The organism is Candidatus Nomurabacteria bacterium (genome assembly GCA_020847275.1).
GTDB lineage: Bacteria > Patescibacteriota > Minisyncoccia > Phycocordibacterales > JACOZG01 > JADLCI01.
The window spans coordinates 1-115,343 of sequence record JADLCI010000007.1; the positions used below are offsets into that span (position 1 = coordinate 1).

At 46.2% G+C, this 115,343-nt stretch carries 104 protein-coding genes, 3 tRNA genes and 1 other RNA gene (1 of these 108 running past the window's edge); 94 read left to right on the plus strand and 14 right to left on the minus strand.

Going from position 1 to position 115,343, the window contains the following annotated elements:
• The 10 genes from IT398_01380 to pgk form a co-directional block, all read left to right on the plus strand.
• Positions 1-962, plus strand: a 962-nt coding sequence (locus tag IT398_01380; protein MCC6290698.1) for a tail fiber domain-containing protein, incomplete at its 5' end; no start/stop codon positions are given.
• Between the two features lie 46 nt (positions 963-1,008).
• Positions 1,009-1,314, plus strand: a complete 306-nt coding sequence (locus IT398_01385; protein MCC6290699.1) for a hypothetical protein — start codon at positions 1,009-1,011, stop codon at positions 1,312-1,314.
• A gap of 8 nt (positions 1,315-1,322) precedes the next feature.
• Entirely contained in the window at positions 1,323-2,030 is a 708-nt protein-coding gene (locus IT398_01390; GenBank protein MCC6290700.1) for a hypothetical protein, read from the plus strand.
• 76 nt (positions 2,031-2,106) lie between these two features.
• Complete coding sequence (locus IT398_01395; GenBank protein ID MCC6290701.1) at positions 2,107-3,828, plus strand: type II/IV secretion system protein; 1,722 nt, start codon at positions 2,107-2,109, stop codon at positions 3,826-3,828.
• A gap of 52 nt (positions 3,829-3,880) precedes the next feature.
• A complete protein-coding gene (locus IT398_01400; GenBank protein MCC6290702.1) occupies positions 3,881-5,095 on the plus strand; it encodes a type II secretion system F family protein in 1,215 nt (404 codons plus the stop codon).
• On the plus strand, positions 5,092-6,900 hold the full coding sequence (locus IT398_01405; GenBank protein ID MCC6290703.1) for a prepilin-type N-terminal cleavage/methylation domain-containing protein: 1,809 nt from the start codon (positions 5,092-5,094) through the stop codon (positions 6,898-6,900). Before IT398_01400 ends, IT398_01405 begins: the two co-directional genes overlap by 4 nt.
• Entirely contained in the window at positions 6,897-7,508 is a 612-nt protein-coding gene (locus IT398_01410) for a type II secretion system protein (protein ID MCC6290704.1), read from the plus strand. The genes IT398_01405 and IT398_01410 overlap by 4 nt, the downstream gene beginning before the upstream one ends.
• The gene (locus IT398_01415; protein ID MCC6290705.1) at positions 7,505-8,971 is read left to right on the plus strand and encodes a hypothetical protein; all 1,467 of its coding nucleotides are present in this window, start codon (positions 7,505-7,507) and stop codon (positions 8,969-8,971) included. The genes IT398_01410 and IT398_01415 overlap by 4 nt, the downstream gene beginning before the upstream one ends.
• 122 nt (positions 8,972-9,093) lie before the next feature.
• Complete coding sequence (locus tag IT398_01420) at positions 9,094-9,852, plus strand: triosephosphate isomerase (protein MCC6290706.1); 759 nt, start codon at positions 9,094-9,096, stop codon at positions 9,850-9,852.
• Positions 9,839-10,978, plus strand: coding sequence for a phosphoglycerate kinase (gene pgk / locus IT398_01425; protein ID MCC6290707.1), 1,140 nt, complete (start codon positions 9,839-9,841; stop codon positions 10,976-10,978). Before IT398_01420 ends, pgk begins: the two co-directional genes overlap by 14 nt.
• Here pgk and IT398_01430 read toward each other — a convergent pair.
• Entirely contained in the window at positions 10,940-11,305 is a 366-nt protein-coding gene (locus IT398_01430; GenBank protein ID MCC6290708.1) for an HIT domain-containing protein, read from the minus strand. The two genes, pgk and IT398_01430, sit on opposite strands and share 39 nt — an antisense overlap.
• Positions 11,306-11,323: 18 nt before the next feature.
• Between IT398_01430 and recJ the strand changes: the two genes are divergently transcribed.
• The 4 genes from recJ to IT398_01450 all read left to right on the plus strand — a co-directional run bounded on the left by recJ (position 11,324) and on the right by IT398_01450 (position 15,950).
• Positions 11,324-12,946, plus strand: a complete 1,623-nt coding sequence (gene recJ / locus IT398_01435) for a single-stranded-DNA-specific exonuclease RecJ (GenBank protein ID MCC6290709.1) — start codon at positions 11,324-11,326, stop codon at positions 12,944-12,946.
• Positions 12,947-13,139: 193 nt separating this feature from the next.
• Positions 13,140-13,559: a ribonuclease HI family protein gene (locus IT398_01440; protein ID MCC6290710.1), complete on the plus strand. Its 420-nt coding sequence runs from the start codon at positions 13,140-13,142 to the stop codon at positions 13,557-13,559.
• Positions 13,534-14,964, plus strand: coding sequence for a ComEC/Rec2 family competence protein (locus IT398_01445; protein MCC6290711.1), 1,431 nt, complete (start codon positions 13,534-13,536; stop codon positions 14,962-14,964). The genes IT398_01440 and IT398_01445 overlap by 26 nt, the downstream gene beginning before the upstream one ends.
• A gap of 98 nt (positions 14,965-15,062) precedes the next feature.
• Positions 15,063-15,950: an MBL fold metallo-hydrolase gene (locus IT398_01450; protein ID MCC6290712.1), complete on the plus strand. Its 888-nt coding sequence runs from the start codon at positions 15,063-15,065 to the stop codon at positions 15,948-15,950.
• A 7-nt stretch (positions 15,951-15,957) separates the two neighbouring features.
• Here the strand turns inward: IT398_01450 and IT398_01455 are convergent, their stop codons facing one another.
• The gene (locus IT398_01455; GenBank protein MCC6290713.1) at positions 15,958-16,155 is read right to left on the minus strand and encodes a hypothetical protein; all 198 of its coding nucleotides are present in this window, start codon (positions 16,153-16,155) and stop codon (positions 15,958-15,960) included.
• A 34-nt stretch (positions 16,156-16,189) separates the two neighbouring features.
• Here IT398_01455 and IT398_01460 point away from each other — a divergent pair, with 34 nt between their 5' ends.
• The 6 genes from IT398_01460 (at position 16,190) to fusA (ending at position 21,114) form a co-directional block, all read left to right on the plus strand.
• Positions 16,190-16,801 (plus strand): site-2 protease family protein, encoded by a 612-nt coding sequence (locus tag IT398_01460; protein ID MCC6290714.1) that lies wholly within the window; start codon positions 16,190-16,192, stop codon positions 16,799-16,801.
• A gap of 22 nt (positions 16,802-16,823) precedes the next feature.
• Complete coding sequence (locus IT398_01465; GenBank protein ID MCC6290715.1) at positions 16,824-17,273, plus strand: PKD domain-containing protein; 450 nt, start codon at positions 16,824-16,826, stop codon at positions 17,271-17,273.
• An 84-nt stretch (positions 17,274-17,357) separates the two neighbouring features.
• Complete coding sequence (locus tag IT398_01470) at positions 17,358-17,990, plus strand: hypothetical protein (protein MCC6290716.1); 633 nt, start codon at positions 17,358-17,360, stop codon at positions 17,988-17,990.
• An 85-nt stretch (positions 17,991-18,075) separates the two neighbouring features.
• Positions 18,076-18,486: a 30S ribosomal protein S12 gene (rpsL, locus tag IT398_01475; protein MCC6290717.1), complete on the plus strand. Its 411-nt coding sequence runs from the start codon at positions 18,076-18,078 to the stop codon at positions 18,484-18,486.
• A gap of 3 nt (positions 18,487-18,489) precedes the next feature.
• Positions 18,490-18,969, plus strand: coding sequence for a 30S ribosomal protein S7 (gene rpsG, locus IT398_01480; protein ID MCC6290718.1), 480 nt, complete (start codon positions 18,490-18,492; stop codon positions 18,967-18,969).
• Positions 18,970-18,972: 3 nt separating this feature from the next.
• Positions 18,973-21,114 carry an elongation factor G gene (gene fusA, locus IT398_01485; protein ID MCC6290719.1) on the plus strand — a complete coding sequence of 714 codons (2,142 nt, stop codon included), beginning with the start codon at positions 18,973-18,975 and terminating at the stop codon, positions 21,112-21,114.
• 73 nt (positions 21,115-21,187) lie between these two features.
• Here fusA and IT398_01490 read toward each other — a convergent pair whose 3' ends face one another.
• On the minus strand, positions 21,188-21,553 hold the full coding sequence (locus IT398_01490) for a hypothetical protein (GenBank protein MCC6290720.1): 366 nt from the start codon (positions 21,551-21,553) through the stop codon (positions 21,188-21,190).
• 109 nt (positions 21,554-21,662) lie between these two features.
• Between IT398_01490 and IT398_01495 the strand changes: the two genes are divergently transcribed.
• The 8 genes from IT398_01495 (at position 21,663) to IT398_01530 (ending at position 28,972) form a co-directional block, all read left to right on the plus strand.
• Positions 21,663-22,232, plus strand: a complete 570-nt coding sequence (locus IT398_01495; protein MCC6290721.1) for a hypothetical protein — start codon at positions 21,663-21,665, stop codon at positions 22,230-22,232.
• Positions 22,233-22,799: 567 nt separating this feature from the next.
• Positions 22,800-24,002, plus strand: a complete 1,203-nt coding sequence (gene tuf, locus IT398_01500; protein MCC6290722.1) for an elongation factor Tu — start codon at positions 22,800-22,802, stop codon at positions 24,000-24,002.
• Positions 24,003-24,010: 8 nt separating this feature from the next.
• Positions 24,011-24,373 (plus strand): 30S ribosomal protein S10, encoded by a 363-nt coding sequence (rpsJ, locus tag IT398_01505; GenBank protein MCC6290723.1) that lies wholly within the window; start codon positions 24,011-24,013, stop codon positions 24,371-24,373.
• Between the two features lie 6 nt (positions 24,374-24,379).
• Positions 24,380-24,931: a 50S ribosomal protein L3 gene (locus IT398_01510; protein ID MCC6290724.1), complete on the plus strand. Its 552-nt coding sequence runs from the start codon at positions 24,380-24,382 to the stop codon at positions 24,929-24,931.
• On the plus strand, positions 24,921-25,592 hold the full coding sequence (gene rplD / locus IT398_01515; protein ID MCC6290725.1) for a 50S ribosomal protein L4: 672 nt from the start codon (positions 24,921-24,923) through the stop codon (positions 25,590-25,592). Before IT398_01510 ends, rplD begins: the two co-directional genes overlap by 11 nt.
• 2 nt (positions 25,593-25,594) lie before the next feature.
• Positions 25,595-25,885 (plus strand): 50S ribosomal protein L23, encoded by a 291-nt coding sequence (locus IT398_01520; GenBank protein MCC6290726.1) that lies wholly within the window; start codon positions 25,595-25,597, stop codon positions 25,883-25,885.
• An 8-nt stretch (positions 25,886-25,893) separates the two neighbouring features.
• A complete protein-coding gene (rplB, locus tag IT398_01525; protein MCC6290727.1) occupies positions 25,894-26,733 on the plus strand; it encodes a 50S ribosomal protein L2 in 840 nt (279 codons plus the stop codon).
• Positions 26,734-27,019: 286 nt separating this feature from the next.
• On the plus strand, positions 27,020-28,972 hold the full coding sequence (locus IT398_01530) for a hypothetical protein (GenBank protein MCC6290728.1): 1,953 nt from the start codon (positions 27,020-27,022) through the stop codon (positions 28,970-28,972).
• Between the two features lie 6 nt (positions 28,973-28,978).
• Here IT398_01530 and IT398_01535 read toward each other — a convergent pair whose 3' ends face one another.
• Positions 28,979-29,749 carry a DUF1402 family protein gene (locus IT398_01535; GenBank protein MCC6290729.1) on the minus strand — a complete coding sequence of 257 codons (771 nt, stop codon included), beginning with the start codon at positions 29,747-29,749 and terminating at the stop codon, positions 28,979-28,981.
• A 51-nt stretch (positions 29,750-29,800) separates the two neighbouring features.
• Here IT398_01535 and IT398_01540 point away from each other — a divergent pair, with 51 nt between their 5' ends.
• From IT398_01540 to IT398_01580, 9 genes are read left to right on the plus strand one after another with little or no spacing between them, the layout of a single operon-like run.
• Positions 29,801-31,459 carry a hypothetical protein gene (locus IT398_01540; protein MCC6290730.1) on the plus strand — a complete coding sequence of 553 codons (1,659 nt, stop codon included), beginning with the start codon at positions 29,801-29,803 and terminating at the stop codon, positions 31,457-31,459.
• Positions 31,460-31,497: 38 nt separating this feature from the next.
• Positions 31,498-33,120: a type IV secretion system DNA-binding domain-containing protein gene (locus IT398_01545; GenBank protein MCC6290731.1), complete on the plus strand. Its 1,623-nt coding sequence runs from the start codon at positions 31,498-31,500 to the stop codon at positions 33,118-33,120.
• Positions 33,117-34,163 carry a glycosyltransferase family 4 protein gene (locus IT398_01550; GenBank protein MCC6290732.1) on the plus strand — a complete coding sequence of 349 codons (1,047 nt, stop codon included), beginning with the start codon at positions 33,117-33,119 and terminating at the stop codon, positions 34,161-34,163. Before IT398_01545 ends, IT398_01550 begins: the two co-directional genes overlap by 4 nt.
• A complete protein-coding gene (locus IT398_01555) occupies positions 34,160-34,702 on the plus strand; it encodes a glycosyltransferase (GenBank protein MCC6290733.1) in 543 nt (180 codons plus the stop codon). The genes IT398_01550 and IT398_01555 overlap by 4 nt, the downstream gene beginning before the upstream one ends.
• Complete coding sequence (locus tag IT398_01560) at positions 34,695-35,144, plus strand: hypothetical protein (protein MCC6290734.1); 450 nt, start codon at positions 34,695-34,697, stop codon at positions 35,142-35,144. Before IT398_01555 ends, IT398_01560 begins: the two co-directional genes overlap by 8 nt.
• Entirely contained in the window at positions 35,141-36,094 is a 954-nt protein-coding gene (locus IT398_01565; protein ID MCC6290735.1) for a glycosyltransferase, read from the plus strand. Before IT398_01560 ends, IT398_01565 begins: the two co-directional genes overlap by 4 nt.
• The gene (locus tag IT398_01570) at positions 36,091-38,070 is read left to right on the plus strand and encodes a glycosyltransferase (GenBank protein ID MCC6290736.1); all 1,980 of its coding nucleotides are present in this window, start codon (positions 36,091-36,093) and stop codon (positions 38,068-38,070) included. The genes IT398_01565 and IT398_01570 overlap by 4 nt, the downstream gene beginning before the upstream one ends.
• A complete protein-coding gene (locus IT398_01575; GenBank protein MCC6290737.1) occupies positions 38,067-39,185 on the plus strand; it encodes an exostosin family protein in 1,119 nt (372 codons plus the stop codon). Before IT398_01570 ends, IT398_01575 begins: the two co-directional genes overlap by 4 nt.
• A gap of 9 nt (positions 39,186-39,194) precedes the next feature.
• Positions 39,195-39,566 (plus strand): GtrA family protein, encoded by a 372-nt coding sequence (locus IT398_01580; protein MCC6290738.1) that lies wholly within the window; start codon positions 39,195-39,197, stop codon positions 39,564-39,566.
• Here IT398_01580 and IT398_01585 read toward each other — a convergent pair.
• Positions 39,513-40,280: a glycosyltransferase family 2 protein gene (locus tag IT398_01585; GenBank protein ID MCC6290739.1), complete on the minus strand. Its 768-nt coding sequence runs from the start codon at positions 40,278-40,280 to the stop codon at positions 39,513-39,515. The two genes, IT398_01580 and IT398_01585, sit on opposite strands and share 54 nt — an antisense overlap.
• Before the next feature lie 129 nt (positions 40,281-40,409).
• Between IT398_01585 and IT398_01590 the strand changes: the two genes are divergently transcribed.
• The 33 genes from IT398_01590 (at position 40,410) to IT398_01750 (ending at position 80,001) form a co-directional block, all read left to right on the plus strand.
• Positions 40,410-42,188 carry a hypothetical protein gene (locus IT398_01590; GenBank protein MCC6290740.1) on the plus strand — a complete coding sequence of 593 codons (1,779 nt, stop codon included), beginning with the start codon at positions 40,410-40,412 and terminating at the stop codon, positions 42,186-42,188.
• 9 nt (positions 42,189-42,197) lie between these two features.
• A complete protein-coding gene (locus tag IT398_01595) occupies positions 42,198-42,908 on the plus strand; it encodes a class I SAM-dependent methyltransferase (GenBank protein ID MCC6290741.1) in 711 nt (236 codons plus the stop codon).
• Positions 42,909-42,912: 4 nt separating this feature from the next.
• Positions 42,913-44,028 carry a glycosyltransferase family 4 protein gene (locus IT398_01600; protein MCC6290742.1) on the plus strand — a complete coding sequence of 372 codons (1,116 nt, stop codon included), beginning with the start codon at positions 42,913-42,915 and terminating at the stop codon, positions 44,026-44,028.
• Positions 44,018-45,016 carry a glycosyltransferase family 9 protein gene (locus IT398_01605; GenBank protein ID MCC6290743.1) on the plus strand — a complete coding sequence of 333 codons (999 nt, stop codon included), beginning with the start codon at positions 44,018-44,020 and terminating at the stop codon, positions 45,014-45,016. The genes IT398_01600 and IT398_01605 overlap by 11 nt, the downstream gene beginning before the upstream one ends.
• Before the next feature lie 2 nt (positions 45,017-45,018).
• A complete protein-coding gene (locus IT398_01610) occupies positions 45,019-46,944 on the plus strand; it encodes a CDP-glycerol glycerophosphotransferase family protein (protein ID MCC6290744.1) in 1,926 nt (641 codons plus the stop codon).
• Between the two features lie 9 nt (positions 46,945-46,953).
• Entirely contained in the window at positions 46,954-48,795 is a 1,842-nt protein-coding gene (locus tag IT398_01615) for a CDP-glycerol glycerophosphotransferase family protein (protein ID MCC6290745.1), read from the plus strand.
• A 52-nt stretch (positions 48,796-48,847) separates the two neighbouring features.
• Positions 48,848-49,867 carry a UDP-N-acetylglucosamine 4,6-dehydratase (inverting) gene (pseB, locus tag IT398_01620; protein ID MCC6290746.1) on the plus strand — a complete coding sequence of 340 codons (1,020 nt, stop codon included), beginning with the start codon at positions 48,848-48,850 and terminating at the stop codon, positions 49,865-49,867.
• A complete protein-coding gene (pseC, locus tag IT398_01625) occupies positions 49,864-51,006 on the plus strand; it encodes a UDP-4-amino-4,6-dideoxy-N-acetyl-beta-L-altrosamine transaminase (GenBank protein MCC6290747.1) in 1,143 nt (380 codons plus the stop codon). Before pseB ends, pseC begins: the two co-directional genes overlap by 4 nt.
• Positions 51,003-52,334, plus strand: coding sequence for an aminotransferase class III-fold pyridoxal phosphate-dependent enzyme (locus tag IT398_01630; GenBank protein ID MCC6290748.1), 1,332 nt, complete (start codon positions 51,003-51,005; stop codon positions 52,332-52,334). Before pseC ends, IT398_01630 begins: the two co-directional genes overlap by 4 nt.
• A gap of 4 nt (positions 52,335-52,338) precedes the next feature.
• Positions 52,339-53,115: a glycosyltransferase family protein gene (locus IT398_01635; GenBank protein MCC6290749.1), complete on the plus strand. Its 777-nt coding sequence runs from the start codon at positions 52,339-52,341 to the stop codon at positions 53,113-53,115.
• Complete coding sequence (locus IT398_01640) at positions 53,112-54,038, plus strand: aldo/keto reductase (protein MCC6290750.1); 927 nt, start codon at positions 53,112-53,114, stop codon at positions 54,036-54,038. Before IT398_01635 ends, IT398_01640 begins: the two co-directional genes overlap by 4 nt.
• 71 nt (positions 54,039-54,109) lie before the next feature.
• Positions 54,110-55,144: an N-acetylneuraminate synthase family protein gene (locus IT398_01645; GenBank protein ID MCC6290751.1), complete on the plus strand. Its 1,035-nt coding sequence runs from the start codon at positions 54,110-54,112 to the stop codon at positions 55,142-55,144.
• Positions 55,141-56,028 (plus strand): class I SAM-dependent methyltransferase, encoded by an 888-nt coding sequence (locus IT398_01650; GenBank protein ID MCC6290752.1) that lies wholly within the window; start codon positions 55,141-55,143, stop codon positions 56,026-56,028. The genes IT398_01645 and IT398_01650 overlap by 4 nt, the downstream gene beginning before the upstream one ends.
• A 6-nt stretch (positions 56,029-56,034) precedes the next feature.
• Entirely contained in the window at positions 56,035-57,240 is a 1,206-nt protein-coding gene (locus IT398_01655) for a hypothetical protein (protein ID MCC6290753.1), read from the plus strand.
• A 116-nt stretch (positions 57,241-57,356) separates the two neighbouring features.
• Positions 57,357-58,091, plus strand: a complete 735-nt coding sequence (locus tag IT398_01660) for a class I SAM-dependent methyltransferase (GenBank protein MCC6290754.1) — start codon at positions 57,357-57,359, stop codon at positions 58,089-58,091.
• A gap of 2 nt (positions 58,092-58,093) precedes the next feature.
• Positions 58,094-58,858, plus strand: a complete 765-nt coding sequence (gene iolB / locus IT398_01665) for a 5-deoxy-glucuronate isomerase (protein ID MCC6290755.1) — start codon at positions 58,094-58,096, stop codon at positions 58,856-58,858.
• A gap of 64 nt (positions 58,859-58,922) precedes the next feature.
• On the plus strand, positions 58,923-59,486 hold the full coding sequence (locus tag IT398_01670) for a 5-deoxy-glucuronate isomerase (GenBank protein ID MCC6290756.1): 564 nt from the start codon (positions 58,923-58,925) through the stop codon (positions 59,484-59,486).
• Positions 59,487-59,500: 14 nt separating this feature from the next.
• Positions 59,501-60,181, plus strand: coding sequence for an SDR family oxidoreductase (locus IT398_01675; GenBank protein MCC6290757.1), 681 nt, complete (start codon positions 59,501-59,503; stop codon positions 60,179-60,181).
• A gap of 18 nt (positions 60,182-60,199) precedes the next feature.
• Entirely contained in the window at positions 60,200-60,964 is a 765-nt protein-coding gene (locus tag IT398_01680; protein ID MCC6290758.1) for a hypothetical protein, read from the plus strand.
• 136 nt (positions 60,965-61,100) lie between these two features.
• Positions 61,101-61,802, plus strand: coding sequence for a YdcF family protein (locus IT398_01685; protein ID MCC6290759.1), 702 nt, complete (start codon positions 61,101-61,103; stop codon positions 61,800-61,802).
• Between the two features lie 80 nt (positions 61,803-61,882).
• Positions 61,883-63,643, plus strand: coding sequence for an ABC transporter ATP-binding protein (locus IT398_01690; protein MCC6290760.1), 1,761 nt, complete (start codon positions 61,883-61,885; stop codon positions 63,641-63,643).
• Positions 63,644-63,742: 99 nt separating this feature from the next.
• Positions 63,743-65,842: an O-antigen ligase family protein gene (locus IT398_01695; protein MCC6290761.1), complete on the plus strand. Its 2,100-nt coding sequence runs from the start codon at positions 63,743-63,745 to the stop codon at positions 65,840-65,842.
• A 537-nt stretch (positions 65,843-66,379) separates the two neighbouring features.
• Positions 66,380-68,779: a preprotein translocase subunit SecA gene (secA, locus tag IT398_01700; protein ID MCC6290762.1), complete on the plus strand. Its 2,400-nt coding sequence runs from the start codon at positions 66,380-66,382 to the stop codon at positions 68,777-68,779.
• Positions 68,724-69,242 (plus strand): NUDIX domain-containing protein, encoded by a 519-nt coding sequence (locus IT398_01705; GenBank protein MCC6290763.1) that lies wholly within the window; start codon positions 68,724-68,726, stop codon positions 69,240-69,242. The genes secA and IT398_01705 overlap by 56 nt, the downstream gene beginning before the upstream one ends.
• Before the next feature lie 184 nt (positions 69,243-69,426).
• Positions 69,427-70,800 (plus strand): hypothetical protein, encoded by a 1,374-nt coding sequence (locus IT398_01710; protein ID MCC6290764.1) that lies wholly within the window; start codon positions 69,427-69,429, stop codon positions 70,798-70,800.
• A gap of 100 nt (positions 70,801-70,900) precedes the next feature.
• Positions 70,901-71,680 (plus strand): hypothetical protein, encoded by a 780-nt coding sequence (locus tag IT398_01715; protein MCC6290765.1) that lies wholly within the window; start codon positions 70,901-70,903, stop codon positions 71,678-71,680.
• A gap of 102 nt (positions 71,681-71,782) precedes the next feature.
• Complete coding sequence (locus IT398_01720) at positions 71,783-72,676, plus strand: fibronectin type III domain-containing protein (protein ID MCC6290766.1); 894 nt, start codon at positions 71,783-71,785, stop codon at positions 72,674-72,676.
• Between the two features lie 152 nt (positions 72,677-72,828).
• On the plus strand, positions 72,829-73,716 hold the full coding sequence (gene murB / locus IT398_01725) for a UDP-N-acetylmuramate dehydrogenase (GenBank protein ID MCC6290767.1): 888 nt from the start codon (positions 72,829-72,831) through the stop codon (positions 73,714-73,716).
• 41 nt (positions 73,717-73,757) lie between these two features.
• Complete coding sequence (gatB, locus tag IT398_01730) at positions 73,758-75,152, plus strand: Asp-tRNA(Asn)/Glu-tRNA(Gln) amidotransferase subunit GatB (GenBank protein ID MCC6290768.1); 1,395 nt, start codon at positions 73,758-73,760, stop codon at positions 75,150-75,152.
• A 366-nt stretch (positions 75,153-75,518) separates the two neighbouring features.
• Positions 75,519-75,821, plus strand: a complete 303-nt coding sequence (locus IT398_01735) for an RNA-binding protein (GenBank protein MCC6290769.1) — start codon at positions 75,519-75,521, stop codon at positions 75,819-75,821.
• Positions 75,822-75,918: 97 nt separating this feature from the next.
• Positions 75,919-76,785 carry an acyl-CoA desaturase gene (locus IT398_01740; GenBank protein ID MCC6290770.1) on the plus strand — a complete coding sequence of 289 codons (867 nt, stop codon included), beginning with the start codon at positions 75,919-75,921 and terminating at the stop codon, positions 76,783-76,785.
• 73 nt (positions 76,786-76,858) lie between these two features.
• Positions 76,859-78,676 carry a translational GTPase TypA gene (gene typA, locus IT398_01745; GenBank protein MCC6290771.1) on the plus strand — a complete coding sequence of 606 codons (1,818 nt, stop codon included), beginning with the start codon at positions 76,859-76,861 and terminating at the stop codon, positions 78,674-78,676.
• A 389-nt stretch (positions 78,677-79,065) separates the two neighbouring features.
• Positions 79,066-80,001 (plus strand): hypothetical protein, encoded by a 936-nt coding sequence (locus IT398_01750; protein MCC6290772.1) that lies wholly within the window; start codon positions 79,066-79,068, stop codon positions 79,999-80,001.
• Here the strand turns inward: IT398_01750 and IT398_01755 are convergent.
• Positions 79,982-80,791 (minus strand): hypothetical protein, encoded by an 810-nt coding sequence (locus IT398_01755; protein MCC6290773.1) that lies wholly within the window; start codon positions 80,789-80,791, stop codon positions 79,982-79,984. The two genes, IT398_01750 and IT398_01755, sit on opposite strands and share 20 nt — an antisense overlap.
• A gap of 49 nt (positions 80,792-80,840) precedes the next feature.
• On the opposite strand from IT398_01755, the gene IT398_01760 reads away from it, so the two are divergent.
• The 11 genes from IT398_01760 (at position 80,841) to IT398_01810 (ending at position 91,792) form a co-directional block, all read left to right on the plus strand.
• On the plus strand, positions 80,841-81,611 hold the full coding sequence (locus IT398_01760) for an ROK family protein (GenBank protein MCC6290774.1): 771 nt from the start codon (positions 80,841-80,843) through the stop codon (positions 81,609-81,611).
• Positions 81,612-81,674: 63 nt separating this feature from the next.
• Positions 81,675-83,963, plus strand: a complete 2,289-nt coding sequence (locus tag IT398_01765) for a ribonucleoside-triphosphate reductase (GenBank protein ID MCC6290775.1) — start codon at positions 81,675-81,677, stop codon at positions 83,961-83,963.
• A gap of 8 nt (positions 83,964-83,971) precedes the next feature.
• Positions 83,972-84,280, plus strand: an RNA gene (rnpB, locus tag IT398_01770) — RNase P RNA component class A.
• A gap of 57 nt (positions 84,281-84,337) precedes the next feature.
• Entirely contained in the window at positions 84,338-86,017 is a 1,680-nt protein-coding gene (locus IT398_01775) for a hypothetical protein (protein MCC6290776.1), read from the plus strand.
• 68 nt (positions 86,018-86,085) lie between these two features.
• Positions 86,086-87,885 (plus strand): elongation factor 4, encoded by a 1,800-nt coding sequence (gene lepA, locus IT398_01780; GenBank protein MCC6290777.1) that lies wholly within the window; start codon positions 86,086-86,088, stop codon positions 87,883-87,885.
• Positions 87,886-88,005: 120 nt separating this feature from the next.
• Complete coding sequence (locus IT398_01785) at positions 88,006-88,365, plus strand: septum formation initiator family protein (GenBank protein MCC6290778.1); 360 nt, start codon at positions 88,006-88,008, stop codon at positions 88,363-88,365.
• A 10-nt stretch (positions 88,366-88,375) separates the two neighbouring features.
• Positions 88,376-88,446: transfer RNA gene (locus IT398_01790), tRNA-Gly, on the plus strand.
• Positions 88,447-88,530: 84 nt separating this feature from the next.
• Complete coding sequence (gene acpP / locus IT398_01795) at positions 88,531-88,812, plus strand: acyl carrier protein (protein MCC6290779.1); 282 nt, start codon at positions 88,531-88,533, stop codon at positions 88,810-88,812.
• Between the two features lie 101 nt (positions 88,813-88,913).
• The gene (gene ftsH / locus IT398_01800) at positions 88,914-90,782 is read left to right on the plus strand and encodes an ATP-dependent zinc metalloprotease FtsH (protein MCC6290780.1); all 1,869 of its coding nucleotides are present in this window, start codon (positions 88,914-88,916) and stop codon (positions 90,780-90,782) included.
• Positions 90,783-90,792: 10 nt separating this feature from the next.
• Positions 90,793-90,866, plus strand: a tRNA-Ile gene (locus IT398_01805).
• Between the two features lie 203 nt (positions 90,867-91,069).
• On the plus strand, positions 91,070-91,792 hold the full coding sequence (locus IT398_01810) for a hypothetical protein (protein ID MCC6290781.1): 723 nt from the start codon (positions 91,070-91,072) through the stop codon (positions 91,790-91,792).
• A 470-nt stretch (positions 91,793-92,262) separates the two neighbouring features.
• On the opposite strand, the gene IT398_01815 is transcribed toward IT398_01810, so the two are convergent.
• Positions 92,263-92,616, minus strand: a complete 354-nt coding sequence (locus tag IT398_01815) for a four helix bundle protein (GenBank protein ID MCC6290782.1) — start codon at positions 92,614-92,616, stop codon at positions 92,263-92,265.
• Between the two features lie 47 nt (positions 92,617-92,663).
• Between IT398_01815 and IT398_01820 the strand changes: the two genes are divergently transcribed.
• Entirely contained in the window at positions 92,664-93,701 is a 1,038-nt protein-coding gene (locus tag IT398_01820; GenBank protein MCC6290783.1) for a group II intron reverse transcriptase domain-containing protein, read from the plus strand.
• A 45-nt stretch (positions 93,702-93,746) separates the two neighbouring features.
• Here IT398_01820 and recG read toward each other — a convergent pair whose 3' ends face one another.
• The 3 genes from recG to IT398_01835 all read right to left on the minus strand — a co-directional run bounded on the left by recG (position 93,747) and on the right by IT398_01835 (position 97,381).
• Positions 93,747-95,888 (minus strand): ATP-dependent DNA helicase RecG, encoded by a 2,142-nt coding sequence (gene recG / locus IT398_01825; GenBank protein ID MCC6290784.1) that lies wholly within the window; start codon positions 95,886-95,888, stop codon positions 93,747-93,749.
• 294 nt (positions 95,889-96,182) lie between these two features.
• Entirely contained in the window at positions 96,183-96,779 is a 597-nt protein-coding gene (locus tag IT398_01830; GenBank protein ID MCC6290785.1) for a DNA-3-methyladenine glycosylase I, read from the minus strand.
• The gene (locus IT398_01835; protein ID MCC6290786.1) at positions 96,761-97,381 is read right to left on the minus strand and encodes a DUF1211 domain-containing protein; all 621 of its coding nucleotides are present in this window, start codon (positions 97,379-97,381) and stop codon (positions 96,761-96,763) included. The genes IT398_01830 and IT398_01835 overlap by 19 nt, the downstream gene beginning before the upstream one ends.
• 51 nt (positions 97,382-97,432) lie before the next feature.
• Here IT398_01835 and IT398_01840 point away from each other — a divergent pair, with 51 nt between their 5' ends.
• From IT398_01840 to IT398_01860, 5 genes are all read left to right on the plus strand, one after another.
• Positions 97,433-99,103, plus strand: a complete 1,671-nt coding sequence (locus IT398_01840; GenBank protein MCC6290787.1) for an HlyD family efflux transporter periplasmic adaptor subunit — start codon at positions 97,433-97,435, stop codon at positions 99,101-99,103.
• 2 nt (positions 99,104-99,105) lie between these two features.
• Positions 99,106-99,786 carry an ABC transporter ATP-binding protein gene (locus IT398_01845; GenBank protein MCC6290788.1) on the plus strand — a complete coding sequence of 227 codons (681 nt, stop codon included), beginning with the start codon at positions 99,106-99,108 and terminating at the stop codon, positions 99,784-99,786.
• Positions 99,783-100,994 carry an ABC transporter permease gene (locus tag IT398_01850; GenBank protein MCC6290789.1) on the plus strand — a complete coding sequence of 404 codons (1,212 nt, stop codon included), beginning with the start codon at positions 99,783-99,785 and terminating at the stop codon, positions 100,992-100,994. The genes IT398_01845 and IT398_01850 overlap by 4 nt, the downstream gene beginning before the upstream one ends.
• On the plus strand, positions 100,987-103,650 hold the full coding sequence (locus IT398_01855; protein ID MCC6290790.1) for an HAD-IC family P-type ATPase: 2,664 nt from the start codon (positions 100,987-100,989) through the stop codon (positions 103,648-103,650). The genes IT398_01850 and IT398_01855 overlap by 8 nt, the downstream gene beginning before the upstream one ends.
• 257 nt (positions 103,651-103,907) lie before the next feature.
• Positions 103,908-104,300 carry a cupin domain-containing protein gene (locus tag IT398_01860; GenBank protein ID MCC6290791.1) on the plus strand — a complete coding sequence of 131 codons (393 nt, stop codon included), beginning with the start codon at positions 103,908-103,910 and terminating at the stop codon, positions 104,298-104,300.
• A gap of 20 nt (positions 104,301-104,320) precedes the next feature.
• On the opposite strand, the gene IT398_01865 is transcribed toward IT398_01860, so the two are convergent.
• From IT398_01865 to IT398_01875, 3 genes are all read right to left on the minus strand, one after another.
• Entirely contained in the window at positions 104,321-104,842 is a 522-nt protein-coding gene (locus IT398_01865) for a hypothetical protein (GenBank protein ID MCC6290792.1), read from the minus strand.
• A gap of 75 nt (positions 104,843-104,917) precedes the next feature.
• Entirely contained in the window at positions 104,918-105,394 is a 477-nt protein-coding gene (locus tag IT398_01870) for a hypothetical protein (protein MCC6290793.1), read from the minus strand.
• A tRNA-Ser gene (locus tag IT398_01875) sits at positions 105,395-105,482 on the minus strand.
• 109 nt (positions 105,483-105,591) lie between these two features.
• Between IT398_01875 and IT398_01880 the strand changes: the two genes are divergently transcribed.
• Complete coding sequence (locus IT398_01880) at positions 105,592-109,959, plus strand: Ig-like domain-containing protein (protein ID MCC6290794.1); 4,368 nt, start codon at positions 105,592-105,594, stop codon at positions 109,957-109,959.
• A 17-nt stretch (positions 109,960-109,976) separates the two neighbouring features.
• Here the strand turns inward: IT398_01880 and IT398_01885 are convergent, their stop codons facing one another.
• The gene (locus IT398_01885) at positions 109,977-110,666 is read right to left on the minus strand and encodes a ComF family protein (GenBank protein MCC6290795.1); all 690 of its coding nucleotides are present in this window, start codon (positions 110,664-110,666) and stop codon (positions 109,977-109,979) included.
• Positions 110,667-110,705: 39 nt separating this feature from the next.
• Here IT398_01885 and pilM point away from each other — a divergent pair, with 39 nt between their 5' ends.
• The 6 genes in view from pilM to IT398_01915 are tightly spaced (at most 26 nt apart) and all read left to right on the plus strand, a layout consistent with a single transcriptional unit that may run on beyond the window.
• Positions 110,706-111,818 carry a type IV pilus assembly protein PilM gene (gene pilM / locus IT398_01890; protein MCC6290796.1) on the plus strand — a complete coding sequence of 371 codons (1,113 nt, stop codon included), beginning with the start codon at positions 110,706-110,708 and terminating at the stop codon, positions 111,816-111,818.
• A gap of 25 nt (positions 111,819-111,843) precedes the next feature.
• The gene (locus IT398_01895; GenBank protein ID MCC6290797.1) at positions 111,844-112,506 is read left to right on the plus strand and encodes a hypothetical protein; all 663 of its coding nucleotides are present in this window, start codon (positions 111,844-111,846) and stop codon (positions 112,504-112,506) included.
• Positions 112,503-113,045: a type 4a pilus biogenesis protein PilO gene (pilO, locus tag IT398_01900; protein ID MCC6290798.1), complete on the plus strand. Its 543-nt coding sequence runs from the start codon at positions 112,503-112,505 to the stop codon at positions 113,043-113,045. Before IT398_01895 ends, pilO begins: the two co-directional genes overlap by 4 nt.
• A 14-nt stretch (positions 113,046-113,059) precedes the next feature.
• Complete coding sequence (locus IT398_01905; protein ID MCC6290799.1) at positions 113,060-113,440, plus strand: hypothetical protein; 381 nt, start codon at positions 113,060-113,062, stop codon at positions 113,438-113,440.
• A 5-nt stretch (positions 113,441-113,445) separates the two neighbouring features.
• A complete protein-coding gene (locus IT398_01910) occupies positions 113,446-115,011 on the plus strand; it encodes a type II/IV secretion system protein (GenBank protein MCC6290800.1) in 1,566 nt (521 codons plus the stop codon).
• A gap of 26 nt (positions 115,012-115,037) precedes the next feature.
• Positions 115,038-115,343 carry the 5' portion of a response regulator gene (locus IT398_01915; GenBank protein ID MCC6290801.1) on the plus strand. The gene runs 87 nt beyond the window's last position, so only the first 306 of its 393 coding nucleotides appear in the window; its start codon is at positions 115,038-115,040; its stop codon lies beyond the right edge, outside the window.

Here is a 115,343-nt window from a genome sequence, read left to right on the forward strand (position 1 = left end):
CGAGTTCTGCCTGGGTTCCCCTCGGGGGTGCCAGTGGTGGTGGGGGAGCTGGTGCTGGCACCATTGATTACCTTGCCAAGTGGGCCACCGGCACTACCTTGGGCAATAGTCAGATCTTCGACAATGGCACAAATGTGGGAGTGGGGACGGCGACAGCGGCAGCAAAATTTCAAGTTCAGGCTAACTCGGGAAGACAATTCACGACAACAAACGGTTGGGCGGATCTTTCCTCAACCAGTAATGGTAATGGGCTAATTGCTAGTAATGCCTATTTGGATCAATCCGATGGCCTCTTTAAACACGCGAATAGTAACGGCAGTATTGGTGCCACGGGATTTGTTATGAACTATCCATCCTGGAACTCGGCATCAATTTTTGTAAACAATGGACCATCTACCTCTGGTCTCTCTTTTGCGCCCTCTAGGGTTATTACTTTCTTCCCTAATGCTACGCAGATAAGTGGTACTTTGGATGTAAGTGGCGACACGAATCTTGGCCTCGATTTGAATGTGACCAGAGAGATTAGTGCGGGTGGGACGATTAGGGCTACAAATGGTTTGACAACTTCCGACATTTACCTGACCACTCTCGCGGGCTCTGGGTCGGCGACCAATATTTGTCGTGCGTCGGCCACCGGATTTCTTGGTAGTTGTTCCTCAAGCCTTGTTTATAAGGAAAACATTCGTCCGCTCAATGGTGGTCTCCAGACATTATCTAAAATGAAACCGGTCACATTTGATTGGCGATCAACTCACGAACGAGATGCGGGATTTATTGCTGAAGAAGTTGAGAAGATTTCCCCTCTTTTCATTACTCGCAATGGAGACGGCACGGTTGAGGGAGTGAAATATTCCCAGCTTTCTGTTTTGGCGATAGCGGCAATACAAGAACAACAGGAGCAAATTGAGTCACTGAAAAGAATCGTTTGCCAGGATCACCCCACGGAGGCTTTATGTCGCTAGGTTATCAACAGGGAGATTGTTTCTTTGTGTTATTATTACGGAGTATATGGAACAGCAAAAATTTAATAAGATAGTCATTGTGATTGTCTCTGTTGTCGTGGTTGCCCTTCTGGTTGCTTACTATCTTAATCTCCGAAAGGAGAAAGAGATATTGGTGCCAGAAACAACGGGCCAGTCTTTTACTGAAGCAGAGAGAGAAGCTTTGCTAGAATCTTTGAGGAACGACAAGACAAGTACGATAACCGAAGGTGAGCGACAGGATTTATTGAATAGTCTTAAGTCGTCTGAACAAACGGCTTCCATTACCAACACCAGTCGGGAGCAACTCCTAGAGTCTTTAAAAGCTAAGTAAAATAATTTATGAAATATTTTAAAATTTTGGTTGTCGTACTCTTTACCATTTTAGCTGGTGTGACAGTTGTTCGAGCGGCTTGGAGCGAGCCGGCCTGTGGTCCGACTGGTTGCAATACACCAGAACCGATCAATGTCAGTGTTTCTAGCCAGATTAAGGATGGTGGCTTGGGTGTTTTATCTAATCTTTTTGTGGGGGGCAGTGTCGGTATCGGGACGAGTAATACTGGTGGTGAGAAGTTGGTTGTGAATGGTACAACTCGCCTGCAGTCCGACTTGTTCCTCGGGTCATTTGCTCAGGCCCTCCATGTCAACGGTTCGAGTTTGCATATAAATCCGGCGGCTAGTGGTGGCTTTGATAATGTCATTTTCAATATCGGTAATCAGGGGAATGTTGGTATCAGGACTTGGACTCCGCAGGCGGCGCTTGATGTGGCCGGTGACATAAAGGGTTCTCGTCTGTGTATCGGTTCTGACTGTCGAGATGCCTGGCCAGGCGGCTCTGCACCAGCACCAGCGGCCGCCGATAAGTTTGGTGGCATATATAGCACCTATGGTTTGCCGTTCGCCGGTGAGTGCGGAGTCCCGAATCCTTATACTGGAGGCTGTTCTTGTCCAAGTGGGTACACCGCCCGAGATTTTGTTTATTCTCCTGGTTGGGGCGGTATCGGATCCCTTTTTGCCCCCAGTCATCGCTCAACATATTGTTTCCGCTAATCGGAATTGACTCCGTTTGGAAAAATCCCCGCCAGAGTGGGGATTTTTGTTTGTTATCTTGGTATAATTAAAGTGTATGTGGATTGACCCAAAGCAGTTACAAACTTTTTTGGTTGATGCCGGCTTATTAACAAAAAAAGATTTGGAAACCTTGACCACGGAGGAGCTTCTTCTTGGCAGTGGCAAAATTAGTGAGGATGATTTGCGGCGAGCAAAGGCCTATATCCTCGGAATTCCTTTTGTTGATCTTAAAAAAGAACAAATTGACAAAGAAATTCTTTACCTAATTCCCGAGCCAATTGCCAGAAAACACAACATCATTGCGTTTCGCAAAAATAATGAGGCTCTGGAGGTGGCAATGCTCGACCCGGATGATTTGGGGGCCATTGATTTTATTAAAAAGGGTTCGGGGCTGAAGATTTGGCCCAGGTTGACCGATGTCGCGAGTTTGAAAAATGCCCTACTTCAATATCAGAAAAGTTTAAAAGCGGAATTTGGCGAACTGGTGGGGGCGGAAGCGGCGAAATTGAAGACCCTGAGTGAAGAAGAAGCAGCTGAGTTTGGCGAGAAAGAGTTGAAGGAGATGGCGGAAGATTTACCTGTTGTGCGGATTGTGGACACGCTACTCTCTCATGCCATTACTCAGCAAGCGTCAGATATTCACATTGAGAATTTTGAGAAAGAGGTGGTTATCCGTTACCGAATTGATGGTCTTCTGCATGATGCGATGGTTTTGCCCAAGAATGCTGGTCCTGGTATTGTCGCTCGGGTTAAGGTTCTGGCCAACTTACGCTTGGATGAAAAGCGTTTACCGCAGGATGGTCGTTTCAAAATTGAATTGAATGGTCAGGGGGTTTCTTTCCGTGTCTCAGTTTTACCAACTTATTTTGGGGAGAAGATTGTCATGCGTTTATTGCCAGACACGGCTCGGGGTTTGACTCTAGAACAGGGTGGTTTTCATGGCGAAGCATTGGAACGAATACAGCGGGCAACGACTCAAGCAACAGGAATGATTCTGGTTACCGGTCCGACGGGTTCTGGAAAAAGCACGACTCTCTATACAGTTTTGGAGATTCTTAATCAGCCAGATGTGAATATTTCAACAATCGAGGATCCGGTTGAATATCAAATGCCCCGCGTCAATCAAACTCAAGTGAAACCAGAGATTGGTCTAACTTTTGGCTCTGGTTTAAGGGCCCTAGTTCGTCAGGATCCGGACATAATCATGGTTGGAGAAATTCGAGATAAGGAAACAGCGAGCCTAGCAATCAATGCGTCCCTGACCGGTCACCTTGTATTATCTACTCTACACACTAATTCCGCTGCCGGGGCGATCCCCCGTTTCTTGGACATGGGTGCCGAGCCATTTTTGCTTGTCTCCACTATCAATGTGATTGTGGCGCAGAGATTGGTTCGGCGTTTAGAATCGGGAAGTGAGAAATATTTGTTATCACAAGCGGAGTTAAAAAAGTTGGGCACATCGGTGGATATGGAGCGAGTGTTGAAGTTGTTGAAGGAAGAAAAAATCGTGGCTGCGAATGCTGATTGGAAGAGTATTCCGTTCTACCGGCCCAAGAAAGGCAATGCCGGTGATGGTTACAAGGGGCGCATCGGTATTCATGAGGTTTTAAAAATGTCACCGGCGATTAAGGATTTGGTAATGAAGGGCGCGACATCATCCCAGATTGAGATGCAGGCCAAGTCGGAGGGGATGGCGACAATGCTGGAGGATGGAATCTTTCAGGCCGCGCAAGGTGTGACTTCGATTGAGGAAGTTTTGCGTGTGATTACGGAATAGTGGCGGGTAGTTTTTTGCTCCAGTAGTTTTAAAAAGTTACAATTAAAGTGACGTGAAATATTCTTTTAAAGCACAGAGGGCTGATGGGACATCGACTGAGGGGGAGCGTGAGGCGGTTGACCGTTTCGCCCTGGCGCGTGATTTGCGGGCGGAGGGTTTAACGGTAACCCAAGCGCGTTTACTGGAGGAATTGAGGGTAAAACATCGTCTCCATTTTCCTAGTCCTTTTGGGCGGATTAAAATTAAAGACAAGATTGTTTTTGCCTCGTCACTTGCGGCGATGGTTGGTGCGGGGCTATCACTTGCACGTTCGCTCACGATTCTGGAGCGACAGGTGCTTAACAAGAAATTTAAAAGTGTGATTTCGGCGCTGGGACAGAAGATTAACGGTGGTGAACCTTTCTCGGCCGCCCTGGGAGATTTTCCAGATGTTTTTCCCCCGGTTTTTGTCGCAATGGTCGGCGCCGGAGAAGAGTCAGGTAAACTGTCAGAGGCGCTGGAAGTGGTTCATCAGCAATTAGCGAAGAGTTACGATTTGGAGCGTAAGGTGAAGGGGGCGCTGATTTATCCATCCATCATCGTCATCGTCATTATCGCCATTGGTATTCTGATGATGATTTTCTTGGTTCCAAGCCTGACGACACTTTTCCGAGACTTAAAGGTAGATTTACCTCTTTCTACTCGAGTTGTGATTTGGGTTAGTGATTTTCTCGTTAATCACACGCTTTCCTTTATTATCGGTTTGGTGTTCGTGATTGGAGCCGGTTTTCGGGTGGCGAGAAGTCAGGCGGGGCGTCGTTTCTTGGCGCGGGTTTGGTTGAAGACGCCGGCGATTGGGACAATTATGAAAAATCTAAATGCGGCAGTAACAATGAGGACAATTTCCTCGCTTGTTTCTTCTGGCGTCAGTATGTTGGAGTCGCTTACGATTACTCAAAAGGTGCTCCAGAATTCTTTCTATCAAGAAGTATTGGCAGAAGCTAAGGTTTCAGTAGAGAAAGGGGCGCTGCTCTCGAGTACCTTCAAAAAGTATGAGAATCTTTATCCCGTTTTGGTTGGCGAGATGACAGAAGTTGGTGAGGAAACTGGTAATTTGCCAGGTATGCTTCTGAAGGGAGCCACTTTCTTTGAGGATGAGGTTGAGCAAGCGACGAAAAATCTTTCCACCATCATTGAGCCGGCACTGATGGTTCTGATTGGTATTTTTGTCGGCTTTTTTGCTGTTTCTATGCTCGGGCCGATGTATTCATTAAGTGAAACGATATGAGATCTCTTGGAAAGAAGCAAAGTGGTTTCACTTTGGTGGAAACCTTGGTCGGGGTATTTGTCTTCCTTATTATTGCCCTGGGTATTTATCAGGGTTTCGCTAGTATCCTCGCTTTGGTTCAAGCCTCACGTGCCCGAACAGTGGCCTCACTTCTAGCCAGTGAACAGGTCGAGATTATTCGTAACTTACCCTACCAGCAAGTTGGTGTGGTTAATGGCATCCCGAATGGCGTTCTTCCCCATGTCCAAGTCTTTGCACGGGGCGGGATCACTTTTACGGCGACTACAACTGTTCGTAATGTTGATGATCCATTTGACGGCACGATTGGTGGTAATCCGAATGATATTAATCCGGCCGATTATAAGATCGTCGAAGTGTTGGTGAATTGTTCAATTTGTAAACTGGCTCAACCGCTCGCGTTTACCACTAGTGTGGGCCCGAAAAGTCTGGAGACGGGAAGTGGTAATGGCGCGCTATTTATCCAGGTGTTGGATGCTAGCGGCTTACCGGTGGCGGGCGCAGATATTCACATTGAAAATAATCAGGCTGGTCCAGCCATTGTTATCAACGATCTTACGAATAATGCCGGCATGCTTCAGCTTGTCGATGTGCCACCGGGGAATCTCGCTTACGAGATTAGTGTGACCAAGAGTGGTTATACCAGCAATCAGACCCGTCTACCGGGTGCGGTTGGTAATCCTAACCCGACGATACCCCACTCCACCGTGCTCGCCGGGCAGGTGACTCAGATTACTTTGCCCATTGATCTCGTTAGTCAGTTCAATTTTAAGGCGATCAGGAGTAACTGTTCCCCTGTGGGTAGTGCGGCTTTCAATCTACGGGGGGACAAATTACTTGGGACGAGTCCATCGGTTTACAATTACGACCAGAACCACACGCTTGATGGTTCTGGACAGAGAATAGTGAATAATTTAGAGTGGGACGCGTATCGTTTAAGCATTACGGATGCTGGTTATGACTTGGCGGGGTCTGTCCCACTCTTGCCGCTGACGCTTCCACCTAATACTGAGCAAGATGTTTCATTGGTTCTCGCGTCGAAGAGCTCCAATGCGGTTTTGATTACCGTGAAAGATAGTGCCAGTGGTTTACCGCTCGCTGATGTTTCGGTCGAGCTGAAGCGCGGTAGTTACGACCAGACCTTGCTTACGGATCGTGGTTTTTTCCGACAAACAGATTGGTCTGGTGGCTCGGGACAGACGGATTCTGTCGATAGCAGTCAGTATTTCAGTGACGATGGTAATGTGGACACGGCTGGACTGCTCGGACAGCTACGTTTGCGGTCGGTGTTTGGTAACTATGCTCCAAGCGGCGTCCTTACTTCTTCGACATTTGATACGGGTTCTGATAGTGAAAGTAATTTCTATAATTTGAGCTGGAATCCCTCAACACAGATTGGCGCGACAACGAGTCTTAGATTCCAAATTGCCACCACTCAAGACAGCGCGACTAGCACTTGGGATTATCTTGGCCCAGACGGTACGGCCGATACGTACTACACTGTTTCTGGTGAGAGCATCAATCCTGTTCATAGCGGTGACCGTTTCCTGCGCTATCGGGTATATTTATCTACGACCGATACAGCCATGACACCCGCGCTTGCCGATGTGGCCGTTACCTATGGTTCCGGTTGTTTGCCCTTTGGCCAGGTTTTTTTCAATGGTCTGGTCTCGGCCAGTGATTATGATTTGACGGTGAGTAAGTCGGGTTATCAGACTTATCACAATGACGCCGTGTCTCTGACCAATCCTTGGCAGTCCCTCGATATCCCACTTTTATTGCAATGATTAATAAATTTCACAAAAACGGTTTTACTCTAGTAGAGATTTTGGTTGTTACCGCGATTATCGTGATTGTCTCGCTTGTGTTGGTAAATTTTCAGATCGGTATTTTCCGCCAGAACAACTTTCTTGCGAATAGTTTAACAGGCGAGCAAGACGCTCGATTAGTTATCGGGCATTTGGTTGCCGAATTGCGAGAGGCGGTTCCTTCCGAAGCGGGAGCTTATCCAATTACGCTTGCCGATAAGGACAGGCTTACTTTCTATAGCGATGTTGATCATGATGGACTTCATGATCGGCTCCGCTATTTCTTAGCGACGACAACCCTGATGCGAGGGGTTTTGAAACCGACGGGTGCCCCGCTAGTTTATGTGGAAGGAAATGAGAAGATTAGTCCAGTGATTACAAATGTCGTGAATCCAGCTGCTCAAATTTTTTCTTATTACGATCAGAATTATGCTGGCACTAGCACGGCACTTACCCTTCCTCTTAATATCCCAGATGTGCGCCTGGTGAAGGTTTCTCTGATGATTGAAGCTGATCCGAATCGCTCGCCCGCTCCGGTGACTTACGAAGGGCAGGTTTCCATTCGTAGTTTGAAAGATAATTTATGAAGCATTTTTCTAATAAACAATCTGGCTACCTTCTGATCCAAGCGCTCGTCTTTGGGGCGATTGGGGTGATGATTATTGGAGCACTCGTTTCTTGGGGCGGGAGTAATTTGCGTGCCGCCTCCCAGAATACTTTACGGGAGCAGGCCTTCCATCTGGCGGAGGCGGGAACGGATTACTATCGTTGGCACCTGGCGCATGCCCCGCAAGATTTCAAGGACGGCACCACTAATGATGGTCCCTATGTTCATAATTATTATGACAAGGATGGTGACCTGCTTGGCACATTCACCCTTACAATTACGCCACCGCCACCCGGCTCGACTGTCGTGACCATCCTCTCGGAGGGTCAGCCAGTTGGTTCTGTGATTAAACGTAAGATTGAGACAAAACTCGCTATTCCTTCGCTTGCCAAGTATGCCTTCGTCGCCAATGCCGCAATGCGTTTTGGTGAGGGGACAGAGGTTTTCGGACCCGTTCACTCCAATGACGGTGTTCGGTTTGATGGTTTGGCTCATAACCTAGTCTCTAGTGCCAAGGCAAATTATGATGACCCGGATCACAGTGGTGGGAATGAGTTTGGTGTCCATACTCACGTGAATCCTCCGCCGAGTAGCGGCACGAATGACTCTTTTCGTGCGGCGGAGGCGCCGCCAAACGCGGTTGCCAGTCGCCCAGATGTTTTTATCGCTGGACGGCAGTTTCCCGTTCCAGCCGTGGATTGGAATGGTTTCTCTGCCGATCTATCAACAATCAAGACTCAAGCCCAAGCGAGTGGGCGTTACTTCGGACCCTCGTCCGCTCAGGGTTATCAGATTACCCTGAAAACAGATGACACCTTCGATCTCTTCAAGGTGAATAGTCAGCTTTCACCGCCTTCTGGATGTACTAATTATTTAAGCCAGGTCGGGTGGAGTCCGTGGAGCGTGAATAGTAAGGTCTTGCTTGGCAACTATCCCCTTCCCGCCAATGGACTTGTTTTCGTCGAGGATCATGTCTGGGTGGAGGGGACAATCAATGGTGCCCGACTCACTATTGCTTCGGGTAAATTTCCCGAGAATTCCAATACAAACACCAACATCATTATCAATAATGATTTGAAATATACCAACTACGACGGCCAAGATGTTCTCGCGCTGATTGCCCAGGGGAATCTTCTGGTTGGAATGGTCAGCGACACTGATCTCTGGATTGATGCTGCGCTGATCGCCAAGAACGGTTTCATCGGCCGTTACTATTATCGGCCGCCCACCAGCGGTCAGCGTTGTTCGCCTTATCATGAGCGCGATGCCTTGCGACTCTACGGCATGCTAGCCTCCAAGGAGCGTTACGGTTTCGCCTACACCGATGGTAACGGTTATGAAACTCGCGATATTATCTACGACAGTAAACTTCTCTATGGACCACCTCCCTCATTTCCTCTTACTTCCGATCAATATCAAACGATTTCGTGGCGGGAGTTGTGACAATGTGGGTTCGGGTAGGGTAGTAGTGCCCCCTTGACCCTCGGTCTGCCTCGGCGGATTGGGGGTCAATTTTTTGCCCAGAATAATGGTGTGGCTGTTGCCATTTCTGCTATACTTCGGAAGTGAAAACTAAATTAATTGTCGCCAACTGGAAACTTAATCCTGATTCGCCACGGGAAGCACGGGAGTTATTCACAAGCGTGAAGCGGGTAGCGACCAAACTTCGGAAAGTGGAGACGGTTATCTGCGCTCCGGTCATATTTCTACCTCTTTTGAAGCCCCAGCAGAAACTGTTCTTGGGGGCCCAAGACACTTTCTGGGCACGAGAGGGGGCTTGGACAGGGCAAATTAGTCCGGGAATGGTACGGAAAAGTAGTGTGCAGTATGTGATTCTGGGCCACTCGGAGAAGCGGGCGACCGGTGATTCGGACGCAATCATTAATCAGAAATTGAAGCTAGCTTTGGCCGAGGGCTTGAGAGTGATTCTGTGTGTGGGCGAGAAGGAGCGTGATACTCACGGCGAATATCTGAATATTATCCGCGAACAATTAAACGCCGCTTTGTTAAAAATTCCCAAGAAATTTTCGGCCCAGATTGTCATTGCTTATGAACCGATCTGGGCGATCGGGGAACAGGCGCGTTCAAGCGATACGCCTCATGATTTCCTCCAGCAGGCGATTTTCATCAGGAAAGTTTTGAGCCATTGGTGCGGACACGCTCCCGCCCTAACAATCCCTGTGCTCTATGGTGGCTCGGTGGATGGGAAAAATGCCGCCGGTTTCCTCCAAGAAGGTCAGGCTGATGGCTTACTTGTTGGTCGTTCATCATTGCGTTCCGATATTTTTAATCAAATCTTAAAGACAGCGAATGCTTTGGCTTGACGACATTTCTCGAGATGCCTTGCGAAATCGACGAGTTTTACTTCGGCTCGATTTGAATGTTCCTGTCTTGCATGGAGCGGTGCAAGATGATTTTCGGATTCGCCGGACCGTTCCCACGGTCAAGAAACTGCTTGATTCTGGCACCCAGCTGATTATTCTTAGTCATTTTGGTAAAGAGAAAGAAAGCCTTGCGCCGGTTGCGAAATATCTGGAGCAGTTTTTTCCTGTCCTTTTCGTTTCCAATCTTGCTACAATCCCGCCAAGTACGAAATGGCCGATGGGTGTGGCGGTGGTGCTGGAGAATCTGCGGCAAAACGCTGGCGAAGAAATGAATTCTTCGGATTTCTCGAGTCAGATTGCGGCGCAGGGGGATATTTTTGTTAACGAAGCTTTCTCGGTTTCCCACCGGGCTCACGCTTCCATTATTGGTTTGCCGAATCTTTTGCCAAGCTACGCTGGGTCTGGATTTGCCGAGGAGGTAAAGCAACTTTCTCAACTTTTCCAACCGGAGAAACCATTGGCCGTGATTGTCGGTGGCGTGAAATTTGGCACCAAATTACCCCTGGTTCGGAAGTTTTTGAATATTGCCGACAAGATCTTTGTTGGCGGAGCGCTGGCGCACAATTTTTTCAAACTCAAAGGTTATGAGATTGGTCTCTCGGTTTGGGACGACAGTGTCCGCGACTTAGATGACCTATTGATGGACGAACGGGTTATTCTACCCAGTGAGGTTTTGGTGAGGCAGAATGATTATGTGGGTGTCACAACACCAGATAAGGTGCAAGCGGACGGAATGATTGTCGATGCGGGGCCGGCAGTCTTGGGCCAACTGGCGGAACTGGTGAATGACTCTCAGACCATACTCTGGAACGGTCCGCTCGGTAATTATGAAGATGGTTACGCCGATGCCACACTGGATCTAGCCCGCTTGCTGGCTGGGCACGGCGCGCGCGTGGTGATTGGTGGCGGTGACACTATTGCCGCGGTGGAGAAATTAAACTTGTTTGACCGTTTTCGCTTTGTCTCCACCGGCGGCGGTGCGATGTTGGATTTCTTGGCGGAGGCGACCCTGCCCGGGATTAAGGCGTTAGAGGAGAGCGCGAAGAAGTTTGGCGTTGGTTTCTAAGTCTGTTTTATCGCCCACGGCTAGGCGTGGGTCTGGGAAAATCCAGATATGAGCGTGGCTGACATCTTCACCGGTTACTCGACTCCAGACCCCCTCAATTCCGAAGGCTTTTTGTTGCGCTTTGGCAATTTTACGAACGGTTTCAAAATATTCACCCACATTTGGCACATCCCAGACCCAGCGGTGATGCTGTTTCGGAATTACTTGCACATGGCCAGGGGATTGAGGGTTGATGTCCAGAAAGGCTAAGAAGCTTTCGTTCTCGTAAACGATATGGGCCGGGATTTCCTTCTTCACAATTTTGCAGAAAACACAGTTCGAATCCATTTGTTATAATCTTAGCTCATGATTTCTGATTTGTTAAATCGGCTGGTAACGGAGCGCGGGCTTATTTTAGAACCAAATTATCGACGCGATATTTCTGATCCCTTTTTGTTGTCGGGGATGGATCGTGCCGTGACACGGATTCTTGGAGCAATAAAGACTGGTGAGAAAGTCATAATTTTTGCCGATTACGACGCCGACGGCGTGCCCGGAGCGGCCGTTCTTTCCGAATTTTTTAAGAAAGTGGGTTTTGCTAATTTTGAGGTTTATATCCCGAACCGCCACACGGAAGATTATGGCTTGATGGCGAAATCGATAAGAGAGTTTGCCCAAAATGGGGCGAAACTAATTATCACTATTGATTGCGCGATTACCAATGTGGTTGAAGTTAAGCTCGCGGGAGAGCTGGGTCTAGATGTGATTATTACTGACCATCACCTGCCGCCAGAAGTTTTGCCGCCAGCCTTTGCCATTGTGAATCCAAAAGTGCCGGGTGACCAGTATCCTGACAAGATGCTCTGTGGTGCGGGGGTTATTTTCAAGGTTGTTCAGGCGCTTGTCTTGCGTGGCGGTTTCGAGGTTGGTGAGAATTGGGAGAAGACCTTGCTTGATCTCGTTGCGATTGCGACGATCTCTGATCGCGTTCCACTGGCGGGAGAGAATCGGGCTTTGGCCAAGTTTGGTTTAATGATTCTCCAGCGCACACGCAGACCCGGTCTGCTCGCCCTCTTCGCAACGGGTAAGATTAAACGGCAATTTGTCACAGAGGACGATATTGGCTTTATGATTGCACCCCGCCTGAATGCCGCTAGCCGAATGAGCCACGCTTCCGAAGCTTATTTCTTGCTCACCACACCGGATCTAAGCCAAGCCGGGACGATGGCGGCCCATCTGGAGGAAAAAAATAATGAACGGAAGAAACTGGTGGAGCAAATTCTAGAAGCGGTTGAGAATACTTCTACTTCGCAAGAATTAAAGGATGTCATTGTGGTCGGCAATGCGAGCTGGTCGCCCGGTGTTCTTGGGTTGGCCGCGAGTAAGCTGGCGGAGAAGTTTGGCCGTTCCGTCTTTGTCTGGGGAGGAAATAATGGAGAAGTGAAGGGTTCTTGTCGTTCGGACGGCACTATTAATCTGGTGGAATTGATGCGCGCGGCCGGTGGAGCAGAATTCTTCACCGCTTTCGGTGGTCATGCGGCGGCCGGGGGTTTCTCACTTGCTTCGGGGAAGGTAGACGAGTTAGGGCCGAAATTACTGGCCGCCTCTAAGCAAGTTCCGAAGTTCGTAAAAGCGGAAGAGAAGAACTTTGATGCCACCGTTTCTCTCGATGAGATTGGCGAAGAGGTTTGGAAGACACTTGAGCAACTCGCGCCCTTCGGTGAAGGTAATCCTAAACCAATTTTCCATTTCCCTAATTTAGAAATTGTCCGAGCGAAAACTTTTGGCAACGGCGGGATTCATCTAGAGCTTAGTTTCAAGAAAACTTCGGGGGAGATTGTTTGCGCCATTGGTTTCTTCACAGCAATGGATAAGTTTAAGAATGTGACGCTGGAGGTTGGCCGGAAGATTGATTTACTCGCCACACTGGAGAAATCTTATTTCAAAACCAAACCAGAGATCAGATTGAGGATTGTGGACATCAGGTGAGTATCCGGACGGGTGGTTCGATGGCAGCCGTGTGTTCTCTCGCAATTCTGTGCTTGAATCCTCGGAACCTGTGTCGGCTACAAGCTGACCCTCTGTCCCTTGGACCCTTTGACCCTCGGTTCGTGCTTGCACGGATTGGGGGTCAATTTTTTGTCAGAAAAAGTCTTATCGCTTACAATGGGGCGAAACAATGATGACGAAAATTATTTTACAGACTGACGGCGGTGCGCGTGGTAATCCGGGTCCGGCGGGCGCGGGCGTAGTAGTTTTAAGCGAGACCGGAGAAATTTTAAAAACAGCGAAGAAGTTCTTGGGTGAGAGGTTGACGAATAATGAAGCGGAATATTTGGCCCTCCTTTTCGGCCTAGAAAATTTACCAAGTTTGATTGGCGAGAGAGGGGAAGCTGAAGTGGTTGTGCGCCTAGACAGTGAACTGGTGGTGAAGCAGTTGAACGGCGATTACAAGGTGAAAGAGCCGAGGCTGAAAGAGTTGGCGCAGGGGGTTAAGGATTTGAGTCATATTTTTTCTGCTGTAACTTTCACGCACATCCCGCGAGAAGAGAATAAATTAGCAGACAAACTGGCCAATGAGGCGATGGACCTTCTTTCTTAGTTTTTTCTCCGGCACAGCGGCGGGGACAATGTGGCGGTTTGATCTGGCGCTCGCCGGAGCACTTGTCTTGGCGGGGATAATTTTCTGGTTCAGCCATATTTTCTATTACCGGAGTCGGTCGAGGGTGCTTTTTTTGGCAACGATTTTCTGTTTCACTTTTGGGCTGGCGGCGATGCGGGGGACGCTTTCTCTTGGTCCTGTATCACGCCCGCTTGATGTTTTTGTGGGAGAGAAGGTGCAGTTGTCGGGTTTAATCTCTGCCGAGCCAGATGAACGGGAGAAAACGGTAAGGCTCACTTTCACTCCCGATCATTCAGATGAGAAAATTATGTTGGTGGCCGGGAAATATCCGGCGCATTTCTACGGTGAGCGGTTAGTGGTGAGGGGAAAATTGGACAAGCCAGAAAACTTTGAAACAGATACCGGGCGGGAGTTTGACTACATTAATTATCTGGCAAAAGACGAGGTTTATTATTTGATCAATCGGCCAGAGTTGGAATCACTTGGCGCGAGTGGGAGCTGGCTGGTGTCCGCGCGGGGACAGTTATTTCGTTTCAAAAACTTTTTTCTGACTCGTCTCACTTCTGTTTTGCCGGAACCGCACGCCTCACTTCTCGGTGGGATTGTGATTGGGGCGAAACGCGGTTTACCGGATGAATGGCAGGATCGTTTCCGTGTCGTTGGTCTCTCTCATGTCGTGGTCCTTTCTGGCTATAACATCACGATTGTTTCTGAGGCGGTGCTGAAAGTATTTGCCTTCCTGCCGATGCTCTGGGGTCTTGCTGGTGGTGCTGGAGCAATTCTTCTCTTCACTCTGGCGACCGGCGCCTCAACTACCGCTGTGCGCGCGGCGATTATGGCCTTGGTGGCTCTCCTTGCTCGGGCCACCGGGCGGGTTTATCAATCTCTTGACGCCTTATTTCTCGCCGCGTTTCTAATGATTCTGATTCAGCCGAAAGTTTTACTTTTTGATATCAGTTTTCAGCTTTCATTCCTCGCGACGTTTGGCATAATTGTTGGGCCACCAATTCTACAAAAGTATTTCCAGAAGGTGCCGGAGAGATTTGGTTTACGGGAAATGACAGTTACAACTATCTCGGCTCAACTTTTTGTTCTACCCTGGATTCTTTATAAGTTGGGTCAACTCTCGCTGGTGGCCTTGCCGCTCAATCTTCTTGTCCTCGCCTTCATTCCCTTCACTATGTTATTGGGTTTTCTCACTTTTGTTTTCGCCCCGTTTGCGTATCTGGCATATCTTTTTCTCGCCTATGACTTGTGGTTGGTAGAAATTTTCGCCGCCCTACCTTTCGCCGCCGTGAATATTTCTTATTTCCCGCTCTGGCTAGTTGCGCTGGTTTATCTTGCTTACTTCTGGTTTGGGTATAAAAAAAGGGCCCGTCGTTGAGACGGGCCCCGGTCCCCGAACCCTCGGGCCGGAGAGTTGAGAAAGGAAATTCTCGTGGGGACCACAGATAGCCTATCTCAAGTGCTATAATCTGTCAAATGTTTTCCGGACAAAAGAAGGTCAAATGGATTTTGGTTTTTCTTTTATTGTTTGCCAATTTTCTGGTTTGGCAAAGTGTAAATGGAGATAGAAGTCGCGATTTCTTCACTCTGGCGGTGCTTGATGTCGGACAAGGCGATAGCATTTTTATTGAAGATACCGCGGGGCATCAAATTCTGGTTGATGGCGGTCCCGATCAGAGTGTGCTTGCCGAATTACCAAAACTAATGTCTGTCTTCGACCGCTCAATTGATCTGCTCGTTCTCACTCACCCGCACGCGGATCACCTCACGGGTTTGGTGGAAATCCTTAAGCGTTATCGGGTGAGTGGTGTGCTGGAGGCGGGTGCGATTTATGACAGCGCTATCTATGACGAGTGGCATCGATTGCTTAAAGAAAAGAATATCCCCGTTGTTGTTGCTCGGCGGGGAGAGCGGGTTATTCTCGCTGATAATTCCAGACTAGAGGTGCTAGCTCCGTCTGTCAGTTGGCAGGATCGGGGAGCGAAAAATATTCACGATTCAATGGTTGTAACGAGGTTGATTGTGGCCAGTTCTTCCGTTGCCCTGCTGACCGGAGATATGGAGAGTGATTTGGAAGATAGACTACTCTCGGACGGAACTAATCTGTCGGCGCAAATTTTGAAGGTTGGGCACCACGGTTCCAAGACTTCTACGGGTGGAAGTTTTCTCCGCGCAGTAGCACCGAAATTTGCCGTCATCTCGGTTGCGCGAGAAAATCGGTATGGTCACCCTCACCCCCAAACTCTAGGGGTTTTACAAAATTTTGGAGTAGAAATTCTGCGAACCGACGAACTGGGGACGATTACTTTCCGGATAGATAAATCGGCTGGTGTTGTTTTTCTTGAGAGGGGGCGATTCGAATAAATCTGCTCTATTTAAGTTGGAGTTGTTTACCCTTCTTAATGCACTTAGCGCAGAGTTTGATTCGGCCACCGCTTGGAAGTTTGGCCCACTGAAGATTAGGATAATGCCTTGTGGCACCGGTTGGGTTGAACTGTGTGGCACGGGTGCGGTTGGAGTAGCCACCGCCCATAGCCGAAGTTCTCTGACAAGTGGGGCAGGTTTTCATAATTAAACCCGAATGTTATCATAGATGAAAATTTATGCAACCGCTTGATCCAATTTTTCTCATCGTTGTTCTCGTTATGTCGGTGGTAATCCACGAGGTGTCACACGGTTATGTTGCTGATCTGCTTGGCGACCCGACGGCTCGTCTTGCCGGACGCCTGACCCTTAATCCGCTGAAGCATCTCGACTGGCTCGGCTCTGTCATTGTCCCTCTTTTTCTCTATCTCTTGCCTGGCGGCTTGATGTTTGGCTGGGCCAAGCCAGTACCCTATAACCCTTATAATCTCCGGGCTGGTCGTTGGGGCCCGGCTTATGTGGCGCTGGCCGGCCCGGCTTCTAATCTCTTAATTGCTTTAATATTTGGTTTGTCATTGCGAAACGGTTTATTGCCGGGGAGTGCGGTGTCTTTTGTGGCGACTCTTGTGCTGATCAATTTAATGCTCGCGATGTTTAACCTGATACCCATTCCACCCCTCGATGGTTCAAAGGTGCTTTTCGCCGTCTTGCCAAACTCTCTGAATTGGTTGGAGGAGTGGTGGCTGCGGCATCAATTATTTATCCTTATTATATTTATTTGGCTCATATCATCGACAACCCTGTTAGAGCGTCTGGTTTTTGGTCTATTCCGTTTAGTTGCCGTTGGTTAGTGATTCGGGATATAATCCAGAGATGAGAAAACAGTTATGGCTATTGGCATTGGTCGGGTTTGCAATTCTGCCTTTGTCGGTGGAGGCGGAAACTAACTTGCGTGGTGTCTTGGAAGAAGTAGCTCTTCGTCTCGGTCTTCCAAAATCCCAGCTTTCCCTGGTTTCCTTCTCTCCAAATTTTCCACCAGTAATTAATAGTTTGGTAGGAGAGAAGGTCTTAAAAGTAAAAGAGACCGGTCGTTGGACACTCGGCGCAACGGATCCGGAGGGTGGCTCAATGGCTTACACTTTCTCTTGGGGCGACAGTATTAATGTCGAGAAAACTAAGCCAGCCCGTTTTCCCGGCCAAGTCGAGCAGTTCATTACTTTCAACCACGCCTACACACAGCCCGGTTCTTATACGATAAATGCCTTGGTGACGGATGATACAGGTCAAATGAGCAAGAAGTCAGTGATTGTGGAAGTGAGATAATAATTCTTACACTTTTCGTTGTACGGGTGTATTATCAAGTAAGTGGTCGTGTCGCTGGTTTATAAGATTTAGCAATATATCTAGATGAAAAAAATTTCAGTACTAGTTTTGTTTTTGGCATTTATTTTTTCGCCGGTCTTAGTCAGGGCGGAAAATGGCGTGTTAGAACAGGCCCAGGTTTCAGTTCCATCTGTAATCGCTCGGGAATTTCCCGCTGTCCCCGCCACGATTTTTTCGAGACTTTTTCAGGTACTTAATTCCAAACAAGTAGAAAGTCAAATGCGCAGCGGTAGTAGGCCGGCAGTTGAGAAGCTCTTTAATAAACCCCCATGTTCTGGCATTGATTGTGCTACACGGGGTTCGGTCTATACCTCTACCTCTGACACAGCAACGAAGGAGGCGGTAGTAAAAAATATGATGGTTCTCCCCACCTGTCTTTATGGTGATTTATATGATCGTCAGACAGGTAGCTTCTGTCTATCTAATCCAGGACACGGCCCATGTCGGGCGGGTGACATCTTTAATAGTCAGAACGGGACTCGTTGTGTCTCAACCAATGAAACAGGTGTTAGTTATCACCCCGTTGACGTTAATCACGATTATCGGGTTACCTTGGAGGAAGTAACCGCCTATGCCTCTGCTCATCCTTCGTCCGATCTTAATTTGATTTCGGCAATCAAGATCTGGCGGAACGGGGAGACCTACCTTGCGTACTAGAGTCTGGTATATTTGAGCCATTGACCACAAGCAACCAGTTTGCTAGGATAAAAACACTCGCTAGGGCGAGTGTTTTTCTCAAAAAATGTCTACAATCAATCAATTAGTCAGACGCAAGCGTCAAATTATCCGCCGGAAAACTACTTCGGTGGCGATGTCGCTTGGTTTCAATAATCTCAAGAATCGACCGGTCTTTTATCCCGCGCCTTTTAAGCGCGGTGTTTGTACCCAGGTTAAGACAACTACACCGAAGAAACCAAACTCCGCAATCCGTAAAATTGCCCGGGTTCGACTCACAAACGGTATGGAAGTGACAGCCTACATCCCCGGAATCGGTCATAAGTTGCAAGAGCACTCGGTGGTGATGATCCGTGGCGGGAGAGTGAAAGATTTACCGGGTGTTCGTTATCATATTGTGCGAGGACGGCTGGATGCCGAGGGAGTGGAGAATCGGAAGAAGGGACGTTCGCTTTATGGTGTTAAGCGGCCCAAATAATTTATGCGACGGAAATTAAAGTCAAAGAGAGTTCTAGAACCGGATTATCGTTATCAGTCGCCCAAGGTGGCGAAGCTGATTAATTATGTGATGGAGAAGGGCCATAAGAACATTGCCCGGGAAATCGTTTACGGCGCTTTCACTGACATTAAGACTCAAACAAAGAAAGAGCCATTGGAAATCTTCGATCTGGCGCTTCAGAATTCTGGCCCGCTAATGGAAATTAAGACTCGGCGAGTGGGTGGTGCCAATTATCAGATTCCTCACGAAGTGAGCGATGCTCGTAAGCTCACGCTTTCGTTACGCTGGATTTTAGAATTTGCTCGGGCAAAGAAAGGGAAGACGATGCAGAAACGACTGGCCGAAGAGATAATGGCGGCGGCGAAGGGAGAAGGTGAGACGATCAAGCGTCGAGAGAATGTGCATAAGATGGCGGAGGCTAATCGTGCCTTTGCCCACTTTGCCCGTAAGCCTCAAAGTTAGAAAATGGCTGACTATCCGATTGATAAGATTCGTAATATCGGTGTTATCGCGCACATTGATGCTGGTAAAACAACGACCAGTGAGCGTATTCTATTTTATACGGGAATTTCCCATAAGATTGGTGAAGTGCATGAGGGTGATACGGTAATGGATTGGATGGAGCAAGAGCGCGAGCGCGGTATCACAATTACCGCCGCCGCGACAACCGCTTACTGGATTCCGACTGAAGCGATTGATAAGGAAAAGGAGAAAGTTAAGCTAAACATCATTGACACTCCCGGACACATTGATTTTACAATTGAAGTGAAGAGAAGTTTGCGAGTTTTGGATGGGGCGGTGGTTGTCTTCGACGGAGTTGCTGGCGTGGAGCCGCAGTCGGAGACAAACTGGCGTTATGCTGATGACTACAAAGTGCCAAGAATCTGCTTTATCAATAAATTGGATCGCACTGGTGCTTCTTTTGATAACTCCTTCAACTCTATTCTGAATCGGCTATCTCCGAAAGCGGTTAAGCTGCAGATTCCTGATGGTCACGAGGCGGACTTTAAGGGAATTGTCGACCTATTGACGATGGAGTACATCACTTTCAGCGGGGAGAAGGGTGAAAGGGTTGAAAAAAGTAAAGAAATCCCAGCTCATTTGCAAGAACAGGTGACCAAAGAAAGGGCGATAACTATTGAGAAGATTGTGGAACAAGATGATGTGGCGATGACGGATTATCTGGAGGGTAAAGAGATTCCCCTTGCTCGTCTTCGAGCGATTATTCGCACGGCGACAATTACTAATAAAATCTTTCCCGTCTTTGCTGGTTCCGCTTTGAAAAATAAGGGCGTCCAGCTGGTGCTTGATGCCGTTGCGTATTATTTACCAAGTCCGCTGGATATTCCGCCAGCGAGAGCCGTGGACGAGAAGACAGGTGAGGCGATTACTGTCGCGCCAGCCGACAACTTGCCATTTGCTGCTCTTGCCTTCAAAACGGCGACAGACCCATTTGTGGGCGCGCTCACTTTCTTTCGCGTCTACGCCGGTACCCTAACCTCTGGCTCATACGTTCTCAACCCGCGCACTGGTAATCAGGAGCGTATCAGTCGTATTGTTCGTCTACACGCGAATGATCGTGAAGAGGTGAAAGAAATTTTTGCCGGCAATATTGCCGCGGCAGTTGGTTTGAAGGATACCAAAACTGGTGACACTCTTTGTACTCCAGATAAACCGGTTTTGTTGGAGGGTATTGATATTCCCGAACCAGTTATCTCGCTTCGGATTGAGCCGAAAACGAAACAAGATCAGGAAAAGATGGGACTAGCTTTACGGAAACTTTCCGACGAAGATCCAACCTTCAGAATTAAGTCTGACGAGGAAACTGGCGAGACAATCATCTCTGGTATGGGTGAACTACATTTAGAAATTATCGTTGATCGGATGAAGCGTGAGTTTAGCGTCGAGGCCAATGTCGGCCGACCGCAAGTGGCTTATCGAGAGACAATTACCCAGCCGGCCGAGGCGGAGGGAAAGTACATCAAACAATCTGGTGGTCGTGGTCAGTATGGCCATGTTCGCATCCGGTTTAAACCTCTTGAGCCTGTTAATCCAGAGAAGAAAATCGCTAAGAATATTACACGGGAAGCTCATTTTGAGTTTATTAATTCAATCAAGGGAGGTGTTGTGCCTCAAGAATACATCACGCCGGTGGAGAAGGGTCTTCGTGAAGCGATGGAACGCGGGGTGGTCGCTGGTTTCCCAATGGTGGATGTTTCTTGTGAGCTGTACGATGGTTCCTATCATGAAGTCGATTCCTCGGAAATGGCCTTCAAAATTGCCGCTTCGATGGCGTTTCAGGAGGGCGCAAAACGTTGCACCCCTGTTCTTCTTGAGCCGGTCATGAAGGTGGAGATTACTGTGCCGGAAAAATTTATGGGAGACGTTACCGGCTCACTGGCTGGACGACGCGGACAGATTGAGGGGACAGAGGATCGTGGTTTGATTAAGGCGGTACGGGCAACTGTTCCACTATCTGAGATGTTTGGTTACATGACCACGCTTCGTTCTATGACCGAGGGGCGGGGAAACTTTACGATGGAATTTGAGAAATACGAAATTGTTCCCGCAAATGTCGCGGCGAAAATCGTGGAGACTCGGAAGTAGGTTGCAAGTCAAAAAAAGTTCCGACAAGCTTTTGCTCTGTCGGAACTTTTAGAATTGGCGATCACCCCCTTTCCTAATTCAAACTTGAAACCGCGACGCGCATCGCTTTTTGCGCTGATGGCACTTGTGATGGGGGAGCTGGTATGACCGGAATCCGTTCCTTGGCTTCGCCGATTGTTTGAGCGATTGCCTTAGGGGATCCGTCTCGAAGCCAGAGTTGACTGCGGTCTATCATCCTCTCTAGTCCGAGACGGATTGTTTCCCCTTGTTTTTCTGGATCGTAACGTGTCGGAACGGCAATTGCGACTTGTTCGATTTCGATGTCGCGATAACCCTGTAGGGCTAGGGTGTTATTCTCCCCGCTGTTCGACATGCTACACCCGACCGAAATGAGCATCATCAGAATCACAAACAGCCAGGCAAACTTCTCAATCTTCATCACTGTCCTCCCGTAAAAAGGGTGAATGTAATGATCCAAAAACGCCACTTCTACTATAGCAGAGAAACAATTTTTAAACCATTGGCAATTGTGTCATAATGAGATCATCATGAATTACAAAAAAGAAGCAGGTTTTAGCTTTTTGCTAGCAATCATTGTCATCGCCATTATCGCCATCGGCGCTTCGGTTTATTGGAAGAGCGGGCAAGTGCCAGTCACACCAATCCCTGTCCCCGTCACTTCCGACAATTCGTTTAAAACCTTGCCTACTCCGACAGCAACGGATGAAACAGCAGATTGGAAAACTTACAAAAATGATAAATATGGTTTTGAGTTTAAGTATCCGGAAATTTGGTCTATTCAGCGAGAGGTTGATGACGACGGCACGACCAATCAACTTTATTTTATACAAATTGGCCCTAGTCCAAAATCTGACGGCAATTCCAACGACGGTGTCTCCGAGTATAATTCAAGTTGGTCAATCCAAGTGCTTAAAAATAATGATTCTGCCAAATTATCGGTTCGAAACATGGTGACATCTAATATTACAAATGCTGGTATAAGTTCCGCTAACTATTACAGTTTTGAGCACGGAGATTTGTTTATCAGCTTAAATGCCGACGGTTTAAATTCTGAGTTATTACCCAAGTTTGCTCAGACTTTCCGCTTCACTAAATAAAAAAGACCTACCCGTCATCGGGTAGGTCTGGTCAGAGAGACCTTAGTTACGTTCGTTGTGGTGCCACTTGTCACCCGATCTCAGGAACCCCAGATAGGCGGTTTCCACCTCGCGTTTTATCCTTTCTGGGCAAGAGGGGGCGGACTTCGGGACCGTGGTCAATTGTAGAAGGAATGGAGCCGATTCAGACTTCAATTCCAAAACATGGACCTCGGTAACGCGGAGATTAACAGATTCGTTGGGTTGTCCTGTTGCCAAACCCAGCGTCATGCCGACGAAGGGCGAGCAGGGCAACAGACAATCTCGGTAGTAGCATTGATCGTCGATGGTGATGAAGATTCTAGCTCTAATAGATTGCATCGTTACTCCCTTTCTGTTTTTAAGGTTCTCGGATTTATTGACCAAATTTCATACTATCATTTTTTAATTAAAAGGTCAAGGCTCGTTTCCCAAGACCGACCACTTCTTATTTGACTCTATTTTAGCCTTCTGCTAGTATGTGTCCACGCGTTTGCGCGCTAGTTTTTCGCTCTCGCTTTATAAAATTATTAAAAATAAGTAAAAAATATGGCAGATAAATTTGATCGTTCCAAGCCTCACGTCAATGTGGGCACCATCGGTCACGTTGACCACGGTAAGACCACGCTCACAGCGAGTATTTTGCATGTCCTCGATCTGAATAAAGACAAGGGTTATGGTGCTCGAGTTGAGGGTATTGATGGTATTGATAATGCGCCAGAGGAAAAGGCGCGTGGAATTACTATCGCGCTGCACCACTCCGAATATTGGACCCCAAGTCGGCACTATGCTCACATCGATGCTCCTGGGCACGCTGATTACATCAAGAACATGATTACTGGTGCGGCTCAAATGGACGGCGCCGTTCTCGTTGTGGCCGCATCCGATGGAGCAATGCCACAGACTCGTGAGCATGTTTTGCTTGCTCGTCAAGTGGGTGTGCCAAAGATTATCGTTTTCTTGAACAAGTGTGACATGGTTGATGATCCAGAATTGATTGACCTGGTGGAGGCGGAAATTCGTGAACTTCTTACTAAAAATGGTTATGATGGCGACAATGCCCCAGTGATTCGTGGTTCGGGTCTGAAGGCGCTAGAGGCTAAGAGTGCTGATGATGAATGGGCGAAGAAGATCTTCGCCCTGGCCGAGGCTCTTGATACCTACATCACCGATCCAGTTCGTGAGGTGGATAAGCCTTTCTTGATGCCGGTGGAGGATATCTTCTCTATTGAAGGGCGCGGTACGGTGGTAACTGGTCGGATTGAGCGTGGTCGGGTTAAGGTTGGTGAAGAAATCGAGATTGTTGGTATTACTCCAACCGCGAAGACGACGATTACCGGTATCGAAATGTTTAATAAGCAATTGGAGGAAGGTATGGCTGGGGACAATGCTGGGATCTTGCTCCGTGGTACCAAGAAGGAGGATGTTACTCGTGGACAGGTTCTTGCGAAGAGTGGTTCCGTAACTCCTCACACAGAGTTTGAGTCGGAGGTGTACATTCTCAAGAAGGATGAGGGTGGTCGTCATACACCATTTCTCTCTGGTTATAAACCCCAGTTCTACATCCGCACAACCGATGTAACGGGTGAGGTGACTCTGGCCGACGCTTCCAAGATGGTGATGCCTGGGGACACAGTTACTTTCAAAGTTAAACTAGTGGCACCAGTGGCTCTGGAAGAGAAACAGCGTTTTGCTATCCGCGAAGGTGGTAAAACAGTTGGCGCCGGGGTGGTTACTAAGATCATTGCTTAATTAAGATTATGACGGCCGAGAGCGTAAAAACAAAGAGTAAAAAGAGTCCAAGCTCTCTGCCCGAGATTCAGAAGATTCGGGTAAGGATATCAGCTTATGAATCCAAGATTCTGGACGCAAGTGTAAAGCAGATAATGGATACGGCTTTGCGTTATGATGCTGAGATTCAGGGTCCGATTCCTCTACCAACGGAGATAAAGAAGTACACTGTCAATCGTGGTGCCTTTGTTCACAAGAATGCCCGTGAGCAATTCGAGATGAGGATTCATAAGCGTTTGATTGACATCTTGAATCCGGGACCAAAGATTATTGAGAGCATGAGTAATCTGACTTTGCCTTCTGGTGTGAACATTGATCTGAAAATGATGTAAATTAAAATGAAGTTCTTACTCGGTCAAAAACTGAAGATGACCCAGATTTTTAGCGACACTGGTCGCGTGGTTCCGGCAACGATTGTGACGACTGGCGCGCTGACACTCTCTCAACGGAAAACAATGGCAAAGGATGGTTACGAGGCAGTCCAGTTCTCGTTTAATCAAGGCAAGAAGGTGGTGAAGCGTGAGGTTCGCCTGGTTGGCGGTGAAACTGAGGCAGAAACAGCTTTTGCGGTTGGTGATGTAGTACAGGTAAGCGGGATTTCCAAGGGTCGTGGTTTCCAGGGAGTAGTTAAGCGTCACGGCTTTCATGGTGGGCCACGTTCTCATGGTCAGAAACATAGCGAGCGTGAGCCGGGGGCGATTGGTGGCGGTGGCGGACGAGCTGGGGGTCGCGTGGCGAAAGGTATCCGCATGGCCGGCAGGATGGGTAGTGATCGGGTGACGGTCAAGAACTTGAAAGTGATTGCGGTAGATGCCGCCAAGAACGAAATATTAATCAGTGGCGCGATTCCTGGTCGACGGGGGACGCTCCTTGAAATCTATGGAAAGTAAAATTTACAATCAGGCGGCAAAGGAAGTTGGGACAACAAAGTTGTCGGCCCGTGTTTTCGGCCTGCCCTGGAATGGCGACTTGGTTCATCAGGTTGTTGTTGGCATGCAGTCCAACGCTCGCCAGAATACTGCTCACACTAAAGGTCGAGGTGAGGTACGCGGTGGTGGCAAGAAGCCATGGCGCCAGAAGGGAACTGGACGCGCTCGACACGGTTCAATTCGTTCACCAATCTGGCGTGGTGGTGGCACAACTCATGGGCCAACAAATGAGCGTAACTATGAGAAGAAGATTAACAAGAAAATGAAGACTAAGGCGCTTTTCACCGCTCTCTCCCAGAAACAGCGCGATGGGGAGGTGGTGTTTGTGGATCAGTTTAAGTTTGCTAAATCAAAAACTAGAGAAGCGCAGAAATCTCTTGACGCCTTTGCAAAAGTTAAGGGCCTGGAGAAGCTCAACTACCGTCGCGGGCAACGCACCTTACTTGCTTTGCCGGCCGCGGATAAGAGTGTTTGGCAGAGTTTTCGTAATTTGCCCGGTGTCGCCGTGTCCGAAATTCGCAATCTAAACCCAGAGCTTTTACTGAACTACCAATATTTACTAATCACCAGTCCAGAGGTTAGCTTGCCTCTCTTAGAGGGAAGGGAAAAAGCAAAAAAGTAATTATGTCTAAAATTGGCCACAAAATTAATCAAGATGTGCTGACACTTGTCCGACCAATTGTGACAGAGAAGGCGGCGGCAACCGGCGTTCATGTTTTCGCTGTGGCGGCTGACGCCAATAAGCCACTTATTCGCGCCGCGTTGAAGAAACTGTATCAAGTGACACCGCGCCGCATCAATATCATGAATGTACAAGGGAAGAAGGTCATGATGCGAGGAAAGGTCGGACAGAAGCCGGGTCTGAAAAAGGCGATCGTCTATCTTAAACCCGGTGAGACTATTACCTTAGCCTAATTTCTAATATGAAATCCTATCGTCCTTACACGCCAACTCGTCGTCAAGCATCAAGTGTTACATTTCGTGGGGTTTTAACCACGAATGAACCACACAAGCCATTAACTTACGGTCGCAAGCGCGCGGTGGGGCGTAATCATTTTGGACGGATTACAACTCGGCATAAGGGTGGCGGGCACAAGCGACTCTTCCGTGATATTGATTTCAAGTATGATAAATTTAATATTCCAGCGCGAATTGAGAGTGTGGAGTATGATCCGAATCGGAGCGGCTTTATTGGCTTAACCGTCTATGCTGACGGTGAACGACGCTATACTCTCTTACCAAATTCTTTTAAAACGGGTGACAAATTTTTGATTTCCGCTGAAGCAGACTTGAAAACTGGCAACCGCTTGCCGTTGAAGAAAATTCCCGTTGGTACCTTTGTCTACAATGTGGAAATTCATCCTGGAGGTGGTGCTAAATTGGTTCGCTCGGCTGGCGCCTTTGCTCAAGTGCTTTCTAATGATGCTGGTTATACCAATGTTAAATTACCTTCTAGCGAAGTGAGACGTGTCCACGAGCTGGCCTGGGCTTCCATCGGGGCGGTTTCTAATGAAGAACAAAAGCTGGTTAATCTGGGTAAGGCTGGTCGTAGCCGCTGGCTTGGTATTAGGCCGACTGTTCGTGGCTCAGCCATGAATCCCGTTGATCACCCGTATGGCGGTGGAGAGGGTCGCCAGGGTCGTGGTACTCGTCGGCCGAAGACTGCGCACGGTAAGGTTACAGGAGGCCGCAAGACACGTCGTCCCAAGAAGTACTCTAATGTTTTCCGTGCTTCGCGAAGACAGAAGAAGGGTAAAAAGTAAAAATTCAAGTGAAACTTGTTTTAAAAATCCCCGAGACAAGACGTCTCGGGGGTTTTTCTTAATGCTGGGAAGCCAGGATGCCGCCGATAGCCTTTTGGAACCCTTGGTAAATCATGAAGGCTACCATTGCCACTAGGCACAGGTTTGTAATCCAGCGAAAAAGAACGACAGAGTGACTAACCATTTGCCACCTCCCTTCTGTCACCAAGCATATACCAGTAAGTCTTTTTTGTCAATGGGCGGATAATTCGAGGGATTTTATTTTGTCTAATGTATAATAAAAGTTATGTTAAAATATTTCACACTGTCGGTGCTTCTCGTTACTTTTTTTAGTTTCATCTCGATTGCCCGAGCGCAATCGGGGTGTCCGACTGGTTATTACGCCAAGAATGATGTTTGCTGTAGTTTGGCGGCGGAAGCCCCGCCTACCGGTTCTTATGGTGGTAAAACCTTCTGTTTCAAGAGAGCGGCCTTACCACCGGAGAAAGTGTGTCAAAAGGTGCCGGGCGAAACACCCGGTACCTGGTGTAAACAGAGTGAGGTTTGTGGTTACGGTAGTTACAGCTTCCTCATAACCTACGAATTCGATTTATGTATTACGCCACCACCACCAGGCCCGACGATTAACATTGGTTCGGTTAGGGATAATCAGACCAATACTTGGACGCCAATTTTCTGTAATGCTAGCACAGAAGAGGCTGGTCCCGCTGGAGCTCCCTATAATGCCTTTTATTGCCAGCCGAAGAAGAATTCTTCTGGACAAATTATCGCACCGCCGGATCGTCAGAGTTGTGTTTCTGGCACAGGCGATTATGCTGGGGAGAATTGGTGTTGTCCGGAAGGTCAACAGGCGATGGTTCAACCGCGTGGTACGCCCTATTGTGCCCTCTTGCCACTTAAGCTTAATATCGTAAGTCCGACAGCAGGACAGGAGGTGTCTGGTATTGTGCCGGTTAAGGTTAAACTTAATCCTGAGTCTGGGCGACCGGGCGTGGGTAAGTTTAAACAACTTAATATGACCGTTAAGTCAGAGACGACAGGGGTTTTTCTACCACCTCCAACCCCACTTTCTTTTGAGGATGGTGTTCCTGATCAAGCAAATCAGGGTTCTCCGCGGACTTATACTTTCTCTTGGGATACTGGGCAGCCGCCACTTCGTGGGGGAAATTATACTATTTACGTTTCAGCCACTGACCACTTCGGTAACACCGTTAATTCAGAGCCTTACTCCGTTACGGTAAAGATTACGGAAAACTCCATTAAATCGCTCAATTTTCTAACTCCACTGGAGGGCAACAATGTTCGGGGGACCGTGCCGGTTGTGGCGGCTTTGGTTGGTGCCGCCAATACGATTTCTATTAGGCTTGGTGATTTTACGGGGCCAATCATAGGGGCCTTTACCGATGCCAATGGCTCGAATACGCCACCAAACGGAGTTGGATTGCCTAAGACGGGCTCTTCCGAGCGTTCGAAACAGCGTTACTTCTCACTCAATTGGGATACCAAAAATGGGCCATTTGCTGTTCCAAATGGTCAGCGTTACTTGTCGCTAGAAGGGGTTCACACTTCAGGTCAGAGGTTTTTGAGTCAGAGTATCTGGGTAAGAGTTGATAACCCTTCGGAGGGGACACCGCCGGTTAGTGGCTCTTCGGATGATCGTTTTGGTCCGGCCGTGAGAATTTGGGCTGAACCGTCAAGTTGGAATCCCGGTAGTCAGCAACTTATTTCTTTCAAAACATCGGTCCGCGATCCCGATGGGATCTCCCAGGTTAGTATCAAGGTTGGCAATCTTCCTGCTGCTAATTGTCAGGGTTTCGGCCAGACGGAGTCTTCTTGTCAGGTTTCATCGGTTCGAGCCACGTCTGTGCCCGTTGGCACCACGGTGACCGTCACCGCTTGGGATAACTCGTCCGCCCGTCGACAAACAGTGTTCTCTACCGAGGTAAAGAATGGGTCGCTTGGTAGTCAATCCAGTGGTCGCCAATCTTCCTCTTGCCAGTCTCAAACTTCTCAGGGACAGAGCTTGCTCCCCAAGAGTTTGTCTGGCGTTGATCGTTCAACCTTGGCAGAGATTTCAGATCAAGGAAACTGTCTAGCTATTCTTAGTCCGGCCGAATCTCCCTCAAACATTTCTTTTCCCACCCTTGCGGCGCCAGCGTCTGCACCATCTTCTGTTCTCGACATTGGTGGAATTATTTTCCAATTGATACTGAAGATATTAGGTCGGGGGTTGATTTAGAGCGGTTCATTGTGGAAATTCCATGGCCAGCTCATTGGAGTGGAAAAACTCATAGGCCAGACGCCCGAAGCTGTAATTATGACCACCAAGTTCTATCTCTGAACCACCAACTTGAGGGTTAATCTTTGGTTGAGAATTAGCGAAACCAATGTTAAAGAGGGTTGCTAGGATTTCTGGTTGATTTGAAATATCAAAGCCAGCCACTTGCCATTGAGCAATTATTTCCTTGACGTAAATGGCTGTGTAAAGGTAGGCAAAATAATGATTTTTCTCATCGGCAATTCTCGAGAAACGCTCTTGTCCATAATTTTCAGTGGCAAAGTCCAGCAGATGAGCATATTTTTCTCCGGGGAAAAAGGGCGAGCTTTTGTCTTGTAAATTTTTTTCAATTTGTTCAGCTGTTTCCGGTTTTAATCCAGCCACTCCCCAAGAAAATTGGGTTTGGTTGCCCAGAATTTTTAAGGGTAGAAAAACTTGTTTGAAGATTTCTCGCTCGTCGTTGAAGAGGCGCAATTGTTCCGGTATCACCATTGCCACGATTAGCCGTGGTGAGATGTCTGTTGCCATGGAAGCCTGTTCAATTGCCGATTTGTCTTTAATTAGAGCCACTTTTAGGGTTTGCCATTCTTCGGTATTTATCCAAATCGGCGATGGTCTGATCTCTAGCTCCACTTCGTCCACCAGGCCAGCTACATTTGTCCAGCCGAATTTCACCGCGAAGAAAACGGAAGCATAGAGAGCGATAATTGTTGTCACGATACTTATCCCCAGTTTCATGGTGGGTAGCATAACACAGACGCGCGTGGGGGGGGGGTATAATAGTGGTATATGAAAAAATATAAATTTCTGGCCAGCCTTGTATTGGCCACGGTCCTTCTTTTCAGTGGTACCCTGGCTCAAGCTCAAGCGATTCCAGCCAATAATATCTGTAGCATTATCGTTCTTCTCGGCCAGCTGAATGTCATCACACCGCAACAAATCATCACGCTCAATAATGCGCTTGGTTGCGGTAACACTCCTCAGCCACCTGGTCTTCCTCCCGGCTGTACCAGCACTAGTGGCTTCAGTCCCACGACGGGTCAGTCTTGTGGAGGTGGGTCTACTCCTGATTTAGCCTCTTTTAGTATTGTTTCACCAAATCGTGACACCATCTGGCGGAATGATACTGCCGGAGAATGGCTAACAATTAAGTGGAAATATGCTCCTGGAAGCATTGACGGATCTGCTCGAGTTCGTGTTGATTTAGTGGGAACACGATACGGTCTCGCAAGTGGTCAGAGGGTAGATGAGGGGCAAGTGAGAATTAATATTTCTCCCGATATCCAGCCAGGCAGGTATCAGATCAAAATCTCTGACTTCGATAACGGAAAGATTTTTGCTTACAGTGACTACTTTACTGTCACCTCTGGCGGAACGACGGGTAACCGGCCACCAGTAGTCTCTGGTGTTTCTGGGCCGACAGTCTTGCGGGTGGGGGAGACGGGCACTTGGAGTGTCCGTGCTAGCGATCCGGAGAATCAGTCCTTGAGCTACAGTGTTTTATGGGGTGATGAGAATCTGCTTGCCTATAGCGTGGCTGGACCAAGAACAGTTTCGCAGTCAGCTACCTTCACTCACAGTTATGCAACTCCGGGTAACTACTCCCCAAATTTCACTGTCACCGACTCTTTCGGCCAATCAGCCAGAACGAGTTTGAGTGTCCAGGTGGGTGGTGGTAATACCCCAATTCCAGCTCCGACGGTTCTCCTAAATGTAAATGGTCATGTCGCCACTGGCTACGATAGTCCGAGTGTGAATATTGGTAGCATTTCAACCGCCGTGATTAACTGGTCGAGTACTCCAAATGCCACCAGGTGCAATACTTACGGACAGGGTTCTCTTCGTCTTACTGATGGAACGATGTGGGATTTTTACAACCTGCCAGTCTCTGGTTCACGAACATTCCAAACTTCTGGTCAGATTGATGGCTTGGGCAATACGATAACCGCCGCAACTATAGGTATACAGTGCTGGAGTAACGACTTTGCCAGCAGCGACAGTAAAGGACTCGTGGTCTCTTGGTCTGGCGGCTCGACCCCACCACCTCCGCCACTACCAACCCCACAATCTTCTACCATTTCTGTTGAGAGACCTCGTTCGGGCGATAATTGGCGCTTGGGTGAGAATAGGGAGATTACTTGGGAAGATAGCGGTTCAACCGGATTCAACTACAAAGTTTATGTTCGTGGAGACAGTCCCGCCTCCGCTTACCAACTGATTGGTCAAACAGCAACGAATAAATTACGCTGGACAGTTGGTCCTGGCGGACAATTTCCGGTTGGATCTTATAGGGTGGAGGTTATAAAAGATGATGGTTTGGGTTACAACAAGAATCTCAGTGGCCAATTCACCATCTCTTCTGGCGGTCATGCTTCAATCTACAATGAAGGCCAGATGGCAAACATTTCTTCATCCATTCGTTCGTTACTTCAACTTTTTGGACGGTAGAATCTGTGTTATAATCTGGCAATATGGCGGAAATGCCGATTGTCAAAGATAGAACTTACTTTGCCGAAACTGATTTCCGAGGCAAGCGAACGAAGTTTGGCATTAAGTTTGAAGACCGTGCTCGGCATGTCTATGTGATTGGAAAGACAGGCATGGGAAAAAGTACCATGCTGGAGAATATGGCCGTCCAAGATATCGCCGATGGGCACGGTATGGCTTTCATCGACCCGCACGGTAGTACGGCCGAGAAGTTATTGGAATATGTGCCAGAGCATCGCATTAAGGATGTGATCTATTTTGCACCGTTCGATTTAGAGAATCCGATTTCTTTCAATGTTATGGAGGACGTGGGGGCCGACCAACGACACTTGGTGGTGAATGGTTTGATGAGCGCGTTTAAGAAACTCTGGGTAGATGCCTGGAGTGCGCGCATGGAATATATTCTAACCAACACCTTGCTTGCCTTACTTGAGTATCCCAACTCCACCCTGCTTGGAGTGAATCGGATGCTTGCCGACAAGGTTTATCGCCAGAAAGTGGTGGATAATATCAAGGATCCCACCGTCCGTTCTTTCTGGGTTGATGAATTTGCCAAGTACACAGAGCGTTTCGCGGCCGAAGCCACGCCGGCGATTCAGAATAAAATCGGGCAATTTACGGGGAATCCGCTGATTCGCAATATCATTGGGCAAACAAAATCGTCTTTCAGTTTTCGTCAAGCAATGGACGAACGAAAAATTTTAATCATCAATCTATCCAAAGGCAGAATGGGCGAGGGGAATGCCAATCTACTTGGCTCAATGATTATCACTAAGATTTATCTAGCGGCGATGAGCCGAGCCAACTTGTCGCCAGCCGAGATGCGCTTGGTGCCCCCGTTCTATTTCTATGTCGATGAATTTCAATCCTTTGCCAACGAATCCTTTGCCAACATTCTTTCTGAGGCAAGGAAATATAAATTATCTCTGACAATCGCCCATCAGTATGTAGAGCAGATGTCGGAAGAGGTACAGGCGGCCGTTTTTGGTAACGTTGGGACGACGGTGGCTTTCCGGGTTGGTCCGCTTGATGCCGAAATTTTCGAGAAGATTTTTGCTCCCACTTTTAGTATGGAGGATATGGTTAATCTCGGCTTCGCTCAGATCTATTTAACGATGATGATCGACGGGGTGGGCTCCCAACCATTTTCGGCGATTACTTTACCACCGATCACACCTCTAGCACGTTCCTATCACGATGAAATTATTTCTTGGACACGAAAAACCTATGCGCGGCCTCGGGACATGGTTGAGAAGGACATCGGTAATTGGCATGCGACGCCATCTACGCCAAAGACGTTTGTTCCACCTCTTCCGCCGAGAACGGCTCAAGTTTCACGACCAAATCCACCAGTTTCTCGAGTGGACGCAGTGACGCCAAAAAAATTTATTGAACCGGAGAAGGTTGTTTCCCTCAAATCGCTTGAGCAGAAGGTGGAGACAAGAGAGAAGAGTACTGGGCGACACAGTGCTGATTTACGTGATGTGATTGCATCGGTTCAGAAGGAAGTTGCCGGGGGTCAAGCAAAAACCTTAGAAGAAAAAGCGCCAGAGAAGACAGCTGAAAAAAGACCAAGAAACGAAATTCCCGAAAATGAACTGAAGAAGATGTTGGAAGTATGAATCGTCCACGAGTCCTCATTTTTTCACTAGCTTATTTCCCCTTTGTCGGTGGGGCGGAGGTTGCGGTCAAGGAATTAACTGATCGTTTGGGTGGATATTTTGAATTCGAGATAATTTCAGCTGATATCAAAAACTTCTGGTCAAAATATTTTTTCCCTTTCTGGGCTTCTCGGCAGGCTAAGCGGCAACACAGGCTAAGAAAATACGATTTAGTCTGGTCGATCATGGCGAATCAGGCAGGGATGGCCGGTGCTTTGTTCAAAAAGTATCATCCGGGGATCCCTTTTCTGCTTACCCTCCAAGAGGGGGATGATTTGGACAGTTTTTTTTACCGTCTGCGTTTGCTTGCCCCTAGGTTGTTTGGGGTTTTTGCTCGCCCAGACCAGATTCAGGTGATTTCAAACTATCTAGCAGGTTGGGCAAAGAAAATGGGTGCCCGTTGTCCCATTGTGGTTATTCCAAATGGAGTTGATCTGAGCAAGTTTGGAAATCGAGAGGGTAATCTTGAGAAAGTGATTATTACAACATCACGGTTGGTGAAGAAAAACGGAATAGATTCTTTGGTCCGCTCACTCGCTTTTTTACCAGACGATGTTAAACTGCAAATCCTTGGCCTTGGGCCAGAGGAGAAAGCGTTGAGGCGCCTGGTTACCAGTCTTCAACTGTCCGCCAGAGTCTCATTTTTGGGCCAGATTGAGAGTAAGAACGTGGGTCAATACTTATCTCATGCCACTGTTTTTGCGCGTCCTTCGCGCTCGGAGGGGCTGGGGAACTCCTTTCTTGAGGCGATGGCGGCTGGATTGCCTGTTATTGCCACACCGGTTGGTGGAATCACTGATTTTTTGAGAGAAGGGGAGACAGGCTGGTTTTGCGAGGTCAACAACCCAAGATCCATTTCTGAAAAGGTGAAATTCATTTTAGCGCCAGAGAATCAAGAACAAGTTACTCGGATAGTTAGCAATGCGCGGAAAATGGTTTATGAAAATTACGATTGGAATAAATTAGCGGAGAGATTTACTGGCTTATTGAAACAAATGTTATGAGAATAGTAATCGCTACGGGAATTTATCCGCCCCAGATTGGAGGACCAGCGCAATATGCGAAAAATTTGGCCGAAGAGTTCATCAAAAAGGGACACAGGGTTAAAATTTTGACTTACCGGCTGGAGAAGCACTTACCTTCTGGAGTTAGACATTTTTATTTTTTTGCCAAGTTGATATTTGCCCTCTGGCGAGTTGATTTTATTTTAGCGCTAGATACTTTTTCCGTTGGGTTGCCAGCCGTTTTGGCGGCTAGATTGGTTGGTAAAAAGATAATGATTAGGACAGGCGGGGATTTTCTTTGGGAAGGTTACGTGGAACGGACTGGTCATTTGGTTTTATTGCGGGAGTTTTATGAGAATGTTCGGGGAGGGTCAGTCAGGCTAAATTTCAAAGAGAAGGCTATTTTTGGTTTGACAAAATGGGTAATACATAAAGCTCAAATGATAGTGTTTAGTACCGAATGGCAAAGGGATATTTGGTCTAAACCGTATCAGTTGAGCCGACAGAAGACGAAAATTATTGAAAATTATTATGGCTAAAATATTCATTGCTGGTACTAGGAAATTAAAATGGAAAAATTTATCTCTACTTGAGCGCGCTTTCGCTTTGGCCCAGAAGGCTCAACCAGAGCTTGTTCTTGATCTTAATAACTGGCCTTACGAAGAATTTTTACAGAAAATAGCAGAGGCCTATGCCGTGATTCTTGTCTCACTCGGAGATATTAGTCCTAATTTGGTTTTGGATGCATTACGTTTAGGGAAACCGGTTATTTTGACCACAGAAACAGGATTACGGCAGAGGTTGGGGGAGTCAGTAATTTGGGTGAATCCAGAAGACGAGAAAGATATTTCACAAAAGATCATCTGGTTGTCCGATCCCGAGAATTATCAACACTCTTGCCAACGCGCAAAGATGTTTGATTTGAAGCATTCGTGGTCGGACATTGCCGATGAATTTTTAGACCTAGCTAAAGGTTTATGAAGGTTTTAATGATTTCCACTGATTCAAAAATTTTCGAACCCCTGAGCGAGGTTCGGTTACGGATGATTAGTCAGGCCGAAAGTTTTGGCAAGCTCACAATTGCGATTATCGGCAAGAAAAGTTTTTTACCACAAGTAATTAACGACAAGCTGACGGTGTTTTCTCTCGGACGTCTGGAGTCTTTTTTCTGGTGCCCGATGAGGGATTATGAACTAGTTACGAGTCAAAACCCCTTCGAGCACGGCTTAATTGGCTGGCTGTGGGCCGGGAAAATAAATGCCAAATTACAGCTTCAGATTCATACAGATTTTCTCAATCCTTATTTTGCCCAGGAGTCTCTTCTGAACAAAATACGGTTGCGACTAGCAAAGTTTTTATTGCCACGGGCTGACAGCGTTCGAGTTGTTAGCCAGCGAATTGCTGATTCGCTTGTTGGCGCAGGAATCAGATTAAGACAGAAACCGGTGGTTCAGCCAGTCAAGATTGATCTCGAAAAAATCAAAAATGAACCGATAAAAATAGATTTACATGACAGATATTCGCAGTTTAAGAAAATAGTTTTAATGGCATCTCGTCTGACACGAGAAAAAAATATTGACCTAGCCATTCGGGCGATGAATTCGATTATTAAATCAAGGCCTGGCACCGGTCTGGTCATTGTTGGTTCTGGACCGGAAGAGGGGAGACTAAAACAACTGGTGAAACAACTGAAGCTAGAAAAAAATGTTTTTTTTGAGTCGTGGACCAACAATCTATCGTCTTTTTATAAAACAGCCGACCTGTTTCTTTTGACTTCATTTTATGAGGGATATGGAAGGACAATTGTGGAAGCAATGGCTTGTGGTTGTGTTGTTGTTTCGACCGACGTTGGAGTGGCGAGGGAAGTGGGGGCGATTATCTCTGGGGACAACATTACTGACTTGGTGGAGACACTGGAAAAAATATTATGAAATTACTAATTGTCACGCAGGTGGTGGATGAGTCGGATTCGATTTTGGGGTTTTTCCACCGTTGGATTGAAGAGTTTTCTAAACATTACGAAAAGGTTACCGTAATTTGTTTGAAAAAAGGCGAGTACCATCTACCGGTCAATGTCGAGGTGCTAACTCTTGGTAAAGAGGATGGGGCTTCAAGATCCAAGTATCTCTGGCGTTTTTATAAATATATTTGGAGTGAGCGGAATAATTACGACACGGTATTTGTGCACATGAATCAAGAGTATGTCCTATTGGGTGGTCTTTTCTGGCGTTTTTGGGGTAAACGCGTTCATTTGTGGTACACGCACAAGATGGTTAGCGTAAAATTACGTCTGGCCACTCTTCTATCAGACAAGGTCTTCACTGCGTCCGAAGAAAGTTTCAGATTCGATACACCAAAACTACGTATCGCAGGGCATGGCATAGACACAGACTTTTTTTCTCCTGATTCGAGCGTGGTGCGTTCTGATCACGTTCTCTCCGTTGGACGTTTGATGAAAAGTAAACGCCATGATCTCATCATTCGTGCTGTGGCATTTGCAGGTAAAGAGCTTCGGATCATTGGCGACGGGCCGGAGCGTAAAAATCTTGAGGCACTCGCCCATATGATTGGGGCAAGGGTTTATTTTCTGGGTGGGCTTAATCAGTCGCAGGTGCGGGATCAATATCAGAAAGCTGCTTTTTTTGTACACACCAGTGAGACCGGAAGCTTGGATAAGGTGACACTTGAAGCCCTTGCGTGTGGCTTATCTGTAGTTACAACAAGTGATGCGTATAGAAATTTTCCAGTACGTAAAGTACAGGCAACACCGGAGGCTATTGCCGCGGGGCTGGAAACAACACAAGACGGAAGCGAAAATGCAAAGTTTGTTCGAGAGCACCATAATCTTCGTCGTTTGATCGTCTATCTATCACGGGAGATGAGTGTATTGGGACCACGTGTCGCTTTTATTTTTACACGATCTCGGAAGGAAATTATACGTGGCGTACAGACCGGTCAGTGTGCGGATACGCCCCTTTATGGCATGAATCATATACCCCATGCTGACTATTTTACCTTGGCGTCTAAATCGATGCGCGCCGTGTTTATCATTCTGCATCTTTTCCGGTATGACTTTGTTATTGCGCAGGACAATCTCTTACTTGGTTACATTGTTTCTATTTGTTCTCGGACGTTTAATCTTAAGACTCGGTGGTTGTATGTGGCGATAAATTCTTCCACTCTCATGCGACGACACGCCAAGCATCCGATACGGCTTTTTATCCTTAAAAAGTTTTGGTCGAGTTACTCGCATATCATCTGCCTTTCTTTCGATCAGCTTAATGATTTTATCCAAATCGGTCTCCCTCAAGCACAACTTTCATTTATTCCATTTGGTGTGGACGCCACTTTTTTTCAACCTACCGACATTCATCATGATGAAAATTTAATTGTAAGTGTCGGGCGTGACGGTGGCCGTGATTACCGTACACTTTTTTATGTCGCTGGACTGGTCGGACATCGATTCGTTGTTGTCGCTGGACAGAAAAATATTCCGCATGATGTTTCGATTCCTCCAAATATGTCGATAGTTTATGACCGGAGCATTGTTGAAGTTCGAGATTTATATACTCGGGCTCGACTCATTGTCGTTGTTTCAAAGGATGCTAGAATTCCGGATGGTTCGGACTGCTCGGGACAGACGGTAATACTTGACGCTCTTGCTGCTGGCAAAACCGTAGTTGCAACGCATCGTTCTTGGATTGCGGACTATTTTGTTCCTGGGCGGGATCTTATTGTGGTTGAGCCTGGTAATTCCGAAGCTGTTGCGACCGCGATTACCACTCTTTGGAACGACGCTGAAAGACGGGGGGAATTATCCGCCTCCGGACGTAACAAGGTGTCTATGTGCTACACGACAAAAATTTTTGCCACAGCCCTCCTTAAGCTTATGGAATCTATAAAATGACGGCGATAAATCAACTTAGACTTTATGTTAACCCTAAGTGGCGGCGCAAGGGCATTCACACACCCCTTCTTAATCCTTGGTGGGGAAATCCACACGAGGAAGCTTCAATTTTTTCTAAGTTGATGTTCGACAGCTATTCATTTGACACTAGCCTCTATGTGGTAACTGACGATGTTTCAACAGCAGAGATGGTTTTACCGCCGTATCCGCATCAATGGTTTTTGCGCCACGATACGGAGCTATTTGATGAGTGTGTAAAAATTGCTAGCGAATGTAACCTTCCCATTCTAATTGATGGATTGGGGGATATTGAGCACCCAATTGAAGTCAAAAATGCCTATATCTTACGTTACGGAGGGTATCATTTTCTTCCTGAGCGCGGTCGTATTGTTGTACCACTCCATGTCGATGATTTACTTGAACGGTGTTGTGGTGGAAGGTTTGATGTTAGAAAGAAAAAAGTAGGGAAACCAATTATTGGATTTGCGGGGTGGACAGAGCTTTCCTTTTCTCAGTATTTACGTACGATAATAAAAGAGCTTCCGGTGCGGCTGCTTGGAGTTTTTGATACCCGTTATCGCGCGTGCACTAAGGGAATATTGTGGCGACAGAAGACGATTAAAATTCTTCAAAAATCAGGACAGGTAAGACTCAATCTTCGTACGCGGCGTTCTTTCTCTGCAAGTCCGAAAACAGCGGAGGGGGATATGAAAAAACTTAGAGAGGAGATGGTAGATGTAATATTACAAAGTGATTATGCCCTTGACGTGCGCGGTGACGCAAACAATTCAGCTAGGCTTTTTGAAATACTGTCCCTTGGGCGTATACCGATTATTGTCGATACCGAGCGCAATTTTCCCTTTAGTGATAAAATTGATTACGCGTCTTTTGCGGTCATGATTGACTTTCGTGAACTCAATAACTTACCGAGTCGGATAGCTGAGTTTCACGATAATATTTCTCCAGAACACTTTGAACAAATGCAAAAAAATGCTCGGGAAGTTTTTGTTCGTTATTTTCGTATTGATGCAATCATGCGGTCACTCGTGGAAGATCTGCACACAAGGATTTCATCAGGGGCTGGTTCTCTCCAAGGTGAAACAAATAGACCATAATATTGCATTATGCGTGGGCTGAAATTTTTTCTCACTGGCTTAGTTGGCCTTAGTGTCAATCTCGGCGTGTTTAATTTGCTGTATCTTTTAGGGTTGCCGTATCTCTATGGGTCGGTTATGAGTTTTCTTGTTGCAATGGTCGTTGGTTTCCTACTTCAAAAGTATTGGACCTTTGAGGATTGCTCTCGTGAACGCGCATATGTTCAGTTCGCATCATATGCCGCATTGACGTCGTGTAATCTTTTATTAAACACATTCATCGTGTACGCGCTTGTTGATTACGCCGATGTTTACTATCTTGTCGCTCAAGCCACAGGGGCAGGGCTGCTATCTCTCCTTAGTTATTTTGTCTACCGTTTCTACATTTTTAGGGGGTCTTAGTGACATCAGGCGATAACGAAGTATTTGGAGCACCATCTTAAGGCCAATTTTTGCTGCCTTTGCCACACTCTCCCCGGTGTACATTGAGGTACCGATGCGCTCTTTATAGATAACGGGGATCTCTATGGGTTTCCATCCGCGACGTATTACCCAGATCATGATCTCAATGGAAAAAGCGTCTTTGCCATCAGATAAGTAAAATAAGTCAAAAATACTGTTGAGAACTCCGCGCGAGAAAAGTTTGTATGAGCAACTCACGTCAGTCATACTGGGCCCATTATGTAAAACCTCTAGGAATTTTGCCACGGCCCAGTTACCAAGTCGAACTGGAAATGGCATGAATGCTCCTGACCAAATAGCGGCACGAGATGTCCGTGTTCCAAAAATAACCTCGAAGTCGTCTGTATACGATAGGAATTTGTGAACGTCTTGTGGTAAAAATGTACCGTCTCCCTCCACTGTTATAACAAGATCACCAGTGGCTTCGTGTAGCCCGCGCATCATGGCGTTTCCGTATCCTTGATGCTCCCTTTCCTCTACTAACCGTGCTCTTGTTTGTGCTACTTCCATTTTTGTATTGCCAAGTGCGTTGTTGTCAATTACCACAACCTCATCAACCACACCGGTGTCAAAAAGTCCATTTATGACGGCACGGATGCTACCCTCCTCATTGTAAGTCGGGATTATAACACTTACGGTCTTACCTCTGTGCATACTGGTAAATTATAAGAAAACTTCCGTTTATGATTCTTACAAAGAATAGCATGAAAGGCTGTTTTTTGATAAGATGGTTGGCTGTAGATAACAGTGAATTTTGTGACAAGGTATACTATCTTAATTGTGATGAATAGATTAAAGGGATTTCTGTTGAGATATCGCTTTTTGGTTGTTCTCGTTGTTGTCACGCTCGCTCTCACTCTTATACCAATAATCGATATTTATATTGTACTTGGAGATAAGTGGCAAGGGGTCCCACCGACCTTCACCGATGAAACATTTTATTACGCACGGGTTCAGTCAATAGTGGAGGGGGGATTTGTTGGTGGTCATCCGTATTTTTTTGAACATCGTCATGATCCACCGCTCGTGGTTTTTGCTGGAGCGTGGGTAAATGCGATTCCTCAGTTACTTGGTCTACCACTCAATTCTGCATTGTTGGTAAACTTTATTCTGTGGAGTTTATTGTTTGTTTTGTCACTCTATTATTTGTTTAGGGAATTGCTAGTGCCACCCTCTTTATCCGTTTTTTTCACCCTTCTTATCTATGTTCAGTCGTATGCGCATGTGTGGCGTCCGGTTAATCTTCAGCCGGTGTACCCCCTTTATTTTTTGTTTTATGTCGCCCTCTTACATCTAATTTGTAAACAGAATCTCCGAAATATTATTTGTCTTGGTTTTGCCGTTGGCGCAACGTTTTATTTTTTTGCTTATCTTTGGCAAGTTGCTGTAGTGACGCTTGGGCTACTACTTTTTTATACACTTGCTCGTAGGAAGTGGCAATTATTGAAATCCACACTCCTTTCTTTAATTATCGGTGTTGTTATTGGCCTTCCAGTACTACTCTATGCACTCTGGCTTTCACACGGATCACCATATTTTTGGGAAAGTGTCGGTCGTCTCGGTCTTGTAAATACTCATCTACCTATGGCTGAAGTAATATATTCGGGCGGGTGGATCGGTCTGGTCTTCGTTTTATTGGTGGTTTTTTATTTAAACGCCCGTGAATTACGAAATGACAAAAACCTTATAACGATAAATACGTTTATTGTTATAAGTGGAATGGGGCTTTGGTTAATGCAGGGAAGTAATCTTGTTACTGGTAAGCTACTGGAGACAGGGGAACATATTCGCACGTTAATTCTACCGTGGCTCGTATTTTCCACCGTCAGTTTCGGTGTATTGTTCTGGAGACGACGGACACTCGTTTCAATAAGAACACGGGCGCTTCTGACCATTTCAATTGCGATATTATTTAGTGTTAGTCTGTATTATACCCACTACTATTTCCGTCCCTTTCTTCCTGGAAATGTCGACCACGGGGCATGGCAAATTGAACAGCTCTACGCCGGGCCATTTTCGTGGTTGCAAAACGAAGAGAAAAATTCTGTGGTTGTGTGGAGTGAGCCACGCGATTATTTAACGACTAATTTGCCTATATTTACTAGACATTTCACCCTTTATAATTATTTTGGCATGTTGGAGTTGATTCCTGAGAGCGAAATACGTGAAAGGTATCTTATCTCGCAGTATTTTAATAGTCCTGCACTCACAGATTTTAAATCTGAACGAGAAATGGAGCTTTACCTTGGCCGTCATGATTTTCCTCATGCGGCGAAAACCATTGAGCGTGGAATTAAGATTTGTCGTTTACTGTCTTTTTGGAATAAGGGTAAAGATTGTGGCATACCTCCTACACCACAGAGTCTTCTTGGTGATAGGTTTTTTGTCGATCTTGAGAGTCAGTTTAAAAACGATATCGTGCCAAACATCAGGTCGTATCTTAAAAAATACAATGTTTCTTATATTCTTAAAGATAAGATACTTAACCCAAGCTATAGACCAGAAAGCTTGGGGGCGGTACTTGTTTACAGCGACTCTCGCTATGAGATCTACCGTCTTTAGTCCTACGACATGAGATACTTACCCGACATCCAACGAGATGAAATATTCAATGCTGATAAACTGCAAAGACTATATCAGTCTCGTTTTGGTGGTCGCCTTGAGTACAGAGATAAGGTATGGCGCATTCTAGTTAAGGAATATTTTCAGCAGTGGGTTGGTGGCGGTGTCGTGTTGGACTTGGGGGCGGGGTATGGGGAGTTTCTGAATAATATTAAGTGTACAAAGAAATACGCGATGGATCTGAATCCAGAGACTTCTCTCAGGGTTAATAAAGATGTTGAGGTGTTGGTTCAAAACTGTGCCGATGCGTGGCCTCTTCTGGACGACAGTCTCGATGTTGTCTTTACTAGTAATTTTCTGGAACATCTTCCTGACAAACAAACGCTATCAAGAGCACTTAATGAGGCAATACGTTGTTTAAAGCCAGGTGGGCGAATCGTGGCCATTGGACCTAACATCAAGTATGCCCCCGGTGCTTATTGGGATTACTGGGATCACCATGTCCCATTAACCGAGCAATCTCTTGCGGAGGCGATGAATCTTGAGGGGTTTGATATAGAAAGATGTATAGACAAATTCTTGCCGTTTACTATGGCAACGGGACCACGCTACCCGACCTTTCTTGTTGCCGTATACTTGAGATTTCCAATTGTGTGGCGTATTTTCGGGAGACAGTTTTTTGTTGTGGGAAGAAAAAAATTTGCAAGCCATAACACATAACAATATGAAAATCTATTATGTTGCAAACGCTCGTATGCCGAATGAAAAAGCGCATGGTATACAGATGGCAAAAATGTGTGAAGCGCTGGTTGAATCTGGTGTTGACCTAACGCTACTGGTGTCAAACAGGGGATCTGGAAGCCTGAAACAGTTTTATGGTCTCACGTGTGAGATACCGACACGACGATTGCCTGTGGTGGACTTACAATTTTTTGGTCCAATCGGTTACCGGGTTACGGCGCTACAATTTATTATCAGGGTGTTACTCTATTTATTTGTGAGATTGTTCAAAGATAAAATGTTTGTTGTCTACACAATCGACATGGATTCATTTTCTTTTGCTCCGCTAATTTGTATACCGCGCCCAGTTTTTGCAGAGATGCACAGTGTTAAGAAGGTCAACTTTCTGACAAGGACTTTTTTTAAGCGTGCAAAAATCATTGCAACAAATCAGCCAATTGCCGATGATTTATCGAAAGAATTTAACATTTCCCCACATGGTATTTCTGTTGAACCAAACGGTGTGGATGAAGCAGCCTTACGAGATTTTATTTCACAACAAGATGCTCGTAGAAAACTTAATTTGCCGTTAGATAAGTCATTTGCTCTATATGTTGGACGCTTTTACAAGTGGAAAGGCATGGAAATACTCGCAGATGCGGCCACAGATTCTATCCTTCCCATTTATGTTGTTGGTGGTGGGCGTGATGAGTATGAAAGTGTGACAGGTAGAAGTGGCGAGCGGTTACATTTTGTTGGAGGAAGACCAACTTATGAAATAGTATCGTGGCTTGCCGCGGCGGACGTACTAATCGTACTTGGGACCGCAAATAATAAGGAGTCTTACTCTTATACATCCCCCATGAAAATATTTGAGTATCTTGCTGCTGGTAGGCCTACAGTGTCTTCACGGACGCCCGCTGTAATGAGTATCCTTAGAGAAGGCGTGACTTTTTGGTATGAACCGGACAACGCACAGTCACTGGGAAAAACCATAAGCTTGGCATATACCAGTCCAGAATCGAAGGCTAAGGTACAGAAGGGTCGTGAATTGACAGAAAGGCATACCTGGCGTAAGCGTACGGAGCGGATTCTAAATTTTATCAAGTATGGAAATTAAAAAAGCGTTAACGTTCCGGGCATCGTCGATCGGTGATTGTCTGATGGCAAAGTATTTATTGGAAAACATTCATGCGAAGTTTCCTGGGGCACGTTGTGGGATTGTGATTGCAGGTAGGGGGGCGATGATCCGGGATTTGTTTGCCGCTTATCCGTGGATAGAAATAATTGAGGCCAACCGTCGTGATGTGGGTGCAATAGTTCGCTTGTGGCTTAAATATCGTGGTAGTGATTTGGTCGTAACACAATATGCTGGTAAGCCTGGCGGTAGGTTCAGTCTCGCAAGCAAGCTAATGGGTAGATTGTTAGCACGCCGTGGTGGACTAGTTGGGTTTAGTGATTCTTCCACCTGGAACAAGTTTTTGTTTTCTAAAACCATTTTAGTCAGGCAAGATCAATCTGTGGTCTGGCATGAACGTGAGATCTTGCGCCTGTTTGACATACCCGTAGTGTTTTCGTTTCCCGTTCTGGTCCCGTTTAAAAATACCAATATTCTTAAACGGTTCAACCTTGAAACAGGGCGATTTATAGTTGCACATCTTTTTTCTGGTAACACTATTCGGGGAATGTGTCCGGAGAAGAAGGGGAAATTACTTGCTACTGTATCTAAAAAATTTCCCGATTTCCAGCTCGTGATTAGTGGTGGAACACAAGACAGGGAAGAGGCATTGTCTGTTGTAGAAAATATCCCGGCCGTTGTTGTCGCTGGCGAGGTGACAATCCAGGAGATGATAAGCCTTATCAGCACAAGTCACGGAGTGGTGAGTCTGGATACTGGTATGGCACATATCGCGGCACAGCTCGGTGTTTCTCTGGTCGTCATGTGCTCGTGTTTTGGACGGAATTGGTGGTTTAGTGACCAATATGGGGTGGGGGCTAAAATTAATGTGTTCTCTTGTGAAGAGATGTGCATTGGCGGACACGTAACTAAAAATTATCCCGACTGTATCAATGAAATTTCGATTGAACAAGTCGTGAATGTTATTTAACTATGCAAAATCAGTTTAGGCAAGAGGAAAAAGATAACGCCTGCACACTGGCCCTACTCTCTGAGTTGGGACAGGTTGGGGAGTTGGAACGTTTCCTGTTGGAACAACCAGGGACGGTTACCGACTACTTGATTGTGGCGCTTTCTTTAGAAATTGAGACAAAGTTAGAAGAACGTGGGATTTCTTTTGTTTCGGTGGGTCGCTATAAAAAGATATTCCCAGATCAATTGATTGATGAAGACGTGATGATGGCGGAATTTTTCTCCGATCAACGGTGGAAAAAATTTAGTTATCGCGGGATCCCATTACTGATCACGTTCAGATTTATGTTTCGTGCCTATCTTCAGCGAGCGCGCTACTATAGTAATTTGCTTATTTCGATACTGGAAACTCATCAGGGGGTGAGTCGTCTGGTCCTGTTTTCTCCAAGCGAAAAAATATCTAATACATTTGGCAACCTCGCCAAACGTGAGATTAATGTCGTTGTAGATTGTGCAAAAACAATAGCGTCTATTCGCGGTATTTCTGTTACGGTTATACAACCCAAATCATTCGCCACACTTCGTGATTCCCTAAGGCCGGTACTTTTCTCGGCCCAACGGGCGATTTTTGGTTTTTTGTTGATTTTATGGAATGCGGTAGTTGTTACTTCACGACGGTCACGACACCCACGTTTGCTGATAAGTGATCATTGGGGAAACGTTGGTTCGTCTATAAGGTTGCTTAAATATGGCGAATGTATTTTTTTTGATCGTTCAGAGATCAAATGTATCAACTGGCGGCTACTTCTTCGTTATCGGATGCGGTTTGTGCACTTTGAAAATTTTCTAACACATAAGATGTGTGTGCGTGCTAAGGAATGTGGACGAGAGTTTATTGATATATGGAATAAGATGCGAGGAGGTGTCCCTTCGGTTTTCTCGTTCCAGGGCCATTCCCTCGACCCTCTATTCCTTGGTGTGGTCGATGATGTGGTATATAACCTTGAAAAAACACTTTATCAGATCGAGGGCGCATATGCGATGTATGAAAAATTACAACCCGATCTGGTTATGTTACGTGCGAGTGTGAGCGGGCAGACACATTTTTCTGTTTTACCACTGGTGGCGAAGATGTGTGGTATCCCGTCTCTTGAATTACAGCATGGACTAGAATATCTCGGACCTGGTTCTTGGTCGCGAGAGCATGTTGCTGAATATATTGCAGTTTATGGTTCTCTTGTGAAGAAGGAACTGGTCTCAATTGGTTGTGTGGCAGATAAAATCTGGGAAGTTGGTTCACCTCGTATGGATAATTATCCGGTATTCAAAGAGAAAAAGATCAAGGATATTTCACGCGGAAAGTTAACATTACTTTGTATTGCGCCTGATATTCGCCCCTTTGAAATATATGATTCGTATAGTGCCGAAGAATATTTTAAGGTGATTGCGAGGGCGGTTGAGAAACTGAAGGAGAAACACATTATTGTCAAATTGCGTCCTGGTCCCGCTAATGACGGGTTGCTTCGTGCAATTATTGCTCGTGCATTTTCTCATATACCTTACACAATAGCGCAGAATGAATCTATCGCCGATTTATGTGTTCGAGCTGATGTTGTAATTTCATGTTACTCAACCACAATTCTAGAAGTGCTTAGAATTGGTTTGCCTACCATCATTCCAGTGTTGAATCGGGTTGACGCGATGGTGACAGAATTTCATTTTTCTCGGTACCATGACGCTGGTGCTTTACACATAGTGTCTAACCATCAGGGACTTACGGATATCCTCTTGAGGCTTGTTTCTCACCCGGAATTACGTGATGAGTTACGAAAAAATGCTTATTCCTTTATTAGAAACAACTTTTGTTTTGATGGAGACTCTTCTCGTCGACTTACGACACTTGTCCTTGAATTGGCAGCCAAAAAAGCTTCTCGTAAATTAAGCTAACATAGAATCATGTCAATTTTTTCTAAAGAAATATTTGTTGTCTCGGAATTAAGACATATTGACGAAGCTTGTTTGCAATCTGGACGAGGAAAGACAATCCTCTGTTTTGACTATTTAGTTGAACAGGAACTGATAAAAAAGAATGTCCCACATCTTTCGGCGACAGATTTCGCAGACCGAGAAGGAGGCGAGGAAGAGTGGTGGAAACTTTCTCACCAGATTGCGGGTGACTGGTATCGTTTACCGACCATGAAGTTTTTCGAGTACCAGAGTATCCGAATTGCCGAAGCGCCAGAACCACTAATGCAGGCCTATCTGGCAAGGATATTTTATTATGTAAGATTATATTCTGTTCTTAAAAAAGATCGTCCAGATTCTCAATTGATTATTCCTGTCCCCACCGTCAGTGTATCATCATCACCAGACTGTTTGGCGGCGTTTCACCCGTGGGCAATTATAGACGCAGCACGGATGGTGGGTTTGTCGGTTACAACAACAGATAATCGCACAAAAATTCGGTCATATGTATTTCCTAAAACCACGTGGAAGATTTTTATTCTGTGGCTATTCAATGTTTTTATTGGTTTCGCGCCCCCGCGACGTTTTAAGGTTTATTCCAGTGAATATTGGGCACACCTGTCCTCGGTTGTACCTTATTTAGACGACGCGGAACTTATACTTTTCGAGAGCAAGGAATTTTATAGGATACCATGGAAAAAAATTCTGAAACATCGTATTCGCGTTCGATATTCGGATGGGATAGTTAGTCGGTCGGACGAAAACAGAATTAGGAAAATCGCAGAGAAATTTGAAAGTGGTTGGAAGGATGCAAAAAAAGATATCGCACACTATCTTTCTGGTATATGTGAGAATTTAGAATGGGACCCAATACTCGAGGCCTGCGAACATATTATAACGTATGCGCCACGGGTTGTTGCCGATATAGACTCTCTGCGTAGCATTATGCTAGAAGAGAAACCAGACATCGTGCTTCAAATGGCATCGGTCGGTGGACCACAGCACTATTTCTTCCTCATGGCCTGTGTTGCGCGACAACTTGGAATAACCTCTGTTGAATTGCAACATGCGACGGCGACCATTGACCCCCGTTCCGTATTTAGCCGTCTTGAGACGGACTATTTGTTGACTTATGGCCCCGATATTAATTTGTGGCATGAACGCTTGGGACACGCCCATAATCGACTCGTTGCTGTTGGTTCACCGCGTTTTGATAAATATATTAATGAGCGTGCCCAAGGTCTTGAAAGGGGGAAAAAATTATTTAGGCAACTCGGTCTTGATGTTCGTAGGCCAGTTCTCTTCGTGGCTGTTCCTTTTTCTGACAACTTTGCGTCGGCGGTTGACTCCTATCAGCTTGCCAGCTTTTTTAAGTCGGTCCGTGAAATACAGGACAGAATAAGCGGTCTGCAGATAATTTTTAAATGTCGTGCTCGTAGAGATGTTGCTGTTACCCAGAAATATCTATACGAATTGTTTCGAGGCGATTGGGTCGTATCTGCTAGCGAAGATATCTTTGCGCTTCTATCTGCGAGCGACGCGGTTGTTTGTAATAACTCAACGGTGATCTATCAGGCCGTCTTAACGAGAAGGCCGCTCGTTCTCTATCCTTGGAAATTTTTTGATTCATATCATGCACATGTCTACGCACCGTTAATCCCTATTTTTTATAACCCAGAAGAGGCTGTCCTTGCGGTCTCGCGTATTTTCACAGACAAGGCATATCGTGACGATCTTCTGTTGCGTCAGGAACAGTTTCTCGGGGGGTATTCTTTTGACGGAAAGTCTTCTCAGCGAGTAGCGAAAACTGTTAAGTTGCTTGCGAAAAGATAGGGGCTCTCGTTCCCTTGTTGAGGTGGTATTTTTGTGTATACTTAATTCTGTGATGAGTACCCAACAACTTAACGGTAAAACCGTCCTCATTACCGGAGGGACTGGTTCTTTTGGCAGGAATTTTTCTGAATATATTCTTGCGAATTCGAAGCTAAAGAAGCTTATTATTTTCTCTCGTGATGAGTTGAAACAATCAGAAATGGCCGCAGAAATGAAGGATGAACGTTTGCGGTTTTTTATTGGTTGTGTCCGTGATCTATCTAGGCTTAGACGTGCTTTCACGGGGGTTGATATTGTTGTGCATGCGGCTGCCTTGAAACAGGTGCCAGCACTTGAGTACAACCCCTTTGAGGCGGTGAAGACCAATATTCTCGGCAGTCAAAATGTAATTGAGGCGGCGATTGATCAGGGTGTAAAGAAAGTTCTTTTGGTTTCGACCGACAAAGCAGCAATGCCAGTTAATCTCTATGGTTCCACGAAGTTGTGCGCGGAGAAGCTTTTTATTGCTGGTAACTCCTACAGTGCTAATGGAGATACACGTTTCAGTGCTGTTCGTTACGGAAATATTGTTGGTAGCCGGGGAAGTATCGTTGAAAAATTAGTTCTAGAGAAGGGGGCTCATACCGTTCATATTACTCACGAGAACATGACTCGTTTCTGGATGGATTTAGAACAGGCATTCCAGATTGTCCTAGCTGCGATTGATGCGATGGAAGGAGGAGAGATTTTTATACCTAAGGCTCCAGCAATGAAGTTAACTGATGTTTTTAATCTCCTGGCGCCTGGTGCTAAGCGTAACATTGTTGGCGTTCGGCCGGGAGAGAAAATGCACGAAGTTTTATTGACGAAGGAGGAAGCGCGTCACGCGGTTGAACTCAAAGAACATTTTGTTGTCTTGCCCGAAAATGTCAGTTCGTTGAGACAGAAGAAAGGACTTCAGAAATTTTTGAAACAAGGTAAGCCGCTAGCGACAGACTTTCACTTTTCAAGCAATGAGGGTGCTAGGCAGATGTCTTCAAAAGCGCTTCTCCAAATGGTGTCTCGTCTAGAAAAAACGATAAGAGACAAATGATCCCCTATTCCACCCAAGATATTAATGGGTCTGATATTCGGGCGGTTGTGAGGGTGTTACGCTCGGGATGGTTGACCCAGGGTCCAGCGGTGGTTAAATTTGAGAAAGCTATTGCAGAGAAGGTTGGTGTGCGCTTTGCTGTAGCGTTCAATTCTGGTACTGCCGCACTTCACGCAGCATATTTTGCTGCTGGTGTAGGTGGTGGTGATGAGGTTATTGTGTCCGCTCTTTCGTTTGCTGCCACGGCCAACGCGGCCCTGTATCTTAATGCGAAGCCAATTTTTGTTGATTCTGATATCGTGACTGGCAATATGAGTGTCGCTGATGCTATCAAAAAAATAACAAATAAAACTAAGGCAATTGTCCCCGTTGACTATGCTGGTCGACCGGTTGATTTACGGGCATTTCGATTATTGGCAAGGAAACATGGGATAACTTTGATAGAAGATGCCGCGCAGGCGCTTGGATCAAAGTACGGTGGAAAATTGGTGGGGGTTCAAGCCGACATGACCATGTTCAGTTTCCATCCAGTGAAGTCAATTACCACGGGCGAAGGGGGAGTAATTGTCACCGATAATCAGAAATTTGACAAGGCAATGCGCCTGTTCCGTAGTCACGGTATTAGCAGAGATGTAAAAACATTTTCACGAAAAAACAACGGGGAATGGTACCAGGAGATGAAAGAACTTGGGTTTAATTATCGCATGCCAGAGATGTCGGCGGCGCTTGGTTGGAGTCAGTTGAAACGTCTAGATTCTTTTATTTTAAAACGCCAGCTTGCGGCGGATCGATATCGTAAGTTGTTTGCCGGAGTAAGTAACATCATCATTCCACCAGTTGAGGGTATTTATGAAAAGTCGGCATGGCATCTGTATCCTGTTAGACTGTCTCCATCTATTGCAAATAGGCGCGATGAAGTTTTTGCTAAGATGCGCAAGGCCGGAATTGGTGTGCAGGTTCATCACCTTCCGATTTATCGCCACCTCTATTACGAGAGATTGGGTTATAAAAAAGGGTCTTGCCCAAATGCGGAAGAGTTTGTTGCTTCAGAAATATCCATCCCGCTATTTCCAAAGATAACTTTTCAACAGCAGAAATTCATTTCAGTTACACTAAAGAACATAATTGCTTCATTATGAAGAGAGATTTCAGAAAAGGCGGGGGACAAAAGCTTTGGCGGAAAGCGAAAGGTCTTATACCTGGTGGAAATCAACTTTTATCAAAAAGAAGTGAAATGTTTTTACCTGAACAATGGCCTTCCTATTACTCAAAAGCAAAAGGCATTGAGGTCTGGGATTTAGATGGTAACCGCTTTGTTGACATGTCTATTATGGGTGTTGGGGCGTGTCTTCTTGGCTACGGTGATCCTGATGTTGATCGCGCCGTAAAGAGGGCCGTAGAAACTGGTGTCGCGTCTACTCTCAATGCGCCAGAAGAAGTTGAACTTGCCGAACTGTTGTGTAAAATCCATCCTTGGGCTGATATGGTTCGTTATGCACGTTCTGGAGGAGAGGCGATGGCAATTGCCATCCGAATTGCGAGGGCGTCAACGGGCAGGGATGTGATTGCTTTTTGTGGTTATCATGGTTGGTCGGACTGGTATTTATCAGCAAATTTATCTGATGATGACAAGCTCGACGGCCACCTGCTTCCCGGTCTTGAGCCGAAGGGTGTGCCGCGTGGTCTTAAGGGAACACTCTTTCCATTTCACTATAATTCGATTGAGGAATTGGAAAAAATCGTAGCAGAACAGGGGCGTAGACTTGCGGCAATTGTGATGGAGCCAATGAAGGGAGAGGAGCCCAAGAATCATTTTTTGCATCAAGTGCGAGATTTGGCAGACAAGGTGGGCGCTGTCCTTATTTTCGATGAGATTACAATTGGCTTTAAAATGACATATGGTGGCGCTCACTTGCTCTGTGGTGTGAATCCAGATATTGCCGTGTTTGCTAAGGCGATTAGTAATGGTTATGCCATGGCGGCAATTATCGGGAATAAGAAAGTTATGCAGGCAACACAGACCACCTTTATTTCAAGTACTAATTGGACGGAACGTATTGGGCCTGTCGCGGCTCTGGCGACTCTTAAAAAAATGAAAAAATTAAATGTTTCTCGACGACTTAAGGAGGTGGGGGAACGTGTTCTGGAGATTTGGATTAATGCGGCAACACGACACAACCTTGCCATCGCAACCGGTGGCCTCCCGCCCCTGAGAAGTTTTTCTTTTAAATACGGTGAGGATAGTCAGGCACTGAAGACACTTTTTGTGCAGGAAATGTTACAGAGGGGATTTTTAGCAACCAACATGCTCTTTGCTTCGTATGCCCACACCGACATTTTTTTGGATAAGTATGAAAAAGCGATAGACAGAGTTTTTGCTTACATTAAGGATACCCTTGATACTGGAACATTGAAAAAGAGACTCAGGAGCCCTGTAGCCCATACCGGGTTTTCTCGGCTCAATTAACATCATGATCGCTTCAATCATCCAAGCACGAGTGGGTTCAACAAGATTGCCTGGCAAGATATTAAAGCCAATCTTGGGTGTGTCGATGCTTGGGCGAATGATTGAGCGAGTAAAGCGTGCGAAAAGGCCTGATGTGATAATCGTTGCGACAACCGAAAAACCAGAGGATGATGTAACGGTCCGATTGGCGAAGAAATGTGGCGTCATGGTTTTTCGTGGTAGCGAACGGGACGTATTAGATAGGTTTTATGGGGCGGCCAAGGAAGTGGGTGCGGACATGGTAGTGCGCCTTACGGGGGATTGCCCCCTTATGGATCCAGCGGTGATTGATTTGGTCATTGATAGTTTTCAAGAATCGAGAAAAATATTCGACTATTGCAGTACACCAAGCAATTATCCCGAAGGTCTTGATGTGGAGATCTTTACTTTTTCCACGCTTGAAGAAATGGCTCACGAAGCTAGACTACCTTCGGAGCGTGAACACGTTTCCCTTTTTATTAAGAATCATTCGGACCGCTTCACGAGTAAATCATTGCGCGATGGTGATTCTGATAATTCTTCTATGCACTGGTCGGTTGACACTCAAGCGGACTTTGACTTTGTAACGAAAATTTTTGAACGACTTTACCCAACCAATCCTTTTTTCGACAGAGAGGATATTCTTGCATTACTTACAAAACATCAGGAAATTTTGGAGATAAATAAAGGCGGGACTGGTTATGAGGGTTTAGCAAAGTCTTTAAGGGAGGATGAAGAAGCCGAGAATAAATTGAAAGTATGACCTTGGGGAAAAATAAATTGGTACTTGGTACAGCACAGCTTGGCATGAATTATGGACTTCATAATTCTCATGGGCAACCCTCAAAGGAAGAGTCTTTTTCTATTTTGGATAGAGCTTTTTCTGTCCATATAAACACTTTTGATACTGCGCATTCTTATGGCGCATCCGAAGATGTAATCGGTGCTTGGGTGCAGGACCGATCTATGGCTAACAGGGTTAAGTTAATTTCTAAGATGAAACCAGACGCTATAAATGATTACCCTGATGGAATAAAATTCGTAGACGTTGTGCGACGGGAATTGGATAAATCTCTCGCACGACTTCAGGTGGAAACTCTCGATGGTTATTTGTTCCATTCGCCACACTATATATATTTTGATCACATGATGGATGGACTACAAAAGGTTCAAGATGCTGGGCTAGTGAAAAATATCGGGGTTTCTGTCTATAACGAATTAGACGCATTGCGGGCTGTTGAGCTGGGTGTAAATTATGTGCAGGTTCCCTACAATGTATTTGATCAACGGCTCCACCGTACCGATTTTTTTGATATTGCAAAAAATAATAAGATCACCATCTTCGCTCGCAGCCCGTTCCTACAGGGTCTTTTGCTAATGCAACCCAGTGAATTACCAGGCCATCTTTCTTATTTCTCTTCCCACCTCGAACAGTTCATTGCTCTCACTAAACGCTATAATTTGACACAGGTTGAGTGTGCGCTCCGATTCGTCGATGTTATGTGTCCCGCTGAGCACATTGTATTTGGTGTTGATACATTAACACAACTTGACGAGGGTGTTCGCGTTATGGGGGCGACTACTTCAGGTGCGGACGATGAATGGGTGATTGAAGCGCGGGATATTTTTAAAGACCTTAATTCCGGAATGATTAACCCAAGTTTGTGGGGTAAAATAAAGCGATAATTAATTGAAATAGGATGAGACGGTGTAGCCGAAGACAAAAGACGGCTATCGGTGTAAAATGAAACAACGTTATGAACAACAAGACTGTCAACATTGGAGGTCGCTGTGTAGGAGAAGGTCAACCTGTTTTTATTATCGCAGAGGTTAGCGCAAACCATCGCGGGAAGATTGAAACCGCACTATCTGCTATTGACATAGCGGCAGATGCTGGTGCGGATGCAGTGAAGTTTCAACACCTAACCCATAATAAAATTGCCGCTGAACCGCTTTCTGATTTTTATAAGTCTGCAGAATTGCCAGACGGTTGGACAGAAAAACTTGTTGAACGGTCAAAGAAAAAAAATATTTTTTTTCTATCAACGCCATTTGACCTAGAAGCCGTGGATCTTCTCGATGAAATTGGGGTCCCAGCTTTTAAGGTCGCGTCTTATGAGATGACCGACGATGTTTTGTTGCGACATATTTCTAGAAAGGGGAAACCGATTATACTTTCTACTGGTATGGCTTATCTTGAAGAAGTTAAACACGCGATTAACGTTATTAAGCAAGAAGATAATGAACAGGTAATTGCGCTCCATTGCGTTTCTCTCTACCCCCCTGAGTTTAGAGACCTGAATCTCCGAGTAATAGAAACAATGCGTCGAGAATTGGGCTGTCCAATCGGGTATTCTGATCATGCGAATCCGTCATCGAATGTGGCAACTCTTGGCGCAATTGCTCTTGGTGCTTGCGTGATTGAACGTCACATAACCGACTCACAAGAAGGTGGCAGTAATGATGATAAAAATTCAATGACGCCAGAGCAACTGAAACAAATGGTCATAGAGATTCGTGATCTTTCGGCGGCTCTCTCTGGTGCGGGAGTTAAGGCACCAGTGTCTGATCCTGGTCGTGGCGTGGACGAGATAAGAGAGCGTAGTACACGTCGTTCACTCTATGCTGTACGCGATATTGTTGAAGGGGAAGCTATGTCTGCAGACATGATTGTCACATTGAGGCCCATGAAAGGCATTGAACCAAAGGATTTTCAGCAAGTCATGGGTCGAAAGACGCTTCGTGCTATTTCAGCACGTTCGCCGATTACCTGGCAAGATATAGAGAGATGAAAAAACATTCTGGAGAAATTTTAGACAAAAAGGACGGGGCGAAAGTGATTGATTGCGGTCTGTGTGGTTTTGCTCACGTTTTACCAATTCCCAGTGATGAGAAGCTTAAACATTTTTACGAAAAAGAATTTTATCAACACGAGAGGCCAAATTATTTCAAGGAAACTAAGGAAGATTTATCTTGGTGGATGTCCACTTATAATAACTATTACCAGCTTTTTGAGCTTAGGACCAAGGGCCGTAAACTTCTTGACATTGGATCTGGACCAGGACATTTCTTGATGTGTGGCAAAAAACGCGGCTGGGAGACAACCGGGATAGAGCCATCTACTTCGGCAGCCCGCTACAGTCAGAAGCGTGGCCTCGTTACATACAATGATTTTTTTAATTATGATCATGTAAAAAACCTGGGATTCTTTGATGTTGTGCATGCGGCGATGGTCCTTGAACACGTGCCACATCCTACGGGATTTATTAATGACATGAAAAAAATGTTGAAACATAATGGTCTCATTGCTATTTTTTCTCCCAACGACTATAATCCTCTCCAGACTGTTTTACGTACAGAGCATAAATTCAAGCCATGGTGGGTTGTACCGAGACATCACCTTAACTACTTTACCGTGAAGAGTATGGCTCATCTGTTGCAACGGCTTGGATTTGTAATTGAGGATGTCCTTGGAACCTATCCCCTTGAAACTTTTTTACTGGCTGGAAAGAACTACGTTGGTAATCACGGGGTAGGGCGTGCTTGTCACGCGAAGCGTAAAATTTTTGAGATGGGACTTTATAAAAAAGATCCCACGCTGATTAATGATCTCTATAGAGGGCTGGCCACTGTTGGTCTCGGACGAGAGTTTCTGATTATTGCCAGAAAGAAATAATAAAAAATGAAAATTTCGACAGACAATAAACCGCCCGCGATATGGTTGATTACTGGAGGGACAATGCAAAGGCCAGTGGTTGAGAGGGTAAAAAATCGTGGCTATAAACTTATAGTAAGCGACGGTTCTTCGGAGTGCGCACTCCGTTCTTTTGCGGATGAATTTTTGCACCTCGATATTTTTGCAATCAAAGAGAATGTCGCCGCATCAGATGAACTGAAGAAACGTTACGACATTTGTGCGGTCTTTACATCAGCGTCAGATTGTCACGAAACTGTCGCTACTGTGGCTCGACACCTGGGACTTCCTGGCATTGATCCCAGTATTTCGCGCGTATGCAGATATAAATATGAGACACGTAGTATTTTTACGAAAGCAGGGATTCCTCAGCCGAAGTTTAGAATTGTTGGAACATATGATGACGCGCTGAAAGCTCTAGACGATATCGGTATTCCTGCGGCGCTAAAGGCGACAAACAATGCCGGTAGTCGCGGTTTTGCTCAGATTATGTCGGAATCGGACTTAACCCCAGAAGCGTTTGCGCATTCCGTTAAGAATGGAACAACTGGCTCAGCTATCATCGAGGAGCTTCTTATCCCCGTGAAAGACGAGATTGCAGAACAATCGGTCGAAACACTTTGGTTTGGTGGGCGAATGTATTGGCTAAATTGGGTTGATAGGATGTTCCGTCAGGATATGGGGTTTTTTCCAGAGTTTGACGCAGGTGTGTACGGTAATCTTCCTTGGGCGGTGGAAATAGGGCATCTAAATCCAGCGGTACACGGCTTCGAAACAACAGCAGCCGTGCAGGATATGGTAGAAAAAGCCGGTAAAGCGCTCGGTTTAGATAAACAAAAAGGGGGACACATATTAAAGCACGACATTATGCTTACTGAAAAAGGGCCATATATTATTGAGTCTACACCACGTTTATCTGGTGGATGGGATTCTAGTGGCTCGACTCTAATGCGCGGTGCAGACTTTATTGATGGTGCAATAGAGATGGCACTAGGTGGTCAGCTGACAGCAGAAATCTTCTACAAATATTTCGTGTACAAGTACCCACAGACATATGTGGCGATGCTTTCTGAAATACCCAAAGACCCAAAAGATTGTATTGGTAGACGTTTTGCTTTTGATGGTGGTCTCGATCCAGATGAAGCAGTGGCGAAAGCATATGAAAAAATAAAAAAAGGAGAATTTATTACATGATGAATTTTATGAAATGTGTTTGGTGTGGTAAAACTGGAAAAAAGAACTATCACGCACGTGTCCGGTGGAAAGACCTTGATTCTAAATGGTATCGGTGTTCCAGTTGCAGTAGTTTAATGATTTTACCACTCCCGTCCAAGAAGTTAATAAAAAAAGTTTACGAGAACGACTATTTGTGTAAAAAATTACAACCACACATTGGCGTAGATAGCAGGGTTAGATATTCGAAAGAATATCGTCCTACGGTTTTTGCTGAGTATGCCATGTCTCTCGAGGATTTAGGGGTCAAACCCTCAGAGGTAAAATCAATATTAGATTTTGGGTGTGCTGATGGTATTTTTCTTGAATTTTGTGAGAAATACTTTAGCCCAAAAACCGTGCTTTATGGCGCAGATATCTCGAAAGACATGCTCGAACAGGCAAAAAGAAAGGCTTGGAATGTGGTGCATATCGATGATATTAAAAAACTTAAAAAGAAATTTGATCTCATTACTCTTTGGGATGTTATAGAGCACGTCGAGGCCCCCGCTGTGGTAATATCTAGCCTGAAGAAGTTTCTTAACCCCAAGGGGAAAATCTTATTAGAAACACCACGTTTCGGTGTTTTGGCTGAGTTTTCAGGGGAAAATTGGCCGCATCTTTTACCCGTTCAACACCTGAGTGTCGCATCGAAAGAGGGTATGCAAAAACTTGCTCGGAGAACCGGTTTTAAAATAGATAGACATTGTAGCTTTGGCGCAAATGCGCCAAGTGCCGTCATACCCCAACCATACAAAAAAATCTTTGATCAGATGGCCAAAAAACTAGATTTTGGAGATGTGCAAATTTTAACACTAAAACTGGAGAAATAATTATGAGTTTTTACAAACCAGGAAACCAAGAGCTTTCTCTCCTAGATTTTGAGTTGTTACAGTTGACGAAGGGGGAGAGTTTAGAGTGGGTGTCGAATGATTTTGAGGTTGTTGCTGTCATAATTGAGGGTGAGTGTTCCGTCTCGTCGGAGATGCAGACCTGGAAGTTATCTCGGCAAACGGTGTTTAAGGATGCGGCTTCTGCTGTTTTTGCTTCACCCGGAGTTAAACTATCCATTATTGCTAACGAGAAAACTACTCTTGCGATGTGTAAGGCGCGCGCAGAGAAAAGATTTCAGACAACTTTTATTCCACCAGAGAATGTTAATAGCGAATGGCGAGGTAGGGAAGGTTACAGAAGAAGAGTCTCGAATATTTTAAATACGGAGACGCAAACACAAAGGATTGCGGTGGGTGAGACGATCAATGAGCCTGGACAGTGGTCATCTTTTCCCTCACATAAGCACGATACTTACGAAAAGAGTGGAGACAGGACGGTGGAGGTTCCACTTGAAGAAATTTATTATTTTAGGTTGGAACCAAAAACTGGTTTTGGTCTCCAGCGTCTATATACCAAGGACGGTTCCTTTGACGAGGCACGCGTGATAAAAGATGGCGATGTAGTTCAAATTCCCAAGGGCTACCACCCGGTCGCTAGCATTCCTGGCCATAGCTTATATTATCTTTGGATGCTTGGAGGAGAAAATAGAGTCTATATATGGAACACTGATCCAGGATTACGTTGGTTGGAAAGAAATGGTAATTAAAGTTCAGCGTGCTAGTATTTAATCTTATTAATGCGTAATTAATGACCACATGGCGTATTCTTGGGTGAATGAAATAAGGTTAGATAATCTTTGTGCCAGCGGTAACGACGAAGTGCTGGTATTTGAGTCATTGGGAGAATGTGCCAAGGTGTATCTTAAGGGCAACACGATTGAACGGGTTGTTTTTACTCTAGGTGGTGAGGCGCCAGTTACCATTGAGTCTGATAGTGCGCAAGCGATAGTGGTGGGAAATGGCAATACACAGCGGGATGTTTTTCACTACATAAGACCTGGTGGCCCAGCTCCCACACTACGTCTTGGTATCACGGTTCATCGTGGAGAAGGTTCGTGGTCTAGTCTGCCACATAATTTTGAACTAAACACGGAGTCTGGATTTGAGGAGGTTTTCTTTTACCTTCTCGAAAACTCAAGTAGACGTGGCATTCAGGTCGGAAAGGGTGTCTGGTTTGATAACACTCCCGTGGATACGGTTTGGCCAATTAAGGATCGCGCATTTGGCACTGTGCCCATGGGATATCATCCGGTTGTTGGTGAGCCGGGTGTTAAGGTTTCGTATGTTTGGGCCTATCTTGCAAAGAAGAAGGAATGGGAAAAGGTAAGACAATAGAACTAAGATAAAATATGAAAATAAAAAAAACAGCTGTTGTGGTTGGTGCTACTGGAAACATTGGCACGGCGCTCGTTCAGGCACTTTCAGAAGATGGTTATTTTGTCGATCCAACTTGGCTCGGGGCCGACCGTCCAGATGTTCGGAATTCGTCGTCATATGATCATTTGCCACCCAAGATTGATCTCGCGGTTTATCTCGCGGGAATAACTCATAACGATGTTGCGGATGAACTGGACGAAGAAAAATGGGATGAAGTCCTAGACATAAATCTCAAAGGAGCTTTTCTTTTCGCCAAGGCTGCCTTTCCCTCAATGAAAGAGGCGGGGCAGGCGACGTTTGTTGCAATGTCATCGATAAATGCAACTCATCCCTATCCGCGTCGTGTTGCTTATTCGGCATCAAAAGCTGGTATTGAGGGACTGATCCGTCAACTGGCGATAGAGTGGGGAAAATATAATATAGCATCTCATGCTATCCGACTCGGACATCTTTCTGGGGTCATGAAGTCTTCGGTTATGAATATGGCTGTTCTTGACGCGGTTAAAGCAAAAATTCCCTCTGGCCGATTGATTCCACCCAAGGCGGTTGCCGACTACATCGTTTGGTTGGGGAAGGGAAACGCACAATATGTTTCAGGAGGTGTTATTGATTTTGACCCCGCCTATATGATTAACCGTAACCCGTTGATCTGATTCATTCTTTCATCCAACATGCAACAGAGATTTGGTATCGCGACTCGTTTCTATGGCCTCTCAGAAAAAGATGTGCAACGTCTTGGGGCTTGGGTTGACGCTGCTCTAGGGGTTGTATCTCCAGAAAATGTGTATGTGGCTATACGTTCAGAATTAGATCTCTCTGGAAGTCAGGACTTTATGCGTCGGAGTTATCCAGGAGTCAATATGTTTCCGGTGACACCTTGGGGCAAGGTCGTTCAGGCACCAAACGCCCTTCTTCTCAAGTGTGCAGAGCAAAGAATGAGCCATATCCTTTTCGCAAGCACAGAATATACGGTAACAAAGTCCCTTACCGCACTTCTCATGTCACACCTTGATGAGCAAACGCTGGTCGTTGGCGCGCGTCTGCCCTCACATGACTTTAAGGCTTCATCGGGGGAGAGAATTTTGGTGAAAAACGCTAGCGGACTCCAGATTCCCTGGAATACCTGTGCCTTGTGGTCTCTTGAACATCTTGTTCACACTGGTTTCGTACTTGCCGCTGACTCACTTCATGATCCTGACAATGCGGGAATGGAGGAAATGGGAACCATCGCCGCGCAACAGATTCTGTGGCCAGGTTCGGCCTTGGCCAAACTAGTTTCTCCTCTCAGTGGAGATATTGTAATGAACACGTACGGATGGGACGTCAAACGACAAGAACGTTATGTTCATAATCTGGAATCAAAGAATTCCCGTTCTACGACCCAACTCGAACGTTTAGCCATGTCAGCTCCAGATGTTTATCATATCGACGTGTGAGCACGGGAGATTCCAAGGCCGAAGAGCCCACTATTGACAAGATAGACATAATATGCATATACTTAAGCGGGTGTTTGGGTGAAATGTGAGTAGCCTTGCTTCTGGTCTTTGGAATTGAAAAAAAGGAGATAGTCTTATGGCTGATGACCAACTTTTCGTGTTGGCCAAGAAACTTCAAGCGGTGTGCATTTTCACGGGTGATATTGTCCCCACAGACGAACCGAGGTACAAAGAGGTCGGTGGTTTTCGCTCATCGTATGGACTTGAGTCCGATGCAACCGGACCAGTGTTTAGCTACCAACGTGTTCTTGCTGCCGCTAACCTCTGGGATCTAAATCGTCTTCTCAAGATTGTTCCTTCAGGAGGGCCCACCAATATTGCGGGTAAGGAGAATGTGACCATCAGTGACGTGGTCTCGTTCGAGCTTACACGGATGCTGGGTGTATCGCGGGATTCAATCGTAGAAGAGCCGCGGGCTTCCAATACCATGGAGCAAGTGATGTATTGCGGGGACAAGGTTCTAGAACAAGGTTGGTCTTCGCCACGAGTGGCTATCCTTGCTCCTTGCTGGCAGTTTCCTCGGATCAGTGCGATGCTCACACTGACGAGACACCACCGTTCGCCCCTTCTCCCTGGTGTGACTCAGTTCGTTTCGATGGAAAGAGTGCTTGCGGCCTTTGATCCAAAGTGGAACGACATTTTCGTCGAATGGTACTCTGATTCGAAAGCAAGAGAAATGTTTGCTAAGGAGGCGTTGGGTACCGGTCAGCTTTGGACTGGACACCAACCCCAGTATCCGGGGCCATTTCGTGGTTTCGACGATCCGTTGACCATTTAGAGACTGTTCGCTCACTGGCTCCCAGAAATGGGGGCCAGTTTTTTTAATACCTTATCCAGGTTATAATCAGAATCACCGCCATGAATGGTACGATAAGGACGCTTTGGGGTACATTTAGTAGATATCGCTGGCATGTTATCGCGCTGGTTCTTTTTGCTGTGCTAAGCCCCCTTCTTGAGGGTATTGGCATCAACGCTGTTATTCCACTCATGTCTTTTTTTATGGGTGGTGGCGTGGCGTCCAACTTCATTACAGAGATGATTCAGGGGTTTTTTGTTTTTTTACACATACCGTTCAGCTTTCGTTATCTGCTCGGCTTCATTTTTGGTCTCTTCATACTTCGAGCAGTTTCTGTTGTCGTGTTCGGATATATTAGGGGTTGGATAAATGCCGACTTTCTTGGCAAGGAAAGCGAAGATATTATGCAACGAGCACTCCGGTCTTCTTGGTCTTTTTCGCGAAAGCAAGAAATGGGCACGATGCACAATACACTTGTGCGCGATGTTCAGCAAACCGGTGGCCTCTTGGGGGCAATAGTTCAGGTTATCCAGTCTTTTAGCGGTTTTCTCATGTATTTTCTTGTGGCAATAAATATTTCAGCCGTAATGACCTTATATGCTGTTGGCGGTGGAATCATTTTACTCCTTGTTTTGTGGCCACTCATCCGTCGCACAGAGCATATCGGGCAGCAAACCTCTGGAGTAGAGAAACAGTTCGCTCAATTTTTGAGTGAACATATGGTTGGTATGAAGTCCATTAAAGCCGCGGGTGTTGAGAGTAGCGCCATTAGAAACGGTGCAATGCACATTAGACTTCTTCGTCACCTCTCAATTCGACAATCTCTTGTGGGGACGGTGAGTACAAGCTTTTTCCAGCCATTTGCAATCGTTCTTGTTGTTTTGCTTTTCTTTCTGACATATCATACGCCTGGATTCAATATAATTTCCTTTACCGCTTCTTTGTATTTGATACAAAAAATTTTTACTTATATTGAGTCTGGGCAAAACGCCATGCAATCGGTGAGCGGACTACTACCATATGCTAAAAATTTAGCAAGACTTAAACACAGTCTTCAGACTCATCGTGAGCCATCTGGGGGGACAATGCCATTTGTTTTCAATAAAGAACTTTCATTTAAAGAAGTTTCATTTGGATATGATGATGGCAGACCAGTTATTGATGGAATCGATTTCTCAATTCGTGTCGGAGAAACAGTTGGACTTATCGGTCCATCCGGTGCGGGGAAGACATCGATTGCCGATCTTCTTTTGCGTCTCTTTAGACCAGATCGTGGCGCCGTACTCTTAGATGGTGTATCTAGTGATTTAATTAGTCTTGAGGAGTGGCGAGCACGCATTGGTTACGTATCTCAAGATGTCTTTCTTCTGAATGGTACGATTGAAGAAAATATTAGGTTTTATAACAAAACATTGACGACAGAAGATATCGAGCTTGCCTCCAAACAAGCAAATATCTACGACTTCATAATGGGTTTACCTGAAGGTTTCCAAACAAAGACTGGTGACAGGGGAGTGATGCTCTCTGGCGGACAACGCCAACGTATTGCGCTCGCCCGCGCGCTCGCTAGCAAACCATCACTTATCATTCTTGATGAAGCCACGAGCGCTCTTGATTCAGTCTCAGAGAAACTAGTACGGGAGTCTATCCGAGATCTACACGGTTCTGCGACGGTACTAATTATTACGCACAGATTGAATACCGTAGAACATGCAGACCGTCTGTTGGTACTCAGTGATGGGAAGATTATTGAACGTGGCACACCACAAGAGCTCTTGGCGCGGTCTGACTCCTATTTCTCGAGACACTTTGGGAACCGATGATTGTTTGTGTAGCATTTACTGGCGGTTATTTTTTTCGGACAAATCTTGTTCTGGTCTTGCTAAATCATCCAGATCTTGCTTGAATTATCTATTATTGATATGGCACTAAATAAAATCTTTTCTTTGGCCGTCATTTCTGGTCTCTTCTTGCTTCTGCTAACGCCGTTGCTAATCTCTCGCTCGCTCCTCTTTCCATTCATCACAGGGAAGGCTTTCTTTTTTAGGATATTGATTGAGGTTGTTTTTTTTCTCTGGATCGTGCTTCTGTGGCGTGAGCCAACCTATCGCCCAAGAAAGTCTTGGTTGCTTTTGAGTGTTGTCGGGTTGGTCGCGGTAAGTGCTCTAGCGACAATTTTTGGTCAGAATCCTTATCACAGCTTCTGGTCCAATTTTGAACGGATGGACGGGCTGATCAGTTATCTTCATTTGTCTGCTTACTTTTTGGTTATCGCAAGCACATTTAGAACAGAAAAGATCTGGCAGTGGTTTTTTCATTCATCAATTGGCGTTAGTTTGGTCGTTGCGTTTTATTCGCTCGCTCAAATTGCCGGTGCCATACCGATTAGTCAGGGGCGTTTGGACTCAACGCTTGGTAATGCGATTTATCTGGCTGTCTATATGCTTTTTCATGTTTTTCTAACGACCTTTCTTCTCGTTAAGCATTGGCGGCATTTTTGGTTACGGTTTGTTTATGTCCCTATTATAATTTTACAGACTTTTATTCTTTATAAAACAGCGACAAGGGGGGCCATCATCGGTTTTTTGGTCGGCATTGGAGTTTCAACCCTGCTTATTATGATCAAGAAATGGTCGGACAGGAGGATTCGTGTGATCACTCTTGGTGTAGTTGGGGCCTTCGTTTTACTGGTTGGCGGTTTCTGGTTTAGTCGCCATTCCGATTTTGTCGTCAAGAGTCCGGTTCTTTCTCGCTTTGCCAGCATTTCCCTTACTGACGCCACGACGGATTCTCGTCTGACTATCTGGCAGATGAGCCTACGTGGATTCCGCGAGCATCCAATTCTTGGTTGGGGCCCAGAAAACTATAACTTGGTTTTTAATAAATATTTTGAACCAAAGCTCTGGCGACAGGAACAATGGTTTGACCGTTCGCACAATATTTTCTTAGATTGGATGATTGATGCGGGTGTTCTTGGCCTACTTTCATATCTATCACTTTTTGTCACGGCAATCTATTATCTCTGGCGGTCTCGTCAAACGGTGATAATTAAGAGTTTGTTTACTGGTCTTCTCGTGGCTTATTTGGTCAATAATTTCTTTGCCTTCGACAATCTCACAAGTTATCTAGTTTTCTTTTCTTTTCTGGCGTATTTGCATTATCTGAACTTCTCGGAAGATGCTGTGGCTGTTGGTAAGTTTTCAAGGTACTTATCATGGAACAATGGTCACACGGCGGGGGTGATTATTTTGGTTTTCCTGCTCTCTGGGTCACTTTATTATTTCAACCTCCGACCAATTTCGGCTAGCACGACGCTGATTCAGGCTATTGGTGATAGTGGTTCTGGTCTTCAACCAGAAAATGTGGCGAGTAGAAGACTGGCTTTGTTTAAGAAGGTTTTTGCTGCGGGGACTTTTGCTAATCGTGAAAGTACAGAACAACTTTTTGGCCAGGTGATGAATATTGTTGGTAACCCCATTGTTTCGGACACAACTAAACAAGAGTTTGTTAACCTAACAGTTGATGAGATGAAGAAAGAAATTAAGACGGCCCCGGAAGATGCTCGTGCACATCTCTTGCTTGGCTCGATGTTGGTAAATATTGGAAAGTTTCCTGATGCTTTACCGGTTCTTGTTCGAGCAAGTGAGTTGTCGCCCAAAAAACAAACAATTCGTTTTCAACTCGCATCGGCCTATTTGAACAGTGGCGAAAAAAAGAAAGCATTGGATATTGCCGAAGAAACCTTCCGTTTGGATGAGAATTTTCCAGAAGCAAGAAAATTATATGCGCTTATTGCTCTCTACAACAATGATATTAAGTTGGCGAACGCTTTACTCGAGTCGTTTGTGACCTCTTTTCCGTCAGAACTTTTAGACGAGAGACTGGTACAAGCTTATGGAGTTGTTCGTGATGCAAATTCTTTGGGTCTTTTGTGGCAGAGAGCGGTTCAGCGTGACCCACTGTTCGAGCAAGATGTTAATACTTTTTTAGTGAGACTCAGGAAAGAGGGTGTTATTGAGTAAGTCATATTTGACTTTTGGGATCAGTTTCGATAAACTACTTTTTGTGGGTGCGATGTTGGCTTCGGTCAGCACTGCTCCGCTAAATGTAAATGTCTGCGTAAGTCCCGTCCAGCTTTATTGTTGCGACGGGATTTGCGTGTCCATTGGTTTCATAATAAACTAAAAAAAGTTTATGCCCAGTTGTGGTCAGCGGTCGCACTCACATAGACATTTAGTTTTTTGGAGACAGCACCCGCTGACCACAACTGAGTGGAAACATTTTTTGAAAAAGTTATCCACATTTTTCTGAAAAAGTAATTGTATCGCGCACATTTTTGTCCGATAATTATATGGAAGAACAACAACCAGTAGTCGAGGATGTTGTATTAGCTTTTAAAAATAATTTTTACGGTTCATGAAGAAAAAGAAAAAAGCGGTAGCAAAGAAGCGCAAGACCACGAAGCGCAAGACCACGAAGAAGGCGACGAAGAGAAAGAAATCTCGCCGATAGTCTTGTAATTGTTTTTTCGCTTCAAAAAAGGCATAATGCTATGCATTATGCCTTTTTGGTCGAAAATTTTCGGAGATCAGAGTACTGGTTATATTAAGACACTTGGGCCGATTGTTGCGCGCATTAATGAGTTGGAGGCGGAATTTTCCACGCTTGATTTAGCTGGTTTCCCTTCAAAAACTGCCGCTTTTAGGCAGCGCCTCACTGACGGGGAAACTTTAGATGATCTTTTACCAGAAGCGTTTGCGTTGGTGCGGGAAGCGTCTCGTCGTACTCTCAATCAGCGTCATTACGATGTTCAGTTGCTTGGAGGGGTAATTCTTCATCAGGGTAAAATTGCTGAAATGAAAACTGGTGAAGGTAAGACTTTGGTTTCTACACTGCCAGCTTATCTAAACGCGCTCACCGGACGCGGGGTTCATTTGGTGACAGTTAATGATTATCTCTCTCGGCGTGATGCTGTTTGGATGGGACAGATCTATGCTGCCCTGGGGTTATCGGTTGGCGTTATCAATCATGAGACCTCTTTTCTCTACGACCCAGGACATAAGGAGGTAGACGAGAAAAGAGATGCAGAAGGTTTGTTTCGAGTTTTTTATGAATTCTTAAAACCGTGTTCAAGGCGTGAAGCTTACGCTGCGGATATTACTTACGGGACCAACAATGAGTTTGGTTTTGACTATCTGCGTGACAACCTATCTCGTAACCCTGAACAGGTGTCACAGATTAGTTTACCAGAACGATCATATCACAATTTTGCCATTGTTGACGAAGTGGATTCTATTCTAATTGACGAAGCACGAACGCCACTCATTATATCCGCACCAGTTGCTGACGCGGATTCTCTCTACATGCAATTTGCTCAAATTGCCAAAGGTTTTACTCGTGACACTGATTACACCACTGAAGAGAAGAGTAAGACGATCGCTCTCTTGGATGAGGGAATATCGAGGGCCGAAAAATCTTTGGGAGTAGAAAACATCTATACGGATAAGGGTATCAAGTACGTTCATCATTTAGAAACGGCTGTTCGTGCTCAAGCATTGTTTGAACGAGACCGCGATTACGTGGTGCGCGGGGGTGAGGTGGTGATTGTTGATGAATTCACTGGACGCCTTCAACCTGGGCGACGCTGGAGTGAGGGTTTGCACCAAGCAATCGAAGCCAAGGAGGGCGTGATGGTGAAGCAAGAATCGAGAACACTAGCCAGCGTTACATTCCAAAATTATTTCAAGCTCTATCGGAAAGTGGCGGGGATGACTGGCACGGCGCTAACTTCTGCCGAGGAGTTTCTCAGGGTATATGGTTTGGACACAATCGCCGTTCCCACCCATCGATCGAATGCGCGACGCGACCTAAACGATCTAATATTTCAAACCGAGAAAGGTAAAATTCAGGCAGTGGTGCGGAAAATTAAGGCGATTAATGAGACGGGGCAACCAGTTTTGGTGGGGACGATTTCTATCGAAAAAAACGAAATGCTCGCGGCTTATCTAAAGCGCGAGGGAATTGCTCACAACCTACTTAATGCTAAAAATAATGAGCAAGAGGGAGCGATTATTGCTGAAGCTGGCCGTCGAGGGAGTGTTGTCATTGCCACCAACATGGCTGGTCGTGGTGTGGATATTAAGCTCGGTGGACCGAGTGCGAGTGAAATGGAACGCGAAGAGATTAAGAAACTCGGTGGTTTGTATGTTATTGGAACGGAGAGACATGAGGCCAGACGCATTGATAATCAGCTTCGTGGGCGCGCTGGGCGGCAAGGTGATCCTGGGGTAACCCAATTTTTTATCTCACTTGAGGATGATCTGGCACGCGTTTTTGCTGCCGAGAGAATTAAGGGCATGATGGGACGGTTTGGCATTCCAGAAGATGAACCAATTGAGGCACGTTTGGTCTCGCGGGCAATTGAGGGGGCGCAGGGGAAAATTGAGGGTTTAAATTTTGACGTCCGTAAACATTTGCTTGATTACGATAATGTTCTAAACCATCAACGCACGACCATTTATGAGCGTCGTCGTCGCCTGCTTTTTGGGGATATTGTTTTTCTTGATGAGTGGCTATTGAATAGCCTTCCAGAAGCACAAGTACTTGATCAGGAGAAAAAGTTACTTCTTTGCCGAGCAATTTTGCAGGTGATCGATCTAAATTGGTTGGAACATCTGGAGGCGATGGAATATATGCGCAGTAGTGTTGGTTTGCGGGCTTATGGTCAGCGTGATCCGTTGGTGGAGTACAAACGCGAGGGCTTAAAAATGTTTAAAGAAATGGAGTCGAATATCTTGGAAGAAATCAAACGTCTTCTGCCGAACATTGGTGAAGGTTTCAAGGATGAGGTAACGGTGCCACTTGCGACCGTTGCATCGGGTAATCCCACCGAAGTTGGACGGAATGACCTCTGCCCCTGTGGCTCTGGTAAAAAATATAAAAAATGTCATGGAAAATAAATATCTACACGAAGTAGCTATTACCGCGATAATCTTGAAGGATGGTAAGTATCTAATCACCAGACGTTCGGTAAATAAGAAACGCTGGCCGGGGATGTGGACGGTGCCGGGCGGTAAACTAGAAACAGGAGACTATATTAATTCACCGAAGGATACGCACGGATATTGGTACAATGTTTTAGAAAAAGTTTTACGACGAGAAGTAAAGGAAGAGGTTGGTTTGGAGATCTCTAATATCGAGTATCTAACTAGTCTCGCCACAATTCACGAAGGGAATAATCCTTCTCTCGTAATATCATGTATTGCCGACTACGCTGGGGGGGAAGTGGTCTTGCAGGAGGAAGAGGCAGACCTTTTTTCTTGGGTTAATCTCGATGAGGCCAGGGAATATGAATTAATTGATGGCATCTATGATGAGCTTATTCTCGCCGAGAATAGGAGATTGGGTATTAAAAACGAGTAGTCGCCCGGGGTTCTAAAGGACAAGCCGTCCTTGTCCTTTAGAAAGTGGGCCCAAAAACCGACCGTTTGGTCTAGGCTTTAGTCTCAGTTACTTGCTTTTTTGGGCTCATTGTGATAGTTGTGAGGGTAGTTATTGCACATTGACTGGCTCTTTTGGTTTGTGAATTCTTTATTCAGTTAATTCCATGTCCACAAAGAGCTGTCGTCTAGCGACAATTACTCCAATTGTGATTACCCTAGCTTTGCTCGGGTTCTTTTTCGTGGCAGGAACTCGTTCGGTAGGTGCCGAGGAAATTGTAACGGAAACTGTATCTGAGGTTAAGGAAATTGTGATTGAGGAGGAAAACACAGTGATCGAAACAATACCGGCGCCGATAATCGAAGAGATAAAGGTCGAGGCAGAAGACGCTACTGCGACTGAAGAAACAGCGACTGACACCGGTGACTCAGACCAGAGTCCGGTGACAGAGGTTATTCCCGAAACTATTGTCGAGACTGGTTTGCCTGCCGGCCCTGTTTCTGAGGTCACAACAGTAGTGTCGTCACTTGCTATTAGTGACGAGTTCGGTGGTAATTCGGCGGGTGTTACTAGTTCTAGTTCTGGTGGTGGACTCGCAATCAGTGACGAATTTGGCGGTAGTTCATCCATTCCTGCAGTATCTGAGGGGTCGTTTACTACCGGTAGTACGAGTGAAGGGACTTTCAGTACAACATCTCTGGGTGAAAATACCTTCACGACGCTATCTAACGGCGGTGAGCCTGGCTGTACTGTAAATTGCGGCGGTGGTGGAGGAGGAGGAAGTACTGGAGGCAATCGTAGTGGTGGTGGCTTCGTGCCCGCATCTACGATAACGGTTGTGCCATCACCTTGTCCTCTCTATCTCAAGGAGTTCATTCGTCTTGGACAAACAAATGATTCATTTGAGGTGCGCAAGCTTCAGGCTTTCTTGAATGTTTTCATGGGGGAAAGTTTACCAATCACCGGATTCTATAGTCAGGCGGACTTTGAGGCGGTGTCACGAATGCAAGCTCGGTATTTGTCAGATGTCCTAACTCCATGGGGGATTGATGAATCTACCGGCTACGTCTTTATTACTACTCGTCTGGCGATTAACAATATTTATTGCAACCGTAGCACCGCCAATGATCTTGATTTGCGGAACTATTATCCAGAAATTGGTGGCGAAATTACTTTGAATCAAACTGACGAGCCGTCTGGTTTGGTGCTTGGTGTCGAGGGGGGAGATTTTGTCGCCACGTCCAGTCTGGCTGTTGCTACCAGTTCGAATATTTTCCAAACCGCGATGGTTGGTTTACTTAATTTTTTCAAACTTAATCCGGGTAGTGTTCTAGTTAGCTTACTTTCTCTGGCCATTCTTTTCATGTTTTTCCTTGTTTGGAAGCTTAGCGGTTACGATGATACAAAGGAACCAGAATCTGATGATTTCTGGCCACCGGTCGGTGGTGAGCCGGAGGAAGAGGTTATTATTGAAGATGATATGAACTCAGAACTTGATACCTCGGACGAAGATCCTACCCAACCGCCATTGACAGTATAGGCTTGTTCTGATAGATGTTAATTTGATAGGTCTTTGAGTTTGTAAATTGAGTTGTTGAACTAATTAGACCGCTTCGCCGGTCAGAGAGGAGCAGTTTATTATGCTTCAGAGAGGTTTGTTTGTCTTGGGGGCTGCCGTACTCTGTGGTGGGATGATGGGAACAAGTTGTGGGGTCACTCCTGTTGGCGGCTTCACCAGTGGTCAAGAAGGTTCTTGCATTGTCAGCCCACTTGGTATTGTCTGTTGGTCTGACGAGGGTCAGACAAATGGGAGCGGGCAACATGGGCCAGTGGTCTCGGGTGGAACAGTTGGTCCCGATGGTTCAATTACGGTTGTTGCGGATGGGTCGTTGATGTTGGATTGGTCCAGCTTTAACTTCTCTAGTTTCTGGCCAAGCGCAGTTCCACCGTTTCGTCTCGAGATTGAAGGGCCGAGTGGACTTGTGGTCATCCAACCAGTTTCTGTTGGGAATGGACTTGTATTCATCTGGACACCGAATGTCTCTGGTACATTTACGATTTGGTTGGTGGATAGAGATGGACGTCGTTTCCAGTTACCACCAATCGTAATTGTGGTACTGGGTGTTGAGCCACCAGCACCCAGTGTTAGTCCTCTTGCTCTCAGTTTGGTTACTCCGAGCGATGGGGCGACACTGGTTTCTGGGACAACGCAAGTGCCTTTCACCATTGCGGTTTCTGGCGGAACGGGACCCTATCAGTTCGTCTTCCATTTTTACGATGGACAGATCATTCCCAGCGTAGGACCAACCGTTTATCGGTCACTGGTTACTACTGGCGGTCAGTTGATGTCTAACCTGGTCCGGGTTACCTCTTCGGATGGCCAAGTTCGTGACATCAGTTTCGGTATCCGGGTTAACTGACAAGTATGGGAATCACCAAAGCCGTTCTTTCCACCAAGTGTGGGGGAGCGGCTTTTTATAACCCTTGCTTTTTTGCCAGGGATATGATAGTTAATGAGTTATATGAAAAATTATATGATTCGTTTGGTGTTTCTGGGCCTGGTTTTAGGTGGGCTTGTTAATGTTGGGTATACAGAAGTTTATGCCCAGATGGCCCTAACTTCAGTGATCAATTCTCCAACCGAAGGGCAAACTGTTCTTGTCAACCAGCCGTTAACATTTTCTGGTTCGGCGACGGGTGGCAACCCCACTTTCTATGGTTATCTGTGGAATTTTGGGGATGGAACTTTTGCTGGTGCTACCAATTTTAGTAAAACCTACAACACCGCGGGCCCCAAGACAGTTTCTTTGACGGTCACTGATTTCACTGGCGCTCAAGCGATTACCACACGACACATTATTGTGAACCCCGTTGTTAATCCTGATGCACCGACAGTAGACCTTATGGTGAATGGCGGCAATGGCCCCTTAACTGTTGATACCGGCGCTAGTCCCACCCTTACCTGGACATCGACGAACGCAACTTCCTGCACTGCCTCCAGTGCTTGGTCTGGGAGTAGGGAATTAAATGGTAGTGAGTCAGTTGGCCCACTTAGTACCAGCGGTACGTTTGTTTATACGCTTTCTTGTGCTGGCGCAGGAGGGTCAGCTTCCGATAGTGTTACCGTTAATGTTGGTACACCGGGTGGTCCCGTTACGCCTGTTATCAGTAATATTCAGGTAACGAATGTTACCCAGACGGGAGCCACGATTACCTGGGATACTAATATTTTGGCTGACAGTCGTGTAATCTATGATACTGTTTCTCACCCCACACTTGGAACAGCGCCTAACTTTGGTTACGCATTCACTACCGACACTCTCAATGTCAGTCCAAAAGTGACCGCACACTCAGTGTCTGTCACTGGTCTTACACCCAATACCCAGTATTTTTTCCGAGTACTGTCCCAATCATAAACTGTTGTAATTTGTCTGATTTTGGGAGAAAATAGCGCTGATGTTGTTTATTCAAGTCAGCGCTATTTTCTTGTCACTTTTGGTTATTATCGGCCTAATTTACGGTTACGCCCACCATTTTTAATTTTAAAAAAAATGTTCCCCTTGGGAAGTTGACCACCTTTGGTATTGGTGGTTACGCTGCCTACTATATTCGTGTCGTTGAGCCAGAAGAACTAGCTTTTGTGGTTCGTGAGACGCGTAAATTGCGGATTCCATTTCGTCTGATTGCGGGTGGAAGCAATGTTGTTTTCTCGGATGAAACTTTTGTCGGCCTAATAATTCATTTTGTTCAAAATAACTCCAAAATTTTTAGTAAAAAAGGAACTTTGGATGTGGCCGCTAATCTTGGTTTGATGAAGTTGATTCAAAGTAGCATCAAGGATGGGTTGGCGGGATTGGAATCATTGTCTGGGATTCCTGGTTCCGTGGGCGGTGCGATTGTCGGTAATGCTGGCGCATACGGTCAAAGTATCTCGGATCATCTTACCGAGGTCCAGATTTTTGACGGAAGGAACGTGCGGTGGTTGAAAAAGAGCGAGTGCCACTTTGCTTATCGTGATAGCGCCTTTAAACGAGAAAAGAGAAAATGGTTGGTTCTGCGTGCCAGGTTTAAATTGAAGAATGGCGATAGTAAGAAGTTGCTGAAGAAATCGCAACAAATTATCACCACGAGAAATATGAAATATAATCCAAGCATGAAGTGTCCTGGGAGTTTCTTTAAGAATGTGCAAGTGAAGAACATTTCTACGTCTGCTTTAAATAAGATAGATAAAAATAAAATTCGGGACGGGAAGATTCCTGCCGGGTACTTATTAGAAGTGGTTGGCGCTTGTGGTATGAAAATGGGTAAAATTGAAGTAGCAAGTTTCCACGGCAATTTACTGATAAACAGGGGCGGAGGTAAATTTGCTGATGTGAAAAAGTTGTCTAGGGCACTTAAAAATAGGGTTTATAAAAAATTTGGCATAAGATTAGAAGAAGAAGTGAGATATCTGTAATCTTTTTTTATCCCAAAAATCGTGGTAGAGTTGGAGGTCAAATGTCCGAATTAATTCCTACAATTGGGCTAGAAATTCATGCCGAGCTGAAGACGCAAACTAAGATGTTTTGCCGTTCCAGGAATGACCCAGATGAGAATCGGCCGAATGTGAATGTTTGTCCAGTTTGTCTCGCGCATCCTGGGGTTCTTCCGACCATTAATAAGAAGGCGGTTGAGCATGTTTTACGCACGGGTGTGGCGCTCGGCGGGACGCTCGCTGATTACACGGAGTTTGATCGCAAGAACTATTTCTATCCCGACATTCCTAAGGGTTATCAGATTAGTCAGTATCAGTTTCCCCTCATTTCTGGTGGTGCTTTGCAGGGGGTTCAGTTGACTCGGATTCATCTAGAAGAAGACACAGCTAGTAATCAGCACTCGGATTCCGCTGATGAGAGTTTGGTGGATTTCAACCGTGCGGGTGTTCCACTAATGGAGCTGGTAACCGAGCCGGTGATAACTTCCGCAAAACAGGCCGTGGATTTTTCACGGGAGTTACAATTATTATTACGTTATCTCAATGTAAGCGAGGCGAATATGGAGAAAGGTGAGATGCGGGTGGAGGCGAATATTTCTATCGCCCGAGCTGGAGAGAGGGGGACGAAGGTAGAAGTAAAAAATCTAAACTCATTCCGTGCAGTGGAAAGGGCGATTGATTATGAGTTATTGAGACAGAGGAAGATTGTCGAATCTGGCGAAAGGGTGGCTCAAGAGACTCGAGGGTGGGATGAGGTCAAACAAAATACTTTCTCGCAGAGGAAAAAAGAATCATCTCATGACTATCGTTATTTTCCAGATCCAGATTTACCAAAACTGAGGATTTCTGAAATCCCAGGATTTAGTAAAGATAATTTACAAAAGACAATTCCTGAATTACCGTGGCAGAGGAGAGAGAAATTGTTGGGGTTGGGGATCCAGAGACAGGACGCGGAACAGTATGTGGCTGATTTGGGGCTGGGTAACTATTTTGAGAAAGTGGTTAATGAGCTGGGAGAAGCGAGTTTGCTGAAAATAGCGTCTAATTTTATCTCAAACGACATTGTTGGTTTATTGAAAAGGGAGAAGAATCTCAAATTGCCGACGGTTTCCAGTTTTGTGAAGATTGTGAGATTGTTTAGTGAAAAGAAATTTAATTCGCGACAGGCGAAAGATGCGATCGAAAGTCTGGTGAAAGAGGGGAAGGAAGCGGAAGAGGTGCGCGGCACTGATTTAAGCGAAGTTGTTGCAAAAGTGATTGCCGATAATCCTAACGTGGTTACTGACTACAAAAGCGGCAAGGAGTCAGCCCTGCAGTTTCTCATTGGTCGGGGGATGAAAGAAAGTAAGGGCAGCGCAAACCCTGAGGCGTTGAAGGAGTCACTTATCAACTCTTTATCCACTGGTTCTGCACTTTAAGCCAGATTTTGTCTCTTGACGTCTAGAATGGCGGCGCGATAATTGGGACAGTTCACTGGAGTGGTAGGGGACATTCCTAGCATAGAAAATAAAAAGGTTCCCAAATCGTCACGTTGTAGCTTTGGTTGCAACGCGTCTGCAGGAACCAACTTGTCTAAACGAGGACATTCCTCCACTTCACTCTGGTGAGCGAGGTAACGCACCAAGATCTGGCCTTTGGGCCGGGTCTTGGTGTCTCTTTGTCTTCGCACTAATTCGCTTGACTTTTTCTTTCACCTGTGTATACTTGATAGCGTAAGTGTTTTCTCTCGCGATCTTCGCGGGGAAGGTCGCCCTTACACAAGCTAGTGAAAGAATAGAAGATCAATGGCTAAGAAATTGTATGTTGGCGGGTTGCCTTACACAACCACTGAAGATGCGCTGAAGAGTGCATTCGCTCAGGCTGGTGCTGTGGAGACAGCCAACATCATCATGGATCGTATGACCGGTCGCTCTAAGGGCTTCGGGTTCGTGCAGATGACTGATGATGCTGAAGCTGACAAAGCGATTGAGATGTGGAATGGGAAAGAATTTGAGGGTCGTAAACTGACCGTCAATGAAGCTCGTCCGCTGGAGGCTCGTCCTCCTCGCCGAAATGGCGGTTTCGATCGCGGTGGCAACAACTGGTAATTAATCAGTTTTGCTGAAGAAAAGCCCCGCCTTACGGCGGGGCTTTTCTGTGCTAGAGTTAATTTCGGTTGTTCTTTCTATACAAGGAGAAAATGATATGAGTAAGTCAGCACAGGTTTTCGTTTTTTTTGTCGTCGTCGTCCCGTTCGTTGCACTTGGTCTGGCGGTTTGGCTCTGGTTAAGTCGGGGGTTAGACTCATTCTATCTCTGGCTGTTTCTTGGGAGGTATCTGGCTACTGGTTTTGGGATTACAGTTGGGTTTCACCGATTGTTTACACACCGTTCTTTCGAGACCACCAAGGTAATTAGATTTCTGCTAGCCGTCCTTGGATCAATGTCGGTTCAGGGTCCGATCATTCAGTGGGTGGCTGCGCACCGCAGACATCATGAACACAGCGATAAGGAGGGTGATCCACATTCTCCCAATCTTCACGCGAAAGGTTTATGGGGATTTCTTGGTGGTCTGTGGCACGCCCACACTGGATGGCTTTTCACTTTTCCAGCCCAGAAGTATCAACGGTACGCCAATGATTTGGTGAAGGATAGGATGATAAATCGGATTAGTCGACTTTTTCCGCTGTGGGTTGTGCTTGGTCTCGTCATACCGGCAGCAATCGGTGGCTTGGTCAGTAGCACTTGGCAAGGCGTAGGTCTCGGTTTCCTTTGGGGTGGATTGGTGGGGGTTTTCTTCGTCCATCATGTCACCTGGAGCGTAAACTCGGTCTGCCATTTATGGGGGACACGACCTCATGAAACAACAGATAAGAGTCGCAACAACCCAATCTTTGCGCCACTGGCTTGGGGCGAGGGTGCTCATAACACCCATCATGCTTTTCCCCAATCTGCGCGCCACGGCTTTCGTTGGTGGGAGTTTGATTCTAGTTACCTTATAATTAAGTTGCTTGCTTATCTCAAGCTTGCCTGGGATATTAAATTACCCCGACAAGCGACCCCGCCCAACTAGGGCGGGGTTCTTATTTGCCAAAAATATTTTTATCTGCTATATTTTACGTTCGCCTATTTCTGGCGAAATTTTTATGAAAATTAGGAATGTCGCAATTATCGCCCACGTCGACCACGGCAAGACCACACTTGTGGACGCTCTTTTACGCCAGTCAAAAACGAAAATTTCTAAGGAAACCGTGGAGAAGGGTGACCTGATCATGGATTCCAATGATCTAGAGCGGGAGCGGGGTATTACAATTTTTTCAAAAAACGCGAGTGTTAATTGGGACGGAGTGAAGATAAACATCATTGATACTCCTGGTCACGCGGATTTCGGTGGAGAGGTGGAACGCGTTTTAAAAATGGCGGATGGAGCACTTCTTCTAGTCGACGCAAAAGAGGGCCCAATGCCCCAAACAAGGTTTGTTCTTAAGAAAGCCCTCAACCTCGGTTTAAAGGTCATTGTCGTTGTGAATAAGATTGATAAACCCGGAAGTCGTCCAGATTGGGCTCTAGAAGAGACGCTCGGTCTTTTCTTGGATCTGGGTGCAAACGATGAGCAGGCGGACTTTCCGGTACTTTATGCCTCTGGGCGTGCCGGCGTGGCAGGTGTGACACCAAAACTAGAAGAGATGAAGGATATCGCGCCTGTTTTTGATACGATCTTGAAGGAAATTAAAGCGCCGGAGGGTGATGTTGACGGGTCGCTCCAAATGCTTGTCACCACCGTCTTTGCTGATGAATGGAAGGGGCGTATTGCTACGGGTCGTATCTATCGTGGAACGATTCGGGCCGGACAAGAAGTTGCGCATATCAATCGAGAGGGCTTGGTTTCGAAAGAGCGCCTGGTTTCTCTTATGACATTCGATGGTCTTGGCCGTATTGAAACGGCAGAGGCGCAGGTGGGAGATATTGTCGCGATTGCTGGGTTGCCGGATGTGACGATTGGTGAAACGATTGCTGATATTGCTAACCCAGAGGCGCTACCATTGTTATCGATTGAAGAGCCAACTGTGAAAGTAACTTTTCTGCCTAACGATTCACCTTGGGCTGGTCGCGAAGGTCAATTTACCACTTCGCGTGAACTGCGTGAACGACTTTATAAAGAGTTGGAGAATGATATGGCGTTAAGGGTTGACGATATTGCTGGCGGTAAGGGTTGGATTGTGTCTGGAAGAGGGGAACTACATCTTGCGATTTTAATAGAAAGATTGCGTCGGGAGGGCTATGAGTTGCAGGTTTCCCGACCACAAGTAATTACAAAGGTGGAGAATGGTGTAGAGGTTGTACCGTTTGAAGAAGTGTTTGTCGAAACACCGGAGGCCTATTCTGGCGTGGTGATTGAGAAGATGGGTAAACGGCATGGACAGATGGCAGACTTCCGACTAGAGAACGGAATTGCTCATCTCAAATTTACCATTCCCACCCGCGGACTTTTTGGCTATCGAAATGAGTTTCTCACCGACACCAAGGGTTTGGGGATTATGAATACTCTTTTTCTCGATTATCGTGAAGATAAGCAAACCTGGAGTGAGAAGGAGCGTGGCTCTCTGGTGGCGAGCGACGCGGGACAGACGCTTCTCTATTCGCTTGTTAGTCTTCAGGAACGGGGAACCCTTTTCTATGGCCCTGGGGCGCAGGTTTATGTGGGTCAAGTGGTGGGCGAGCATTCACGGTCGGGGGATTTACGGGTGAATCCATGTAAAGCTAAACAATTATCTAATATGCGGTCCAAAGGTGATGGTGGGACGGAACACTTTGACAAGCCACATACGATGAATCTGGAAGAAGCTCTAGAGTATATCGGGGGCGATGAATTGGTGGAGGTAACTCCCAAGAATGTTCGTATTCGCAAGATAATTCTTGATGAAGCTGAGGCGCGTCGCTTGGCGAGAGGAATTAAGAATTAATTTTTTCAAAAAAAGAACCGCCACGGTGAAGACCGGGGCGGTTTTAGTTTGATGCCGGGGTTAACTGTTAGTCAACACAGACAAGACAATCGACAGGAACGTGAGTTGTTTGGTTCGGGTGTACGCCCTCGATTCTTGCGTCGTCTCCCAAGAAGCCAATAAGGCAGAAAACGCCACCCGGAGACTTTCCTGGTAAGTTCGCCAGAATTTTTGCTCTGGCCTCAGCTGTCCTGGGGTGCTTTTGGTCTAATCTAACCACAAATGGACTCGGGGCAAAATCACGAAGTTCTGTTCTCTCTTGTCCAGCAAGCATCAGCATCTGCCTCCATAAAAGAAAATAAGGAACTCCCCAATGGGAGATATTATCATATGGTATAATAAAGTCCAATATGGATGAACAAATTAAGGATTTCAGCAAGCAGTTGGCCTGGCGACCGGAAATTGTAAATCATGATAGATTGGAGAAGAGAACAAAATTTATTCTTTGTGGTATGGGCGGGTCGACATTGGCCGCTGGCTTATTGAAGGTTGCTGAACCCAAGTTGGATCTATTGATCCACCGCGATTATGGCTTGCCACGTGTACCAGATTATTTTCTCCACGAGAGTGTAATCATTTTGAGTTCTTACTCTGGTAATACTGTGGAGGTGCTAGATGTTGGACGAGAAGCATTAGAATTCGGCTTACATCTCGCCGTCGTCACTAGCGGTGGAAAGTTATTGGATTGGGCGAAGAAAAATGATTTGCCCTACATTGTTTTGCCGTCCGGTTCACAACCACGGATGGCGCTGGGGTATTTCTGTAAAGCTTTAGCCATGTTGTTGGGCGACAGTCGTCTATTGGCGACATTGGGCACGACGACGATTTCTTCTGCGTTGCTTGAGGCGGCCGGGGAGACATTGGCCAATAAATTGAGAAATAAAATTCCCGTTATTTATTCTTCGACACTAAACTACCCACTTGCCTATCACTGGAAAATTTCTTTCAACGAGACGGCGAAGGTCTCTGCCTTCGCCAACGCTTTCCCCGAACTCAACCATAATGAAATGCAAAGTCAGTTTGACCCGAATCAATTCAGTTTCATTTTCTTACGCGACGGCAGTCATGACCCCAGAATTGAAGACCGGCTGGATAAGCTCAAGGTGCTTTATGAGCGCGCGGGTCTGGGAGTTGAAGTGATTCAAATCACCGGCACGACGGTCTGGGAAAAAATTTTCCACTCCGTTATTCTTGCCGAATGGACGGTGCTTCACCTTGCCCGCGTCCGCCAAGTTGATCCCGAAACCGTGCCGTTGATTGAGGAGTTTAAGAAGTCGCTGGTGTAGAAGTAGCGGTGAGGCGAAAGGTGGAGAGGATTTTGTTGAATATCTCTTCTTTCTCCTCCAGCTCAGTCTCATTTGTGTAGCCCGCAACTATAATCTGATTCTCGTTTAGATTAAAGACAGACAAGAATACATAATTGTCATGACCATCTGAGTATTCTGTGCCTTCTGCGTATTTCAAATACTGGATTGACGTTTCGACACCAAACACAACTATTTGTTTTCTGGGTTTATAGTCTATCCACCCAGCGAATCCTATCGCAGCTAGATCAATTTCCAAGTTCACCGAGAGGTTGGGTTCTTGACTTTTTATTTTTAATCCAAATTTCCTAATCATCACAGGAGATGGTTCCATTAACGCAATCTCACCCGGATACTCGAATTCAAATCCGTACTCTTCGTTGCGATAAGTCTGCCAACCCGCCGTCTCGTCAATAACTGGTTCTGGTAGATAAGTTGTTGGTTCGGTGGTCACAGTTATGTCTTGGAAGGTTTCTGGATTGTTACCTAGCCACCTGCTCAATAAATTCGGCTGATAGAACGCGACATAAGCACCCGCACCAGAAGCAAGCAAGAGTAGGACAAGGAAGGTAATCAAAACGGGGTGAGACTTACTCGTCCGGATGGTGGGCGAGGGAACATTTTGTTCTTTTTGCCATTCGGCCGCATTGAAGGCAATCGCAATTTCCTTCTCGTTAATATTATTAAGCCGAAGGATCTGCTCAATTTCCACCCGACTCTTGCCCTGAATAAGTTGCGAGCGGATAAACTCAATTAGTTGTTCGGGGTTCATTTTTTTGGTTTTATTATTTCTAATTCTATTATACACTTAAAACAAGTTTATGTATCTAATATTCGATATTGGGGCGACAAAGATGCGCATTGCCGTTTCCGCAGATGGGGCGAGTTTCTCTGAACCGAAAGTGTTACCGAGTCCTGAGGGGGCAGCAGAATTGGTGTCGACTTTTGCGGATGTGGCGCAAGAATTGCTTGGGGGAAAAAAGCCAAAAGCAATTTGTGGTGGCGTGACGCGTAAACACTACGACGCAAGAAAGGGGTTAGCAGAAATTTTTGATTGCCCGACTTATTTTGAGAACGATGCCGCCTTGGCGGCTTTGGGTGAAGCGCGCGTAGGTGCTGGTAGGGGAAAAAATATTGTTGTGTACCTGACGATCTCAACCGGTGTCGGCGGTGCACGCGTGACGAATGGACGAATCGATGAGTCGGCTAATGGTTTTGAGCCTGGTTCGCAGATATTAAATCTAGATAATGAACAGAAAACACTGGAACAACTAGTTTCTGGTCGGAGTCTGGCAAAGAGATTTGGTAAATCACCCAAAGAGGTTTCGGATCCGGTCATTTGGGATGAGTTGGCCAGATTATTGGCACACGGTTTATACAACACCGCTGTTCACTGGTCACCGGAGGTCATTATTTTGGGCGGGAGTATGATTCTCGGTGACCCGCGTATTGATTTGATTACGCTTGAGAAACATTTACGAGGAATTCCAAGTATATTTTCAGATTTTCCCACTATTGCCTCGGCAGAGCTCGGTGATTTTAATGGTTTACACGGCGCTCTTCACTTTCTTCAACAAAAGCTTTCTAATTAACAGTTATCCACTGTTTTCTGCTGTTTTATTTTTTGTTGTTTTTGGTCTAAAATAGAGTCTTCTATGACCGCTGCCAAAAATTCACTAAAACAAATTAAGAAACGTGATGGCTCGGTTGTCCCTTTCGATCAGTCTCGTATTGTAATTGCCGTACAGAAGGCCATGAGAGCCTCTGGTGAGGGTGACGAGGGGGTTGCGGTTAAACTGGCCACCGCTGTTACCCGCGATCTTGAAAAACAAATGAAAAAGGCCGGGAGAGAATATGTTCCTGCGGTGGAGGAAGCTCAAGATTTGGTTGAGAAACAGTTAATTGCTCACAATCTTGCTGCCGTGGCAAAAGCGTACATCCTCTATCGCCAGCGTCGTACCGAATTGCGTCAGGAGAAAGGAGAAGTTCCTAAGGAGGTGAGAGAGTTGTCGGCTAAGAGTAAGCAATATTTCCGTAACCAACTTTCGGAGTTTGTTTATCACACTACCTACTCGAAATGGATTCCAGAAAAAAGACGTCGTGAGACCTGGGTGGAGACGGTTGAGCGTTATATGAGTTTCATGCGGGAGAATCTGGGTAATAAGTTGAAGGAAAGTGAGTACGCTGAAATTCAACAATCAATACTAGAGATGAAGGCGCTTGGTTCCATGAGACTTCTTTGGTCAGCTGGTTCTGCGGCACGCAAAACCAATGTGGCCGCCTATAATTGCTCTTTCACGGCACCATCGAAGTGGCAGGATTTCGCCGAAGTGATGTATATCTTGATGTGTGGCACTGGGGTCGGTTTTTCCGTAGAACATCAAACGGTCGAAATGCTACCAATGATCAAGCGACAGACGGGTAAAAAAATATCAACTTTCACCATCCCCGATTCAAAGGAGGGTTGGTGCGATGCCTTTTCTCTTGGTCTGGAGACTTGGTCCTCGGGGCAGGATATCGAATTTGATTATTCCGCAATTAGACCTCAAGGTTCGCGTTTGGTTACCATGGGTGGGCGTGCTTCGGGGCCAGCGCCGCTCCGGGCCCTCTTGGATTTCTCACGGGAAAAGATGTTAGCACGCCAAGGTCGCCGACTTTCCACTCTTGATGTCCACGATATTCTTTGTAAGACCGGTGAAGTTGTGGTGATGGGGGGCGTTCGTCGTTCAGCTCTAATATCCCTCTCGGATGTTGATGATCAAGATATGCGTGAAGCAAAGAATGGACAGTTTTATCTTAATCAGCCACAGCGAAGCATGGCCAATAATTCAGCTGTTTATAATGAAAAACCGACGGTGCCACAGTTCTTGGACGAGTGGGTCAATTTGGTTAAATCAGGTTCTGGCGAGCGGGGTGTTTTCAATCGCGGTAGCTTGAAGCAGCAGTTGCCAGATAGACGTTGGAAGGTTTTCGAGAAAGATGCTTGGTCTTCAGGTACTAATCCTTGTGGTGAAATAATTTTGAAATCTAAACAATTTTGTAATCTGTCAGAGGTTGTGGCTCGCGCAGAAGATACGGAGGCGACCCTGGTGAAGAAGGTTCGTGTGGCTACAATTCTCGGTACTTATCAAGCTACTCTGACTAAGTTTCCTTATTTGTCTAAAGAATGGAAGAAAAATTGCGAGGAGGAGGCCTTGCTTGGTGTTTCCATCACGGGGCAGTTTGATTCTAAGGTTGTCCGCAATCCAGATGTTTTGCGAAAATTGAAGGAGGTGGCGATTGAAACAAATCGTGAATATGCCTCTCGCTTTGGTATCAATCCATCCACCTGTATTACCTGTGTTAAGCCATCCGGTAATGGCTCACAACTCTTCGATTCCTCTTCGGGAATGCATCCGCGTCATGCGCCCTACTACATTCGCCGTATTCGGATTGAGAATCACAATCCACTTTTCCATATGCTCCGCGATCTTGGAGTGCCGCATCAACCAGAAGTAGGACAAACTCACGAAACAGCGACAACCTATGTACTGGAGTTCCCGGTGAAAGCGCCAAAAGGGTCTGTCTATAAAGATGAGATTAGCGCCCTTGCTCAGTTGGAGCACTGGAAGATGCTGAAAGAAAATTTTACCGAACACAATCCATCGACCACGATTTCTGTAGGGGAGGATGAGTGGTTGCAAGTCGGCAACTGGGTTTATCACCATTGGGATATTGTTGGTGGACTTTCTTTTTTGCCACGGAGCGAGCATGTTTATCGGTTAGCTCCATACGAGGCAATTACCGAGGAACATTACACTAAACTAGTAAAAAGTTTTCCGCAGATTGATTTTTCTAAGGTTGTACTTTACGAGTATGATGACGAGACTAGTGGTTCTAAAGAATTGGCCTGCGTTGCTGGAACCTGCGAGATTGATTTGACTCCAAAAGAGAAGGTTGTATAATCAGAGTAGTCTGGTGTCGGGTAGTTGCTCTCGTTTCGGAATTTGAGACGGGAGAGGAAAGTCCGAACACTTATCCATCAAAAGGTGGATTAAAATGGTAGCGGGTAATGCCCGTCCGGAGCAATCCGTGAGGTGCGAACAGAGACGAGCTCCTTCAGTGGAGGTGAAACGGCTAAATCCTTACCCAAGTGCAAGGTCGTGCCCCGCTATTTGCGGGGAGTGCCGCTAGAGGCTAATGGTGACATTAGTCCCAGATAAATAACTATCTCCTTGTCTAAGATAGGGAACAGAATTCGGCTTATAGACACCAGACAAAGAGTCAAAAATCCTCGCCACAAGCGGGGATTTTTGCTACGATTAGAGACTAAATTATAATGGTCAAACACGTTTGGCGATTACTCAATAAGGAATGGTCCGGCCTGCACGAGGCGGCATATCTCCTTGGTTTTTTTGCCCTTTTTTCGCAAATGCTTGCCCTTGTGCGGGATCGTTTATTTGCCTACACCTTTGGCGCTTCGCACACGCTTGATCTTTATTACGCCGCTTTTCGGATTCCTGATTTCATCTTTGTTTCACTTGGCTCGTTAGTTTCCCTTTCTGTCCTCATCCCTTTTTTGTTGGAGAAAATTGATCAATCAGACAGCGAGGCGCGCTCTTTTCTCAGTCAACTTTTTTCGTTCTTTCTTATCCTAATGGTTGTTGTTGGTGTGACTGCCTGGTTTCTCACACCTCGTTTATTGCCATGGCTATTCCCAAGCTACGTTGGTGGAGAATTTTATTCGGAATTGGTCGCAATGAGTCGGATTCTACTGCTCTCGCCGATTTTGCTTGGTCTCTCAAACTTTCTTGCAAGCATTACCCAGATCTATAAGAGGTTTTTCATCTATGCGATTTCGCCACTGCTCTATAACCTTGGAATTATTATCGGTATTCTCTTCCTCTATCCATTTTTTGGACTTAGTGGTCTTGCTTGGGGTGTTGTGCTTGGGGCATTTTGCCACCTGCTGATTCAAGTTCCTTTTGTGATCCAACAAGGACTATGGCCACGTTTCCGTTTTCGGGTTGATTTTCGATCCATTAGACGGGTCATGACCGTCTCGCTGCCTCGCACTATCACTCTTTCGGCAAACGAGCTGTCAAAGCTCTTTTTAATAGCACTTGCTGCCACTCTTGCGACCGGCTCGATATCTGTTTTCAGTTTTGCCTTCAATCTTCAGGCGGTGCCACTATCTATTATTGGTGTTTCTTATTCTCTCGCCGCCTTCCCGTCACTTACGCGATTCTTTTTGCGGGGAGAACATGAGCAGTTTATCAAACAGATGATCACTTCGGCCCAACACATTATTTTCTGGATCCTACCAGCCACGGTGCTTTTCATCGTTCTTCGGGCGCAGATTGTTCGTACCATTCTCGGTTCTGGTCAATTTGATTGGTCTGATACACGTCTCACGGCAGCCACACTTGCTCTTTTCGCGGTGTCGCTCGTTCCCCAGGCATTAGCACTTCTTTTTGTCCGGTCCTATTATGCTCGCGGCAAAACTTGGCAACCGCTTCTTTGGAATAGTGTTGCTTCCGCGGTCGTTATCATTGGGAGTTACATTTTAATTCAAGTCTTTCAACAGGCACCGATTTTTCGTTATTTTATAGAGTCTCTTTTCAAGGTTGATGATATTTCTGGTGGAGAAGTCTTAATGCTTCCGCTTGCCTTTTCTTTCGGGCTTTTTGTTAATCTGTTTGCGCACTGGCGTTCTTTCCATTATGACTTCCCGAGCTTTTCTCGTCCGGTTTTGCGTACATTTTGGCACAGTTTTTCTGCTTCTGTTCTTGCGGGCGGTGTGGCTTACCTGGGTCTAAATCTTTTCAGCACCGTTTTTGACCTCAACACCTTCTGGGGGATTTTCTTGCAAGGACTGCTGTCCGGGATTATGGGTATTATTGCAGCGATTATCGTTCTTGGTTTAATGAAAAGTCATGAGTTGAAAGAGATTTGGCAAACACTTCACCGTCGGATCTGGGGGGTGCAGATTATTGGTCCCGACCCTGATATGATTTAGGCTCCATTCTAGAAAATGCGACCAGGTGTTTTTTTGCGTTTTATCAGATTTACTATAGAGTTTAACAAATGGATTTATCCCACATCAGAAACTTTTCAATTATTGCCCATATTGATCACGGCAAGTCTACTCTGGCGGATAGGTTGTTGGAGTTAACGAATACGGTTGAGAAACGTAAGATGCGAGCGCAGGTGTTGGATATGATGGAGCTTGAACGGGAACGGGGAATTACCATCAAGATGCAACCCGTTCGAATGAAGTATCAAACTGGCGGTGGGGATTATTTATTGAATTTAATTGATACGCCCGGGCATATCGACTTCTCCTACGAAGTTTCGCGGGCGCTTCAGGCGGTGGAGGGGGTTCTTCTGCTTGTGGACGCCACTCAGGGTGTGCAGGCGCAGACTTTCACTGTTTTGAACATGGCTCGTGAGTTCAATCTTGTGATTATTCCAGTAATCAACAAAATTGATTCACCAATCGCCCGGCTTCATGAGACCGAACAAGAAATCATGGAATTGTTAAAGTGCTCATCGGCGGAAATTTTGCGGGTGTCGGGAAAGACGGGTGAGGGGGTGGGCGAGTTGTTGGAAAAAATTGTGACGAGAATTCCTGCGCCCAAAACAGAGTTTGTTGGTAACGATCCTCGTGCCCTAGTTTTTGATTATTCTTACTCAAACCACCAGGGTGTTATTATTTACGCCAGAGTGTTTGATGGCGAAATTAGGAGGGGGTCGGAGCTAAGCTTTAGTGCTACGGGTGACAAGTTCGTGGTGCTAGAGGTCGGGTCTTTTTTACCGGAGAAGCATTCCCTTGCTAGTTTGGTGGCGGGAGAGATTGGTTATATTGTGACGGGTTTGAAGCGGGCTGGACAGGCTAAGGTGGGTGATACGGTTACGAGTGTTTCGCGAGCGCTACCCGCTTTTCCCGGATATCGTGAACCAGAGCCGGTTGTTTGGGCCAGCGTTTATCCCGAGAATGCTGATGATTTTACATTACTTCGGCAATCATTGGAGCGGTTACGGCTTTCCGATGCCGCTTTGTCGTTCGTCGAAGAGTCCTCTGGTTCGCTGGGGCGTGGTTTTCGAGCGGGATTCTTGGGTTTACTACATTTGGAAATTATCGTCGAAAGACTGAAGAGAGAATTTAATCTCACTCTAGTTGTTACCACCCCATCTATTGGTTATGAGGTGAAAGATTTAGCAACCGGGAAGACAACCTTAATCTACGCGCCGCATCTCTTCCCTGCCGACACACGTGGTTATGAGGTGATGGAGCCGTGGGTCAGCGCTTCCATCATTTTGCCACCGAGCTATCTTGGGAATGTCATTAAATTATTTAACAGTCACGAAGTTTTATTACTGACAACCAATAATTTTAGCGAGGATCGTTCGGTCTTGGAGGTAGAGCTTCCTCTCCGAGAACTGATGAGGCACTTTTTTGATGAGTTGAAAAGTGTCTCATCAGGCTTCGCCTCTTTCTCCTATCAATTATGTGGGTTACGACGCGCTGAGGTGGTGAGGCTCGATGTTTTGGTCGGGGGCGAGACTGTGGCCCCCTTTGCTCGGGTGGTCTCCCGGGCCAAAATGGAAGAAGAGGCTAAGGCGGTTGTGGAAAAGTTGTTCAAAGTTTTACCACGTCAATTAATTACGATTAAAATTCAAGCTCAGGCACTGGGACGGATAATTTCCTCACGGACTATCTCTGCTCTCCGTAAGGATGTGACCGACTATCTATACGGTGGGGATATTACTCGGAAGATGAAATTGCGCGAGAAGCAGAAGAAGGGAAAGAAAAAAATGCAGAACATTGGCTCGGTGAATATTCCACCAGAAGTTTTCCTTCGGATGGTCGGTTCAGACAAATAGCGGGGAACTATAAAGTAAGACCATTCCCAAAATAACAATAATGCCCACTATCGTCCAGACTAGTTGCAATCCTTTTCGATGTCTTTTATTTAAAATCATTTCCAGTTAGTATAAAGCAGAATGATTAAACGGCCAAGTAATCTCGGTTGGCGGCGCTGGCTCTATACTCGAGTGTCAATCGTCGCTATTGCACTCGTCGCGCTTCTACTTGGACGGGCGGGCTGGCAAGTTTTCTGGAAACAGCGCCTGGTGATAAATGATCGGGCGCAGGTGGAGAGCGAGCTCTCGGCGCTAATGGCCCGAGAACAGAAATTGCGGGCGGAAATCGACCTCTTAAAAAGCGAGTCAGGGTTAGAGGGGAAGATTCGAGAGAAATTCTCGGTTGTTAAAGAAGGAGAGAAGGTGATTGCAATCGTTGCCAGAGATAAGGCCACAACAAGCACTACGACGGCGGAGAGGAGGTCGTGGTGGCCTTTTTAGATCTTTATTTGCGGGGTTAGTTCAGTGGCAGAATGAGTGCTTCCCAAGCATTAGACGCGAGTTCGATTCTCGCATCCCGCACTTGCAAGTTTAGGATAACCATGTTACTTTCTTGGTAGTCGTTTTTTTGGTGTTTTCGGTGCTTTCACGAACAGGAGAAAACAAATGGAATTGAATCGGGATTCAGTCAAGGATACCGTGTTAAAGATTGTCGCTGATCATCTGGGTAAGGATAAAAATATCATTACCGAAGAGAGCAATTTTGTCGAAGATCTTGATGCTGATTCTCTGGATACGGTTGAAATCGTCATGTCGTTTGAAGACGAGTTTGAGATTTCCGTTCCTGACGAGGAGGCCGAAAAATTGACCACCGTTGGTTCGGTGATTGAGTACATTTGTGTCAGTCTGCGCAAGGCAGAAAATTATGAAAAGGCCGACCCGCCATAGGGCGGCCTTTTTTCTTGCAAAATCAAATTTTTCTGTTAGAATTGGTTTCTTAAATTATGCCCCCCCTTTCTACTAAACCAAACCGTTCACCACGCCAGATTATGACTCAATTCGGCGGGCAAATTATCCTGACAATTCTAATTCTGTTTGTTCTTATCGGCGCCTATTCTTCTTTGAAAAATAATGAAACCACAATACGAGAAGTACCCATCTCCGAATTGGCGAAATCAATTACAGAAGGCGTGGTTACGGAGGTCTCTGTTAGTGGCGATACACTGGAGGCGACGCTTCAGTCGGGCGAGATGGTAAGGTCCAAGAAAGAAACCGAGACCGCTCTCTCCAGCGCCCTCCAGAATTACGGCGTGACTTCAGATAAGTTGGCCGCGGTAACAGTGAACGTGAAAGAGCCCAGCGGCCTTTCTTTCTGGGTCGCAAATCTATTACCGTTTCTTATTCCTCTGGTTTTTATCCTTTTTTTGTTTTGGTATATTTCGCGTCAGGTGAAGGGGGCTTCAATGCAGGCACTCTCTTTCGGCCAGTCGAAGGCGAAGATTATTGACCCGAACGATTCTGGGCAGCGCATCACTTTCAAGGATGTCGCTGGTGTTCGTGAGGCCAAGGAGGAACTTCTAGAGATTGTCGACTTTTTGAAAAATCCAAAGAAGTTTCTAGATATTGGGGCTCGGATTCCAAAAGGGGTCCTTTTGATGGGTGCCCCCGGTACTGGTAAAACTTTGCTTGCTCGAGCGGTGGCTGGTGAGGCGCAGGTTCCTTTTCTCTATCTTTCTGGCTCCGACTTCGTGGAGATGTTTGTGGGTGTTGGTGCTTCTCGGGTGCGTGATTTATTTCGTCTGGCGAAGAAGTTGGCCCCGTCAATTATTTTCATTGATGAAATTGATGCCATTGGTCGACATCGGGGGAGTGGCATGGGTGGAGGCAACGATGAACGAGAGCAAACCCTTAATCAAATTTTGGTCGAGATGGACGGTTTTGAGCCAAATGAGAAATTGATTGTAATGGCGGCCACCAACCGACCGGATGTTCTTGACCCAGCTTTGCTTCGTCCGGGGCGCTTTGATCGACGTGTTGTTCTGGATAATCCAGACATCCGTGACCGAGAGGAAATTCTTCAAATCTACGCGCGACAGAAACCACTTGGGCCAGATGTTAACTTGCGCATTATTGCTGAGCGGACACCGGGGTTTTCTGGTGCCGATCTTGCGAACCTAATGAATGAGGGAGCAATTCTGGCGGCCCGGGAGAGTCGTTCGGAGATTACCCAGTTTGATTTAATCAGAAGTGTGGAGAAGGTGATGCTTGGCCCAGAACGCAAGAGCCACATTCTTTCCATTAAGGAAAAGAAAATTACCGCTTATCACGAAATGGGGCATGCTTTGGTTGCGAGTGTTCTGCCTGACGCTGACCCGGTTCATAAAGTTTCAATTATTTCTCGTGGGCATGCCGCTGGATATACCCTCAAGCTTCCACTAGAAGATCGCAAATTACAGTCGCGCCAGGAATTCTTGGATGATATCGCGATGTCGCTTGGTGGTTACGCCGCCGAGCAGCTCATTTTCGGTGATATTACCACTGGAGCCTCTAACGATATTGCGGTGTCCACATCTCTGGCCAGAAGCATGGTGACGAAATATGGAATGAGCGATAAACTTGGACCAATCGCTTTTGACTCCGGTGGAAGTAAAATGTGGTGGGGTGGGGCGACGGGGAGTGAGACTTATTCGTCAGAGACTGTCCAGACGGCCATTGATGGTGAGGTGGCCAAGATTATGACCGAAGCCCTCACGCGGGCGAAAAAAGTTTTAAACGAAAATCGCAAGGCGCTAGATAAGATGTCGGAGGAGTTAATTAAGGTGGAGACGATTGATCGGGAGGATTTCGACAAACTCCTTATCCTCAATGGCATCAAGCCGAAAGTCGCCGATCTCGCCGATGGTGCTAAAATAGGTTAGCCTCGGCCCGGCACGCGTAGCTCAGTTGGTTAGAGCACCGAGCTTATACCTCGGCGGTCCTTGGTTCGAATCCAAGCGCGTGCACAGAGTCTCTTTTCCCCTATTGACAAACAGTTTCCACTATGCTAGACTCTAGCCAGTAGTCCTTTTACACCTAACTTGCATTTCGCCATAGCAGAAAGTGGCTCAACCCAGGGCTATTCTCTGCTGTGGCGAAGAACCCAGCGAACAATAAACCAGAGCATGCTGCGTAGTCAGCGAGCTCACAACACGAAAGGACATGCTATATGAATAGCGAGTTCACACTCAGTCAGGGATCAGGACAGAAACTGGAGTTTGCCGTTCAGCGTAACGGCGGCACCACCGAAGACATCGAATACTTGAGCACCGGCGACAACTTCCGTGCGGTCTCACTGCTGCGGACAGGGAAAGCCAAACTCGTCGAAGTCTCCGAGAACGGGTCCGAAGGCGCGGTCATTCCGACTGCTCCGACACTCGTCGAATGGACCACCGACAGCGACGGCATCATCCACTTCACGCTCATCTCAAATGGCCTTACCCGCAAACAGTGGGAACGTCACCTCGAAAGCCGTGGCTTCCGTCTCTCCGATTGGGCTCGCAATGTGCTCCGTCGCGCGAGCGAAGCTCCGACCAACGGCGTGGCCTATCACATCGTCGTTCGCCCCGGCAGCAAGATCGCTTCACGCAATCGCGTCACGAAGAAGATTCGTGCTCACGCTGCCGACAAGGGCTGGAAGACTCCCCATTGGGAAGTCGCTTGCCTCATCCGCGATAGGTTCTCGGATGAACAGCTCGAGAAGATGGGACTGTGGTGGATCGTCACCATGCACGAACCCATCACTGATTCCGACGGCGATCCGTACTTGCTCTACTCCTGCCGGCTCGCTGGTGGTCGTTGGCTCTTCGCCCACTATTTCAGGCCTGACGTCGAGTGGGATGCCCCCGGTGGGTTTGCGTTCGTTGTCTCGCAAGTCAGTCCTCAAACCTAAGCAACTTTGGACTCCGGTCCTTAGAAACTTAGACCTTAGCCCTGTGCGTTTGCCAAAAGCAAACCGCAGGGCTAATTTTTTGCATAAAAATAAGATATACTTATGTCGGCAGTAGGTGAATATGCGGGCGGTTACGGCTTCCTGCTACCGAACCCAGTATCCATACATCGAGAGTATCCACGGTCACGGCTTTGGATAGAGTGGTGCATGCAGCTGTTTAAAAAACAAAGATACTTGGCACGAGATTTTAAGGCATTACGATGCCGGATTCGATACAACCCTGAGAGTATTCGAGGGGTGGTGATACAGGTGATGTCTCGTGCGATTCCGACGGCGATCCGAACTTGCTCAACTCCAACCGGAACGATGATGGTCGTTGGCTCAACGCCAACTATGACAGGCCTGACGACAAGTGGAATGACAACGGTGGGTTTGCGTTCGTTGTCTCGCAACTCTCTTCATTTCTCTCCCTATTTCTTGGGAGAGTTTTGTTTTGTGAGCTGACCGTTCCAACCGCCGAGCATTTTTCCTGCTTCATCCAGCATTACAGAAAGAGTGGTATATTTTTTGTCATCAAAAGATTTCGTCTCCCACAAGATCATTAAAAGTACGCGTAAAGTATCTGCTTTCTTGATAGCTAACCGGACATACGGATGTTTCTCCTCACGCGATAAAAAACTCGCAGCAGAAATTGCTTCAATCACTTCCACAAATAAAGTATCGATACGCTGGCCGAGAGAGTGTCTGTGTATCTTTGGTATATCCTGATAAAATCTGTACCACGTTAGATAAGCACCCTTGACCTTATTTAAAACGGGTAAAATCTTTCCTGACTGACTGACTGACTGACTGACTGACTGACGCGATCTTTATGTCCAAAATTATTTTCCAACATACCTACAATAATATCATTTCGCTTGAAAATCTCCTCGAGGCTTGGAAAGAGTTCGTGTCCGGCAAGCGAGCACGCAAGGACGTTCAAGAATTTGAGCGTAATTTGATGGCGAATATAATCTCGCTGCACCGCGATCTTGCTGCGAAAACATATTCGCACTCAAAATATCAGGCATTTAAAATCTCTGATCCGAAACCTCGTGATATACACAAGGCGAGTGTGCGCGATAGATTGTTGCATCACGCTTTGCATCGGACCCTTTCTCCATTTTTTACAAAAACATTTATTTCAGATTCATACTCATGTCAGATCGGTAAAGGAACACACCGGGCACTGAAGCGTTTCGGGCAGTTCTCTAAAATAGTCTCGCGAAATGATACGCGTACAGCATGGGTATTGAAATGCGATATCAAAAAGTTTTTTGCGAATATTGATCAGATGATCCTGCTCGCCACCATAGGTAAATATATTCCGGACCACGATATCACCTGGCTCCTATCCGTCATCGTTGGCAGTTTTGACTCAGGTACAAAAGGCGTCGGCCTTCCGCTCGGTAACCTTACATCGCAGTTACTTGTGAATATCTACATGAATGAGTTCGATCAATTCGTTAAGCATAAGCTCAAAGTGAAATATTATATCCGCTATGCCGATGACTTTGCTGTTATATCTCACGACCGAACACATCTTGAAATGATTTTGCCACTGATGCAGGATTTCTTGAGAAAAAGACTCAAGCTTGCGATGCATCCGAATAAGATATCGATGAGCACGGTTGCTTCCGGCGTGGATTTCCTTGGATGGGTTCATTTCCAGGACCATCGTGTTTTACGTGCAGCAACCAAACGTAGAATGTTCAGGAACATCGAAGTGCAACAAGGGAAAGAAGAAACGGTCCAATCATATCTGGGACTTTTAAGTCATGGTAATACTTGGAAGTTGCAACAAAAGGTGCAAGCAAAAGTGACTAAAACCGAAACTGTGCCTTTACTGGACGAGCTTCTTACCCCATAATTGCCACCTGTTCGTCCGTGTGTGCGCTTTTCTTTTCGTTTTACTTTACTCAAAATGTATTTCTGATTTCTTTTCAATCAATTTTTGTTTGATGAGCGGATGATTTTTCAAATCCGAATCGGTTTTCAATAAATTTTGGGCCTCAAGACGGGCGGCCTCCACCATTCTAATATTTTTTATTGCTTCCATTCCCAAATCTGACAAACCCCATTGTTTCACCCCCGACAATGAACCAGCACCGCGAAGCTTCAGATCCAATTCGGCGAGCTCGAAGCCGTTTCTTGCCTTTTCCAGGGATTTTAATCTGGCATTTTCTTGGTTTGATTCGCGACTGGTGAAGAGGTAGCAGTGTGCTTGATGGGAACTACGGAGAACGCGACCGCGAAGTTGGTGGAGTTGAGCGAGACCAAATCTCTCTGCCCCCTCAATCACAATGATGGTTGCGTTTGGCACATTAACACCGACCTCTACCACTGACGTTGCGACCAGGATATTTATTTTCCCTTCCACGAAGTCGGCCATAATTTCTTCTTTGTCGGCGGGCTTCAGTTTGCCGTGAACTAGGCCGACCAGATAGTTGGGGAAAATTTTTTCTTGTAATCTTTTGGCTTCCGCTTTTGCCGATTTTGTCTGGAGGGCCAGTGCCTTGGTCGGATCGGGCTCATCAATCCTCGGGCAAATCACAAACACTTGTCGTCCCGCTTGTAACTCTTGTTTGATATGGCTGTACGCCCGGTGACGCTTCTCTTCACTTACAGTCTCTGTTTTGATTGGCTTTCGCCCGAGTGGTAGTTCATCAAGAAGAGTCAGATCTAGGTCTCCGTAAATTGTCAGGGCGAGTGTCCGAGGAATTGGTGTGGCGGTCATTGAGAGTAGGTGGGGCGCGCGATTCTCGTCCTTCTTTGTCAGTTTTGCCCTTTGCATCACTCCGAAACGATGCTGTTCGTCGATGATAGCGTAGGCTAGATTTTTAAATTTAACCGCTTTCTGGATCAGGGCGTGAGTACCGACCAAGATTGGGATTTCACCGTTCGCTACCCATTTCAAGAGCTGGGGCCGGGAGATACTGGTGTGGCCGCCGGGGTTTATTTTCGAAGGAAACTTATAGCAGCCAGCGCCAGTGATTAAACCAATTTGCACCCGTGGTAAATGTTTGAAATAAGAGATGAAGGAATCAAAGTGTTGGCGAGCCAGAATTTCCGTTGGTGCCATGTAAGCCACCTCACCGCCAGCGTTCGCTATCGCCAGAGCGGTGGAAACGGCCACGGCCGTTTTTCCAGAACCCACATCACCCTCAAGCAGTCGGGTCATTGGCTCGGACTGACTAAAGTCTTTTAGAATTTGTTTGATGGCTTTATTTTGCGCATTAGTTAACGGAAAGGGGAAGCGGGAGACAAAATCATTTACAATCTTCTCGTCTGGTGTGAAGGTAAATGTTTTCTGTCCATGATAGGCGAGCTTGGACTGGAGCCGTTCTAGTTGGATGAAAAAGATTTCCTCAAACGCGAATCGTTTCCTTGCCGACAAACTGTCGGCTTCATTTCGGGGAGAATGAATCCAGACAAGAGCCGTGGCCAACTTTGGCAGGTGATATTTTTTCAGGAGTTCTTCTGGGAGAGGGTCGGCGATAGTGTTTTGGACCTTGTTTTTCAAGATTTTTTTTACCGCATGATGAATCCAAAGAGATGAAAGACCTCGTGTCTCTGGATAAATCGGTAAGAGATAGTTTTCTCCGGCCTCACTCTCGTCGGCGAAAAGTGTTTCGCTCGTTCCTAGACTGCTTGTCGCCTCAATTTCTGGATTGGCTAGATAAACTTCATCTTTACGTTTGGAGACTTTGCCCTGTAGCCGGGCGAAGTTTCCTGGGGATACCTTCTTAGCAAGGTAGGGTTGGTGAAACCAAATTGCCTTAATTCGACCGGTCTGGTCTTCCAGGGTTACTTCTCCCAGCGAGATTTTTTTCTTCCAAGCCTTGCCGATCTTTGCGGCTACTACTTGGCCATAAATTGTTACATCGTCACCGACCACTAATTCGTCAATCTTTTTTTCTGGTAAAACTTTGCCGTAGCGTGTAGGAAAGTAGAATAGAAGGTCTTGTATGGATTCTAGTTCTAATTTTTCTAAAGCTCGAGTTTGGCCCAGCTGCAGGCGAGTAAAGTGCTTGAGTATTGAATCTTCGGGGTTCACAACATAATCCTATGTCGATTTTGGCTTATCCACAACTACCCTTGTACCACGAGGTGCTCTGCGCTACCATTCTGGAGTGTTCGATTCTGTTCCTCTGGTCTCGGTCCATTCTTGATGGGCCACATCTCCAAGGAGATACAAGATGACGAATGGGAATTGTCGACACGCTGTCGCCTCCGGTTGCCGCTGTTGTGGCCCGCCTTCGAGCAAGAGCCTGATCTCGAAGACGTCATGACCGCATCATCGTGAGACCGCAGAACCCGAGGGTACTGACTTAAGTGTCGGACCTCGGGTTCATTTTTTTCTGGCTAAATTTTTACAGATCCGATACCGGAAACAAGAGACCAAGTGATCGTTTATCAAACCTGCCCCCTGCATGAAGGCATAACAGACGGTAGAGCCACAGAACTTGAAACCACGTCGCTTCATATCTCTTGCCAGCGCATCCGATTCCTCACTTGTTGAACCAATTTCACTTGTCTTTTGGTGTTTGTGGACGATTGTTTTATTTTTCACAAAACTCCAGAGGTATTTACTGAAGGAACCAAACTCTTTCTGGGTTACAAGGAATTGTTGAGCATTGGCAATTGTTCCCTTGATTTTCAAGCGGTTTCTGATTATCCCGGTATCTTGAAGAAGTTTTTTTATTTTTTCCTCACGATAATTTGCGATTTTCTTGGCATTGAAATTATCAAAAGCTTTACGGAAATTTTCGCGTTTGTTCAGAATAATTTGCCAACTAAGGCCAGCTTGAAAGGTGTCTAAAACAACATACTCAAACAATTTCTGGTCGTCCACACAAGGCACTCCCCATTCGTGGTCATGATAATTTATCATGAGCGCGTTATCTCGTGGCCACTCACAACGCTTTTCTAGTCTCTGGCTAGCCATAGCTTAGAGAGCAGGCTCGTGCTTTGCGGCAAGAGATTGAAGATGATTGCAAAAGTATAGAGAGCCAGTGAGAGCGTGGTGTCGTAAAAACTTATTAGGATTGCCACTACCGAGCAGATTATTGGGACAACCAATCGAATGGTGCTGTGGCGATAGTCTCGATCGCTGATGTGGCGGTTCTCAATTTTCTCGGATTTAATGATGTAATCGCGCATCCACCAGAGCGTGAGACCAAGTAGAATTATGTGGAGACCATAGATTGCGATGGCGATTCTGGCGTTGCTGTAGGTGCCGAGCAGTTGTGATGAGAACGGGATTAGCGCAACCAGTCCCAAGAAGAGGGCATTGATATTGGTGAGATGGACATCAATATTTTTCGCAAAGACGGAAGTGAAGTAATGGTGCGCTCGCCAGTAAGTGAAAAGGAGTGCGAAAGAAAGAAAGTAAGAGAAAAACAGTGGTTTAATAAGCAATAGCGCACCCCAAACGTTTAAACTGTTTGCTGGTCCGACGATTTCTGGCACACGGATTTCCAGTACAAGCAGAGTCATTACGATGGCGAAGATTCCGTCCGCGAGATTATCTAATCGACTTGATTTCATGTCTGTTTTATTATAACAAAGTATGTTAAAGTGAACAGACTAAACTTCTAAATGCGTAGACTAATAAAAAAACTTAGAAAACATTTCTTGGCGCATAAGATTGTTGGCACCCTAGTAATTGTTCTTGCTGTTTGGGGTGGTTATTCTCTCTTCAGTAAACTAACTGATACCAGTGGTGACACGAAATATATAACCAAGAGAGTCGAAAGTGGAACGATCACCGAAACGGTTACTAGTAGCGGGCAGGTGTCTGCTTCCAGTCAAGTAGAACTGAAAAGTAAGGTTTCTGGGGACGTTGTTTACCTAAACACCGTAAGTGGTCAGTCGGTTCCCGCTGGGGCGTTGATTGCCCAGCTCGATGCTCGTGACGCCGTGATCGGTCTTGAAGGTGCTCGTCTTGACTTGGCAAAATTGGTTAAACCAGCTGACGCGGTCGCGATGCTTCAGTCTGAGAATGCGCTGATTGATGCCGTTCAGAATGATAAGAAGGCAAACGATGATTTGGTAAAGGCCTATGATGATGGTTTTAGCACCGTCGCTAACGCTTTTCTGGATATCCCCGACATTATGACTGGTTTGGATAATATGTTGAATAACTATCAGGGTGGGGGTTTTCTCAATAGCTTCAATGCTCGTTTGTATGGTGAACAGGCCAGGATTTATCGTGACCGCACTGTCGCTAGCTACATCATTGCTAAAGGGAAATATGACACTGGCCTGATTCATTATAAAAATTTGACGCGAAAAAGCGCGACAAGTAGCTTAGAGGGCCTGATTGATGAGACTTATGAGATGGTCAAAAGTACAACGGATGTAATTAAGGATGCAAAAAACACCGCCGACTTTATCCGAAGCCAGCAACAATCCGGACAGGTGAGTTCCGATGGTGATACGGCGGTAAGTAGTTTGACTACCTGGACCAATCAATCCAACTCCCACTTGCTTGCACTGCTTGCGGCGAAGAATTCAATTGAGGACGGTAAAAATGCAATTGTCAGTGCTATTCAAAATGTACGAGAAAAGCAAGAGGCGTTAATCAAGCTGAAAGAGGGTCCGGACACACTGGATATCCGATCCCAAGAGTTGTTGGTTAAACAGAAGGAGAACGTCTATCAGGATTATTTTATTCGCGCGCCGTTTGCTGGTCTGATTGCGAAATTGGATGTGAAAAAAGGTGATTCAATTGGTAGCGGTGTTAGTATCGGCACTTTCATTACTCATGAAAAACTGGCCGATATATCGTTGAATGAGGTGGATATCGCCCAAATAAAGGTCGGACAGAAAGCGGTATTAACCTTCGACGCGGTAGAGGGGCTGAGTGTTATGGGCGAGGTTCGTGAGCTTGATCTGGTGGGGACGATTGATCAGGGTGTTGTTACCTACAATGCCAAGGTCGGCTTTGATACGGATGATGAAAGGATTAAGGCTGGGATGAGCACGACAGCCGCAATCATCATAAACGAAAAGCAAAATGTTTTGGTTGTCCCGAATAGTGCGGTTAAAACATCTAGAGGAACACAGGCCGTGGAAGTTATGTCTGAGGATAGTAAGACACCACAATCACGAACCGTGACGATTGGATTATCTGATGACAGTTTAACGGAAATTACCTCTGGATTGAATGTTGGTGAGATAGTCGTAACACGAACCATTCTTCCAGTCACGCAGACTACTACCTCAGCCCCCAGTCTCTTCGGTGGTGGGCGGACAACTCCGCGCTAAAGATGATTGAAGTTAAGGCATTGGGAAAAACTTATACGGGCGGGACCGCACCTTTCGAGGCATTGAGGAATGTTAGCTTTCAGATCAGGGACGGAGAATTTTTGGCGATTATGGGGCCATCAGGCTCTGGCAAATCGACACTGATGCATATTCTTGGCGCGCTTGATGTGCTTACGACGGGGAGTTACTTTTTAGACGGTCGCGATGTCTCCCTTCTTTCCGATGATGAATTAGCCGATATTCGTTGTGATAAGATTGGTTTTGTTTTTCAGTCTTTTAACCTTCTACCTCGTACGACCGTACTTCGCAATGTGATGTTACCGCTGGTTTACGCCGGTGTTGGTGGTGACGAACGTGCACGAAGGGCGCGAGCGGCACTACTCGCCGCGGGCCTAGATGAGAAATATTTTCACCATCTTTCAAACCAGCTCTCCGGTGGACAGATCCAGCGAGTCGCGATTGCGCGCGCACTCGTCAATAATCCAAGTCTAATTCTGGCGGATGAACCAACGGGCAATCTTGATTCTAAGACCGGTGAAATTGTTTTAGACACGTTTCGAAATCTTAATGAGAAGGAAGGACGGACGATTGTTTTGATTACCCACGAACATGAGGTTGCCAATCATGCCAAGAGGATCATCTCTATCAAGGATGGTGAGATTGTTGAGGATAAAAAACTATGACCACATTTGATTTACTTCAAGAAACAAGATCAGCCCTATCAGCAAACAAGGTACGTTCGAGTCTGACGATGCTTGGCATAGTAATCGGTATTAGTTCGGTTATCGCCATGGTTTCTATCGGTCAGGGTGCCAAGGCCCAGATCCAGTCAAGTATCGAGGGACTTGGTTCTAATTTGTTAACAATTTTACCTGGCGTGGTCCAACCTGGCCGAGGGATTGTTTCTTCTGGGCGTGGTTCAGCTCAGACACTAAAGAATGAGGATATTGATGTGCTGGCTAAACTCCCAGGCATTGCCGAGGTGTCGCCAGAATCTTCACGGCGCTTTCAGATTGCGGCGCCAACTGGCAACAATACCAACACCACCGTAACGGGCGCCTTGCCCTCCTATCTCCCTGTTCATAATTTGTCTGTTGCTGACGGAAGTTTTATCACAGAAGCCAATCAGCGGAGTTTGAGTCGGAATGCGGTGCTCGGTGCTACTGTGGCTACTGATTTATTTGGTGACGCTGATCCGATTGGTAAATCGATTCGGATCAATAATTCAAATTTTCGAGTAACCGGGGTGCTTACCGCGAAAGGGGGATTCGGATTTTCGGGGCCAGACGATATGGTTTTTGTTCCGCTTTCCGCGATGCAAAAAGTGTTGAGTGGTGTTGATTATTTGTCCACAATCGCCGTAACGGTTTCCAATAAAGATGAAATGTCGACCGTGAAAGATGCCGCCGTTGATGCGCTGATGGTCAAGCATCGGGTGTCTGAGGCCGATTTTTCTATAATTTCTCAAGAAGACATACTGGGGACACTCTCGCAGGTGGTGAACACATTCACGTTGTTTCTCGCCTCTATTGCGTCGATATCCTTGGTGGTCGGTGGTATTGGCATCATGAATATGATGCTTACAACAGTGACCGAGCGTACTAGGGAGATTGGTTTGCGTAAGGCAATTGGCGCTAAACGGGGTGATATTAATAAACAGTTTCTTTTTGAGGCGGTTGCCCTGACCTTCATTGGTGGCGCGATTGGTGTCTTCTTTGGCTGGTTGGTCGGTTTTATTGTCACGTATCTTGGTATCCTTCAAACATCCATTTCATTTTCATCAGTATTGCTTGCCTTTGTGGTGTCGGCAGGAATTGGTATAATTTTTGGTTATTACCCCGCGCGTCGGGCGGCCCTTCTTAACCCGATTGAGGCACTTCGTTATGAATGAGCTATCAGTTATAAATTTACATTCCGGTGAGCGTGGTTTGAGTAAAGAGGAGGCCGCATCGCGCTTGAAACAATATGGACCGAATAAACTACCAGAGGCGAAGGTGGATGGTGTCTTAACCATTTTCCTCCGTCAATTTCAAAGCTCGCTTATCTATATACTGGTTGCCGCGAGTGGCGTGGTGTTTATTATGGGAGAAGTGGTTGAGGGACTGATTATTCTCGCTGTCCTTCTTTTTAATTCTGTCGTTGGCACGATTCAGGAGGGGCGAGCCCAGAACACCCTATTGGCACTAAAGAAATTTGTTGAGACTAAGGCAACCGTCCTTCGCGAAGACAAGGAAATTATCGTTCCCGACACGGAATTGGTTCCCGGGGATGTTCTTATCTTTCAGGAAGGAGAAAAAATTCCAGCTGATAGTCGTATTATTGTTTCCCATAATCTGAAAGTGGATGAGGCAGCGCTGACGGGTGAGTCAGAGCCGGTACATAAAACCAGCGAGCGGGATGATTCCGAAGAAACCTCCGGGAGAAGTAAAAATATCGCCTACCGAGGGACGAACATCGTGGCGGGTAACGGTCGGGCAATTGTGGTGGCAACTGGTTCTCGGACGGTGATTGGTCGTATCGCCAGTTCAATTTCGCAGATTGATACCGAGATTCCCCTGAAGGGTAATATTCGTCGTCTTTCACGAGTAATTATCATGCTCGTCGCCGTCATCTCGACGATCGTTTTTACTCTCGGTGTTTTGGCTGGAAAACCAGTGAAGGAAATGTTTACGATAATAGTCTCCTTGTCGGTGTCGGTTGTCCCGGAGGGGCTACCAATCGTGGTGACCCTAATCTTGGCAATGGGCGTGTGGCGGATGAGTAAGCGCAATGCTCTGGTGAGGAAATTGCAAGCTGTCGAGGCGCTGGGACAAGCGGATGTCATTGCTGTTGATAAAACTGGTACGGTGACGAAGAACGAGTTGGTGATCCAGAAAGTTTATATAGCAGAAAAAATGTTTGATGTTGGGGGCGTGGGGTATGAGCCGACTGGTGATATTAGTTTGGGTGGCCATGTAACAGACGCGGTGAATCATCCAGAACTACTGTTTGCCGGAAAGATCGCCGCATTCTGTGCCAATGCTCGAGTGGTTTATTCGGAGGAAGATAAACTTTTCCGGGTGACCGGCGATCCGACAGAGGCGGCGATGCTTGTTCTCTCTCAGAAACTGGGTTTCCATAAAGAAGACCTTGAGCGGGAATCTGTCGTGCTGGACGAGATCCCATTTGATTATCGGCTTAAATATCATGCCACGCTTCACCAGTCTGACGGCAAGAACTTTTTGGCGGTAGTTGGTGCCCCCGAAGTCATTCTGGAATTATCGGAGACAATTTGGTCGGACGGCAGAAAGAAAGAACTGACCTCGTCAGAAAAGAAAAATCTTGAAGCGGTTTTTCAACAGATGTCTCAAGCTGGTTTGCGGGTGGTTGCGTTTGCCATTGACCCAGATGCAGGGAAAGTGCTTAACCCGAACAAGATACAGAGTCTCACTTTCGGTGGGTTTTATGGCATGAGGGACGCCACCAGACCAGAGGCAGCACCAGCCATACAGAGGGCTAAATTGGCGGGAGTGAGGGTGGTGATGATTACTGGTGATCACCGGGTTACTGCTCAGGCGATTGCCAAAGAAATAGGTATCTGGCATGAGGGTGATGAGGTTCTTACCGGAATGGAAATTGACAGGATGTTTGATGGTGAATTGTCGAAGAAGCTTGATCTGGTGTCGGTATTTGCTCGGGTTAATCCAGAACACAAGATGAGAATTATTGGCGCGTATCGCGCGCGCGGTGAAGTGGTGGCGATGACGGGGGACGGCGTTAACGATGCACCATCTCTGGTGGCCGCTGATCTTGGTGTGGCAATGGGTAATATCGGAACCGAAGTGGCAAAAGAGGCTTCGGATATTGTTCTTCTTGATGACAATCTGGAGAGTATCGTGGCAGCAATCGAGGAGGGTCGTAGCATTTATCGGACGATTAAAAAAGTCATCCTCTACCTCTTCTCTACCGGAATGGGTGAGGTGTTCACGATTGTGGGGGCGCTCGTGCTGGGCTATCCCTTGCCCATTTTGGCGGCACAAATTATTTGGCTAAATTTTGTAACCGACGGTTTTCTCGATGTCTCTCTGGCAATGGAACCGAAGGAGGATCACTTGATTGATGGTCGGTTTGAGAAACCAAAAAAATATCTCGTGGATAAATTAATGACCAGAAGGATGGTGCTAATGTCTGCGGCGATGGCGATTGGCACACTGTATCTTTTTAAGAATTATTACGAAGCCGATCTAGCAAAGGCCTGGACGATGTCGCTCACCGTCTTGGCCTCTTTTCAGTGGTTCAACGCTTGGAATTGTCGTTCGGAGAGCAAGTCAGTCTTTAGCCTGAGCCCATTTTCTAATCTCTATTTACTTGGTGCGACAGGGATCGTCGTGATTCTCCAATTGTTGGCGGTCTATACTCCGGTTATGAACACTTTTTTGAAAACAGTGCCGCTGAATTATTCCGACTGGGCAATTGCCATTTCTGTTTCTGCATCGATTGTTTTGGTTGAGGAAATCCGCAAGTTGTTTGAACGTTTGCGTGCGACGCGGAGACAGGCTGTGCAATAAAAAAACAGACCCCGTGTGGGGTCTGTTTTTTGCTTTTTCCTATTGAGTAGGGTTTGTTGGCATCTCTGGAGCTGGAGTCATTGGGGTCTCTGGGGTAACAACTCCTTCAGCTGGGTTTTTTGTTGTCTCGTCCATGTTGTATAAGATTAATTGACAATAAAATACGCAACAGCCAGTCGACCAAACTCACTGTCATCAGTATGGCTAGAAGTATAGACCAGTGAATAGATAAATGCAAGTTGTGCTAGAATATGGGAATGGATGGTTATGTTGCAAATATTGAGAAGTTGTCGCTTGGAAACGATAATTTTCGTCAGGTTTTATACACCGACAAGAATAGTCAATTGGTTCTGATGTCGCTTCTGCCGGGAGAAGAAATTGGTGAAGAGATTCATGATGTTGATCAGTTTCTGCGGGTGGAAAAAGGGGAGGGAATCGCAATCCTGAATGACATTTCTCACGCGATTACTGATGGTAGCGTTGTGGTTGTGCCGGCTGGTGCAAAACACAATATCGTGAACGGTGGCTCCGGCTCAATGAAACTTTACACGTTGTATATGCCACCGCATCACCGCGACGGGGTTATCCACAAAACCAAGGCCGAGGCAGATGCCGACCCGGAACATTTTGATGGTAAAACGACGGAGTAAGTAGAGCCCGATAAGGATATTCACGCGTTGAGCCTGCGCTCAACGACCAGGGCGGCGGTGATGGTAAATATAAGCACAAGGATAAAGAGCGGCATAATCTCTCCGTAGGAGAACGGTGTATTTTTTATGAGTGCAAGGGCGAGGACGGAGAGCCAGGATACGAGAGAAACAGCGCCACAAGAGAATGCCACCATTCGCGGTCGGCGTTCTTTTGGTGAATCAAGGAATCTGCGGTGGGCAAGATGCGGCTTGACCAGGTGATGCAGGAGATAGCCGTTGATACTCAAAATGAGGACGATACTCATCTTCGCCAGGAACTTCGCCGAGGCGGAGTACATCACGGGGTCAGAGAGAAATATTCCGATACCGCTCACGATGATGACGACGAGGGAGACCCAGACAACAGTGGAGAGGGTATTGAGTACATTGAGCTCCCGGTTACTGAACTTTTTGTCATGACTATAGAAAGTGAAGAAGACGTCGGATACGAGTGCTCCGCCGATACCAGCGATGGCGCTTATGATATGGGTGACAGTGAACAAAGGTTTTGATTCGATGAAGAATTCCATGACGCTAAGCAGGGTCGCGTCCTATTTTACTTGATGTTCTAACCCACTTCAATTTTCTAGTGAAGTGGATATTAATGATTCAACACGTCTAAACTGCTCATCTTCTAGTTTGACGGTTTGGGTCATAAATAACGCAAGCAGTGAGATCATGATGGCGAAAATGGCAATCCTCACCGAAAAAGAGGAGATCTTTATAGATTTCTCGGAAGAATTCTTGGCCTCCTTTGCTGTCTGACGTGCGAGCTTCAGTTCAGTGTAGTCAATATATTTGAAAAACGCATCGGGGGTTAAGACATAAGCTTTTTTGGGATTCATTCGAATCACATGAAAGATTGTTTCGGGGAGATAGGTAAAGCTTGGTAAACCCGTTCTTTTGTGGTTAGTGTCGGCATCTGCAAAGTATCCGTCGAGAATTTCTTTCTCCCAATTTTCAAAAGTGCGCGAAGCGATTAGCTCTTCTTTCGTAAAACCGTTCGGCTTCTTCTCTGCCCACTCAAGTACTTGGATTAGGAAATGAGTTTCCATTGGCGGAGACGATGGGATTCGAACCCATGAGGGTGTGACCCCTACCTCGTTAGCAGTGAGGCGCTTTCGACCACTCAGCCACGTCTCCAGTGGTCACAAATTAACACATTTTTTAACCACACGCCATTCCCGTCATTTATGCCTACCTAATGTGTGGGGGGGGGTGTTATACTCTGGTTTGGATATTTCTAAACAAAATGCATCACAAGAGCAAGCACGGTAACTTACTGGCGATTATTATCATGGTCACTTTTTTTAGTGGTGCTGGAGTCGCACAGGCTTCTTATCCCGATGGTAGCGAACTAATCCTCTACCACTTTGAAGAAGGTTCGGGGACGATTGTGAATAGTGGGACAGGTAGTACAACTTACGACAGTTCACTTGTTGGCAATGCGGCTTATTACGCTACGACAACCACCCCCTTTGGTGCTTACGCTACCACTTTCGACGAAGATGGGGATTCTATTGATACGAAATGGGGTAATGGCATTGATCCATCCTCCACTTCTTTTTCCGCCAGTATGTGGGTTAATAAAACTGGTACTTGTGGTACTAGTGACACGGACCATGTTTGGGGGGTTTCTGGAAGTCCTAGTGCTACGCGAGCCTATATACGTTGTATTGCTGGTCTCTGGGCGATGAGGATTCAGGGTAACGCAGCACAGTCCAGCAATATAACCGTGGTGCCCGGAGTCTGGTATCACCTTGTGTTGGTCATGAATAGTTCCACAGATGTCGCGACTCTGTACATTAACAATGTTTCTAAGCTCACAACTTCTTATACTTCCTACACCCTACCAAACGATATCTGGTTGGGTAATGTTTCTGGATTAACTAACGAGGGGTTTGATGGCGTAATCGATGAATATGCGCTATATACCAAGGCTCTAACTACGGAAGAAATTGCTGCTATTTATCAAGCTGGTGCCGCAGCTCTCTTTTCTGCCACCACTACCACCGCCACTGAAGGTGGCGCAACTGGTTCTTACACTCTTGCGCTCAAGACAGAGCCAACCGCCACTGTGACGGTCAATATTTCGGCCGACACGCAGTCCACGACCAGTGTTTCTAGCCTATCTTTTACCACCAGTAATTGGTTTACACCCCAGTCAGTAACTGTTACTGCCACTGACGATGAGAATGTGGAGGGCTCCCATTCTAGCACTATCACACACTCTGTCTCCAGTTCTGATACCAGCTATAATGCACTGAGTATTTCTAATGTTACTGTCACGATTACAGACAATGATGTAGATTCTTCTGGGCCCACAATTACCAATATTTCATCGACCAAGACCAATGGTTTTTACGGTGCTGGTGAAGTTATACCAATCGATCTGACTTTCTCGGAGGCGGTGACGGCGACCACCTCGGTTGTGGTGACATTGGAGACCGGAACCACCGATCGCACTTGTTCTTTTACCGTTGATAACTCGTCAACAGCGAGCTGTAATTACACCGTTCAGACGGGGGACACAACTTCCGATCTTACGGTTGCATCTGTGTCTGGCTATATCGAAGATCAGTCGGCTAATCCGATGACGGATTTCAGTCCCGCGACCAATCTTGCGGCCAATAAGGCTATTGCAATTGGTAAATATATTTCTTTTGTCTCACCCTCACCCTCTGCGAATTCTACTACGACCGCGACGTCTATTACTGTTTACGCTTCTTCCACCATTCAGACGGCGACGTCTACCACCTGGTCGTTGAGACTAGAGAATCCCGACGGTTCCCTGGTCAGTGAAGCTAGCACCTCTACTCGTTACGGAGATTACAACCTGACTCACTTGACCAACGTGATCTCTAATTTGGACCTTAGCTTGAATGCGAATACTTCTGGTTCGATTTATGTTCCGACCACGGGTACTATTTTTACGGTTCACCAGTCTTCCGCCTTTGGTTTGACTGAGATTGCCACGACCACCGGGGCAGTGATAAGGACGATTTCTTGCTCCAACTGTAGCGGTGATATGGAGGGCATAACTCTGATTTCCAGCGTCGCCTCGTCTACAGCACCGGGCGTTTATGATCATACCTTTGCCATCTCTACCGAAGACTTCACCTCTAACGCGAGAGTTTATACGGTCGTAGTCCCATCCACCGTAGGAGTGACAACGATGAGTAGCAGTTTTTATACTACTGGAATTAGTCACGGCTCAAATGCTGGACTTGAAGGTATCGCCTACAATCCGACATCGGGTGTATTTTATTTAGCAAAGGAAAAAAGTTCACCTACATTGTATGAATACCCGTCACTTGGTTCTACGGCGGTGCAGATTTGTGGCAATCTGGATTTTTCTTCTATTGCGACTGATTTTTCCGACCTGTTTTACAACAACAACATTTTGTATGTTCTTTCTCACGAGAATCATCGTCTAATTCCGGTTGATATAACCAGTACCTCGACTTGTGCCTTTGTAGATAGTGACGGAGATGGGGATACTTCAAACGACACTGGAGACTATCTCAACAATCTACCAGTCGGTGCCACCGATCAACCAGAAGCGGTGACTTGGGACAATACCGGAGACTATCTTTATATTTTTGGCGAGGCGGATTATATGGCCAGATATCGTACCAATGCTTATACTGTCCGTCACACCTTCAATGGGTTAAGTGGAGGCAGCTATCTTTTAGAAGCTTCCTCCACGGACGCCGTTACTGGACTAATTACAAATTCTCCTAAGGATCACTTCTTTGGCATTGACGCTGATGTAACGGCACCGACCGTCACAAGCGTCTCTTCCGATAAGGCAAATGGCTCTTATACGGTGGGAGAAGTCATCGACATTGATGTTACTTTTTCCGAAGAGGTTACTTCTACTGGAAGTGTAACTGTTACCCTAGAGACAGGTGGGACGGATAGGACTTGCACCTTTACCATTACCGACAGCACCACAGGTACCTGTAATTATACTGTTCAGAGTGGTGATACTTCCTCCGATCTGGACGCCTCGATCTCTGGAACAATTGCCGATCAGTCTGCTAATGCGATGAGTAATTTCACCCCAGCGACGACTCTCGCGACCAATAAAGCACTTGTTATTGACACCACCGCACCGACGATTTCCACGTTCTCGCCGGCCGATGATGCGACCGGAGTTTCTCCTACTGCTAACCTGGTTCTCACTTTCGATAGCGTCGTCAACTCAAATTCTGGCAATGTGACGATTAAAAAATCTTCTGACGACACCACGGTAGAAACAATTGACATCACTGGTGGTCAAGTGTCAGGCAGTGGGAGTGACACGATCACCATCAATCCTTCAGTCACCCTCGCGAGTCTTACGGGGTACTATGTTCAAGTTGATAGTACGGCCCTCAGAGATGTGGCGACCAATAGTTACGCCGGGGTCAGCAACGCTACAACTTGGAACTTCACTACTAGTGACTTAGACGCGCCAACAATTACAAGTGTCTCTTCTGATAAGGCAAATGGTTCTTACACCACTGGAGAAGTTATCGATATCGATGTTACTTTTTCCGAAGCGGTAACATCAACCGGGGATGTGACCGTTACTCTAGAAACAGGCACCTCCGATCGTACTTGTACATTTTCTGTATCTAATTCATCCTCTGGTACGTGTAACTACACAGTTCAGGCCGGTGACGCGAGTTCTGATCTAAACGTGAATACAATTTCTGGCACAATCGCTGATCAATCCAGTAACGCCATGACTGACTTTAACCCGGCTACCAATCTCGCGACCAATAAAGCACTTGTTATTGACACCACCGCACCGACGGCCTCTTCTCTTTTTCCGAGCGATAATGCAACCAATGTTTCGGCCACAGTTAATCTGGTGGTGACCTTCGATGGTGTGGTGATTGTTAATAGTGGTAATGTATACATCAAGAAAACAAGTGACGACACCACGGTAGAAACAATTGACATCACTGGTGGTCAAGTGTCAGGCAGTGGGAGTGACACGATCACCATCAATCCTTCAGTCACCCTCGCGAGTCTTACTGAATATTATGTACAGATTGATTCCGGTATCGTACGAGACGTGGCCACCAACAGCTATACCGGAATCGCCGACACGACTAGTTGGAGTTTTACCACCAGTGATTCGGAGGTTGTAGCTGAAGAGGAAACTCTTCCGGCCTTTAATTCTACCGGAGGAGGTGGCGGAGGTGTTTCCGTGAATCAAAACGCCCTTGTCCCCAATACTCCCAATGTTGCGCCACCAGCGCTAAATCTACCACCGGGTATAATTTCTCTTTTTACGCCCACTCAGCTGCAAGTAATTCTCATTTTTCTGCAGCAGCGACTTCTCCTCCCGCCGATCGCGCCTATCGTTCCAGTTCCATCACGTGTTTTCACTAGACCGCTTGGTTACGGGGATAGGGGAGATGATGTAACAGCTTTACAGAAATTTCTCACTGCACATCGTCCCGTAATTTATCCATCAGGTATTGTCTCAGGCTACTTTGGTCATCTGACAGAACTAGGCGTGATGCAATTACAGGAGCACAATGACATTGCTCATTTTGGTGAACCCGGTTACGGGTTTGTCGGTCCGTCGACTCGTGCCTTTTTGAATTCTCGTTCACTCTAAGATGGCGTTGTTTGGTTTTAACCATGTGCCACCGCTATTGCAAAGACTCTTCTTGCGCCAGTGGTGAGTAAAACTTTTCTTGCTTCAGAAATTGTTGCGCCAGTGGTAATGACATCGTCAATCAAGATAACATTTCTATTTTTCACCTGATTCCTTCCAGATTCAGAAATAGCAAAAGCGTTGCGGGGATTATTTAAACGGGTATTACGATCTCTTGTTTTCATCTGGCTTGGTGTCTCACGGGTTTTTATTAAGATATTTTCCTGCAATTGCAGATTGGCAGGATCGAGACCGGCAAAATATTTTGCCAACACTTGCGCCTGATTGAAACCGCGTTCATTTTTTCGTTTTTCTGTCATTGGGACGGGGATTACGATGTAAGATTCTGGTTTGGGTATTTGTGGCGGTTGCCAGGCAGACAAACTCTCCGAGTAGTATTTGTATAGTGATTGGGCTAGATCATACGCCACCGCGCGAGCCCCACGATATTTAAGTTGCCAGATTGCTTGTTTAATTCGGACATCTTGATAATTAAATACCGCTTGGGTGTCCACGATTTCCAGTGGTTCGGCTTTGGGGATAAGCGCACGGCAGTTCGGGCAGAGGTAATAGTTTCTGGATCGACAGGATAAACAGCGGGCGGGTAGGACATAGTTGATAATTGTGGATAAGTGTGGCCACCAAGAGTAAGTCATTGCTTCTTTCATGATATAATAATTCAGTGGGCTGATGAAGCCTCCGTGTAAATGGCTAATCCGTTTGAGAAATTTCTGAATTTCACCAAGTTTGCTCTTTGGCAGAAGAAAAGCGTTCAGGTTCTTGGCATCGATGTCGGCGCGTCTTCGATTAAGGTTGTGCAATTGCGCAAGGAACATGGTCGAGCGGTGCTCGAGACTTATGGTGAAATTGCTACTGGGCCCTACCGTCAGCTTGCGGTGGGGCAAGCGGTTGTGCTTACACCAGATAAACTGGCGGAGGCGGTTAAGGACCTTTTTCGTGAAGCAAATGTGACCACGGCTTCGGCTTCTTTTGCCATACCGCTTGGCTCCAGTTTGCTGGTGATTATCGAGATCCCGCGCGTGAGTAGCAATGTTCTAGACAAAGTGGTGCCGATTGAGGCGCGCAAGTATATTCCAGTCCCGATTGGTGAGGTGGCGATTGATTGGTGGCCGATTCCACTTCAAGATATGAACCCCGAAGGTAAGAATCCTGACAAGCTAGAGATTCTTGTGGCGGCGATTCATAAGGGTGTAATCAGTCAATACCAAGATTTAGCCACAAGGATTTCAGTTGTGCCGTCGTTCTTTGAGATTGAAACCTTCAGTTCAATTCGCTCCGTCTTTTCTGGCGACATGACACCGACAGCGATTCTGGACATCGGTGCCGGCAGTACCAAGATGGCCATTCTGGATTATGGCATTGTTCACGTGTCGCACACGATTCATAAGGGCTCACAAGACATCACCGTTGCTCTCTCCCGAGAATTGAATGTAGACTTTGCCAAGGCCGAGGAGGTGAAGAGGACGGTGGGGCTGTCGGAACGCTTAGTTGGTGGGGGAGTATCGTCGACCATCAATAATTTAATGGAATATATTTTTGCTGAGGCTAATCGTGTTATTCTGGATTACCAGGTTAAACAGAAAAAGACGATTGGTCGGATTATCCTGATTGGCGGTGGTTCGTTGCTACAAGGATTAATTGATGTTGCGACAAAGAATTTTGAAATTCCAGTAGTGATCGGCAAGCCTTTTAATAAGGTGGAGTCCCCGCCATTTTTAGAGCCAGTACTTAATGAAGCGGGACCTGGATTTGCGGTGGCGATTGGATTGGCGCTCCGTCACTTACAGAACTTGGATTAATGTGATTTAATAAATAGAGTTCATCATGGATCGAGAAACACAAACATCATTTATTCCGAAGGCGGCTCTCAGTCGCAATATGGAGTTAGCGCCCCGGAGTGTCAGTTTCTTTACGGTCATCTCTATGTTCACCCTTTTTCTCTCAATCGCTTTCTGGGGGGGGACATTTGGCTACCGTCAGATATTGCAGAATCAGATTGAGGCACCGTGTTCTGAACGTTCCACAGTCACGGGCAATGAACAGAGTTGTGGATTAAGAGAGAGTATTAACCGCGAACGCCAGAATCTAGATCAGGCCACAACGGTTTTTCTCAAGCGTCTGAGCGACAAACTTTTGATTGGTAACGATTTGGTGCGTACCCACCAAACAGTCCTACCATTGCTCACTATGCTTGAGGAGCTAACTTTGCCATCAATTTATTACACCCGTTTTGCTTATAATGGTAAGACGATTACGATTGAGGGTCGCGCCTCGGGTTACGAAGATATTGCGGTCCAGACTCAAGTTCTTAGCCGTGACCGCGGAAGGATTAAGAGCTTTATCTTCTCCGATCTAGATTTAGATAGTTTTGGGAATGTAATTTTCAGATTAATTTTGAATGTGGAGCCGGAAGTTATTTCTTATACCCACGCACTTGGCGATACCACTATTAATAATTCTTCGGTCACTAATAATCCCTTGCCATGAAAAATTTTCTCCTTCCCCTTATCGTTTTGATTGCCGCCGTCGCCATTTTCTTCAGCCTCTCACGACCTCTGCTCGCGGACATCGCCGTTTTGCGTCTAGAGAAAGCCAAACTAGAAACCGGTTTGGATAATGCGCGTAAATTACAAGAAGTTCGTGACGAACTTATCAAGATTTCTCGCGAATTTCCCAAAGAAGACTTAGATCGTCTAAACAAAATGTTGCCTGACAACGTAGATAATGTCCGATTGATTATCGATATCAATAATCTGGCGCGTGGCTCGGGGATGTCTATTCGTAATATTAAGATCAAGTCTGATCAGGGGGGCACTGATCCGCAGGTGATTGCTGACAGTGGACAGAAAAAAGGCGCTGTTACCCTTGCTTTCTCGGTCGCCGGCCCCTATGCAAACTTTGAAGATTTTCTGCAGCGGTTGGCGCGGAGCTTGCGTCTGGTCGATGTAACTGACGTTTCCTTCAGCTCGAATGAGAAAAATTTCTACGAGTATAGCGTGGAGTTACAAACTTACTGGCTGAAATAAATCAACATAAAAATATGTCTGGAAATAAAATTATAACTAATCTCGGACTCCTTCTTCTCGCCGCGGTTCTGATTTACTTGGGGTATGGTTGGCTGGGTGGTTCTGATTCGTCATCGGACGCAGGACTGACAGCAGACGGGTTCAGTCAAGGGATTGATGGTGAAGATCCGTCCGACGAGTTTCTGGCAACACTTATTGGCCTACAGGAGCTCAATCTTAAGGGTGATGTTTTCAAAAGCCCTGTTTTCAAGGACCTAGAAGATCACAGTACCGTTTTGGTTGATCAGGCGCCCGGACGCCCTAACCCCTTTTCGCCGGTTAATTTTGAAGCGGTTCGCTCTGTGGGTTCGCGTAGCGCCACCAGTTCTACTTCGACAAGCACCAGCTCGCGTTAAAAACTATGGATTCAACGATTACCGTTCCCGTCGCAACAATTGAAGAGGGGAGTCGGATTCCCTTAGAGGTTTTAGAATATGTTCCGAAGAGCTCGGCGACGTATTATCAATTTGTGCCCCTAAGGGTAAGTGACGGTGTTCTGGAGGTGGGGATGATGGACAGCAATAATCTCGAGGCGCGCGATGCGATCCAGTTCATTGCCTCTAAGATTGGTCTTCCCTTTAAAATTTTTTCAATTGGTAAGGATGACTTCGAGCGGGCATTGAAGGGGTACGAGGGTCTTACCAGTCAAGTGACAAAGGCGCTGGGTGACCTTGATTCGGAGATCAAAAACGAGGAAAAAAAACAGAAGACAGAGTCCGGTTCCGATAAAAAAGAAGTGAAGATTGTGGAGGATGCACCAGTAACCAAGATTGTGGCTGTGATTCTTCAACACGCTTCGTCTGGGAATGCTTCCGATATTCATATTGAGCCCACACCAGAAAATGTCCGGGTAAGGTTTCGGGTAGATGGTTCACTTCACTCTAGCCTTTTCCTGCCCAGTTCGGTGCTCGATGCGGTTGTGGCGCGTATCAAGATTCTGACCAACATGAGATTAGATGAGCGACGCAAGCCGCAAGACGGCCGTTTCTCTGCTCGGGTAGAGGGGAGAAAGATTGATTTCCGTGTTTCTACAATGCCAACTTATTACGGTGAGAAGGTGGTAATTCGTATTCTGGATTCAGAACGACAGCTGCTCACCTTTAGTCAATTGGGTCTAACCCCAATCAATCTGAACACTTTCGAGCGCGCTCTTAAACGACCCTACGGAATGATTCTGGTTACGGGACCGACTGGTTCTGGAAAAACTTCCACGCTTTATTCTATGTTGCAAGTGATTGATCGGGAGAGCAATAACGTGGTGAGCCTGGAAGATCCGATCGAATATAGCGTTCCGGATGTCAGTCAGTCCCAAGTCAGACCAGAGATAAATTATACTTTTGCTAACGGCTTGCGCAGTATCTTGCGTCAGGATCCGGATATCATAATGGTCGGAGAAATTCGTGATTCAGAAACAGCTAAACTCGCAATTCAGGCGGCGCTAACTGGTCATCTTGTGCTTTCCACTCTCCACACCAATAATGCAGCCGGAGTCATCCCTCGTCTTGTCGATATGGGCATTGATCCCTATCTTATCGCCGCGACCCTTATTCTCGCCGTGGCGCAGAGACTAGTTCCTACCCTTTGCGCTGAATCTAAGCAAGAGGTTCCGCTTGATGGTGGTCTTCGGGCGGTAGTTGATAAATATCTAGAAGAGGTACCAGAGGAAGTCAAAAAGACAATTGAGATTCCGAAAAGCATCTTTCGTCCTCAACCATCACCAACTTGTTCTGCTGGGGTTCGTGGTCGGATGGCCGTTTTTGAAGTACTTGAAATGGATCACGAGTTTGAGCAACTAATGCTCTCCACGCCCACCGAAGAAGCTATTTCCTCACTGGCAAGAAAGAAAGGTTTCCTCACGATGCGGGAAGATGCCCTACTCAAGGCGTTTAAGGGTCTGATTTCCTTTGAAGAAGTGAGCAAGTTGTAATATAATAATGGAGACGGAATAAATCTATGAATATCTTAATCATTGATGACGACAAGTTCTTACTGGACATGTACTCGCTCAAGTTCAATGAGCTTGGTTTCCAGGTTTCCACCGCCACTGACGGCGAGGAAGCACTGGAAAAGGTCACAAATGGTCTCAACCCGGATATCTTTTTGATCGATATTCTAATGCCGAAGCTGGACGGCTTTCAGTTTATTGCCAAACTGAAAGAAAAAAACTTACCTCCAGAAACTATTTTGATAATTCTCTCCAATATGGGTCAACAGGCAGACATTGATCAGGGTTTGGCGCTTGGCGTAGACGGCTATATT

Excerpts from the sequence above, each read along its gene's own strand:
- IT398_01785 (MCC6290778.1), top strand. The coding sequence starts at position 88,006 with ATGATTAAACGGCCAAGTAATCTCGGTTGGCGGCGCTGGCTCTATACT.
- pseC (MCC6290747.1), top strand. The coding sequence starts at position 49,864 with ATGATCCCCTATTCCACCCAAGATATTAATGGGTCTGATATTCGGGCG.
- IT398_01735 (MCC6290769.1), top strand. The coding sequence starts at position 75,519 with ATGGCTAAGAAATTGTATGTTGGCGGGTTGCCTTACACAACCACTGAA.
- IT398_01755 (MCC6290773.1), bottom strand. The coding sequence starts at position 80,791 with ATGAACCCCGAACAACTAATTGAGTTTATCCGCTCGCAACTTATTCAG.
- IT398_01615 (MCC6290745.1), top strand. The coding sequence starts at position 46,954 with ATGTCAATTTTTTCTAAAGAAATATTTGTTGTCTCGGAATTAAGACAT.
- IT398_01430 (MCC6290708.1), bottom strand. The coding sequence starts at position 11,305 with ATGGATTCGAACTGTGTTTTCTGCAAAATTGTGAAGAAGGAAATCCCG.
- IT398_01445 (MCC6290711.1), top strand. The coding sequence starts at position 13,534 with ATGAGGCGATGGACCTTCTTTCTTAGTTTTTTCTCCGGCACAGCGGCG.
- IT398_01570 (MCC6290736.1), top strand. The coding sequence starts at position 36,091 with ATGAAATTACTAATTGTCACGCAGGTGGTGGATGAGTCGGATTCGATT.
- rplB (MCC6290727.1), top strand. The coding sequence starts at position 25,894 with ATGAAATCCTATCGTCCTTACACGCCAACTCGTCGTCAAGCATCAAGT.
- IT398_01555 (MCC6290733.1), top strand. The coding sequence starts at position 34,160 with ATGAGAATAGTAATCGCTACGGGAATTTATCCGCCCCAGATTGGAGGA.
- IT398_01600 (MCC6290742.1), top strand. The coding sequence starts at position 42,913 with ATGAAAATCTATTATGTTGCAAACGCTCGTATGCCGAATGAAAAAGCG.
- IT398_01530 (MCC6290728.1), top strand. The coding sequence starts at position 27,020 with ATGTTAAAATATTTCACACTGTCGGTGCTTCTCGTTACTTTTTTTAGT.
- IT398_01465 (MCC6290715.1), top strand. The coding sequence starts at position 16,824 with ATGAGAAAACAGTTATGGCTATTGGCATTGGTCGGGTTTGCAATTCTG.
- IT398_01610 (MCC6290744.1), top strand. The coding sequence starts at position 45,019 with ATGCAAAATCAGTTTAGGCAAGAGGAAAAAGATAACGCCTGCACACTG.
- ftsH (MCC6290780.1), top strand. The coding sequence starts at position 88,914 with ATGACTCAATTCGGCGGGCAAATTATCCTGACAATTCTAATTCTGTTT.
- IT398_01590 (MCC6290740.1), top strand. The coding sequence starts at position 40,410 with ATGAATAGATTAAAGGGATTTCTGTTGAGATATCGCTTTTTGGTTGTT.
- tuf (MCC6290722.1), top strand. The coding sequence starts at position 22,800 with ATGGCAGATAAATTTGATCGTTCCAAGCCTCACGTCAATGTGGGCACC.
- IT398_01880 (MCC6290794.1), top strand. The coding sequence starts at position 105,592 with ATGCATCACAAGAGCAAGCACGGTAACTTACTGGCGATTATTATCATG.
- acpP (MCC6290779.1), top strand. The coding sequence starts at position 88,531 with ATGGAATTGAATCGGGATTCAGTCAAGGATACCGTGTTAAAGATTGTC.
- rpsL (MCC6290717.1), top strand. The coding sequence starts at position 18,076 with ATGTCTACAATCAATCAATTAGTCAGACGCAAGCGTCAAATTATCCGC.
- IT398_01630 (MCC6290748.1), top strand. The coding sequence starts at position 51,003 with ATGAAGAGAGATTTCAGAAAAGGCGGGGGACAAAAGCTTTGGCGGAAA.
- IT398_01655 (MCC6290753.1), top strand. The coding sequence starts at position 56,035 with ATGAAAATTTCGACAGACAATAAACCGCCCGCGATATGGTTGATTACT.
- IT398_01415 (MCC6290705.1), top strand. The coding sequence starts at position 7,505 with ATGAAGCATTTTTCTAATAAACAATCTGGCTACCTTCTGATCCAAGCG.
- IT398_01820 (MCC6290783.1), top strand. The coding sequence starts at position 92,664 with ATGTCCAAAATTATTTTCCAACATACCTACAATAATATCATTTCGCTT.
- IT398_01685 (MCC6290759.1), top strand. The coding sequence starts at position 61,101 with ATGGCTGATGACCAACTTTTCGTGTTGGCCAAGAAACTTCAAGCGGTG.
- IT398_01510 (MCC6290724.1), top strand. The coding sequence starts at position 24,380 with ATGAAGTTCTTACTCGGTCAAAAACTGAAGATGACCCAGATTTTTAGC.
- IT398_01860 (MCC6290791.1), top strand. The coding sequence starts at position 103,908 with ATGGATGGTTATGTTGCAAATATTGAGAAGTTGTCGCTTGGAAACGAT.
- IT398_01910 (MCC6290800.1), top strand. The coding sequence starts at position 113,446 with ATGGATTCAACGATTACCGTTCCCGTCGCAACAATTGAAGAGGGGAGT.
- IT398_01850 (MCC6290789.1), top strand. The coding sequence starts at position 99,783 with ATGACCACATTTGATTTACTTCAAGAAACAAGATCAGCCCTATCAGCA.
- IT398_01775 (MCC6290776.1), top strand. The coding sequence starts at position 84,338 with ATGGTCAAACACGTTTGGCGATTACTCAATAAGGAATGGTCCGGCCTG.
- IT398_01695 (MCC6290761.1), top strand. The coding sequence starts at position 63,743 with ATGGCACTAAATAAAATCTTTTCTTTGGCCGTCATTTCTGGTCTCTTC.
- IT398_01640 (MCC6290750.1), top strand. The coding sequence starts at position 53,112 with ATGACCTTGGGGAAAAATAAATTGGTACTTGGTACAGCACAGCTTGGC.
- lepA (MCC6290777.1), top strand. The coding sequence starts at position 86,086 with ATGGATTTATCCCACATCAGAAACTTTTCAATTATTGCCCATATTGAT.
- typA (MCC6290771.1), top strand. The coding sequence starts at position 76,859 with ATGAAAATTAGGAATGTCGCAATTATCGCCCACGTCGACCACGGCAAG.
- IT398_01520 (MCC6290726.1), top strand. The coding sequence starts at position 25,595 with ATGTCTAAAATTGGCCACAAAATTAATCAAGATGTGCTGACACTTGTC.
- rplD (MCC6290725.1), top strand. The coding sequence starts at position 24,921 with ATGGAAAGTAAAATTTACAATCAGGCGGCAAAGGAAGTTGGGACAACA.
- gatB (MCC6290768.1), top strand. The coding sequence starts at position 73,758 with ATGTCCGAATTAATTCCTACAATTGGGCTAGAAATTCATGCCGAGCTG.
- IT398_01760 (MCC6290774.1), top strand. The coding sequence starts at position 80,841 with ATGTATCTAATATTCGATATTGGGGCGACAAAGATGCGCATTGCCGTT.
- IT398_01390 (MCC6290700.1), top strand. The coding sequence starts at position 1,323 with ATGAAATATTTTAAAATTTTGGTTGTCGTACTCTTTACCATTTTAGCT.
- IT398_01885 (MCC6290795.1), bottom strand. The coding sequence starts at position 110,666 with ATGAAAGAAGCAATGACTTACTCTTGGTGGCCACACTTATCCACAATT.
- IT398_01705 (MCC6290763.1), top strand. The coding sequence starts at position 68,724 with ATGACCTCTGCCCCTGTGGCTCTGGTAAAAAATATAAAAAATGTCATG.
- IT398_01585 (MCC6290739.1), bottom strand. The coding sequence starts at position 40,280 with ATGCACAGAGGTAAGACCGTAAGTGTTATAATCCCGACTTACAATGAG.
- IT398_01490 (MCC6290720.1), bottom strand. The coding sequence starts at position 21,553 with ATGAAGATTGAGAAGTTTGCCTGGCTGTTTGTGATTCTGATGATGCTC.
- recJ (MCC6290709.1), top strand. The coding sequence starts at position 11,324 with ATGATTTCTGATTTGTTAAATCGGCTGGTAACGGAGCGCGGGCTTATT.
- IT398_01595 (MCC6290741.1), top strand. The coding sequence starts at position 42,198 with ATGAGATACTTACCCGACATCCAACGAGATGAAATATTCAATGCTGAT.
- rpsJ (MCC6290723.1), top strand. The coding sequence starts at position 24,011 with ATGACGGCCGAGAGCGTAAAAACAAAGAGTAAAAAGAGTCCAAGCTCT.
- IT398_01645 (MCC6290751.1), top strand. The coding sequence starts at position 54,110 with ATGAACAACAAGACTGTCAACATTGGAGGTCGCTGTGTAGGAGAAGGT.
- iolB (MCC6290755.1), top strand. The coding sequence starts at position 58,094 with ATGAGTTTTTACAAACCAGGAAACCAAGAGCTTTCTCTCCTAGATTTT.
- IT398_01405 (MCC6290703.1), top strand. The coding sequence starts at position 5,092 with ATGAGATCTCTTGGAAAGAAGCAAAGTGGTTTCACTTTGGTGGAAACC.
- rpsG (MCC6290718.1), top strand. The coding sequence starts at position 18,490 with ATGCGACGGAAATTAAAGTCAAAGAGAGTTCTAGAACCGGATTATCGT.
- pilO (MCC6290798.1), top strand. The coding sequence starts at position 112,503 with ATGAAAAATTTTCTCCTTCCCCTTATCGTTTTGATTGCCGCCGTCGCC.
- IT398_01460 (MCC6290714.1), top strand. The coding sequence starts at position 16,190 with ATGCAACCGCTTGATCCAATTTTTCTCATCGTTGTTCTCGTTATGTCG.
- IT398_01635 (MCC6290749.1), top strand. The coding sequence starts at position 52,339 with ATGATCGCTTCAATCATCCAAGCACGAGTGGGTTCAACAAGATTGCCT.
- IT398_01690 (MCC6290760.1), top strand. The coding sequence starts at position 61,883 with ATGAATGGTACGATAAGGACGCTTTGGGGTACATTTAGTAGATATCGC.
- IT398_01495 (MCC6290721.1), top strand. The coding sequence starts at position 21,663 with ATGAATTACAAAAAAGAAGCAGGTTTTAGCTTTTTGCTAGCAATCATT.
- IT398_01410 (MCC6290704.1), top strand. The coding sequence starts at position 6,897 with ATGATTAATAAATTTCACAAAAACGGTTTTACTCTAGTAGAGATTTTG.
- IT398_01830 (MCC6290785.1), bottom strand. The coding sequence starts at position 96,779 with ATGGCTAGCCAGAGACTAGAAAAGCGTTGTGAGTGGCCACGAGATAAC.
- IT398_01710 (MCC6290764.1), top strand. The coding sequence starts at position 69,427 with ATGTCCACAAAGAGCTGTCGTCTAGCGACAATTACTCCAATTGTGATT.
- IT398_01660 (MCC6290754.1), top strand. The coding sequence starts at position 57,357 with ATGATTTTACCACTCCCGTCCAAGAAGTTAATAAAAAAAGTTTACGAG.
- IT398_01750 (MCC6290772.1), top strand. The coding sequence starts at position 79,066 with ATGGATGAACAAATTAAGGATTTCAGCAAGCAGTTGGCCTGGCGACCG.
- IT398_01650 (MCC6290752.1), top strand. The coding sequence starts at position 55,141 with ATGAAAAAACATTCTGGAGAAATTTTAGACAAAAAGGACGGGGCGAAA.
- IT398_01765 (MCC6290775.1), top strand. The coding sequence starts at position 81,675 with ATGACCGCTGCCAAAAATTCACTAAAACAAATTAAGAAACGTGATGGC.
- pseB (MCC6290746.1), top strand. The coding sequence starts at position 48,848 with ATGAGTACCCAACAACTTAACGGTAAAACCGTCCTCATTACCGGAGGG.
- IT398_01455 (MCC6290713.1), bottom strand. The coding sequence starts at position 16,155 with ATGAAAACCTGCCCCACTTGTCAGAGAACTTCGGCTATGGGCGGTGGC.
- IT398_01470 (MCC6290716.1), top strand. The coding sequence starts at position 17,358 with ATGAAAAAAATTTCAGTACTAGTTTTGTTTTTGGCATTTATTTTTTCG.
- IT398_01905 (MCC6290799.1), top strand. The coding sequence starts at position 113,060 with ATGTCTGGAAATAAAATTATAACTAATCTCGGACTCCTTCTTCTCGCC.
- IT398_01675 (MCC6290757.1), top strand. The coding sequence starts at position 59,501 with ATGAAAATAAAAAAAACAGCTGTTGTGGTTGGTGCTACTGGAAACATT.
- pilM (MCC6290796.1), top strand. The coding sequence starts at position 110,706 with ATGGCTAATCCGTTTGAGAAATTTCTGAATTTCACCAAGTTTGCTCTT.
- IT398_01395 (MCC6290701.1), top strand. The coding sequence starts at position 2,107 with ATGTGGATTGACCCAAAGCAGTTACAAACTTTTTTGGTTGATGCCGGC.
- IT398_01560 (MCC6290734.1), top strand. The coding sequence starts at position 34,695 with ATGGCTAAAATATTCATTGCTGGTACTAGGAAATTAAAATGGAAAAAT.
- IT398_01385 (MCC6290699.1), top strand. The coding sequence starts at position 1,009 with ATGGAACAGCAAAAATTTAATAAGATAGTCATTGTGATTGTCTCTGTT.
- secA (MCC6290762.1), top strand. The coding sequence starts at position 66,380 with ATGCCTTTTTGGTCGAAAATTTTCGGAGATCAGAGTACTGGTTATATT.
- IT398_01870 (MCC6290793.1), bottom strand. The coding sequence starts at position 105,394 with ATGGAAACTCATTTCCTAATCCAAGTACTTGAGTGGGCAGAGAAGAAG.
- IT398_01840 (MCC6290787.1), top strand. The coding sequence starts at position 97,433 with ATGCGTAGACTAATAAAAAAACTTAGAAAACATTTCTTGGCGCATAAG.
- IT398_01535 (MCC6290729.1), bottom strand. The coding sequence starts at position 29,749 with ATGAAACTGGGGATAAGTATCGTGACAACAATTATCGCTCTCTATGCT.
- IT398_01720 (MCC6290766.1), top strand. The coding sequence starts at position 71,783 with ATGAAAAATTATATGATTCGTTTGGTGTTTCTGGGCCTGGTTTTAGGT.
- IT398_01740 (MCC6290770.1), top strand. The coding sequence starts at position 75,919 with ATGAGTAAGTCAGCACAGGTTTTCGTTTTTTTTGTCGTCGTCGTCCCG.
- IT398_01440 (MCC6290710.1), top strand. The coding sequence starts at position 13,140 with ATGACGAAAATTATTTTACAGACTGACGGCGGTGCGCGTGGTAATCCG.
- IT398_01565 (MCC6290735.1), top strand. The coding sequence starts at position 35,141 with ATGAAGGTTTTAATGATTTCCACTGATTCAAAAATTTTCGAACCCCTG.
- IT398_01580 (MCC6290738.1), top strand. The coding sequence starts at position 39,195 with ATGCGTGGGCTGAAATTTTTTCTCACTGGCTTAGTTGGCCTTAGTGTC.
- IT398_01715 (MCC6290765.1), top strand. The coding sequence starts at position 70,901 with ATGCTTCAGAGAGGTTTGTTTGTCTTGGGGGCTGCCGTACTCTGTGGT.
- IT398_01540 (MCC6290730.1), top strand. The coding sequence starts at position 29,801 with ATGAAAAAATATAAATTTCTGGCCAGCCTTGTATTGGCCACGGTCCTT.
- IT398_01895 (MCC6290797.1), top strand. The coding sequence starts at position 111,844 with ATGGATCGAGAAACACAAACATCATTTATTCCGAAGGCGGCTCTCAGT.
- IT398_01450 (MCC6290712.1), top strand. The coding sequence starts at position 15,063 with ATGTTTTCCGGACAAAAGAAGGTCAAATGGATTTTGGTTTTTCTTTTA.
- IT398_01810 (MCC6290781.1), top strand. The coding sequence starts at position 91,070 with ATGAATAGCGAGTTCACACTCAGTCAGGGATCAGGACAGAAACTGGAG.
- IT398_01855 (MCC6290790.1), top strand. The coding sequence starts at position 100,987 with ATGAATGAGCTATCAGTTATAAATTTACATTCCGGTGAGCGTGGTTTG.
- pgk (MCC6290707.1), top strand. The coding sequence starts at position 9,839 with ATGCTTTGGCTTGACGACATTTCTCGAGATGCCTTGCGAAATCGACGA.
- IT398_01575 (MCC6290737.1), top strand. The coding sequence starts at position 38,067 with ATGACGGCGATAAATCAACTTAGACTTTATGTTAACCCTAAGTGGCGG.
- fusA (MCC6290719.1), top strand. The coding sequence starts at position 18,973 with ATGGCTGACTATCCGATTGATAAGATTCGTAATATCGGTGTTATCGCG.
- IT398_01605 (MCC6290743.1), top strand. The coding sequence starts at position 44,018 with ATGGAAATTAAAAAAGCGTTAACGTTCCGGGCATCGTCGATCGGTGAT.
- IT398_01550 (MCC6290732.1), top strand. The coding sequence starts at position 33,117 with ATGAATCGTCCACGAGTCCTCATTTTTTCACTAGCTTATTTCCCCTTT.
- IT398_01835 (MCC6290786.1), bottom strand. The coding sequence starts at position 97,381 with ATGAAATCAAGTCGATTAGATAATCTCGCGGACGGAATCTTCGCCATC.
- IT398_01845 (MCC6290788.1), top strand. The coding sequence starts at position 99,106 with ATGATTGAAGTTAAGGCATTGGGAAAAACTTATACGGGCGGGACCGCA.
- IT398_01680 (MCC6290758.1), top strand. The coding sequence starts at position 60,200 with ATGCAACAGAGATTTGGTATCGCGACTCGTTTCTATGGCCTCTCAGAA.